Origin of the sequence: Pseudomonas sp. RV120224-01b (genome assembly GCF_003208145.1) — a bacterium.
In the GTDB taxonomy this organism is placed as follows: Bacteria; Pseudomonadota; Gammaproteobacteria; order Pseudomonadales; family Pseudomonadaceae; genus Aquipseudomonas; species Aquipseudomonas monteilii.
On sequence record NZ_QKMQ01000001.1, the window covers coordinates 569,896 to 679,454 of the forward strand.

Below are 109,559 nucleotides of genomic sequence, written 5' to 3' on the forward strand. Positions count from 1 at the left end.
TGGTGGTGCCACCTGCGGCAGCGCCTGCAGTGCGCGTGACAGCGCCCAAGGCAACGCCGGCAGCGCCTGTGGTGGTCGACAACCGGGATCCGGTCGGCGTGCCATCGCCGGCGGCGCCTGCCCTAGGCGATGCCGTGCGTGGCCAGGCCAAGCCTGTTCCGCCGGCGGCGCCGGTGGTGGTGCCACCTGCAGCAGCGCCTGCAGTACGCGTGACAGCGCCCGAGGCAACTCCGACAGCGCCTGTGGTGGTCAACAACCGCGATCCGGTCGCCGCGCCATTGCTGGCGCCGGCCTTGGGCGATGCTGTGCGTGGCCAGGCCAAGCCTGTTGCGCCGGCGGCCGCGCCGGTGGTGGTGCCACCTGCAGCGCCGGCAGTGCGCGTGGCAGCGCCCGAGGCAACGCCTGCAGCGCCTGTGGTGGTCGACAACCGGGATTCGGTCGCCGTGCCATCGCCGGCGCCGGCCGCGCCTGCTTTGGGCGATGCCGTGCGTGGGCAGGCCAAGCCTGTTGTGCCGGCGGCCGCGCCGGTGGTGGTGCCACCTGCAGCAGCGCCTGCAGTACGCGTGACAGCGCCCGAGGCAACGCCGACAGCGCCTGTGGTGGTCGACAACCGGGACCCGGTCGCCGCGCCACTGCCGGCGGCACCTGCCTTGGGCGATGCCGTGCGTGGCCAGGCCAAGCCTGTTGCGCCGGCGGCCGGGCCGGTGGTGGTGCCACCTGCGGCCGCGCCTGTAGTACGCGTGACAGCACCCACGGTAACGCCGACAGCGCCTGTGGTGGTCGACAACCGGGACCCGGTCGCCGCGCCACTGCCGGCGGCACCTGCCTTGGGCGATGCCGTGCGTGGCCAGGCCAAGCCTGTTGCGCCGGCGGCCGGGCCGGTGGTGGTGCCACCTGCGGCCGCGCCTGTAGTACGCGTGACAGCACCCACGGTAACGCCGACAGCGCCTGTGGTGGTCGACAACCGGGATCCGGTCGCCGCGCCACTGCCGGCGCCGGCGGCACCTGCCCTGGGCGATGCCGTGCGTGGCCAGGCCAAGCCTGTTGAGCCGGCGTCCGCGCCGGTGGTGATGCCGCCTGCGACCGCACCTGCAGTGCGAGTGACTGCGCCCGCGCCCAAGACAGCGCCGACAGCACCTGTGGTGGTCGACAACCGGGATCCGGTCGCCTCGCTACTGCCGGTGCCGGCGGCGCCCGCATTGGGCCATGCAGTGCGCAGCCAGCCCAAGCCCAGCATGCCGGCCCCTGTGCCGCTGCTGGTCAATCCAGAGGTCATGTCGGCACCGCGCGAGCCAATGGCCAAGGCGGCACCGGTGGCGCCCCTGGTGCTGGTCGCGCCTGCGCCCAAGGCCGCCCAGGGCGTACCCGCTCAAGCAGCCCCACAGCCGGCACCCCGGGCGGATGGGTTGGGCGACGTGGTTCGCGACCTGGCGGCTAGGGCGAAGCCACCGGCACCTCGGTTACCAGAGCCAGCCAAGTCGGCCACGGCTACCCCGGTGAAGCCGCCTGCGCCGAAGGTGGACATGACCTTTACCTTCGCGCCGCATATGCCCATCACGGTGCATGGTGATGTCAAAGAACCCGAACAGGTCGTGCGTGAGATTGAGGCGCCATTGCGTCGCAAGTTCGATGAATGGGCGCGGGAAGTGCAGGCGCGCATTGCATCGGTTCAGCTGTACGACCAACCACACGTTTAAGGAGGGGTTATGCCCTACATGGAGCAGCTGGAATCATCCCTTTCCGGGCTGGTTGCAGCTGGGGAGGCTGGGCGCAAGGGCATGGACGGCATGCTGGCCCCGCTCAATGGCGCCATTGGCAGCATCACCGGCGCCGCGTCGGAGCTGGTAAACATCCCGTTTGTGGGTGGCGAGGCCGGTGCCAAGCTGGGCCGGATCGTGCGCAGCATCAACGTGGCGCAGTCCCAGGTGGGGCAAGTGGCGTCGATGTATAGCCGAGCCGTCACCGGTGCCGCCCAGGTGCAGGAACGCCTCGGCACGTTCAAGACGATGGCTGCCAAGGTCACGGCCGAGGCCGGGCGGGTGGCGGGGCTGGTGAGCCCGTCACTGGCCAACATCCTGCCCACGGGCGGGCTACTGGGTTCGTCCACGCCGCTGCCCGAGGCGGTCGCGCCGTTCCCGCACCTGCTGATCATCCAGCCGCATGACCCGAAAAAGCAGCCGTATTACTTCAACCTGGACACGGCAGCCTTTGACGAGCTGCGTCGACAGGCGACGTTCCGCTGGGCTGGTCAGGAGCGCCTGCGTCGCAGTGTGGCGCAGCAGGCGGTCGGCCTGGGTGAGGAAAAAATCTCGCTCAAGGGCGCGATTTTCCCGCACCACAAGGGCGGCATTAAGCAGCTGAATGTGCTGCGCAGCATTGGCCGCAACCTGCAGGCATTGAAGCTGGTCACGGGCTATGGCGAAGTACTGGGAGACTGGTGCCTGGTGAGTGTGGAAGAGGAACAAAGCCATCTGTTGTCCGGCGGCATCCCTCGGAAACAAGGCTTTACCCTGGAGTTTGTGAGCTATGGCAACGACCTGCAGAACGTCTGACGGGGATCTGCTGGATGTGATCTGCCTGCACCATTACGGCAACCTCAACGGCACCGTCGAGGCGGTGCTGGAGGCCAACCCGGACCTGGCCAGAGAGGCGCAGCCGTACCGCGCCGGCCTGCTGATCCAGTTACCCGACCTGTCGGCGCCGGCGGTCGAGCTGCTGCAACTGTTCGACTGACCCCGCGTTACGCGTAACGAGCCCCGCCCCGCGCGGGGTTTTTTGTTCCTGGAGCAAACATGAAACCGACGTATCGAGTCATCGCGGACAGCAAGGACATTACCCCGCTGATCAATGACCGCCTGTTGCTGCTGCGTATTTCGGACAAGCCCGGTATGGAGTCGGACGAGTTCGAGCTGCGCATTGACGACCGCGACCAGGCCGTTGCACTGCCGGGCCGTGGCGGCCGGGTGGAGGTGCTGCTGGGCTATGAGGGCAAGCCCCTCAAGCGCATGGGTGCCTTTACGGTCGATGAGGTGCAGTTGTCCGGCCCGCCGGACACCCTGATCATTCGCGGCAAGGCCAGCGACATGCGCGGCAGTGGCAAGACCGTGCGCAGCGGCAGTTGGGAAAACGTGCCGCTGTCGCAGATCGTCAACGAGGTGGCCAAGCGCAACGGCTGGGAGCCGGTGTGCCCGGTCACTACCAGGGTCGAGCGCGTCGACCAGCGCAACGAGTCGGACTTTAACTTTGTCACGCGCCTGGCCAGGCAGTACGACAGTACCGCCAAGGTGGCCGAGGGGCGGCTGCTGGTCATGCCCCGGCAGGACGGAAAAAGCACCAGCGGAAAGGCGCTGCAGGTCGTGCCCATCAACAAGACCGATGTAGAGCGGTACCAATTCCGCCTCGGGGATCGCAGCGCGCAAAAGGCTGTGAAGACCCAGCACCAGGACCAGAAAACCGGTGCCCTGCAGGTGGTCCAGCTGGACAACGGCGAGGCGCCCAGCGGCCTGCCCCCGGTCCATACCGACCGCCATATCTACCCCAACAAGACCGCCGCCGAGCAGGCCGCCAAGGCGCGCCTGGCAGCGTTCAACCGCAGCACCGCCAGTGTGCGCCTGGAAATGGCAGGGCGTACTGACCTGTTCGCGGAATGCACGATCAACGCCCAGGGCTTCAAGGTCGGCCTAGATGGCGAGTATCTGGTTGACAGCGTCGAGCAGACGTTTACCCAGTCCGGGTGGACCACGACGGTGGAGTGCAATGGCGGCAAGAAGGGCAAGGCCAAGGCCTCGGGCAAGAAGAAGAAAGACGACACCAAGCCGCTCAAGGTTGAGCAGCTCTAATCCCCTCGGCCACTTTCGGCCCTCACTGGAGAAACCCATGGCTATCTCAGTTCAACAGTTGCAACAGATCCTCCCCAACGCCGGCCGCAAAGCCGGCGTTTTTGTTCCTGGCCTCAACGCGACAATGGGCAAGTACTCGATCATCACGCCCAAGCGTATGGCGGCATTCCTTGCCCAGGTCGGCCATGAGTCTGGCCAGCTGCTGTATGTGCGTGAGCTCGGTAACGATGCCTACCTGGCCAAGTACGACACCGGCCGCTTAGCGCAGCGCCTTGGCAACACGCCGCAGGCGGATGGTGATGGCCAGCGGTACCGTGGCCGTGGGCTTATTCAGATCACCGGGCGCGACAACTACGAAGCCTGCAGTGAGGCTCTGTTCGGTGACAGTCGCTTGCTCAATACCCCGGACCTGCTCGAGCAGCCGGTCTACGCGTCGCTGTCTGCTGGCTGGTATTGGCAGCGCGCGGGCCTTAACACCCTCGCTGACAAAGTGGCTAGCGCCGATGACTCGGTTTTCGAGTCGATCACTCGCCGCATTAATGGTGGCCTGAATGGCTTGAAAGATCGCCAGGCGCTCTACAAGCGAGCGCTTGAGGTGCTGCAGTAATGTCGCTGAATTGGCGTATCGCCTTGTTAGCTGCTGCGCTCGGGCTCTATGTCGGTGGCCGAGGTGCCTGGGTGTGGCAGGCCAGCGAGTACGGTCGACAGCTTGCGGATCAGTCGGCTGATTACATTCGGCAATTGGCTAATAAAGATCGAGCCTATGGTCGCGAGCGTGAAGAGGCTGCAGCTGCAGCTCTGGATCAGTTGGCGGAGCAGAAGGCTCAGCGACAGGCACTGGAAGAGCGCCTGCAGGAGCAGGGCAAAACACATTGGCAGGAGATGAACGATGCTCAAAAAACTCAAGCTCGCCTGCGTGACAGGCTTGCTACCGCTGATCTGCGGTTGTCAGTCCTTGTCGACGCCGGAGCCTTTGCCGCCCCGGGTTGTGACGGTGGGGGGCGAGAAACCACCGGCACCGGAAGCCTGGTACATGGCGCCGTACGCGCCCAACTTGACCGAGCGCATGCTCAACGAATTGTCGCCATCACCGACGACGGCGACCGGGGGCTGATTGCACTGCAGGCCTGTCAGGCCTACGTCCGCGAAGTCACCAAGTAGTAAAGAGGCGAGCCGGGAGGATGCGCCAACATCCAGCCCGGCCCACCGAACCCGCAGACCCTTCCTGCAAGTCCAGCCGTGGCCTCTGCCTTGTGCACAAAGCGCGGCGAGCCTAACACCTGTTTATCCATACAGTAAAGACTTGCATACCTATGACCTCTCCAATCATTCCCTGGATGGGTGGCAAACGCCGCCTGGCCGACCGCTTGATCCCCCTCTTTCCCCCTCATGAATGCTATGTCGAAGTCTTCGCCGGCGGTGCCGCGTTGTTCTTCATGCGTCCCCAGCCCGCTCCTGTGGAGGTGCTAAACGATCTCAACGGTGACCTGGTCACCCTTTATCGCGTTGTGCAGAACCACCTGGAGGAGTTCGTGCGCCAGTTCAAATGGGCGCTCAGCTCTCGGCAGATCTTTGAGTGGCAGAAGATGACGCGTCCTGAAACCCTGACCGATATTCAACGAGCGGCTCGGTTCTTCTACCTGCAGCAGCACGCGTTTGGTGGCAAGGTCAGTGGGCAGACGTTCGGTACTGCGACCACTGGGCCGGCCATAAACCTGTTGCGCATTGAAGAAAACCTATCAGCGGCATGGCAGCGCCTCGCCGGTACCTACGTCGAGAACCTGTCCTGGCTCGCCTGCGCCGAGCGCTATGACCGTGCGCACACGTTTTTCTACATGGACCCACCGTATTGGCAGACCGCCGGCTACGGCGTGGACTTTCAGTTTGAGGAGTACGAACGCATGGCCGACTTCATGCGGCGATGCAAGGGCAAGGTGATGGTCAGCATCAATGACCACCCGGACATCCGTCGAGTCTTCGATGGCTTCCACTGCGCGCGCTTGGACATCCGCTACAGCACGACAAATCAGCGCCATTGCAAGGCCGAGGTGACTTGCGAGTTAGTGGTCATGAACTGGTTGCCGTCGTCACTGGGCGGCTTGTTTTGATGGCATCTCTACGGGCGGATGCCTAGGAGAGAACGTTTGCAAAACCTCGTGGCCTAAAGGCTACGAGCAAGGGTGACGTCAAATGGCCATCGACAAGTTGTCTTCAGTTTCGTACATTTCCACAAAGCAACCTCAGGGAACGGTGGGAATGCATTACTTCATTAACTTTAAGAATTACTCGAGAGCATCAATTAATTTATATTCTAACCTTACCCTTCTTATTGGTAAGAATGGAAGTGGGAAATCTAACTTGATTGAGGGGGTCGAGCTGCTGGCAGCTTTGGCTGAAGGGAAACCTCTGCATGAGATGGTGGATCGTGGTCCATTGCAAGGGGCAAGTATCGTAAGGGGTGGTATTCATAATTGTGTTAAGTTTGGTGAGCAAAGTTTTTCTCTCGGTTTTGATGGTGTAATTGCCTTTTTAGGTAAGAATGAAAAGTTTGATTATCGAATAACTGTTTCAGTGGATCCCTTTCCGCGTGTTGTTAGCGAATATCTGACGGTTGGAAAAAGAAAGATATTTCATGCGGAGGCTGAGCGTCCAGATGGTATGCTTAACGTCACTTTTGATAATTTTGCTCGTGGTGGCGTAAAGCCCCGCAAGAATTTGTATGGTGACAAGTCAATCATATCTCGGTATTCAGAGCTTACTGAAAGTAATGAGGCTGGTGATCCTGATAAGAAGTTGAAAGCGATAAAGTTGGTTGGGATCATATGTAGGTATATGCAGTCGTCATTCATTTTTGATCCTGACCCGAAATTGATGCGTGATTATGTTAGGTCTGGTCAGAACACGTTGCTAAAAGACGCCTCCAATCTTTCGGCAGTGCTTCAAGGTCTGGATTGGATTAAAACTGTTCCTGCTTTATTTAAAGATAAAGATCAGCGGTCAGAGGGGGACTATGCTATTGATCGTATCTTGGAAGTTGTTCGGCAGATTCCTGAGGAGCCGTTTCTTAAGTTTGACTTCATCACGACTCAGCAAATGGATGTGCTCTTTGGTATTGTAGTGGATGAGCAAACTATTGATGCGCGCCTGATGTCTGATGGTACTTTGCGTATCATTGCTGTGATTGCAGCTCTAGAGTCCATAGACAGCGGATCACGAGTGGTTATTGAAGAATTTGATAATGGACTGCATCCTAGTCGTGCTGAGATACTGATAAAGGCGATTATGGAAATAGTACATAGGCGCAAGCTGAATGTTCTGATTTCTACACATAATCCTGCAAGCCTCAATTCACTCGAGGCCGATTGGCTGAAAGATGTGCACGTTTGTCACTGGAATCCGAACACAAAATCTTCAATGCTTACGCGGCTCTTAGATATACCGAAAGTAGATTATTTGCTCGAGTCTAAGGCAAATCTCGGTGATCTCATTACTAAATCTGTTTTTGAAAAGCATCTTCAGCCGCGATTCGAAGAAGATAAAAAAGCGAAGGCTATGGAGTGGCTTAGTAGGTTGGGGGGCTAGGGTGTGGCGAAAATTATTATTTTAGATACTAGCTACATGTTGGAGCTTTTTGGTGTTTCTCTCGACTCCCAACCTTGTCGAACAGAAGAAGCCCGGAAATTATTTCAAGAGGCCATTCAAAACGGGTATGATGTTTTTTGTCCGCTAAGTGTGCTTTATGAGCTTGCAAATTATATCGTTGATATTAAGGATCATAATTTGCAGCAAGAGATAGCTGAGCGCTTTAAGGAAATGGTCGAGGGCGCTTTTACTGTAGATAACCCATTTTCCATAATTCCGAATGGAAATTCCGAGCCAATTTACGAAGAGTTGGCGTCTCTTCCTAAATTATGTCGAGAATACCAGGGCAGTATTAGAATGGGCTTAGGTCTAACTGACTGTACAATTATAGACGTTGCGCGCATGCTAAAGCGAAACTATGCTACTCGTAAAAGGAATTGGCCTGCGCATATTTGGACAACTCATGCGGCTCTGAAAGCTATGGCCCCTGATGATTTCGGGCATCAGTATTTCTGAGTTATATAGTCGTGCTTGGACACCAAGCATCCATAAAAGACAGAATGCAATAGGCGCTCAATTCTGATGTCGTTGGAATTGAGCGCTGTTTTTCTTGTGTTGCCGCATAATTGGGCTTGTTTTCTCAGTCGTCAGGATTTCGGTTTGTCACGATTCTCAATGGCGTTCCTTACGGTCTCTGGCAGGGAGCCATAGAGCTCTGCAACGTGTTTAGGTTCTGAGATAAGTTTTTCGACAATAATATTTAATAGTTTGAACAAGGTTTCTGCGGTGGATCTATCATCTTTGAAGTCAATTTGACCGGGATGTACCGCATTGTTGCCAATGACTCGTACTACATCGAGCGCTTGTTGAATTCGTTGGTCAAGCCCTGCTGCCACTAAGGAACCTATATCTTTATTGATATTCTCGCCTGGTTGTCCTAGTTTCTTGCAGATTTTTTGGATACAAAGCCGTAGGAGCGCTGCTGCGCCACGTGGCGATAGATCAAGTATTGAACTAGCTTCCTCATAGTCTCTCCGAATGTCTGCTGGCATATCGGGGTTAACAGGAGGGGCGCTTCCTGTGACGGGATGTACAAGCTTGTCTTGTATCCAAATGGAAATCTCGTTGCAGTTAAAGCAAGTTGAGGTGCTTAAGTTCCAAAGTGAATGTGTCGGGTAAACCCTTTCTGTTAGTTTTTCGAGGAAAGGAAGCCCGCGGCCCATATTGTTCGCCCATTCAATTAGCGAATTTCTCATTTGAGGGTCTTCGATTTCCTTGAAAAAGTCTCGTTCTGAGGCTCCTCCAGGGCCAATGTAGCCCGGAAGTGGGTGCTCATTAGGTCGATCTTTGTAGTAGAGATACCCCCATGTTTGGACAGTTAACACTCTGCAATGCGGGCAATTAAACGCTTTTTCCTTGATGGATGGGGGGATATATTTCATATCGATTCCTGGCGTAGTGAGTGCGAGCTGCGAGCATAGCGAGGAGGATCGGTTCCTAGCAACAGCCACATCTAGGTTGTAGCTGGAGTCGTGTTTGAGGAGTCAAAAAAAATGGTACAGAGGGAGTGTCCCTGCACTGGGTTCTAGTCAAGTCAGGGAGCGTGCCGACTCCATCATAGCGACACTATGGATAAATTAGCCTCCGGCGCAACTCCGTGAAGGCTCACTCTCGCAAGCATTCTATGCCGGCTGAGATCGCCTCAGCATGCCTATCGAGGGTCGCTAGAGCCTCCATGACGTTATTATGGATGTGGAGAGATCCACGATGACTTATCCATAGTGAAAGCTCTTCCACTGCCGCTCTGATGGCGATCTGGTTCAGGAGCAAAAGCTCTAGAGTTTCGGCTGTGATAGAGGCTTTTTCATTCATGGCAATGTTCCAGGTCTCAGATTTTTAGGGCAAATTCTAGTGCGCCTTGGGCCTATCTAGGCCGTCCGCTGACGTCAGAATAGCCAGGTTTCCTGGCCTTGAGCGGCCTACTGAGAAGGTTGGGCGGGTTCAAATCGCTATCACCTGTATAGGCAGAATCAGTTCAAGGCTCGGCCTCCGTGCGCGAGCTTAGGTCTATCCTTGGAGCAAGAAAGGGGCAAGCCATGCGCCATTCAACGCCAATCTATAACAATGCACATGTGTATGCCAGTACGAAAAAAGGCGCCCAAGCCCTGTTACTGCGGGGTTTGGGCGCCTTTTCTTGATCTTATTGCAGTACAATTGGTGTGTGTTCATTAACTGCTGCGATCACCGCGCCATTAAGTTCTGATGAACTTAAGATGCATCTTCCTCTTCTTGGTTACTGCCAGTTTCCTGATCCGAATTTAGGCTTGGATTGTCGAGCGCAGCTACGTATTTCTTGAGTCTTTCAAGCGCGATGTTAAGTTTGTTTCTGCGTGTGGAAGTGTAAGCTTCATTAAAGTCTTGAGTCATCAATATTTCATAGTTGTCAACGTCAAGTTGTGGGTCTATGGTGACGAGGTAGGCTCGCTCTCGCTTTGGAATACTTTCGAGTGTAAGCAGATCTGCAGAATCTAGGCATCGGATGAAGGAGTTTAAGATCTGTGCGGATCCTAAGTCCATTACTTCACATATTTTGTCCACATCCATTACATGATGCTTATTGGCATGAATGAGGCATGCATAAGTTATTAGGTTTTCTAGCGCTCCGGATCGCTCTATGAATGTTTCTAGATCCCAGGTTTTATCGCTTCTTATTGTTGTGGTTACTTCTTTTTGTTTTTGGTGGTTGTCTGCGAACTTGTTGAATTTCTCTTCAAGCTGAACAATTTGACTTGGGATGCGCTCCATGAAGTCTCGCATTGCCAGGGTTTTGTCATCCATTGCTTGAAGTAAGTAATGAAAATTCTGGAGGTTATCTTTGATCTCTTGTGATGCCTCCTCAAAAGCTTGAGTGCTTTTTTTTCCCTCGTCGATGAGACCACCTGAAATCTCTTGATACTCTGCGATTTGAGATCCTACTTTGTTGACGTCTTTTGATATTTCACTAATGCTACCAAGGCTGTTAGACATACTGTTGTTGGAAATGAAGGAGTAGAAAATTGCCACTACGCCCAGCAGCAGCGATGTCATGGTCGCAGCATTGCTCAAATATTGAGTGAAGTCTTTACTCGCAGTCCAATTATTTGTCATCAAGAAGACTGAAAATGAAAGCAGCAATATGATGATATAGCGATAGTGGAGATGGTGGTTTATTTTGGGTTCCATTTACTCACCGTAGGGCAGGAGAAGCAGTTGCTAAATGCCATCATGTCGAGCGCTGATAGTCAATCGAGTCGGAGCCTTTGTAGCAACATTTTCGTATCGCTGACCTTCTCCGTGTACGAGGTGCTTGGTACAAAATTGGTACGATTTAACTCTTGATTAGCCGTAGGTCATGTAAATAGGGGGTTATCAGAAGACTATGCCCAATCCATCATGGGGGCAACGCTGAAGCGGCGTGACGGCTCAGGGCGCGTGGTTTCTGGGCTAGAGCCTGGATTAGTAGTCATATCGTTCAACGTTTTCGGTACCGAGCTCTGGGATTTTGGGGCGTATTGGCAGATCGTCGAAGGTGCTTCAGCAAATGCTGGCAACAAAAACGATCCGCGCTTGCCTGGGCTATCAGCTAGTTTACCAAGGCAGCTTGGTATCCGACAGGAAGCGGTAGAGCGCTCGCCTTCACGGCTACCATACGTGTGTAAGTCAAATTGTTTCACGCGTGTAGGCGAGAGCTACATGTGCTGCCGTCGCTGTGTGGAAATCGCCCCAACGCCAAGGAGAAATTGTCATGTCGGTTCAAACCAACGAGCGTGAGAATCCCGCACCTATCCTTATGCGGGTGGATGCCTGGAAGTGCAGCCTGATCGATGCGGCAGTAGAGCTGCTGGGAACGGACAGAGCCAGCTTCATGCTGGATGCTGCCTGCAGGCGAGCGGAGGAGGTGATCATGAACCGCCCGTTGTTCGTTCTCAGTGACGAAGCCTTCAATCGCTTCGAGCATGCACTGGAGCAGAATGCGTTAAAGGATAACAAGTGCCTACAGAAACTCATGTCCCAACCGCCCCGTTGGAGCTGAGCATGCCGGTAAAGGTGAGTGAGGTCCTTGACTTCACTGGTTTTGACTGTGGCGTATGTTCGATTAACGAATACATTCACAAGCAGGCAAGGAATGCCCCAGCAAGAAAAGCTGGCTTCATCGGCGATTCTGGTGCAACGCGGGCACGCAGCGTTGGTTAACACCGCATGCCCGTGCTCACGACCAACCCCCCAGCTACTTCAACGGCACATACACATCCGTCTCCCACTGCTCCAGCGGCGTTTCCGGATACACACTCAGGTACTGAAAGAACAACGGATGATCCCGCAGCTCTTCATGACTCGAAGGCAACCAGTCCCGATAAAGCGGATAAATGGTCTCACCAATGTAGTCAGGCGAGCCGGTATGCCGAATCACGGCACAACGCCCCGCCGGGATGACCCGTTCGTGCACGCCGAAATCATTGGGCTTTACGGCCTCGTCCAGCTCGCCACAAACGGCAAAGCGGAAGGCGTGGGCCGGGGTGGTGTCGGGGTTGTCGTAGGGGATGCCGAAGGTGCGGCTGGTCGCCACGGGCGACTGGCCGCTGTGCATGCGCCATTGGCGAAAGCGCGCAACGCTTTCGCCGACCAGGCTTGGCGCCCCTCGGTGTTCAAGCGCGGCCACGCGGGTTTCGGCGAAATCCACGATACGGATCTGCATGGTGATACTCCTGGTTAAGTGAGGCACAACGAACACCGCACTCCAGGCCTGCCAGTTCGGCGCCTTGGCAAAAACGCTCGGCGCCATGCCGAAGGCACGCTTGAACGCCCTGGAAAAGGCTTCGGGGCTTTCGAAGCCGGCGCCGTATGCGGCTTCCAGTACGGGCGTTGTGGGCGAGGCGACCAGTTGATGCGCCGCACGTCGAAGCCTCATCAGTTGCACATACCGTGTAACCGGAACGCCCATGTATGCTGTGAATTGCCGATGAAAGTGAAACGCCGAGAAGTTGGCGATGCGGCTCAGGGCATTCACCGACAGGTCGCCTTCAAGGTGGCTGTCGATATAGGCAAGCACGGCTTCGAACCGTTTTGCGTAGGTCGGGTTGTGCTGTGAGTCAGTCAACGAACGGAATCTCCGGAAGGTGCGGTGAGCGCTAGCATCCGTTGTTCAGGCATCGAGGTGCCTAGCCGTGATTGCTCAATCGGGAATACGTTTGACCATGCCGTGGAGGGCGCCCGTGTTCGCGGGTTTAACGCAATGCCCACCCGTTAGGCAAGTTGGGCCGCAACGCGGCCCCTGGAGCGCTGGCTGACAGGTGGGTCAATCCACTCGCACGAACTCGTTCTTGGCCATGTCACTGCCGCCAACGGCCTCCAGACGCTTGCCGCCGTCCAGTACGCGCACGTTGATCAGTGCAAGCCCGTCCTTGTTGCGCGCAATGACCACATCGTCCTTGCGCTCCCACTCTTCAACCTTGACCTTGCTGCCGTTGGCGATGATGTAGTCCTTGGAGAACTCCCATTTCTGCTTGGGGCTTTTGAAACCCATTACAGTGGTGGTCGCTTCGTAAGTCCCTTCCAGGGCGTCGTTGCCGCAGCCGGCCAGAACAAAGAATGGCAACGCCGCGAGCACGTATTTGAATGTACGCATGAGATTTCCTTATCGGTTTGGTTGTGATCAAGAGGCATCATGAAGACGCCGGTCCATGGGTATCCGCATGGGGTGCTGGGTGCCCAGCGGGACTATACAGACCGGGCTCAATCGCCAAAGTTGCACGCACACGGGCAATTGCCATCGCGCTTTTGGCACCGCCCTGGCAGTGCAGCCGTGGGTTTCAGTCAGCACTACAGGCTGTGTACCAGGGGGCAGCAGAGTCGACATGAAGGTGTTTCTGCTTTTTGGGCAGAAACGGTGTATCAAGCGTGCCCAGCGCGATCGAAACCCAATCGGCAAACTCACCCTGGGAACGTGACCAGAACAGGCTAGAGCCGCACTCGGCGCAAAATTCGCGCACTACGGTGGGTGAGGAGGCAAAGGCCTTGAGGCTGGCAGCGCCGCGCAGTATTCGCAGCCCGCTGCGTGGAACGCTGCCGTATGAGGCGAAGGCGGCCCCGTGGCTTTTGCGGCACTGGCTGCAGTGGCAATGGCTTACTGCCTTGGGTGGGGTAAGTAGCAGGTAACTGACCGCTGCGCACAGGCAGCTTCCTTGATAGGCCTCTTTCACTGGCGCTTCCGTGCAGGTGGAAAGCGCCAGCGTAACTGCCCCGGCTTGATCCGTCGACTGGCCAGGGCGGCCTGTTGGCCGCTTTTCAGTGCTGCGCGCTATCCACCGCGATGCTTTCACCGGAAACGTCGGCATGCCTGGCACTGCGATCGGCAATGGCGTAATGAATCAACCCGCCCAAACCGGCGCCGAAGAACCACGAGAACTGCGACAGCGTGTCGAACGCTGGCACCAGCGCCAGCACGATGGCGATCAGCGCAGCGGGGATGAACGCCGCTACGGCGCGCAGGTTGACCCCGCCCTTGTAGTGGTAGGCGGCCTCGGTGCTTTCGCTGTACAGCTGCGGCAGGTTCACCCGGCTGCGACGCACCAGGTAGTAGTCGGTGACGATGATGCCGTACAGCGGGCCGAGCAGGGCGCCCAGGCCGCCGAGGAAATACACGATCACGGACGGGCTGTTGTACAGGTGCCAAGGCAGGATCACCACCGCGATGCCGGCGCTGAGCAGGCCCGCGCGGCGGAAGTTCAGCAGGTTCGGGGCCAGGTTGGCGAGCACGTAGGCCGGGGCGACGAAATTGGCCATGATGTTCACCGCCACGGTGACGATCAGGAAGGCCAGGCAGGCCAGCACCAAACCGGCGGTGCTGGGGATGGCGGCGACGATTTCGGTGGGGCCCTGCACCAGCTTGCCGTCGATGCTGAACTGCGCACCGGCGAGCACCACGGCAATCAGCGCAAAGCCGAGCATGTTCACGGGCAGGCCCCAGAAGTTGCCCACGCTGATGGTGCGCCGGTCTGGGCAGTTGCGGGTGAAGTCGCAGAAGTTGAGGATCATGGTGCCGTACAGCGAGACCCACAGGGCGGCGGCGCCTAGCACTTTCAGCCACATGGTCGAGCCAGTCGGGGCGTTGCCGCTGGACCAGGCAATCGACAAGCCACTGCGCCAGTACATCCAGCCCGCCAGGCAGGCGAATGCGACCAGGATGATCGGCCCGGTGATGGACTCGAAGCGGCGTACCATCTCCATGCCGTAGGCGAAGATCGCCACCTGCACGCACCAGATGCCCAGGAAGGTGACCCAACCCAGTGTCGACAGGCCAAGGATTGCGTTCTGATCGTAGGCCTTGAGGTCTGGCATGATGGCGGTGAGCAGCACGCGCAGCACGACCGAGGCGAGGTACGTCTGGATGCCGAACCAGGCAATGGCGATCACCGCGCGGATCAGGGCCGGGATCTGTGCTCCGTGGATGCCGAAGCTGATCCGGCACAGGACGGGGTAGGGCAGGCCGGTTTTCTGGCCCATGTAGCCAGACAGGTTCATCAGGCCGTAAATCACCAGCGCGCCGAGGGCGAAGGCGCCAAGGATTTGCGCGCCGCTCATGCCCAGGGCGAACAGGCCGATGGCGAAGGAATAGTTGGCGATGTTGTGCACATCGTTGGTCCACAGTGCAAACAGGCTGTAGCGCCCCCAGGTGCGATTTGCCGCGCGGGTTGGCGCGAGGTCGGCGCTGTACAGGCGCGGGCTCAATGCCAGCTGAACGGGCTCGGCCGTTTCGACGGGTAGCGCGTCAAGGTGGCCAACATCGGAACGAGAAATCGACGCCATCGGAACTCCATGATGGTTGTGTACTTTTATTGTTGGACTTGTATACAAACAAGATTCGTACCAACCCGAAGGTTTCATGGGATTTGCCGTTTTCGCGCCGTTTTGCTGCCTTTTGCCGCGACGGATCGGGCATTTGGAGTGGGAAGTTCGTGCACATTTGTGTGCGCAGTTGTTACCACCCGCGCAGGTTGACGCAGTGAATGGCTGGCTTTGCGGGGAATGTTCCGACTAAGCTGGGGGCAGGGTTCTAACGGGGGCTATTCGATGTTGCATGTACCGCTCGGACTGGGTCTGTTACTGGCCGTCGCCTTGGTCGAAGCGGCCCCCCTGCAGGTCCCGACCCCGGCCCAACTCAAGAGCCAACTCGACAGCCTCAAGCCTGGGCAGTTTCTCTGGTACCCGCAGGTCTCGCCGGTGGGGCCGGTGACTGTGGTGGTCAGCCTCACCGAGCAACGTGCCTATGTGTACCGCAATGGCATCGCCATCGGCGTCAGCACCGTGAGCAGCGGCAAGCCAGGCCGGGAAACCCCCACCGGGGTATTCAGCATTCTGCAGAAAAAGGTCGAGCATAAATCCAGCCTCTACAACAGCGCGCCGATGCCTTATATGGAGCGCCTGACCTGGGACGGCATTGCCCTGCACGCTGGCCACCTGCCGGGGTATCCCGCCTCGCATGGTTGCGTGCGGCTGCCCATGGACTTTGCCAAAAAGCTGTACGAAGTGACCGGCTTCAGTTCGACCACGGTCATCGTTTCCGACACCCACAGTGCACCGGTGGAGGTCTACCACCCCGGGGTGCTGGCGCCCACGGTCAGCGAGGGCAAAGCCCAAGGCCCGTTGGTCTTGAGCAATCAACAGTTCTGGAACGACCCCGACCCGACGGCAGGGCCGCTGTCGATCCTGATCAGCCGCGCCGACTTGCGCGCCTACGTGTTTCGCGGTGGCCAGCTGGTCGGCTCGGCACCGGCACTTTCGCTTGAAAGCAGCCAGCATCGCAGCGGCATGGCGGTGTATTCCCTGCTGCAAAAGCCATCCGCCCCGGCACTCGATGGCGCGCTACCCTTGCATTGGTCGGTGGTGGGCCTGAGCAACCCGGAGTACGGGAACACGCCTTATGAACAATTGGGCCAATTGAGCATCAGCCCGGAATTCCGCCGCCATTTGCGGGCGGCGATGGACGTTGGCACGATGCTGGTGATCACCGACTGGGCATCCACCCGGGATACCCGCAGCAATGGACAATTCACGGTAATCAGCACCGAAGGCAGTGAAGACGTTAAACCATTGGTCAAGAAATGATCGGCAATGCCGCAGGAATCAAGCAAAGTAGCCGCTTTTGGCTGCAATCAAGGCAACAACGGCCACGTTTTCATCAAGGTAATCCATGTCGATCTTCAAACCATTGCGGGGAGCCGCGCGGCTCTCGTTGGCCAGTATTGGCCTGTTTTTCCTCAGCGCCTGGCAAGCCGCCCACGCGCAACCGCTGCCGAGTGCCGCCGAGCTGCAGCAGTTGGCCCCGAGCGCCAGCCTGTCGACCCTGGCCCTGGCACTCACCGCCTACGCATGCGCCAGCCACAGCGACGCGGACAAGTTGCTGACGGTGATCGACTACTCCAAGGCCTCGCGTGACAAACGCTTGTGGGTGTTCGACCTGCGTGCCAGGAAGCTGTTGTTCGAGGAATGGGTCGCCCATGGCAAGAACAGCGGCGCCGATGTACCGACTGCGTTTTCCAACGCGCCTAACAGCTACCAGTCGTCTATCGGCCTGTATGAGACCGGCCAGACCTACAGTGGCAAGCACGGCCGCGCGCTTCGCCTGCAGGGGCTGGAGCCGGGGTTCAATGACAACAGCATGTCGCGGGCGATTGTGATGCACGCCGCCGCGTATGCCGACCCCAAGGTGGTGCCCGGCCTCGGTCGTTTGGGGCGCAGCCAGGGGTGCCCGGCTGTTCGGCCGGCCATTGCCGGCAAGCTGATCGAGACGCTGCAACGCGGTAGCTATGTGTTCGCCTATTACCCGCAGCAGGACTGGCTGAAAACATCGCGTTTTCTTAACGCCCAGAGCTGCCCGCTGGCGAATCAGTCGATTGCCAGCAAGTAGGGGAAGTGGCGGGTAGTTACTGGCTACCCTTGGCCTGTTGCTCCAGGTGCACCTGCAATGCCGGATCGAGTTGCAGTGCGCTGGCCAGTTCGTCCAGGTAGGCCCGCTCGCCGGGCTGCTGATCATCCACCAGCATCACGCTGGCCAGGTACATTTCCGCGGCCATGGCCGGGTCCTGGGCCGACTGTGCCACCTCGGCAGCGTCGAGTGGTTTGCTGACTTCCTCATCCAGCCATTGCTGGAGTTGCGGGTCTTTGGTGTGACGTTTGATTTCGGCGTAGATCAACTGTTCTTCTTGCTGGTCGATGCGACCGTCCGCCTTGGCTGCCGCGATCAGTGCGCGCAACACAGCATGGCTGTGATCTTCGGCCTCGGGGCCGGACAATTGATCGACTGTGCGTAAGGCCTGTTGCGGTGCCGCCGCCTGGCTGCGCTGCCAGCTTTGATAGGCCTGGAATGCCATCATGCCCAACGATGCCAGGGCAGCGTAGTTCGTGCCGCCCGTTGAGCGCCCTTGGGCCGAGCCGCCAGCACCGCCCAACAGTCCACCCAGTAAACCACCCAGGCCACCCGTTGCACTGCCGCCGCCAAGCAGCCCACCCAGCAAGCCGCCCAGGCCGTCTTGCGACGACAGGCCGCCGCTGCCTTGTTGTGTTTGCGAGCGTTGCCCGGCGCGAAGCAACTGTTCGAGTAGATCACTGGTGTTCATGGCACCGCCCTCGGTCGGTAGTCGTTGCCCAGACAGACAACGATAGCCCCTGCGACCGAAGGTGGCCAGGTTCCCCCGATGCCTATAGGTGAAGGGCGCGTCAGCGGGCTTGCCCTTCAAGCGTCGGCCAATGTCGTTGGCGATGTACTTCCCTTGTTGTTTGGCTGCCGGGGTAATGCCTGTAACAGACTGACCGTCCAGAGGCATGTGCTGGCTTTTTTTTGAGCGCCCTCAGCCTGTAGTATCGCTACTGGCTGGGCTTAATATTTCTGGTTAGTGCGAGGCAATTTAATCTGGCTTCATAACAGCGGAAACCACTAACCCGCTGAGAAAAAACATGGCCTACCAGCAAAACTCATCGTCAAAAGACGCTTCCTGGCAGATAAACATTCCGCAGACCGAGACTACCCCGAAGCAGGGTGCTTATGATGTCGTCATTATCGGCGGCGCCACCATGGGGGCATGCACTGCCTGGTTTCTGGTGTCGAACCCCGACTTCAAGGGTAAAGTTCTGGTTGTCGAACCAGACACCACATTCGCCAAGTCACAGACCGGCGCATCGAACAACTGCATGCGGCAGCAGTTTGCGAACCCTATCAATGTCAGAATCGGCCAGTTTGCCGCCGAATTTGTGAAGTCATTCCGTCAAAACCTGGGTGGAGATCCCGCAATACCAGATCTCCCGATCCGCAATTTCGGCTATCTCTACCTTTCCGATAATACCGATCTCACATCCGTGCTCGAACGGGATCAGAAAGTTCAAGCGGAGAGTGGTGCCGGTACGCGTATGGTGGATCGAAAGGCGATCGCTGCTGAATATCCGTTCTATCGGCTGGACGATATTGAAGCGGGTAGCCTGAACACGCAGGACGAGGGCTACTACAACGCACCTCTGATGGTGGAGTGGTTGATCAAGAAGTCGATTGAACGTGGCGTGGATTATATCCGCAACAAGGTGGTTGCCATTGGCCGTACAGGCAATAAGGTAACTCATGTCACGCTGGCATCAGGCGAGGTCATCAAGGCAGGCCATATCGTCAATGCGGCGGGAACCCGTGCGGGTCAAATCGCCGCCATGGCTGACCTTGAGCTCGATATCCAGCCTAAACGGCGATATACCTACATCTTCCGTGCAAAACACCCGCTGGATCGTGACCTGCCACTCACCATCGACCCTACTGGGGTCCACTTCCGCCAATTTGGCGATGATTACCTGGTTGGCTGCCCGCCATTGGGCGAGGATGAGACCGTCGATTACGATGATTTCACCGCTGAGGCGGGTATTTGGGAGAAGAAGATTCACCCCATACTGTCCCACCGTATTCCGCAGTTTGGCGATGTGGAGGTGATCGACAGCTGGATCGGCCATTACGACTTCAACACGTTCGACTACAACGTCGTGATCGGCCCTCATGATGTGGTGTCTAACTTCCACTTCAGCAATGGATCTTCCGGCCATGGTTCGCAACAGGGGCCGGCTGTTGGGCGCGGGATCGCGGAGCAGATTATCTACGGGGAGTTTCGCTCACTTGACCTGTCGCCGTTTCTTTACGCCCGCTTTGCCAAGGGTGAGCGTGTAATCGAGCGGGCCGTGATCTGACGGTTTTCTAGTGGCGCTGGGCCTTGCGCTCAGCGCCGTTCATTTCAACCCGGTGCATACGTCGACTTCGCTGAGCAACCAGGTCACGACAGTTGCCAGGGCAGAGTCGGGCGGGATGGGCTCAGCCGTCACCACATAAAAACCGTGTTCGGTTTCCAGCGGGTAAGCGCCAGCAAATGCCCTTGTCAGCGCGCCTGTCTTAAGTGAGGGAATCGCCAGCGGTTCAGGAATCAACGCAATCCCCATCCCTTGTTCAGCCGCGTCAAGCGCCAGGTTGGCCTGCGAGAAGGACGGCCCCGAGAAACGGGCACCCGGCAACCCGTAGGCGTCAAACCAACGTGTCCAGTTATTATGCGTGTCTGAAATCAGCGGTACGTCCAGTACATCCCGAGGACGCTGCCAACCGCCGTATCCACTCAAGGTGGGAGAGCACACCGCAATGCTGCGCCCCGGCAGCAAGAAACGTGCAGCGGTGTCGAGGAAAGGTGGCGCGCCCCATCGGATCGCCATATCGACGCTGCCCGGACCTTTCAGCGGTCGAGTGACATCGGTTGCATCTATCATGATGGATATTCGTGGATGCTGTGCAGTCAGTCGCGCAAGGCGCGGTAGTAACCAGCGACTGGCGAATGCTGCCGTCGTGCTGAGTGTGAGTCGGTAGGGGTCTTTTTCGCTCTCGGTGTGTAGCAGGGCCCGCGTAGCCTCTTCGATGATTCCCATGGCCAGGCGAACGCGATTGACGTAGTCCTGTGCCACCGCAGTTGGGGCCAGGCCACGGGGCAGGCGGGTAAACAACTTCATACCCAGTTTTTCTTCCATGACGCGAACTTGCTGCGCAACTGCGCCCTGCGTAACGAAGAGTTCGTCGGCTGCGGACCTGAAGCTTCCAAGCCTGGCGGTAGCTTCGAATGCAATAAGCTGGTTGTGTACAGCTTGAGTCATACGGCGCGCATCAGTGACCTTCATCCTGTAGCCCTCCTGCAACACGATAGTCGCCAGGCCGTAATCATGTCGCTACAGCTCGATTTAACGCCGGCTGGACTGTTTCATCCGGGCGAGGTTTGCGAGCGTTTCATGAAGGGGCCCGTTAGCAAACAATGTTTATCTACTGGCACGGGTTTCTCTGATGACTTTCAGGGAGTAGCCTCGGCATGGTGAATCTTTCGAGCCTGATCAGGTTATCAACCTTGCGCAGGGATCAGAGAGGCAAAAAAAATTAGACAATTCGATAGAATTTCCATTGCCATGTCAGACGGTTTCCCTGATTTGCCCTCGCTCAATGCGTTGCGTGTTTTTGAAGTGGTGGCTCGCCATTTGAACTTTCGTGTGGCTGCCGAGGAACTGGGCGTGACTCAGGCAGCGGTAGCCCAGCAGATACGCGGGTTGGAAGCGAGCCTGGACGTGCGCTTGTTTGAACGTCTACCCCGTGGTTTGGCGTTGACAGATGCGGGCCAGGGCTACAGCGCAAGCATACGCAGTGCACTCGCCATGATTGACGAGGCAACACGCCTGCTCAAGCCACAGACATCTCACCTGACGGTCAGCGTTACACCCACCTTTGCCTCGAAATGGCTGATTCCCAGGCTCGGCGACTTTGCGCAAAACCATCCAGACATCGATTTGCGTGTGCTGGCCACCGATCGGCTCTCTCATTTCAGCACCGATGGCGTGGATATCGCAGTCCGTTATGGCAAGCCTGACTTCGGAGCAGGGTTGAACAGCGAGCTGTTGATGGAGCAGCGCATCGTTGCAGTGGCCAGCCCAAGGTTGTTTGAAGGAAGCGAAACTCCCGTCAGCTTTGAACAGCTTCAGGGCTTCATCATGCTTCACGATGCCCATAATTTCTGGCCTCAGTTTCTTGCGGATCTATTCCCGCAGCATGCGCAACCAACAGCCAGGAACCTGCGCTTCAATCAGACCTCACTGGCCATTGAGGCAGCAGTCAACGGTCAGGGCATTGCGTTGGCCAGCCTCGCGTTTGTCGGTGAGGACATCGCCGCAGGCCGGCTGATGCAGGTTTTCACCCGGCAGCTCAGGCTCGACAAGTCGTTTTACCTGGTGTGGCCACGCAAGATGAAGCAGCCGGATTCGTTGAGCCTTGTCCAACACTGGCTCAAACAACAAGCTGTCGATAGTTAATCTATTGCAACAGTAAAGCTCAGCTGTCTCCCTCGCCACTGGGGCTGCTGCTAAGGTGAATGCACCTAAGCAATCAGTGTTGAGAGATCTGGAGGCAGCATGTCAGTAGAAAAAGTTGCGATTATCACGGCGGGTGGCAGCGGCATGGGCGCGGCAGCGGCACGGCGCCTGGCCGCCGATGGCTTCAAGGTGGGTATTCTTTCCTCTTCGGGCAAGGGTGAGGCGTTGGCTGCCGAGCTTGGTGGCGTCGGTGTAACCGGCAGCAACCAGTCGGTTGAGGACCTGCAACGCTTGGTCGATGCTGTTGTGCAGAGATGGGGCCGTATCGATGTGCTGGTCAATAGCGCCGGCCATGGTCCGCGCGCGCCGATCCTGGAAATCAGCGACGAAGATTGGCACAAGGGCATGGATACCTACCTGCTCAATGTCATTCGCCCGACTCGCCTGGTGACGCCTTACATGCAGCGCCAGAAGGGTGGGGTGATCATCAACATCTCTACTGCCTGGGCGTTCGAACCCAGTGAGCTGTTCCCGACTTCTGCCGTATTCCGCTCAGGCCTCGCCGCGTTCACCAAGATATTCGCCGACAATTTCGCCGGGGACAACGTGCGCATCAACAACGTCCTGCCAGGCTGGATCGACAGTTTGCCGGCCACCGAGCAGCGCCGTGACAGCGTGCCGCTCAAGCGTTATGGCACCAGTGAAGAGGTCGCGGCGACCATTGCGTTCCTCGCTAGCGAAGGCGCCGCCTACATCACAGGGCAGAACATCAGGGTCGATGGCGGCGTAACACGCAGCGTTTGATCGCCCGTGGCCGCAGCATGCCTGCGGCCCTCGTTTCAGGGAACATGGATGACTTCATGCTGGACGATCTGTTTCAGTTTATCTGGACGCAGCTGGCGATCCCGGTCGGCCCCGTGCGCAACCCTTATCGGCTCATGCAGCTTTCCACTCTGGACGAGCAAGGATGGCCTGTTTCCAGGACGGTTGTGCTGCGTGATGCCGATGCCCGTGCAGGCGCGCTGTACTTTTACGCGGACAGGCGTTCGGCAAAATGCACACAGATAGCCGTTGACCCACGCGTTGCAATCACGGCACTGAGCCCTTGCGGCCTGACGCAGGTGCGCATGGAGGGGCTTGCCAGCCTGATCGAGGATATCGGGCATCGACGACGCTGCTGGGCGGCAGCGCGTGACAAGACACAGGCACTGTTCCGCCATGGCGCAGTGCCGGGGCAGGTGGTTGAAAACCCGGAAGCCATCAACAAACGCATCCAGGACGGTTTCGAGCACTTTGCAATTATTTGCATCGAGCCGCGAGCCCTGGAGTGGCTGGATCTCACGCGACCTGTTCAGCAACGGGCTCGCTTCTTGCGGCATGAGGGAGGGTGGCAATCCACCTGGCTTGCTCCCTGAGGCCGGCTTCTGGCTGCACATCTCCATCTCCAGGCTTGACTCGTGAAATTTTTCATGTAATTTTTCATGAAAAATAACTCTAAAAATTTCACGGCAGTCCGAAACGATGAAGATGCACGAAGAGGTTGAAGCCCTCGCGATCCTTATTCACGACCTGCGCAAATTCAAGAACCTGACCCTGGGTGAGCTGGCCGAGCGCATCAACCGCTCGGTCGGGTTCCTTTCCCAGGTCGAACGCGGTGTTTCGCGCCCGACCGTGGCCGACCTCACCGCCATCAGCGAAGCGCTCGGCGTGTCGACCGCGTACTTCTACAACCTGAGCAAGCCCCGCAGCATCGGCTGGGTCACGCGCCCCCACGAGCGGCGCACGCTGTACCTGGAGTCGGGCATCACCGATGTGCTGGCGTCGCCCACCATCGCCGGTGCCTTCTCCCTGCTCGACAGCCATCTCGAGCCCGGCGCCACCAGTGGCGAGGCGTACCTGAGTGACCGCTCCGAGCAGGGCTGCTTTGTGCTCGAAGGCGAACTCACGGTATGGCTGGACCAAGGCGAGGCCGTGACCCTTCAGGCCAATGACTGCTTCCAGCTGCAACCCCACGCGCAGTTCCGTTACGCCAACTTGACGGCAAAGCCCACCCGCGTGCTCTGGGTCTTCAATTGAATTCGTTCAACTCACAAGGATAAGAAGATGAGTGTCATCTTTCCGGATCTGCTGACTGAAGTGCGTGCGTTTCGAGCGCAGCACCCGGCCATACGTTATGTCGACCTGATTGCGCTGGATATCCCCGGGCACTTTTACGGCAAGCGTTACCCCATGGACATGCTGGAAAAGGTCGCCGCCGGCGCGCCGCTGAAGCTGCCACAGAACTGCGTGCTGCTCGGCACCCAGGGTGGGCTCTACCCGATTGGTGACTACTGCTTCGCCGACGGCGACCCGGATGCCACGCGGCGTCTGGTGCCAGGCACCCTGAAACCGGTGCGCTGGGAAAAGGAAGTGATCGCCCAGATGCTGATTACCTCCGACGGCACCGCCCAGCCGATCGAGTTCGAGCCCCGTGAGGTGCTGGCCCGCGTTATCGAACGCCTGGCCAAGCGTGGCATTCGCCCGGTGGTGGCGTTCGAGCTGGAGTTCTACCTGTTCGACCGCCAGCTGGATAACGGCCTGCCGCAGTACCCACGCGACACGGCGACCGGGGATGAAGACGATCAGCCGAACATGCACATCGAGCGGCTGTCGCGTTTCTCCTCGGTGCTGCACGAAATGGTGGATGGCGCGAACGAGCAGGGTGTGCCAGCGAACGTCATCACTGCGGAGCTGGGCCCAGGCCAGTTCGAGATCAACTTCTCCCACAGCGACGATGCCCTGAGCGCGGCGGACTGGTCGGCGCTGTTCTGCCGCAGTACCCGGGGTATCGCGATGAAGCACGGCTACCGTGCCAGCTTCATGAGCAAGCCCTACCTGGATGCGCCAGGCAGCGGCATGCATGTGCACGTCAGCCTGTACGACAGCGCTGGCAATAACATCCTTGCCGGTGCCGAACAGCGCAAGCTGCGCCATGCGGTAGCCGGGTGCCTGGAGTTGCTGCCGCACTGCATGCCGATCTTCGCCCCTAACCACAATGCTTATCGCCGCTATGGCGCCATGGTCAACGCGGCGAGCAAGGCCAGCTGGGGCTTCGAAGACCGTGATGCGTGCATTCGCATCCCCGAGTCCGACCCGCGCAACCTGCGCATCGAACACCGCCTCGCGGGCGCCGATGCCAACCCGTACCTGGTGCTGGCGGCCATCCTGACCGGCATGGAGCATGGCCTGGACCGCGGCGTCGAGCCCATCGCCCCGCTGAACGACAACCGCCAGAGCGGCATCGACTTCCCCAAGGATGCCCTCAGCGCCCTGGCCGCCATGCGTCACCACCCGGTGGTCAACCAGGGTTTGGGCAGTGAGTTCGTGATGGTGTATTGCGAAAACAAATACCAGGAGCAACTGGACTTCATGCGCCACATCGATGCCCGCGAATACCGCTGGTTCCTGTAGCTGGCGCCGTTCGTAAAGCGACGCCTTTCCAACGTTCAAACACCACGCGCAATACCGATTTGCCGGAGGAAGATATGCCACGTGTGCCCGTTATTGGCATTACCGCATGCACCAGCATGATTGAGCAGCATGCCACCCAGACCATCGCCGAGAAGTATGCACGCGCGGCGGCCAAGGCGGCGTGTGGCTTGCCCATCGTGATACCCAGCCTCGGTGAGCTGATGGACAGCGCCGATATTCTCGACGTGGTGGACGGGCTGATCTTCACCGGCTCGCCGTCCAACATCGAGCCGTTTCACTACAACGGCCCGGCCAGTGCCGAGGGCACCCATCACGACCCGCTGCGTGATGCCACCACCTTGCCGCTGATGCGTGCGGCTATCGCTGCCGGTGTGCCGGTACTCGGCATTTGCCGTGGTTTTCAGGAAATGAACGTGGCACTGGGCGGCACCCTGCACCAGAAGGTGCACGAGGCCGGGGTGTTCATGGACCACCGTGAAGGCAAGGGCGAGCCCATCGAAAAGCAGTATGGCCCGCGCCACACCATGCATGTAGAGCCTGGTGGCCTGCTCGACCGCATGGGTTTGCCGGCGATCTTCGACGTCAATTCCATCCATGGTCAGGGCATTGATGTACTGGCCCCGGGGCTGAGGGTGGAAGCGCTGGCACCCGATGGCCTGGTGGAAGCGATTTCGGTCGAGAACGGCAAGGCTTTTGCCCTTGCGGTGCAATGGCACCCTGAGTTCCAGGTCATGGACAACCCGCACTACCTGACCCTCTTCCAGTCCTTCGGCAAGGCCTGCCGGCAGCGCTCGGTATTGCGCCAGAAGCTGTTGCTGTCTGCCTGAAAGCGACCTTTCCCAACTAGAAAAAGTACCTGCGCAGCCTGGCTGCGCAACGCGATGGAGCGAAAGCAATGAGTGAACAGAATCCGCAAACCCTGGCCTGGCAGGCCATGAGCCGCGACCACCACCTGGCGCCGTTCAGCGATGTGAAGCAACTGGCCGAGAAAGGCCCGCGCATCATCACCTCGGCCAAGGGCGTGTACCTGTGGGACAGCGAAGGCAACAAGATTCTCGATGGCATGGCCGGCCTGTGGTGCGTGGCGGTTGGCTATGGTCGCGATGAGCTGGCCGAAGTCGCCAGCCAGCAGATGAAGCAACTGCCTTACTACAACCTGTTCTTCCAGACCGCTCACCCGCCTGCACTGGAGCTCGCCAAGGCGATCGCCGATGTGGCCCCGCAAGGCATGAACCATGTGTTCTTCACCGGCTCCGGCTCCGAAGGCAACGACACCGTGCTGCGCATGGTCCGCCATTACTGGGCGCTGAAGGGCCAGAAGAGCAAGAAGGTGATCATCGGCCGCATCAACGGTTACCACGGCTCTACCGTGGCGGGCGCAGCCTTGGGCGGCATGAGCGGCATGCACCAGCAGGGCGGGGTGATCCCGGATATCGTGCACATTGCGCAGCCTTACTGGTTCGGTGAAGGCGGCGACATGACCGAGGCCGAATTCGGCGTGTGGGCGGCTGAGCAGCTGGAGAAGAAAATCCTTGAAGTCGGCGAAGACAACGTCGCTGCCTTCATCGCCGAGCCGGTCCAGGGCGCCGGGGGCGTGATCATTCCGCCGCAGACCTACTGGCCGAAGGTGAAGGAGGTGCTGGCCAAGTACGACATCCTGTTTGTCGCTGACGAAGTGATCTGCGGCTTCGGCCGGACCGGCGAGTGGTTCGGCACCGACTACTACGGCCTCGAGCCCGACCTGATGACCATCGCCAAGGGCCTGACCTCTGGCTACATCCCCATGGGCGGGGTGATCGTGCGTGACGAAGTGGCCCAGGTACTCAGCGAAGGTGGCGACTTCAACCACGGTTTCACCTATTCCGGCCACCCGGTGGCGGCGGCGGTGGGCCTGGAGAACCTGCGCATCCTGCGTGATGAGCAGATCATCCAGCAGGTGCACGATACAACCGCGCCCTACCTGCAACAACGCCTGCGCGAGCTGGCCGACCATCCGCTGGTAGGCGAAGTGCGTGGCCTGGGCATGCTCGGTGCGATCGAGCTGGTGAAAGACAAGGCCACCCGCGCCCGTTACGAAGGCAAGGGCGTGGGCATGATCTGCCGCCAGCACTGCTTCGACAACGGCCTGATCATGCGCGCCGTGGGCGACACCATGATCATCGCGCCACCGCTGGTGATCAGCATCGAGGAGATTGACGAACTGGTGGAAAAGGCCCGCAAGTGTCTGGATCTGACGTACGAGGCTGTTCGCTAAGCGGCCGTTGGCTGCACCGGGGTCGCAAGGCGGCCCCGGTTTGCCCGGCTGGCAAGACGTACACCTGTGAAGCATTTTGCTTTGCGAGTCGGATCATGTACTTTTCAGGGCATTCATTTCCTGTCTGAAAGTCGCGATTCAACTATGAAAGTGCACGAAGAAATCGAAGGCCTGGCAGTACTGATTCGCGACCTGCGCAAGTTCAAAGGCCTGACCCTGGGCGATCTGGCCCAGCGAATCGGCCGTTCGGTGGGCTTTCTGTCCCAGGTCGAGCGGGGCGTATCACGCCCGACCGTGGCCGACCTTACCGCCATCAGCGAAGAGCTGGGTGTCTCGACCGCCTACTTCTACAAGCTGGAAAAACCCCGCGAGCTCGACTGGGTCACCCGCCCGCACGAGCGTCGCACGCTTCATCTGGCGGGCGGCATCACCGATGTATTGGCATCCCCCACCATATCGGGCGCGTTCTCCATGCTCGATAGCCATCTGGAACCGGGGGCCAGCAGCGGCGAGGAGTACCTGGACGACAGCTCGGAGCAGGGCTGCTTCGTGCTCGAAGGTGAACTGACCGTGTGGCTGGGCGGCGGTGAGCCGGTAACGCTGCGCGCCAGTGACAGCTTTCAGCTGCAGCCCCACGCCAGTTTTCGTTACGCCAACCTCACCGACAAGCCCACACGGGTACTCTGGGTGTTCAGCTGAAAGGCCCGCTCGGCGTGTCTCGGTTGGCCAGGAAAGATGACCTGCAAACACTGTAAGGGCTGCATAGGGTATCCTTGCGCCACGCAATCAACTTCGAAGCAGTGAACTGAACGATGGGTTTTGAACAACTAGCAGCGCTACGCGACCGCCTTCGGGCGGAAAAACAGCAGGTAAAGGCCGAGAGCCCGAAACAGCCCAAGCGCAAACCGTCCCCGCAGGCGAAGCCGCGCGAGCAGGATCCGGCGGTCGCGGCGATCTGGCCATTGCAGAAGCATTTTCCGTTGGCCTTCCCGGTCAACCCGGCCCCCAAGGTTCCGCTCAAAGAGGGCATTTTCAAGGATGCCGAGCAACACCTGGAGCTGCTCGGGCTAACCCGTGAGCAGCTCAAGCTGGGCATCTCAACCTGGTGCCGGGGTGCCCGGTACTGGGCAAGCATGGTCGAGAACGCACCACGCCTGGACTTGACCGGCCAAGCCGCTGGCACCGTGACCGCCGCTCAGGCATTGCATGCCAAGCAGCAGGCATCGCGGCAGCGCAGCCAGGACCGTCGCAACCGTGCGAAGTCGAAAGCGCAGGCTCCGGCCCCTGCCACCGACACAGCAGCGGCTCCCGCCGCCGACTGACACGCCCGGGCGGCTTGCCTGGTGCAAGGTCAACGTGAGTAAGGCAATGGCATAGGCCTTCACTCGACCAAGGCAAGCCATGGCCAGCGCTCGCGATAACTGGCGGCTTTTGCCTTGAACAAATCGGGGCGAGGATTCAACGCGTTCATCCTCAGCTGGTTGTTCTGCAGGTCTTCCAGGCCATGCGTGCTGTACAGCGCGCCTGTGTGTGCATCAACGCCCAGGCAGGTCGAGCGGATCAGGTAGCGGTCGATGCCATCGGTCACCTTGTGTAAAGGCGCGTAAGTGCTGCCGAACTTCGCCTGGTACCACAGGTGAACGCGGGCCTGATTGCGGACTTCGACATTGACGCCAAGGTGCGCACAGGCCTGCTGCACCCTGGCAATCATCCGGTCCTCTGCTTCCCAGGACAGGTCAGTGTCGAAATAGGCGATGTCGTAGTCCTTGATCCCCCACTCGGCAGGCAGCCCCGCGCGCGGGTTCCAGAAGGCCTGGAACAGGGCGCCCGCAGTCAACATGCAGTGGGGAACATCCAGCGTTGGCAGGATCGTCAGGAGGGCCCGGTTTACCGGGTTTTCGTGGATGCTCTCCAGCACCTGCCCATCGGTCAGTGAATGCATGCGTGCTGTCCTTGAGGGTTGCATGACAGAGGGCCGATCTTACCTCTCAATCATCCTTGTGCAGTGATTACTTGCTCAGTACCTGCAAGCGTGGGCTTGCCCGCAAAAAATGCCACGCGCGCGGGTGCCTGGGGTGTTGAAAACGGACCTTCTGGCGGGCAGGTGTACCCGTTGCGATGGCGTGGTCGCGCTTGCGTTGCAATCCACACCAGCCATTCGTGAGGCACGCAAGCAGCAGCTCAAATCGATCGCAGCGCGGGTGGTCTGGCCCATGGTTGCGATTAGCCTCAGACTGTTGAAAGCCTTTAAAGTTTCGTCGAAAAAACAGCAAGTTAGGGAATTTTTGCAAGGCGTGTTACTCGTCGGAATTCAATTGTAAGCCCCCGTTCAGAGCCTCAGGATCGCCTCGGCATCCCTATGAGGCTTTCATCAATGAAGTATTCCTCGATTCTTTTGTTGTCACTTGGCCTGCTAAGCGGTGTTGCGTCTGCAGGCGGCAATACCGAAGCAGGCATAGGCGGCGCATTGGGTGGGGTATTGGGCTCGGTGGTCGGCCAGTCGATTGGCGGCAGCACCGGCTCGGCCATCGGTGCTGGCCTGGGTGGCGCAGCGGGTGGTGCAGTGGGCGCCAACAAACACAGCCGTGGTGAAGCGGCCATTGGCGGCGCACTGGGTGCGGCAGGTGGCAACGTGGTAGGTCGCAAGATGGGCGGCACCACAGGCAGCCTGATCGGTGCAGCAGCCGGCGGCGGTGTGGGTGGTGCCTTGGGCAACCACATGGGCCGGGAATACGATGACGAAAGTGGTCACCGTTATCGTGACGACGATGACGATGATGACGACGATCGTGGCTGGCGCCGTCGCCACCACGACCGTGGCCATCACTATGGTTGGCGTAATCATCACAGGGACTGGCGCGACGATGACTGATCGCGCGTTACAGGCCTGAACCTGCACTACGCATCCGCCCATTGCCCCTTGTGCGCCTGGCGCCACTGCTTGGGGCTGACATCGAACCAGCGGCGGAACGCCCGCGAGAATGCGCTGATTTCCGAGTACCCCAGCAGCAAGGCCAACTCGGAAATCGGCAACGCCGACTGCTGCAGGTAGTAGGTCGCCAGCTCCTGACGCACAGTGTCGACCAGGGTCGAAAAACTCAGCCCTTGGTCCTGCAGGCGGCGTTGCACGGTCCAGCTGGGCAGGCGCAATTGCTCGGCCACCTGCTCAAGGCTGGGGTAGCCGTCGCCCAGCAGGGCACGCACCTGGGTTTTCACATCATCGACAATGCCCGGGCGGTTGGGCGTGCCGGCCTGGCCGCCGAGCAGGCGCATGCTTTCGATGACTATCGCCAGCAAGCGGGGATCTCGGCCAGGCATTGGCCGGTCGAGCACGCTGCGGCGGAACACCAGCGCGTTGCGCTGCTGGCCAAACAGCACCGGGGCGTCGAACACTTTGCAGTGCTCGTGCCAGGCCTCGGGTTGCGGGTGTTCGAATAGCACTTTCTCGGGGGCCCAGTGCTGCCCCAGCGCATGGCGCATCAGGTTGAAGAACATGCCCAGCGACAACTCGGCGTCCTGCCGCTTGCGCAGGATGGCGCCGTACTGCACCTGGTAGTCCAGGCGATAGAACTCACCCATTTCCTCCAGCCGCAACAGGCTGCTTTGCTGGTGCACCGGGAAGGTGCTGACCACGTTTCGCAGGGCATCGCCCAGGGTGGCCGAGCACAAGCCCACATAGCCAAGCAAGCCAAGCGCGTCGGGCTTGAACTGCTGGCCGAAGCGCAACCCGAAATTATCGTTGCCGGTTTGCCGGGCCGCTTCCTCGAACACCTGGCAATACTGGTTCAGGTCCAGGGTGAGGGTAGGGTGCTCCAGCCGATCGCTGTCGATGCCGGCACGCCCCAGGATGCGTTCGGCATCGCCACCTTGCTGGCTGATGAAACCGACCAGGCCGGTCGCTGCCGAGGCCAGGATACCTATCGGGTTGCCAGGCGGGGCACTCGCCGGCTGGCGCGAGCCTGTATGGATAACGTGCACGAAGCATCCTCCTCGGTCGTTTACCGGCTGTTGCTGGGTAACGGAGGGAGCAATTTTCATTCCACGCCGGGCAAAAGGCCGTACGCCAGCCTGTCGAGCGCTCAAGGGCCATTCATTGCGGCGCTGCCGGGGCCCCTCCTGGCGCAGGCTGCGCACCGGCACGGTGCGTAGCCTTTGGTTACAAAACTGTTTCGATCATGCCCGCGCGAGTGCGCCCACGGGGCGCTCCTGCAAGTAACGCTGGCACAGCCCTACAGTTTGCTCGACCCACTGCGGGCCCAGGCATTCCACCTGTGGCGTGCCGCGGTGGGTGCCGGTCCAGGCCAGCAGTTGCAGGCGCCGCTGCATGATCAGCGTAGGCAGCATGGCGATATCGCCAGCATCCAGGCTGGCCACGCTGCCGTAGCCTTCCAGCCAGTTGTCGATCCACTGCGGCAGGTCGGGGTGGTGTTCGAAGAAGCTCAGGGCCGCCGCCAGGTCGTGCAGGTACCAACCCATGCCGCAGTCGTCGAAGTCGATGATGCGGGTACGGTCACCTTGCACCAGCAAGTTGGTCAGGCGCAGGTCAGCGTGAATCAGGCCAAAGCGTGACGGGTCCTCGCCATAGTCGGCCAGGCGTGCGCCGATCACCTGCACCGTTTCGCTGATCAGGGCGCTGCCTCGGGCATCGAGGTAGGGCGCATCACGCCAGCTGCCCCAGTGGCCCTGTTCACCCAGCATGCTGGGGTGGTTCCAGGTCAACCGCTGGAAGTTGCCGGGGCGTTGCCAACTGCGGGCGTGGCGATGCAGATGGGCGTTGATGGCGCCAAGCCGGCGAAACGATGCATTCAGCTGTTGCTGGTCGGGCTCGCCGCCGTCTATCCAGTGGAACAGCACCACGTAGCGGTGGCCATGGCCGGGCAGGTCGACTACCTGGATCGCTTCGCCGTCCAGCCCGGCGATGGGCACCGGCACTTCCAGGCCAGCCTGCTCCAGTGCCGCCAGCCAGGCCAGTTCACTGGCGATGTCAGCCTGCTGGTGATAACCCGCGCGGTGTACGCGCATCACAAAACGTTGCCGCTGGCCCCGCACCCGGTAGGTGGCGTTCTCGGAGTGCACCAGCAGCTCGATCTGGCCCTGGTAGGTATCGGCGTAGCCCGCCAGCGCACGCTGGGCAAAGCGTTCAAGCACGGCAGGGCGGTTGTGGGATGGGTGATCGTTGGTCATCAGGCACGCTCCGTTGGCAGGGGTCTGGTTGCCAGCATGAGTCGAGCCTCGCGCCACTGGCTTGACCGCAAACCGCGAAATCTTGACCACGCGCCACAAGCCGCCAGGGCCGCTTCGAGAATTTGATCCTGCAGCCCTCAACTTGTGCCCTGCGGTCAAGTCGCCACCTGCCGGCCGGCCCACCATCGGTCCCCATCACTGGCGCAAACAGCGGATCGAGGGCTTGGAGCATGCTGACTTCTCTACAAGGCAAAAGCGTATTGGTCACCGGCGGTACCAGCGGTATTGGCCTGGGTATCGCCGTCGGTTTCGCCCGTCAGGGCGCCAAGGTGGCGATCAGTGGTCGGCACCGGGACAAGGTTGAAGCCGTTGCCTGCCGCTTGCGCGATCAAGGCCTGGATGTCATCGGCCTGGTGGCCGATGTAGCCGACCGGGCGCAGGTGCGGCAGATGGTCGAGGAGGTGGTGCAGGCCCAGGGTGGGCTTGATGTGCTGTGCGCCAACGCTGGCGTGTTCCCCTCGGCTGCGCTGGCCGACATGCGTGATGACGACTGGGACCAGGTACTTGGCACCAACGCCAAAGGCACCTTCCTCTGTGTGCAGGCGGCGCTGCCGCATTTGCGCAATGCAGCGTACGGCAGGGTGATTCTGACCTCATCCATCACCGGCCCGCTCACCGGCTTTCCCGGCTGGGCGCACTACGGCGCGAGCAAGGCGGCGCAGCTGGGTTTCATGCGCACCGCCGCGATCGAGCTGGCCCGCGATGGCATCACCATCAATGCCGTGCTGCCGGGCAACATCGTGACGGAAGGCTTGCAGGGCATGGGTGAGGACTACCAGGCCAGCATGGCCGCGTCCATTCCGCTCAAGCGCCTCGGCCAGGTCGAGGACATTGCCAATGCCGCACTGTTCTTCGCCTCCAGGGAAGCCGGCTACATCACCGGGCAGAGCCTGATCATCGATGGCGGGCAGATCCTGCCCGAGTCCCTGCAGGCACTGGTCTGACCCCTTCCACCAAAACCATAAGAGCACGGAGTGGATCCTGATGAGCGAGACCTACAGTGGTGAGCTGGAACTGCGGCGCGACAGCCAGGCACAGCCCCAGGAGGTACAGCGCCTGCGCAAGAACGCGGTGGGCTTGATGGGTGTGCTGTTCATGACGGTGGCCACGGCGGCGCCGATCACCGCCATGCTCGGCAACGTGCCGATTGCCATCGGCAGCGGCAATGGCCAGTACGCGCCCGCAGGTTACCTAGTGGCGACCATTATCCTGGCGCTGTTCGCCATCGGATATGCGCAGATGGCCAAATACATCACCGCCACCGGGGCTTTCTATGGCTTCATCTCCCATGGCCTGGGGCGGGTTGTGGGCATGGCCTCGGGGCTTGCCGTGACGCTGACCTACATCGTTTTCGAAGCCGCCTTGGTCGGCATTTTCGCCTTCTTCTGTGAAGACCTGCTGGCCAGTGTCGCCGGCCTGCATGTGCCATGGATCGTGTTCGCCCTGGCGATGCTGGTGGCCAACGGTGTGCTCAGCTATTTCGATATTTCCCTCACCGCCAAGGTGCTCGGGCTGTGCCTGGTGCTGGAAATCCTGATGCTGGCACTGATGGCCTTTGCCGTGCTGTTTCATGGCGGTGGGCCGCAGGGCATGGCGGTGGAGTCTATCAACCCGCTGAACGCCTTTAGGCCGGCCGAAGGAGTGATTGGCGCAAATGCCGGCATCGGCCTGTTCTTCGCCTTCTGGTCCTGGGTCGGTTTCGAGTCGTCGGCCATGTACGGCGAAGAGTCGCGCAACCCGAAAAAGATCATCCCCCTGGCAACGTTGCTGGCGGTAATCGGCATTGGCGTTTTCTATGTGTTCGTTTCGTGGATGGCCATCGCCGGCTCCGGCCCTGCCGAAGCCATTCGCCTGGCACAGGACCCGGCCAGTGCTGCCGAAGTGTTCTACGGGCCCACCCGCCTGTACCTGGGCGAATGGGCCGTGAGCCTGTTCAAGCTGCTGGTGGTGACTGGCTCGTTCGCCTGCGGCATGGCCTTCCACAACTGTGCGGCGCGCTACATCTATGCCTTGGGCCGGGAAAACCTGTTCGTATGCCTGGGCCGCACCGTTGGCCGCACTCATCCACGCCATGGCTCGCCACATGTGGCCTCGACCGTGCAAAGCGTGATCGCCACGCTGATCGTGCTGGCGTTTCTGTTCACGGGCAAAGACCCGTATGCCGACCTGTATGCCTTGCTGGCGATCCTCGGCACCATGGGCATCCTCATCGTCCAGGCGCTGTGCGCCTTTGCCGTGATCTGCTACTTCCATGTCGGCACCCAGCGCCGTGCCCAGGCGCACTGGTTCAAGACCTTCCTGGCGCCTCTGCTGGGCGGCATCGGCATGCTGTACGTGGTTTACCTGCTGTTCGCCAACCTCAGTTTCGCCGCTGGCAGTGCGGCCGAGTCGCTGCTGTTCCGGCTGATCCCGTGGATCGTCGCCTCCAGCTTCGCGCTGGGTGGCTCAATCGCCTTGTACTTCCGTTACTTCGACCGCCGCAAGTACCACATCATCGGCAGCATCGTCATGGACGACGCGCGCCAGGACACCTGAGGAGACCGACCATGTTGAAAGTGAATGCCTTCCAGCCCGAGCAGGCTGCGGCCCTGGACGCTGCCGAGCGCCGTCTGATCGAGCGCCGCCAGCGCCTGCTGGGGCCGGCCTATCAGCTGTTCTATGACAACCCGTTGCACCTGGTGCGCGGTTCCGGTACCTGGCTGTATGACACGGCAGGCCGGGCCTATCTCGACCTGTACAACAACGTCGCCTCGGTCGGCCACAGCCATCCGCGCGTGGTGGAAGCCCTGGCCGGGCAGGCGGCTGCACTCAATACCCATACCCGTTACCTGCACGAGGGCGTGCTCGACTATGCCGAGAAGCTGCTGGCGACCATGCCGGCGCAACTGGGCAATGTCATGTTCACCTGCACCGGCAGCGAGGCCAACGACCTGGCACTGCGCATTGCCCGGGACTATACCGGGGGCACTGGCGTGATCGTGACCCGCTATGCCTATCACGGCATGACGGCGGCCATTGCCGAGCTGTCGCCGTCGGTGGGTGAGTATGTACCGCTGGGCCGTGACATCCGCGTGGTCGATGCACCTGAGCACCTGCCGCAGGCACCGCATCAGGTCGGCCAACGGTTCGCTGCCCAGGTGCGCGCTGCCTTGGCCGACATGCAGCGCCATGGCATTCGCCCGGCGGCGCTGCTGGTCGACACCCTGTTTACCAGTGATGGCGTGTTCGCCGACCCTGCCGGCTTCCTTGCTGAAGCGGTGCAGGCCGTTCGCGCTGCCGGTGGCCTGTTCATTGCCGACGAAGTGCAGCCCGGCTTCGGCCGCACCGGTACGCACATGTGGGGCTTCCAGCGCCATGGTCTGGTGCCCGACCTGGTGACCATGGGCAAGCCGATGGGCAACGGCCACCCGTTGGCAGGCTTGACGGTGCGCCCGGAAATCCTTGAGCGTTTTGGGCGTAACGCCAGTTACTTCAATACCTTTGGCGGTAACCCGGTGTCTGCTGCCGTCGGGCTGGCCGTGCTGCAAGTGATAGAGGAAGAGGGCCTGCAGGAGAACGCCCGGCAGGTGGGCGCCCAGCTCAAGGAGGGCCTGGAGGGCCTGGCACGCGAGCATGCCTGCCTTGGCCAGGTACGTGGCGCGGGATTGTTCATTGGCGTGGACGTGGTAACGCCGTCGGGCGCTGCCGATGGCACTACGGCGCGGCGTATCGTCAACCTGCTGCGCGAAGAAGGCATGCTGATTGGTGTGTCGGGGGCCGCTAACAATGCCCTGAAGATTCGCCCGCAGTTGTGCTTCTCGGCGCAGAACGTCGAGCAGTTCCTGGGTGCCTTGCAGCGTGTGTTGCGCCAGCTGTAGCGGCTTGATTCCGGCTGTTCGAACAAACCCCGCCAAGGCCTGCCTTGGCGGGGTTTGTTGTTGTACGTGGTCAGTGCCCGGTGGCCGCCTTGCGCCCTTGGGCCACGTCATAGCAGCCGGCCCGCTCGAACACCGCGCGCACTTCATCCAGCACGGCCGGGTCTTCGATGGTCGGTGGTAGTGCGACCTCGGGGCTTGCCGCCAGGCTGCGCAGGGTTTTGCGCAGAATCTTGCCAGAGCGGGTCTTGGGCAGGCGCTTGAGGATGAACACCCGCCGTAGTGAAGCGACAGCGCCGACCGCATCGCGCACCCTGGCGACCAGTTCGCCTTCCAGCTGCGCCGGGTCGGGTTGCACGCCGTGCTTGAGCACCACGAACCCCACCGGCACTTCGCCCTTGAGTTCTTCAGCCAGGGCCACTACCGCGCATTCGGCAACCGCCGGGTGGTCGCCCAGGGCTTCTTCCAGGCTGCCGCTGGACAGCCGGTGCCCGGCCACGTTGATCACATCGTCCACCCGGCCCATGACGAACAGGTAACCCGCTTCATCCAGGTAGCCACCGTCGCCGCTGCAGTAGTAACCGGGGAAGCTGCTCAGGTAGCTGTCGGCAAAGCGCTGCGGGTCGCCCCACAGTGTGCTCAAGGTGCCGGGTGGCAATGGCAGGCGCAAGGCGATGTTACCTGGCCGGTTGCACCCAACGGGCTGGCCTTCGTCATCCAGGATTTCCAGCCGGTAGCCCGGCATCGGTACGCTGGCCGAGCCGGTTTTCATCGGCAGGTCATCGAGCCCGCGCGGGTTGCCGGCAATCGCCCAGCCGGTTTCGGTCTGCCACCAATGGTCCACAACCGGGCAGGGCAGAAAGCCCTGCAGCCATTCGCTGGTGGGCGGGTCCAGGCGCTCGCCGGCCACGAACACGGCCTTCAGGCAGGACAGGTCGCGCCCGGCGGCCAGCTGTACCTGCGGGTCTTCACGCTTGATGGCGCGGAAGGCGGTGGGGGCGGTGAAGAACACATTCACCCGGTGCTCGGCGATCACGCGCCAGAAGGCCCCGGCGTCGGGCGTGCGTACCGGCTTGCCCTCGTACAGCAAGGTGGTGCAGCCACGGATCAGCGGGGCATAGACGATGTACGAGTGGCCCACCACCCAGCCGATGTCCGAGGCGGCCCAGAACACCTCGCCGGGGTGTGCGTCGTACAGGGCCTGCATGCTGAAGTTGAGCGCCACGGCATGCCCGCCGTGGTCACGCACCACCCCCTTGGGTTTACCCGTGGTGCCCGAGGTATAGAGGATGTACAGCGGGTCGGTGGCATTCACCGGCACCACGGGGACGGCCTCGGCCTGGGCGAGCAGGTGTTGCCAGTCGTGTTCGCGTGGGCCATGCAACGGCGCCGGGGCCTGTTCGCGTTGCTCGATCACGATGTGCGGGCGATGCCCGTCGGCCAGTTGCAGGGCCTGATCGAGCAGCGGTTTGTAGGGCACCACCCGGTCGTACTCGATGCCGCAGCTGGCGCTGAGCAGCACCTTGGGCTGGGCGTCGCGGATACGCACCGCCAGCTCGGCGGCGGAGAACCCGCCAAAAACAACCGAATGCACTGCGCCCAGCCGCGCACAGGCGAGCATGCCGACCAGCGCCTGGGGGATCATCGGCATGTAGATGATCACCCGGTCACCACGCTCCACCCCGAGGGCGCGCAACATGCCGGCACAGCGGGCCACGCGTGTTTGCAATTGCCGATAGCTGATGCGTTCTTGCACGCCAGTGGCCGGTGAGTCGTAAAGGATGGCACAGCGTTCGCCTGCGCCGTTGGCGACGTGGCGGTCGACGGCCAGCTGGCAGGTGTTGAGCTGGCCATCGGCAAACCACTGGCCGCTGCCATCGGCCCGGGCCGTGAAGATCTGTTGCGGGAAGCGATGCCAGTCCAGTGCGGCGGCCTGTTCGCGCCAGAATCCCTCGGGGTCGTCGGCAGCGCGGGCGTAGGCCTGCAGGTAGCTAGTCATGGGGTTCTCCTGGTTGCTGTTATTGTTTTTGACGGCCTTCTGGCCTGCGGTAATCCTCCCAGTCAGTGCGGATGGTCGCTTGACCATCGGGCACAATTACTTGACCGCCGAACGCTTGGCGGGGGCTCTCAGGCGTGCTGTTGCGGGGGCAACAGTGGATCGACAGTCTGCTGTCTGAAGTGCACCCGGACAGGTTGTTAATTTATTTAAATTATTGATTTATATGAATTTTATAGATTGGCATGTTTGCTGCTCCCACCTCCTTGAACCCCAAGGATTCTCAAGGAGCCTCCCCATGAGCCACGCCCCAATCAAATTCGCCTACTGGGTCCCCAACGTCAGCGGTGGCCTGGTGGTCAGCACCATCGAGCAGCGCACCAGCTGGGACATCGACTACAACCGCAAGCTGGCGCAAATCGCGGAAAAATCCGGTTTCGATTACGCCCTGTCGCAAATCCGTTTCACAGCGGGCTATGGCGCCGACAACCAGCATGAGTCCGTCACCATCAGCCACGCGCTGCTGGCCGCCACGGAAAAACTCAAGGTCATCGCCGCCATCCTGCCAGGCCCGTGGAACCCGGCGCTGGCGGCCAAGCAGCTGGCGAGCATCGACCAGTTCACCCATGGCCGTATCGCCATCAACGTGGTTTCGGGCTGGTTCAAGGGCGAGTTCCATGCCATCGGTGAGCCTTGGCTGGATCACGACGAGCGCTATCGCCGTTCTGAAGAATTCATCCGCGCGTTGAAGGGCATCTGGACCCAGGACAACTTCACCTTCAACGGCGACTTTTACCGCTTCCGTAACTACAACCTCAAACCCAAGCCGCTGCAGCAACCGCACCCGGAAATCTTCCAGGGCGGCAGTTCGCGTGCGGCACGGGACATGGCGGCGCGTGTGTCGGACTGGTACTTCACCAACGGCAACAGTGTGGAAGGGATCAAGGCCCAGGTGGACGACATCCGCACCAAGGCGGCGGCCAACGGCCACTCGGTAAAGATCGGGGTGAATGCCTTCATCATTGCCCGCGATACCGAGGAAGAAGCGCGTGCGGTGCTGCAAGAGATCATCGACAAGGCCAACCCCGAGGCGGTGCGAGCGTTTGGCCAGGAGGTCAAGCATGCCGGTTCGGCCAGCCCGGAGGGCGAGGGCAACTGGGCGAAGTCCAGCTTCGAGGACCTGGTGCAGTACAACGACGGCTTCAAGACCAACCTGATCGGCACACCGCAGCAAATTGCCGAACGCATCGTCGCGTTGAAGGCGGTGGGGGTGGATTTGATCCTCTCCGGCTTCCTGCATTTCCAGGAGGAAGTGGCGTACTTCGGCGAGCACGTGTTGCCGCTGGTGCGGGCGTTGGAAGCCGAGCGCGGCCTGGACAAAGCAGTAGCCTGAGGCCGGGGGCAGGGAGGGCTTGGCACCCTGCCAGTATTGTCGGATTGTCGTGCAGGGGTTAGGTTGACGGGCTTACTTCAAGGAAGACTACCCCATGAAACGGACCTTACCGCTCCTGTTCGCCTGCGCGATTTTCCCCTTGCAAGCCTGGTCGGCGCTTGAAGTTGGCCAGTTTACCCTCGGCATGCCCAAGGCCCAGGTCCTGGCCATTCTGCAGCAGCAGTTCGGTGAGGTTGAGCATTTCACGGGCTATCACTATCAGGTGCCCACCGAGTTTTATCAGGGCGCCAATCCCAAGAGCGACTACAGCCTGGGCGGTGTTCCCGTGTCACAGGTGAAAGCATCGTTCAATGAAGCCGACCAGCTTCGCCAGGTCGAGGTACGGCTGGATACCACTGACGAGGTGCGGGTCCAGCAACTGCTGCCGATGACGAAGCAGGCCAAGCGGGTGCCGAATACCGGTGGCCGGCTGGAAGCGTTTTCTGCAGAGGGTGAGCTGGTTTACTGGGTCTCCAAAGACTGGGACTGGACCGTGGTGACCATTGCCGACAAGGCCAGCTCGGCCGGGAACATCAAGGCCCGGGCCAAGAGTGACGAGAAGTTTGCCCAATTGAACCGCAAGTTCGACAAGCTGATTGAAACCGCCAAGGCGGTGGAGGGGAAAGGCGCGCCTTGAGCGCAGGGTCGCGTTGCTTTTTCGATGGATGGGGGCGCAAGCCCGCCCCCTTGGCCCTTCAATACCGCTGCAGATGCTCGGCAAACGTGGCCCCGTGATAGCGTTCGCGGAACAACCCTCGCTCCACCAGCCGCGGCACCACTTCATCCAGAAAGCGGTACACCGAGCCGAACGAGCCCCCCGGCGCGGCGATAAAACCATCCATCACCCCCGCCTCAGCCCAGTCGGCAATCTCGGCGACAGCATCGTCGACTGTGCCGATCACTTGCCAGTGCGCCGCCGACAGCACTTCCGGGCGCATCAGCAGCTCTTCTGGCAGCAGTGACTCACGCTCTATCAGGCGCCGTAGCAGGTTCACATGGGTCCGGCTGGCACCGGGCAGCAACTGCAGTGGCGGCAGGTCTGCTGCATGAATGCGCCGGTCACTCGGCCAGTTGGCCAGGTCGATGCCGATCATCTTCTCGATGGCCGCGTACTTGCGTGCCTTGTCCACCCGTGCGTGGGTGTCCATGAACAGTTCGCGTGCCTGCTGGCGAGTGGGCGCCAGGTACAGGCTCAGGCCCGGCAGCAGGCGAATGTCGTCGGCCTGGCGGCCATGCTTTTGCGCGCGGCGTGACAGGTCGCGGCGCAGGTCCGCCGCGGCGGCCTGGTCGGGAGTAGGTGCAAAAACGATGTCGGCGACGCGGGCAGCGAAGTCACGGCCGCTGTCGGATGCGCCGGCCTGGATCAGCGGAATGCGCGCCCCCTGTTCGGGCAGGTTGAGCGGGCCCTGTACCTGCAGGAAGTCCCCTTGGTGGTTGATCGGCTGGACCTGCGCCGGGTCGGCATAAATACCGTTTTCGCGGTCGATGCGCAGGGCCTGTTGCGGAAAGCTGCGCCACAGTTGCTGCACCACCTCGGTGAACTCGGCCGCGCGGGCGTAGCGCTCTTCGGCGCTGGGCATGGCGGCCAGGCCGAAGTTTTCGTGGCCCTGCAGGGCGGTGACGATGTTCCAGCCCACCCGGCCCTGGCTCAGCCAGTTCAGTGACTGCAACTGGCGTGCGACCAGGTACGGCGGGAAGAAGGTGGTCGAGATGGTCGACACCAGGCCGATTCGGCTGGTTTCGCGGGTAAGTGCGGCCAGCAGTACGGTAGGGTCGAGGCTGGTGAAGCCCGAGCCGCTTTCCAGGGCATCGGCCACCACGCAACTGACGTCGGGGCGGAACACGAAGTCCAGGTGCGCGGCCTCGGCGCGGCGGGCGATATCCATGGCGAAGTCGCTGCCGAACAGGGTTTCGACACGGCTGTCGGCGCGCCGCCAGCCCTCACCGCTGAGCCAGGTAGGGGCAAGCGAAATGCCGATGTGCAGGCCTTTCCTGAATGTCATCAGAAGGCCCCCTTGATGCCCACACCCACGGTGCGCGGCTCGGTCATGCTCGCTTCGATCCCGCCGATCCCCCGGTTGGTCTGCATGTAGGTCGGGGTGCGTTCGTCGAACACGTTCTTGACGTAGGTATACACCTGCACCTGGTCGCTGAAGCGGTAGCTCATGCGGGCATCGGCCACGGTGTAGCCGTCGATGGCATAGCTTTTGGTGTTGGCCACGTCCGAGTAGTAACCGTCGATGTGCCGCACCTGGGCATTGAGGTTGAGGCGGTCGGTAATGTCCCAGCTTGGGCCGAAGCTGACGGTGTAGCCGGGCGAACGGGCGAACTCGTTACCGGCATAGCTGCTGTTGGCGTCGATGTCGTCGATGCGGGTTTGCAGGGCACCAGCACTGGCCTTCAGGGTCAGGCTGTCCAGCACGCGGTAGTCTGCCGACAGCTCGAAGCCATAGGCATGGGCCTTTTCGGCGTTGATGGTGTAGGACTGGGTCAGGCCCGAGGCCAGCACCACCGGGATGTTGTACTGGGCATCCTGCATGTCCATGTAGAACAGGTTGGCGTTCAGGTGCAGGCGGTCGTCCAGCAGGCTGGCACGGGCGAACAGTTCGTAGTTCCACATGCGCTCGTCGTCGAATTCCTCGAAGCGCTTGCTGCTGAGGTTAAGCGACACACCACCTGGGTTGTAGCCACGGCTGACCATGCCGCCCACGGTCCACTGCGGGGTCAGGGCGTAAGCCAGCGACACCTTGGGCAGGAAGGCGGTGAAGGTTTTGTCGTAGTCCAGCCCGTTGGCGGCGAACGGCGAGGTGCCGCTGCGCTGGATTTTGTCCTGTTGCAGGCGCAAGGCGGTGGTGAGCGTCCAGCGGTCGGTGAGGCGGTAGCTGACTTCGCCGAACACGCCCAGGTTGCGCTTGGTGTCATCGAAGTCGGAGATACCACTGTAATACAGGATTTCGTCCGAGTCGGTGCGGGCCAGGTACAGGCCGGCCATGCCGCTCAGGGTGTCCTGCTGCTCGCCGAAGGTGACGCGGGTTTCGTTGGAGAAGTTCTTCTGGCGGATGTCGGCGTCGCCACCGTTCGCCACGCCAATGACCCGGTGCACGTTGGACAGCGAGTACTGGGTCTGGTTGAACAGCTTCATGCCGTTGTCCAGCTCGTAGTCCACGTCGACGATGTGCGTGTTGCTCTGCTGGTGCCAGCTGGGCATGGTGGCGCCGGTATGGTCCAGGTCGTGGAACGGGCGCGAGGCCGCTTCCTGGGTGGGGCGGTTGGAGTCGCCGTGGGCGAAGGTGTACTTCAGGCCCAGGCCAGGTACCGCCTCGGGCAGCCACAGCAGCTTGCCGCGCAGGTTCAGGGCGCGGAAGTCCTGGTCGGTGTTGTGGCTGGCAAACGCGGGGTTGGTGTAGTCGATGAAGGTGTCGCGCGCCGAATAGTCCAGCGCCATGCGCCCGGCGAGGTTGTCGGTCAGCGGCCCGGACACTGCCAGCGATGTACGCCGCGAGTGGTAGCTGCCGATCTCGGCCTGGTAGGCCGCCTCGGGGGTGAAGGTCGGGTCTTTGGTCTTGACCACGATGGCCCCGGCGATGGCGTTGGCGCCCTGGCTGGTGGTTTGCGGGCCGCGGTACACCTCGATGCTGTCCACGTCCCACACAGACGGCGCGCCGAAGTACATCTCGTTGTAGTTCAGGTAGTGCCCGTCGAGGTTGATGGTGGCGCGTGGCACGGTACCGCCCCAGAACACGTTGGCGCCGTTGTTCGGGCCTTGGGTGTCCTGGCCGCGAATGATCGGCGCGCCCACCGAATCGGTGTAGATCACGTTGGGCACGTCGTTGAGCACTTCGTGCACCGAGGCGTTGCCGGTCTTGAGGCTGTCGATTTCGCTGGCGCTTTTCACCGACACCGACGAGGCCGTGTTGCGCAGGTCACGTTCCACCTTTTCACCGCTGACCACAACGGGGGTGAGGACCAGTTGCGAGCTACCGGTGGTAGAGGCTTGTTCGGCCAGGGCGTGGGGAGCAGCAAGCAGGGTAGACAGGGTCAGCACACCGAATCCATGGCTGAACGAACGTTGCGCAGGGTACTTCAAGACAACCTCCAAATGAGAACGATCCTCGTTTGCGGCGCAAGGTATCACGGTGCCATTGCATTCCGCAATAAAGAATCTATTCCTCAAAGTGGTATGGTGTCGCCTGCACCTGTCAGTGCCCGCGCAAGGCCGGGGCTGCTGGCGGTATGATAGGCAGCCGCGCTAACCGGCCACCGTGGTGGCGCCTGGCCGGATAATCAGAAATGAGGAGATAGCCCTGTTGAACACTTTGCAGTCCCCCGCTGACGCGGAGCCGGAGAGCCCGGGCGAGAAGCGTTCCGGCACCATCCAGTCGGTGTCGATCGCTGCGCGGTTCCTGAATGTGCTGGCCAATGCGGAAAACGAACTGAGCCTGGGTGAAGTGGCCCGGCGCACCGGTACTGGCGGCTCTACGGCGCACCGTTACCTGCAAAGCCTGGTGAAGGAAGGGCTGGCCCGGCAAGACCCGGCCAGCGCGCTGTACGACCTGGGCCCGGCCGCGCTCAGCATCGGCATTGGCGCCCTCAAGCGGGTGGACGCCGTGGAAATTGCCGCCCGGCACATGAAGGGCCTGGCCCAGCGGCATGCCGCCAGCGGCGGGGTGGCGATCTGGACCGACCGTGGGCCGACCCTGGTGCGCTGGTACCGCAGCGCCTACTTTTCGATCAACCCCTTGGCCTTGGGCGATATCCTGCCCATCGACAACACGGCCTGTGGGCTGATCTTCCAGGCGTTCCTGCCCAAGGCCACCATCGATGCTGCACGCAAGTTGCAGCCTGCGCATTTTCGCGGCACGCCGCCCAGCGCCAAGGTGCTGGAGCAGATCCGCCAGCATTGCTGGGCCGAGTTGACCAGCCACTTGCTGTCGAGCGTCACCGGGCAGGCGGCGCCGGTGTTCGATGCGCAGCAGGAGATTGTGTGCGTGATGACCACGGTGACCGACCTTGGGCAACTGCGCACGCCGGAGGATCGGCAGGCGCTGTTCCATGAAGCGGGGTTGGTCAACCAGGCAACCGGTGGGCGCATGCTGGGGGCTCCAGCGCCGGTACTGCCGGAGTAAGCGTAACCAAGGCCTGCGCACCCCAAGGGCGCACGGCCTTAAAACGCTTCACTACGCCCACGCGGCACCAGCATCGGCGTCCCGCTCACCGGGTCGTCAATCACCAGCCCCGACAACCCGAACACCTGCTGCACCAGCGCCTCGGTAAATATCTGCGCCGGTGCGCCCTGGGCGACAATGGCGCCATCGCGCATGGCTACCAGGTGGCTGGCATAGCGGCAGGCCTGATTGAGGTCGTGCAGCACCGCCACGATGGTGCGGCCTTGGCGGTTCAGGTCGCGCAGCAACTCCAGCAATTCGTACTGGTGGGCAATGTCCAGGTAAGTGGTGGGTTCGTCCAGCAACAGCAGCGGCGTGTCCTGGGCCAGCACCATGGCAATCCACACGCGCTGGCGCTGGCCACCAGACAGTGCCTGCAGCGGCCGTTCGGCCAGCTCTTCGATGCCGGTCGCGTGCATCGCCCGCTGCACCGCTTGCTCATCTTCGACTGACCACTGCCGCCATAGGCGCTGGTGCGGGTAGCGCCCGCGCGCGACCAGTTCAGCCACACGGATCCCGTCCGGTGCGTTGGCGCTCTGGGGTAGCAGGGCCAGGCGCCGGGCCACATCCTTGGCGGGGCGCGACTGGATGTCCTGGCCGTCGAGCAGCACTTGGCCGCAACTGGGTGCCACCAGCCGCGAGAGCGCCGCCAGCAGGGTCGATTTGCCACAGGCATTAGGGCCGACGATCACGGTGAAACCACCATCGGGGATGTCCAGCGACAGGTCGCGCGACAGTGTTCGGGTATCGCGGCGCAGGGTCAGTGCGCGGGCTTGCAGGCGAGGGTTCATGGTCGGTCCTTGGTCGTGCGCATTTTGCGGAACGTATTCTACATGATGGAATTATCTGCATGAGAAGTATTATCATGCGCAGCTGATTCCCTCTGAGCGAAGCCAATCGATGAAGCGTTTTCGAGTTTGTGCAGCACTGGCCGCTGTCGCCCTGGCGTTTGCCGGGGTAATCCCCTGCGCTATGGCCGCGCCTGCGCGCATTGTCTCCACCACCCCGAGCGTGACCGGCATTCTGCTGGCCATGCAGGCGCCGCTGGTGGCCAGCGCCGCCGCCACGCCCAGCCGCCTGACCGATGGCAAAGGCTTCTTCTCGCAATGGGCTGCCGTGGCCGACCAGCGTGATGTGCAGGTGCTGTACCGCAACTTGCAGTTCGACATCGAGGCGGTGGTGGCCAGCGCGCCCGACCTGTTGGTGGTGTCTGCCACCGGGGCCGACAGTGCTGCACCGCACCTGGCTGAACTCAAGGCCCAAGGTGTGCCGACCTTGGTGGTGAATTACTCCAACCAGTCCTGGCAGGAGCTGGCAACCGAGCTGGGCGCAAAAACCGGGTTGCAACAGCAGGCCAAGGCCGTGATTCAAGAGTTCGACGACTACACCCGTGCAACCGCCGCGCGCTTGCACCCTTCACCCAGGCCGGTGGTGCTGATCGGCTACAACATCGGTGGCAGCTATTCCATTGGCCGTACCATCAGCCCGCAGGCGCGGCTGCTGACCGCACTTGGCTTCCAGGTGCGCGAGCTGCCTGAAACGATGGCCGGGCAGGTCATTCGTGCGACCGAGTTCCAGTTCATTTCCCGCGAAAACCTGGCCGCTGCCATCGGCGATGCCGATGTGTTCCTGCTCAGCGCCGATGACAAAGACGCCCAGGCATTTCGCAACGACCCGGTGCTGGCCAACCTGCCGGCGGTGCAACACCAGCGCGTTTACCCACTGGGGCCCAGTTCGTTCCGCATCGACTACTACTCCGGGCGGCAGATGCTCGACACCGTTGCCGGTTACTTCCGCTGACCATGGCCGGCCAGACCTTGCGTCCTGCACTGCTGGCGGGGCTTTTGTTGCTGTTGGTGGCGGCGTTGGCCAGCCTGTTGATCGGCTCTCACCCGATTGCCTTCGGCGTGGTGTTCGATGCCCTCTACCAACCCGACCTGCATAACGACGAGCACCTGATTGTGCGTGAGTTACGCGTACCACGCACGCTGGTGGCGTTGCTCGCCGGGCTGGCGCTGGGTGCGGCGGGCACCTTGATGCAGGCACTGACCCGTAATCCGTTGGCCGAGCCTGGGCTGCTGGGCGTCAATGCTGGCGCCGCGCTGGCGGTGATTCTCGGCGTTGCGCTGTTTGGCCTGACCCAGGTCAGCCAGTACATCCCGCTGGCCTTCCTCGGCGCGGGCATTGCCGGTATTGCCGTGTTCCTGCTGGGCCAGGCGGGGGCGGTGGACGGCAACCCGGTACGCCTGGTGCTGGCCGGAGCGGGGCTGAGCATGCTGCTGGCTTCGCTCACGGCCATCCTCGTGCTCAACACCCCGCCGCAGGTCTACGACCATTTCCGCAATTGGGCGGCAGGCTCGTTGGCGGGCAGCAGCACAGCTGCATTGCCATTGCCGACCTTGGCCATCGCCTTGGGCTTGGCCTTGGCCGCAGCCTTGATGCCACGCCTCAATGCCTTGGCGCTAGGCCGTGATCTGGGCCGGGCGTTGGGTGTGAATGTGCGCATGACCTGGGCGCTGGCCTGCGTGGCGCTGATGCTGCTGGCCGGCAGCGCGACGGCAATCGCCGGGCCGATCGGTTTCGTCGGCCTGGTGGCACCCCACCTGGCACGCTTGCTGGTTGGGCCCGACTACCGGCGCATGCTGCCGTACGCCGCGCTGATCGCTGCCCTGTTGCTATTGGGCGCCGACCTGCTTGGCCGCGTGCTCGCCGCGCCGGCAGAACTGGCCGCCGGCACCCTGGCGCTGTTGCTGGGTGGGCCGGCCTTTATCGTACTGATCGGCAGGTTTCGTCTATGTCAGCTGTAAAGGGTTTGCGGGCGTTCAGGCGCGGGCCTGTCAGCCTGCGTTTCAGCCCCCGGGCGGTTTGGGTTGGCAGCGCACTGGTGCTGCTGGTGATGGCGCTGGCGGTGCTGCTGCTCGGTACGGGTAGCCTGCCGATTGGTGCGGACCAGGTATTGGCCAGCCTGCTGGGGCAGGGCGACAGCGAGACGGTGCAGCGCATTGTTACCCGCGTGCGTTTGCCGCGGGTGCTCACGGCAATGCTGGTGGGGGCCGCGCTGGGCATGGCCGGGGCGATCTTCCAGTCAATCGCCCGTAACCCCCTGGGTTCACCCGATGTCATCGGTTTTACCACTGGCGCCGCGAGTGGAGCCATCGTGCAGATCATCCTGTTCGATGCAGGCCCCGTGGCCACGGCCTTGGCGGCGGTGGCTGCCGGCATGCTCACGGCGCTGCTGGTGCTGCTGTTGGCCCGTCGCGGGCAGGGTGGCCAGGGTTACCGGCTGGTACTGGTGGGCATCGGCATGGGCGCCACGCTGTCGGGCTTGAACCAGTTGCTGCTGGTAACCGGCGACCTCGACCAGGCGCTGTTCGCCCAGCTGTGGCTGGCCGGCTCGCTCAATACGCGTACCTGGGCCCATGTGCTGCCCGCCGCACTGGGGCTGGCGCTGATCGTGCCGGTAGCCGTGCTGCACAGCCGTGAACTGGCGCTGATGGAGATGGGCGATGGCACGGCCAGCCAGTTGGGGGTGGCGGTGGAGCGTTCGCGGTTGCGCTTGGTACTGGCTGCGGTTGGCCTTACGGCAATTGCCACTGCTGCGGCCGGGCCGATTGCCTTTATCGCCCTGGCCGGCCCGCAATTGGCACGGCGGCTGACGCGTACAGCGGGGGTGCCGCTTGTGTGTGCTGCCTTGATGGGCGCGGCGTTGCTGCTGGTGGCCGACTGGCTCAGCCAGCGCCTGGCGGCCACGGCGCAATTGCCGGTGGGGCTGGTGACCGGGGTTTTGGGTGGGTGTTACCTGCTGTGGTTGATCACAGCCCAGCGACGTTAGCACCCACACAAGCAGACTGCGCAGCTGCAGAAAACGCTCGCGTCGGTTTCAGGATGCGCCTGGTCGTTCGCACGCAACCTCCTGGCGCCACAAGTGCCATGCTTGCAGGATGCCTTCGGACCAGTGCACGCAGATGCACGGCCGTCGGCAAGGAGGCCGCCAGACCGCGCAACCGTGACGTGGCCGGCGCGCCGCAGCAGAACACGCCGGACACCTGCCCCCACAATAATTCAGGCAGGGTCCGTGATGCCGAGGTCCGCTGTATGCCTGATGAATTGCTCCACCTGCCCGTTATCCAGCGCATTCTGGCCCGTGACAAGGCTACCCCAGGCGCCTTGTTGCCGATCCTGCATGCCATCCAGCACGACATCGGTTATATCCCCGATGCAGCTGTTCCCGAAATCGCCCATGCCCTGAACCTCAGCCTGGCCGAGGTGCGCGGGGTGATCAGCTTCTATCACGACTTCCGCACCACGCCGCCTGCGCGCCACACCTTGCGCCTGTGCCGCGCCGAGTCGTGCCAGAGCCGTGGCGCCGAGGCCCTGGCCGCGCAATTGCGCGAACAGCTGGCACTGGACGACCACGGCACCAGCGCCGACGGCGCCATCAGCCTGCGCCCGGTGTACTGCCTGGGAGCCTGCGCCTGCTCGCCGGCGCTGGAGCTGGACGGCCAGGTGCATGCGCGGCTCACCCCTGAGCGCCTGCGCGCATTGGTCAACGGTTGCCGGGAGGACGCAGCATGCTGAAGCTCTATATCCCCTGCGACTCGGTGGCCCGTGCTGTCGGGGCCGACCAAGTGGCTGATGCCTTGCAACGCGAGGCCGAGCGTCGCCAGCTACCGCTGGATATCCAGCGCACCAGTTCACGCGGGCTTTACTGGCTGGAGCCGCTGGTCGAGTGCGACAGCGCACAAGGGCGCCTGGGTTTTGGCCCGGTCACCCCGCAGGAGGTGCCTTCGCTGCTCGATGCCCTGGCCGGTGAGCCCGGTGGCCACTCGCTGGCGCTGGGGCCGGTCGAAGACATTCCTTACCTGAAAACCCAGCAGCGCCTGCTGTTCGCCCGCGCCGGTATCACCCGCCCGTTGTCGCTGGACGACTACCGCGCCCAGGGTGGTTTCGCCGGCCTGGAAGCTGCCGTGGCAATGGGCGGCGCCGATGTGGTCGCTGCCGTGCTCGATTCCGGCCTGCGTGGCCGTGGCGGCGCGGCGTTTCCCGCCGGCATCAAGTGGCGCACCGTACGCGACGCCGGGGCCGGGCAAAAGTATGTGGTGTGCAACGCCGACGAAGGCGACTCCGGTACCTTCGCCGACCGCATGCTGATGGAAGGCGACCCGTTCCTGTTGATCGAAGGCATGAGCATTGCCGGCCTCGCTGTGGGCGCCGACAAAGGCTACATCTACGTGCGTTCGGAATACCCCGATGCCATTCGCGTGCTTGACCAGGCCTTGGCCATCGCCCGCGATGCCGGCTATCTCGGCACTGACGTGGCCGGTAGCGGCCAGTCTTTCGACCTGGAAGTGCGGGTGGGCGCCGGCGCCTATATCTGCGGCGAAGAAACCGCGTTGCTCGAATCCATCGAAGGCAAGCGGGGCATCGTCCGCGCCAAGCCTCCACTGCCCGCGCTGCAAGGGTTGTTCGGCCTGCCGACGCTCGTACACAACGTGCTCACCTTGGCTTCGGTGCCCATCATTCTGGCCAAGGGGGCGGCGTTTTACCGCAACTTCGGCATGGGCCGTTCGCTGGGCACCATGCCGTTCCAGCTGGCCGGTAATATCCGCCAGGGCGGTTTGGTGGAACGCGCATTCGGCCTGACCCTTCGTGAACTGGTCGAAGGCTATGGCGGCGGCACCGCCAGTGGCCGACCGCTGAAAGCTGCGCAGGTCGGTGGCCCGCTCGGCGCCTGGGTACCGCCCAGCCACTTCGACACCCCCCTGGATTACGAAGCCTTCGCCGCCATGGGCGCGATGCTTGGCCATGGCGGTGTAGTGGTGGCCGACGACACACTGAACATGGCCAGCATGGCGCGCTTTGCCCTGCAGTTCTGCGCTGAAGAGTCCTGCGGCAAATGCACCCCGTGCCGCATTGGCTCCACCCGTGGCATGGAAGTGGTCGACCGGTTGATAGCAACGACTGACTTCACCGAACGCCACGACCAGGCCCTGTTGCTGCGCGACCTGTGCGACACGATGCAGTACGGCTCGCTGTGTGCCATGGGCGGCATGACCGCCTACCCGGTGGCCAGCGCCCTCAAGTACTTCCCCGCCGATTTCGGGCTGACCACCACGGAGGCCGCGCAGTGATCAATTTCTTCGACCCCGCTTCGGATAAAAGCAGCGACCTCGGCACCCCGGCCCGTGACAGCGACGTGCAGGTCAGCCTGAGCATCGATGGCCGTGCCATCAGCGTGCCCGCCGGCACTTCCGTCATGCGCGCTGCCGCCATGCTCGGCACCAGCATCCCCAAGCTCTGCGCCACCGACAGCCTTGAAGCCTTCGGCTCGTGCCGCATGTGCATGGTGGAAATCGAAGGCATGCGCGGCTACCCGGCGTCCTGCACCACGCCTGTCAGCGAAGGCATGGTGGTACGCACCGAAACCCCACGCCTGGCTGGCCTGCGCCGCAACGTGATGGAGCTGTACATCTCCGACCACCCGCTGGACTGCCTGACCTGTTCGGCCAACGGCAACTGCGAGCTGCAGACCGTGGCTGGCCAGGTGGGCTTGCGCGAGGTGCGCTACGGCTACGACGGCGCCAACCACCTGGCCGAGAAAAAGGATGTTTCCAACCCGTACTTTGACTACGAACCCAGCAAGTGCATTGTGTGCAGCCGCTGCGTGCGCGCCTGCGAGGATATCCAGGGTACCTTCGCCCTGACCATTACCGGGCGCGGTTTCGAGTCGCGGGTGGCGGCGGCGGGCGGAGACAACTTCCTGGCTTCCGAGTGCGTCTCCTGCGGCGCCTGTGTGCAGGCTTGCCCGACCGCAACCCTGACGGAAAAAAGCCTGGTGCAGCTTGGCCAGCCTGAGCGTTCGGTCATCACCACCTGCGCCTATTGCGGTGTCGGTTGTTCGTTCCGCGCCGAAATGAAAGGCGACCAACTGGTGCGCATGGTCCCGGACAAGAACGGCGGCGCCAACCATGGCCACGCCTGCGTCAAAGGCCGTTTCGCCTGGGGCTACGCCACCCACCCGGACCGTATTACCAAGCCGATGATCCGCAAGCGGCTGGAAGACCTGTGGCAGGAAGTGAGCTGGGACGAGGCGGTGACGTATGCCGCCAGCGAGTTCCGCCGTATCCAGCTCAAGTACGGGCGTGACTCGATTGGCGGTATCACCTCCAGCCGCTGCACCAACGAAGAAGCCTATCTGGTGCAAAAGCTGGTGCGCACGGCGTTCGGCAACAACAACGTCGATACCTGCGCGCGGGTGTGCCATTCACCCACCGGCTATGGCCTGAAGCAGACCCTGGGTGAATCGGCCGGCACACAAAGCTTCGATTCGGTGATGCAGGCCGACGTGGTGCTGGTGATAGGTGCCAACCCCACCGATGCCCACCCGGTGTTCGGCTCGCAGCTCAAGCGCCGCCTGCGTCAGGGCGCGCGGCTGATCGTGATCGACCCACGGCGCATCGACCTGGTCGACTCGCCCCATGCCCGCGCCGAGCTGCACCTGCAACTGCGCCCGGGCACCAACGTGGCGATGCTCAACGCCCTGGCTCATGTGATCGTCACCGAGGGCCTGCTGGCCCAGCGCTTCATCGATGCGCGCTGCGAAACAGAAGACTTTGCCCGCTGGCGTGACTTCGTCAGCCTGGCAGACAACGCCCCTGAAGTGCTCGGCCCGGTCTGCGGCGTGCCCGCCGAACAGATCCGTGCCGCTGCCCGGTTGTATGCCACAGGCGGCAACGCGGCAATCTACTACGGCCTGGGCGTGACCGAGCACAGCCAGGGCAGCACCGCAGTGATGGGCATCGCCAACCTGGCCATGGCCACCGGCAACATTGGCCGTGAAGGGGTAGGGGTGAACCCGCTGCGCGGGCAGAACAACGTGCAGGGCTCGTGCGACATGGGCTCTTTCCCCCATGAACTGCCGGGCTACCGGCACATTTCCAACGAAGGCGTGCGTGCCGAATTCGAGCGCGCCTGGGGTGTGACCCTGCAGCCTGACCCAGGCCTGCGCATTCCCAACATGTTCGAAGCCGCGCTGGACGGCAGCTTCAAGGCGTTGTACTGCCAAGGTGAGGACATCGCCCAGAGCGACCCCAACACCCAGCATGTCACGGCGGCCTTGCACGCGATGGAATGTGTGGTGGTGCAGGATATTTTCCTCAACGAAACGGCCAAGTTTGCCCATGTGTTCCTACCGGGTAGCTCGTTCCTGGAAAAGGACGGCACCTTCACCAATGCCGAACGGCGCATTTCGCGGGTGCGCAAGGTGATGGAACCGTTGGCAGGCAAGGCGGACTGGGAGGCGACCGTGGCCTTGGCCAACGCCTTGGGCTACCCGATGAGCTACCGTCACCCGTCCGAGATCATGGACGAGATCGCCCGCCTGACGCCGACCTTCCGCCGCGTCAGCTATGCCGAAATCGACCGCCACGGCAGCTTGCAGTGGCCGTGCAACGACGCCGCACCCGATGGCACGCCGACCATGCACATCGACCAGTTCGTGCGCGGCAAGGGGCGCTTCATGCTGACCGGTTACGTGCCCACCGACGAGAAGGTCAACAACCGTTACCCGCTGTTGCTGACCACCGGGCGCATCCTTAGCCAGTACAACGTCGGCGCCCAGACCCGCCGTACCGGCAACGTGGCCTGGCATGACGCCGACCGCCTGGAAATTCACCCGACCGATGCCGAAAGCCGTGGCATCCAGGACGGTGACTGGGTGGGTATTGGCAGCCGCGCCGGGCAGACCGTACTGCGTGCCAAGGTCAGCGCGCGGGTCGCACCGGGCGTGGTGTACACCACCTTCCATTTCCCCGAGTCGGGGGCCAACGTGATTACCACCGACAACTCCGACTGGGCAACCAACTGTCCGGAATACAAGGTAACGGCGGTGGAAGTGGTGAAAGTGTTCCAGCCGTCGCAGTGGCAGAAACGCTATCAGGACTTCAGTGACGAACAGCGGCGTTTGCTGAAGGAGCGCCGCACAGACGAGAAAGCCGAGGTGCGCCGATGAGCAGCGACAACCTGGTCAAGATGGCCAACCAGATTGCCCATTACTTCGACAGCGAGCCGGACCGGGCCTTGGCGGTACAAGGGGTGCGGCAGCATTTGCAGAGCTTCTGGACACCGGCGATGCGCCGGCAGCTGGCGGAGTGGATCGAAGCCAATGCGGGGGAGGGGCTGGACCCCAAGGTGCGGGAGGCGTTGACCTAGCTTCTGGTGCTGATTGGGGCTGCTGCGCAGCCCATCGCCGGCAAGCCAGCTCCCACAGGTATTGCACATGACTTGAGGCCAATCGGGTCGATGTGGGAGCTGGCTTGCCGGCGATAGGGCCGTGACAGGTTAAATTCAGCCTCGGGCTAACTCGGCTTGGTGGGCGATGGCCTCTTCACTCTTGAGCACCAATACATCGCCTTCCAGAGCATCCAGCACCACCTCCGAAGTATTCCCAATCAACGCCCCGGTAATCCCGGTGCGGCACACCGTCCCGATCACCGTCACCACCGCCCCCAGCTTCTGCTCGGTATGCGGGATCAGCACGTCCGCCGGCCCTTCGGCCACATGCAAACGCTCTTCGCTAATGTCGTACTCCGCCTGGAACGCCTTGCACGCCTCGCGGTAGCGCTTTTCGATGGTCTCGCTCAACTGGTAAGCCGGGTCCGACGCCGACAGCATCGGTGACGGATGGGCGCTGATGACATGCAGTTCACCCTTGGCCAGTTTGGCAATCTCGAAGCCATGGTCAATGATGCTGGCATGCAGGCGGCGGTGATCCTCGTCCTGGTTGCCCACGTCCACCGCCGCCAGGATCACGCCACCCGTCCAGGGCCGCTCACTCTTCACCATCAGTACGGCACACGGGCACTGGCGCAGCAGCTTCCAGTCGCTGGGGGTGAGCAGGGCTTTTTTCAGCGGGTTGTCCGGGCGGTGCTCTTTGATCACCAGCTCGCAGCCCTCGGCCTGTTGCACGTAGATGATGGTGTCGTGCAGGTTGCCGCGCCAGGCCTCTTCATGGGTGACATTGTCGTAGCCGTCATCGTGCAGCTGACTACTTAACAGGCTCAGCAGCGCATGGTGGTCATGCCGTTTGTCGCACATCAGCAGGTGCAGGCGTGCGCCGGTCACGCCGGCAATCAGCTTGGCCCGGGTCAGCGCCCGGCCGTGGGCGTGCTCGGGGTCGAGGACGACGAGGATGCTGCGGACGGCTTGCATGGGCGTTAGCTCCCTTCAAAGGTGGCGACCAATGCCTGACTATAGACGGCGCGCCCCCCGCTGGCGCTTGATGTACATCAAGAAGCATAGTCACTGACGCCGCCCGCCGCCGCCGCTATAATCGCCGGCCCTGCCTGTTCTGTGTGGTTGTACGCTTATGTCCCTGATCCCCGAAATCGACGCCTTTCTTGGCTGCCCGACGCCAGATGCCTGGATCGAAGCGGCGCTGGCCGACCAGGAAACCCTGCTGATCGACCACAAGAACTGCGAATTCAAGGCCGCCAGCACGGCCTTGAGCCTGATGGCCAAGTACAACACCCACCTCGACCTGATCAACATGATGTCGCGCCTGGCCCGTGAAGAGCTGGTGCACCATGAACAGGTGTTGCGGCTGATGAAGCGCCGTGGCGTGCCACTGCGCCCGGTATCGGCGGGGCGCTATGCGTCGGGGCTGCGCCGCCTGGTGCGCGCCCACGAGCCGGTCAAGCTGGTGGATACGCTGGTGGTGGGGGCATTTATCGAAGCACGCAGCTGCGAGCGCTTTGCCGCGCTGGTGCCGCACCTGGATGAGGAGCTGGGCCGCTTCTATCACGGCCTGCTGAAAAGCGAAGCACGCCATTACCAAGGCTACCTGAAACTGGCGCACAACTACGGTGATGAGGCAGACATCGCCCGCCGCGTGGAGCTGGTGCGTGCCGCTGAAGTCGAGCTGATCCAGTCACCGGACCAGGAACTGCGCTTCCACAGCGGCATCCCGCAAGCGCTGGCCGCCTGATTCGCACCAGGCGGCCCAGCCGTCAGTTGCGCCGGCCCAGCAGCAGGCCCACCACCAGGCCAAGGCCTGCGGAAATGGCCACGGTCTGCCACGGATGGCCACCAATGTAGTCCTGGGTGGCGTCCACCACCGGTTGCGCCTTGCTGCGCATATTGCTGGCCGCCTGGCGGGCCTGGCGCAGCTTCAGGTTGACCTGCGCGCGTAACGTTTCTGCTTCGTCGCCCACCAGGGCGGCGCTGTCGTTCAGCAGCTTTTCCGATTCTTCGATCAGCGATTGCAGTTCGCTGAATACCTGGTCCTTGATCTGATCGCTGTCTGCCAGTGCGGCGTTTTTCCGGGCCATGAACTCGTCCTCGTCGATGGGGTGGTTTGAACAATGGATGCCGCCGCGTCGGGAAAGTTGCGCCGGCTTACCGATGTTGCGTTGCCTGGGTGTAAGATAGCGGCCATTTTCAAACCTGCAGGTACCTTCATGAGTTTCAATCTGGCCAACATGAGCTTCGAGGAACGGGCGCAGATCGAGGCAGAGAAGGCGCGGTTGTTCGAGCTGTGGCAGAACAACCTGGGCAAGGCCAAGGGCGAAGCGGCCCGGCTGATTGCCGAAAAACCACGTCGCAAGGGCAAGTGGGCCGAATGGGTACGCGCCGAGCTGGACGGCATGACGCCCCCCGAATACGCCAGTATGGTGCGCAGCGAAGTCAACAAGCTGATGGCCGCCGCCAGCGCCAGCCGCTGAACACAATCCCCAGGTGCTTACCAGTAGGCGCCCTTGGGCAGGTCCAGCTTGCCCTCGTCGGTAAAGCGCACAGTCCCCAGCAGCCCACCGGCCAGCTTGCCGCGCAGCTTGTAGGGCAGGCCCTGCAGCGAGTCCACCTTGCCCAGCCCATAGGCCTGGCGCAGGAAGGAAAATGCCGTGATGCTTACCGGCACCACGATCACCGCCTCGTCATAACGGCCGATGTGCCCTTGCTGGTCGCTGACCCCGGCGGCCAGCGGCTGGCCGTTCACTTCCAGGTTGAGGGCAATGCCGTTGTAGTCGATGGGCGATTCGTTGGGGTTTTGCACCCGCATTTTCACGGCCATGCGCAGTTCCAGTTCCTGGCCGGGCAACGGTTCGATGCCGATCACGCTGATGTTGACCGGGTCACGTGGCTGGAACAGTGCGCACGCGTTCAGGCCGTAGGCCATCAGTAGCACAAGCATTAACCGGGTAAAGCGGTACAGGCGGGCAGTCATGAGGGCGACCTTGCCAGAGTGAGCGAAGTGTCAGTGTGGCAAATGCAAGTGGGCGTTGAAAGTGCCCCACGGGATGAAAGATACTGTTTCTCATTAACGCCCGATAACTCCTCCTACTGGCTGTTCCAAAACCCATGCTGACGTCACCCGTGTCGGGGCTGCTGGCGAGTTTCCAGGAGCACTACGACGACCTGCTGCAGTTTCTGACCCGGCGCATGAGCGACCGCCAGCGCGCCGCCGACGTGGCCCAGGAAACCTACCTGAAGCTGGTCAAGATCGATGAGCAAGCGCTGCCGGTGCTGCATGCGCGCAGCTTCATCTTCCGCGTGGCCGGCAACCTGGCGATCGATGCCTTGCGCCGCGAACAGCGCCTGGCGGCCAGCCATGACGACTGTGACGGGGCAGCGGAACTGGCCTGCCCGGCGCCAGCACCCGAGGCGATGTTGCTGGCCCGGGAGCGCTTGCAAATTCTTGACGATGCGCTGCTGAAACTGCCCGACAATGCCCGCCAGGCGTTGTTGCTGAACCGCGTCGAAGGCCTGACCCAGGCGCAGATTGCGCAGCGGCTGGGGGTTTCCGAGAGCATGGTGGCCAAGTACATCGGCCAGGCCCTGCGCCATTGCCGCGACTGGCTCAAACAGGCGGGTGTGGCGGCCTCCGTGGTGTTGCTGGTTGCCGCGATGGTTGCTTGGCAACAGGCGCCGATGCTGCTGGCGGATTACCACACCGCAGTGGGCGAGCGGCAGGTGATCACCCTGGCAGATGGCACGCGGGTGACACTGAACAGCGCCAGTGCGCTGAGCGTCGTGTTCAACGAGCGCGAACGCCGGGTGGTGCTGGATGCCGGTGAGGCCCTGTTCGAGACCGCTGATGAGGCGCGGCCGTTTGTGGTCGAGACGGGGGGTGAGCGTGTGCAGGGTGGTGCAGCCACGTTCAGCGTGCGCCGCGATGGCCGTGTGGTGCTGGCGCGTGGTGAGGCCAAGGTTGGCGAACGTTCATTGGTGGTAGCGGCCGATGCCGGAACGCAGATGGCCTGGCAGCGCGGCAAGCTGATCTTCAACGGCAAGCCGCTGGGGCAGGTGTTGGCGGAACTTGAACGATACCGGCATGGGCGGATTGTGCTGTCCGATAGCAAGCTGGCGGCAATGGAGGTGAGCGGGGTGTTTGACCTTGACGAGCCTGAGGCGCTTTTGCGCACGCTGGAGCAACGGTATGGCCTGAAGGTGACCTACCTGCCGTGGTTGGCCGTGGTTCACTGATCCGGCAGTGCCGGCCTCTTCGCGGGCAAGCCTGCGAAGAGGCCGGTACAGAAATAAAAATATTTTCCATTTGCCACTGCAAGTTCCTGCAAGCCAGATCGTCGTAGTGGGACTGATCAGCAACCCATTCTCATTTACGACTTGTCAGGAAGCTCATTCGTGCCTCTGATGCTCAAGCCCCTGCACCGCCGTCGCGGTTCACTTCACCATGCCCTGATGTCCTGCAGCGCCTTGGCCATGCTGGCCGGCCCGCTGTCGGTATGGGCGTCGACCGCTGCCGACCAGGCCCAGGTCCAGGCCCGCCAGGTTCAGCTCGACCTGCCAGCCCAGCCGCTGGACCAGGCCCTGACTGCCTTCGCCGACCAGGCCGGCCTGCACCTGCTGTACACCACCGGCGATGTTGCAGGCCTGGCCAGCCCTGCGTTGCACGGCAGCTACAACGTCGAGCAGGCCCTGCAGCAGTTGCTGGCCGGCAGCGGCATGGGCTGGCAGTTCAGCGATGCCCGCACGGTCACCCTGCGCAAGGCCGAGGCTGCGCCGCAGGCGGTCAACCTCAAGCCGATCGAGGTCAGCGTGGCCTCGCGTACCAGCACTGCAATCAGCGAAATCCCCGGCACGGTCTGGGTGGTCGACCAGCAGCAATTGCGCGAACAGATCGACAGCGGCGTCAGCCTGAAGGAAGCCATCGGCAAGCTGGTACCCGGCCTCGACCTGGCGCCGGAAGGGCGCACCAACTACGGCCAGAACATGCGCGGGCGCAACGTGCTGGTGATGATCGACGGGGTCAGCCAGAACAGCTCGCGTGGCCTGTCGCGCCAGTTCGACAGCATTTCACCGTTCAACGTCGAGCGTGTCGAAGTATTATCCGGTGCCAGCGCCATCTACGGCGGCGGTGCCACCGGCGGCATCATCAACATCGTCACCAAGAAGGGCGAGCCCGGCCCGGCGCGCTTCGAAACACAGCTGGGTGCCAGCAGCGGTTTCAACAACAGCGATGACCTGGCCACCCGCTTCGCCCAGTCGATCAGCGGCGGCAACGAACGGGTCAATGCCCGCCTGGGTATCTCCGGTGAGCAGAACGAAGCCTTCTACGACGGTGCCGGCGACCAGATTTTCATCGACAACACCCAGACCGACCTGCAGTACAACCGCACCCTCGATGTGCTCGGTACCTTGGGCCTGCAATTGAACGACCAGCAGAGCCTCGACCTGCTGGCCCAGTACTACGACTCGGGCAACCACGGCAGCACGGGTATCTACTTCCCCAACCTCAACTACAACGCACCGTCCGACCTGGAAGATGCCGAACTGCGCAGCGGCTACTCGTCCGACCTGGAGCCGCGTACCCGGCGCCTGCTGCTCAACGCCAACTACCACCACACCGATGTGCTGGGCCAGGACTTCTACCTGCAGGCCTCGTACCGCAAGGAAGACGACAACTTCTATCCGTTCCCGTACTACAACCGCGCCACGCCCACCGGCTCGCGCGGGGTGTACTTCGCCGCCTCGCAGCAGAACTTCGAGGTCACCAGCCTCAAGGGCCTGTTCGCCAAGCAGTGGGACACGCTGAAGCTGACCTACGGCGTCGACCTGGACCGTGAGCGTTTCAACGCCGAGCAGACCACGTTCAATGCCCTGACTTCGTCCGAGTCGGGCGGTCTGGAGATGGAGAAGGACAGCAAGGCCCCGCGCTATCCCAGCTACCGCGTCGATGGTGTATCGGTGTACGCCCAGCTGGACTGGCATGCCACCGACAACCTGACCTTTTCCGGCGGCGCCCGCCGCCAGCAAATGGACGTGGACGTCAGCGATTTCAAGGGCGTGCCGGGTGGCAGCAACGACTACCAGGTCAACCTGTTCAACGTCGGTGCCATTTACGACTTCAAGAACGGCCATCAGGTGTGGACCAACTACGGCGAAGGCTTCGACCTGCCGGACCCGGCCAAGTACTACGGCAAGCCAGGCCTGAGTGTGGCCGACAACCCGCTGGCCGGCATCAAGAGCCGCCAGGTGGAACTGGGCTGGCGCTATGCCGACCTGGATTGGGATGCTCAGGCGGCGCTGTACTACATCTGGTCGGACAAGATCATCAACGTCGATTCGCAAACGCTGACCATCAACGTGGAAGAGCAGAAGAGCCGCGACTTCGGCTTTGAAGGTGCGCTGACCCGGCATTTCCAGACCGGCTGGGAGGCGGGCGGTACCTTGCACCTGACCCGCTCCGAGGAAGAGGCTGCCGACGGTGGCTGGATCAAGCGTGATGCCCGTTATGCCTCGTTGTCCAAGGCCACTGCATTTGTCGGCTGGAAGGGCGATGGCCGCAGTGCGCGGCTGCAGGCCAACCATGCCTTCAGCCTGAAGGACGATGCCGACCACGAGATTGACGGCTACACCACCTTCGACTTGCTGGGCAGCCAGGACACCGGCTTCGGCACCTTCAGCGCCGGCATCCAGAACCTGCTAGACAAGCAGTACAGCACGGTCTGGGGGCAACGTGCGACGTTGTTCTATTCGCCGACTTATGGGCCGGCGTACCTGTATGACTATCAAGGGCGTGGGCGTACCTACACCTTGACCTGGAGCATGGCTTACTGATGGTTTTCGCCTGAACCGGCCTCTTCGCGGGCTTGCCCGCTCCCACAGGTACTGCGCCGCTTTCAGCACCTGTGGTGAACTTGTGGGAGCGGGCGAGCCCGCGAAGAGGCCGGTTCAGGCAAACGCTGCCAGCAAATCCTGCGCAAACGCCTGTTGGGCCTCACCCTCCGCCTGTGCCCGGTGCCGAGCCAGGGTAAACGGCACCACAAAATCCAGCCCCGGGTCCAGCGCCCACAACAACCCTTCGGCTTCCCACTCCAGCGCACAATGGCGTGGCAGATAGCCAATATGCCGCCCCGACAAAATGAACGTCAGCACGCTCTCGATCTGCTCCGCCACGGCCATGCTGCGCCGGCTCTGAAACGGCTCGCCGCCTTTGAGAAACCGGTACGGGTGGCAGACCTGATCCATGTCCAGCAGCTGCTCATGTTCAACGTCCTTTACACCAAACAGCACATGCTTCTTCCCGCAGTAAAGCCGTTGTCGCTCCTCGAACAGTGGCTGGTAATCAAAGGCCGCCTGGTTGCCGGAGAAGTAGCTGATGGCATAGTCCAGCCGCTGCTCCAGCAACAGCCGTTCCAGCTCCGCTGGCGGCGCACTGATCAGTTCCAGTTGCACTGCTTCCTCACGCGTGCGGAATGCCGAAATGGCTGCGGCCAGTTTAAGGCTCACCGCCTTGTCCTGGTTCTCCGCCATGCCGATGCGCACGGTCCCCAGCAACCGCCCGGCAACCCCATTGGCCTGCTGGCGAAACTGCTCGATGTTCAGCAGCAGCCCGCGCGTCGCCTCCAATAGCAACGTGCCTTTCTCCGTGAGGTGAAAGCCACCCTTGCCCCGGCTGCACAGGCGATAACCCAGACGTGCTTCCAGCTGTGCCATGCGCTGGCTGATGGTGGGCTGGCTCAGGCCCAGCACGCCTTGTGCGGCGCTGAAGCCGCCGGCCTCGACTACAGTGACGAACAGCCGCAGCAGGTGCAGGTCGGGGTCGTGCACTTGTCCGAGCATTACATTGCTCCTTTTGAATGTCAGCTTTGCAAACTTGCCATTCCTGCAATGTAACCCGGCTGGCATGCTCGCGGCATCCACCCATTTGCCGAGGTGTCCGCCATGCGTCGATCGTTGTGCCTGTTGTCCCTGGTTCTGGCCTTGCCGCTGCAAGCCGAAGAAAAGGTCGTCAACCTCTACAGCTGGGCCGACTACGTTGCCCCGCAAACCCTCAAGCGCTTCGAGCAGGAAACCGGCTACAAGGTGCGCTACGACACCTTCGACACCACCGAAGTACTGGAAACCAAGCTGCTGACCGGTGGCAGTGGCTACGACGTGGTGGTGCCATCGTCGACCGTACTGGCCCGGGCGCTGAAGGCCAACGCCCTGCAACCGCTCGCCCCCCAGGCCATGCCCGGCTACAGCAACCTCGACAAGGACCTGCTGGCCAAGCTTGCCGAGGCCGACCCCGGGAACCGCCACGCTGTGCCGTACACCTGGGGCACCTTGGGCCTGGGTGTGAACGTGGAAGCGGTGCGCCAGCGCCTGGGTGATGTGCCGCTGGACAGCCTCGACCTGCTGTTCAAGCCCGAATACGCCAGCCGCCTGAAGGATTGCGGCATTGCCATGCCCGATTCACCGCAGGAGGTGATTGGCGTGGCCCTCAACTACCTGGGCAAGGACCCGTACAGCCAGAACAAGGATGATCTGGCGGCTGCGCAGCGCCTGCTGAGCCAACTGCAACCCTCGATCAGCTACGTCGCCAATGGCCGGCAGATCAGCGACCTGGCCAATGGCAGTGTGTGCCTGGCGCTGACCTACAACGGCGATGCGGCGATGGCCGCCGACCAGGCGCGCCGTGCCGGCAAGCCGTTCGAGCTGATTTACCGTATCCCCCGCGAAGGCACGCTGGTGTGGCAGGACAACCTGGTCATCCCCAAGGACGCCCCGCACCCCGAGGCAGCGCGTGCGTTCATCGCCTTCATGCTCAAGCCAGAGTCGGTGGCTGCGCTGACCAACACGCTGTTCTTTGCCAACGCCAACCAGGCGGCCACGCCGCTGGTGGACGAAGCGGTGCGCAACGACCCCGACATCTACCCGCCGGCCGAAGTGCGCCAGCGCCTGTTCGCCGACCGCAGCATGGCGCTGTCCGACCTGCGCCAGCGCAACCGCCTGTGGACGGCCTTCCGCACCCGGCAATAACCCATAACAACCCAGGAGCCCGACCGTGGACCAAGCCGTAAGCAATGACCAGGCGATGACCCGCGACAGCCTGTACGGCACTGCCGCAGAAAGTACCTACGCCGGCATTACCAGTTTCTCCCGCCGACGCTACAGCCGCGACCTGCGTGGTGTGGATGTGGTCGTCAGCGGCGTGCCGTTCGATACCGCCACCAGCAACCGCCCTGGCGCACGCTTTGGACCGCGCGCGATCCGCGCCGCCTCGGTGCAGCAGGCCTGGGCCCGGCACTGGCCGTGGGCGTTCGACCCGTTCGACCACCTGGCAGTGATCGACTACGGCGACTGCGCCTTCGACAGTGGCACGCCGCAGTCGGTGCCGGACAGCATCGAGGCCCATGCCGAGCACATCTTGCAGGCGGGTTGCGCCATGCTCACCTTGGGCGGCGACCACTTCATCAGCTACCCGCTGCTCAAGGCTCACGCTCGCCGCCATGGCCCGCTGGCGCTGATTCACTTCGATGCCCACAGCGATACCTGGCCGGACGAGGAGGGCAAGCGAATCGACCATGGCACCATGTTCTGGCATGCCGCCCGTGAAGGCCTGGTAGACCCGGGCAGCTCGGTGCAGATCGGCCTGCGCACCACCAACGACGACAGCCAGGGCTTTGCCATCCTGGATGCCCGGCAGGTACACCGTCAGGGCACCGAGGCGATCATTGCGGCGATTCGTCAGCGGGTGGGCGACCGGCCGGTGTACCTGACGTTCGATATCGACTGCCTCGACCCGGCTTATGCGCCTGGCACGGGTACGCCAGTGTGTGGCGGGCTGAGCACGGTGCAGGCGCTGGAGATTCTGGGCGGGCTGCGCGGCATCAACCTGGTGGGCATGGACCTGGTGGAAGTGGCGCCGGCCTATGACCATGCCGACATCACCGCATTGGCCGGGGCGACGTTGGCGATGGAGATGCTGTGCTTGTATGCGGCACGGCACAAGGTAGACAAAGGCCAGTAATCGGGGGCCGATTTGCGGCCCTTTCGCGACACAAGGCCGCTCACAAGGGTACGCGTTCCTTTGTGAGCGGCCTTGTGTCGCGAAAGGGCTGCATGGCAGCCCCAAGGTCCATACTGAAACATCAGGAATCAACTCCACCCGCATTCACACTTTTGCCGCGAACCCCTCGCGCCTTAGGCTATCAAAACCCCCAGGCGCGGCATTTTCGTACAGGAGGTGAAGCATGAACCCGTCATTGCCCATCCTGGCGCTTGGCCTGGCCTTGTGCCTGCCCGCGCACGCCGCTGCGCAGCCACCGTTGCAGCTCGCTGCCGGCAACAACAACCCCTACAACAGCCCGATCCAGCGCGCCAACCCCAACAGCCGCCAAGGCAGCATGCCCGCCGCGCCCCCCGTGCGTGGCCCGTCCACCGACCCGTACCAACGCACGCCCAGCCTGGACAACCGCGGCATTGGCAATGGCGACAACCTGCGCCGCCAGCAGCAAACCCCGAACCTGGAACCCACCCGGCCGCCGCGCGACAGCACGCGTGCGCCCTAAGCCCATACGAAAGGAATCCTGCATGCCCAGAGCAACCTGGCTAGCTACCCTGACTGCCGCCGCACTGATGCCCCTGCTGACACAGGCAGCGGCAGAGCAACAGTTTCGCAGTGAAGAGGGCACCTTGACGGTCAGCACCGTGGCCGATGGCCTGCGCAACCCTTGGGCTTTGGCTTTCTTGCCGGGTGGCAAGGACATGCTGGTGTCCGAGCGCGTCGGCAACCTGCGGCTGGTCAACGCCGAGGGCAAGGTCGGCCCGCCGATCAGCGGTGTGCCCAAGGTCTGGGCCGAGGGCCAGGGTGGCCTGCTGGATGTGGTGCTGTCGCCGGAGTTCGACAAAGACCGTACCGTATACCTGTCCTACGCCGAGGAGGGCAGTGACGGCAAGGCCGGCACCGCGGTCGGCCGTGGCCAGCTGTCCGAAGACCGGGCCCGGCTGGAAAACTTCAGCGTGATCTTCCGCCAGCAGCCCAAGCTGTCGGTGGGTAACCACTTCGGCTCGCGGCTGGTGTTCGACCGCAACGGCTACCTGTTCATCGCCCTGGGCGAGAACAACCAGCGCCCCACTGCCCAGGACCTGGACAAGCTGCAAGGCAAGATCGTGCGCATCCTTCCCGATGGTGAAGTACCCAAGGACAACCCCTTTGTAGGCAAGGACAACGTGCGACCGGAAATCTGGTCGTTCGGCCACCGCAACCAGCAAGGCGCCGCGCTCAACCCGTGGACCGGCAAGCTGTGGACCCACGAGCACGGCCCGCGAGGTGGTGACGAAATCAACATCCCCGAGCCCGGCAAGAACTACGGCTGGCCGATTGCGACCCACGGCATCAACTACTCGCTGCTGCCGATCCCCGAGGCCAAGGGCAAGCACGTCGATGGCATGGTCGACCCACACCATGTGTGGGAGAAGTCGCCAGGCATCAGCGGCATGGCGTTCTACGACAGCCCCACGTTCAAGGCCTGGGACCACAACCTGTTCATTGGTGCGCTGGCAACGCAGGAGCTGATTCGCTTGCAGCTGGACGGCGACAAGGTGGTGCATGAAGAGCGCCTGCTGGGGGACCTGAAGGCCCGAATCCGCGATGTGCGGGTAGGGCCGGATGGTTACCTGTATGTGCTGACCGATGACAAGGATGGCGCGTTGCTGAAGGTAGGCCTGGCCGACGGAGTCTGACACGGTCCTCTGTGGGAGCGGCCTTGTGTCGCGAAAGGGCTGCAAAGCAGCCCCGGCAATTCATGCACAGATGCAGAGATCCTGGGGCCGCGTTGCGGCCCTTTCGCGACACAAGGCCGCTCCCACAGAGTACATGTAGAATGGTGCATGGCTATCGAACCCCAATCCCTCTACCAGCAAGCCCTGACCACTCAGGGCTATGTCGCCGACCCTGCCCAGGCCCGCGCCGTCGAGGCGCTGCAAGCGTGCTTCCTGGCCGTCGAACAGGGCCGCTCCACCCAGGGCATCTACCTTTGGGGCCCGGTTGGCCGTGGCAAGACCTGGTTGATGGACCAGTTTCACCGCTGTCTGCGCATCCCCAGCCGACGCCAGCACTTCCACCACTTCATGGCCTGGGTGCATCAGCGCCTGTTCCAGCTCAGCGGCACTGCCGACCCGTTGTTGGCGCTGGCCCGGGAACTGGCCGGGCAGATCCGCGTGCTCTGCTTCGACGAACTGTTCGTCAACGACATCGGCGATGCGATCATCCTCGGCCGCCTGTTTCAGGTGCTGTTCGATCAGGGCGTAGTCATTGTCGCTACATCCAACCAGCCCCCTGAGCAGCTTTACCGCGACGGCTTCAACCGTGAGCGGTTCCTACCCGCTATCGGCGCGATCCAGCGGCACATGCAAGTATTGTCGGTGGCGGGCGAGCAGGACCATCGCCTTCACCCCGGCGCAGCGCGGCAGCGCTATTGGGTGGCAGAAGCGGGACAGGTCAGCCAGCTGGGGGAGGTGTTCCGCCAGGTCAGCCCGGACGCTGCAGGCAGTGACCAGCCGTTGGCCATCGGGTCCAGGCAGGTGCAGGTCGTGCGGCGCAGCGAGCAGGCTATCTGGTGCCGCTTCACCGACCTGTGCGAACAACCCCTGGCGGCCATGGAGTTCATGGCGCTTTGCGACCGTTTTCCGGCCATTCTGGTGTCGGGTATTCCGGCACTGGGCGGTGAGCAGCAAGCCGGGCGCATTGCCCGTGGCACCGAAGACGGCGCAGCGCGCGTGGTGGCGGGCGACCGTGAGTTGCCAGCACTGTCACCCAAGGACGATGCGGTACGCCGCTTCATCGCCTTGGTTGACGAATGCTACGACCGCCGGGTGGCGCTGTACCTGGAGGCAGAGGTGCCGCTTGAAAGGCTCTACACGCAGGGGTATCTGGCGTTCCCGTATCAGCGGACCTTGAGCCGGTTGCGGGAGATGCAACTCCAGCGGTTTGGCTGAAAGGTGCAGGGGCGCTAAGCGCCCCCGTTTCATTTGCCCAACCACTCCACCAGCGTGCGATTGAACCGCACGGGCTCTTCGATCTGTGGCGCATGCCCCATGCCTTCAAAGGTGATCAGTTCACCCTTGGGAATCAGCTTGGCCACCTGCGGCCCCAGCACTTCATACTTGCCCAGCTTCGCCTTCACGTCTGGCGGCGCAATATCACTGCCGATGGCGGTGGTGTCCTTGTCGCCGATCAGCAGCAGCGTCGGCATCTGCAGGTCCTTGAACTCGTGGTACACCGGCTGGGTGAAGATCATGTCGTAGATCAGCGCCGAGTTCCAAGCCACCGCTTCATGCCCCGGCCCCTTGTTCAGGCCCACCAGCATCTGCACCCAGCGTTCGTACTCCGGCTTCCAGCGCCCGGCGTAGTAAGTCTTGCGCTCATATTCGCGCACACCTTCGGCATCCAGCTTGAGCTCGCGGGCATACCACTGGTCCACGGTGCGGTAGGGCACGCCGAGGGCTTTCCAGTCTTCCAGGCCAATCGGGTTGACCATGGCCAGGCGTTCCACCTGCTGCGGGTACATCAGCGCATAACGTGTGGCGAGCATGCCGCCGGTGGAATGGCCGAGCACGATGGCCTGCTTCACGCCCAGTTGTTCAAGCAAGGCATGGGTATTGTTTGCCAGTTGCTGGAACGTGTACTGGTAATACGCCGGTTTGCTGGAGGTACAGAAACCGATCTGGTCGGGCGCGATCACACGGTAGCCGGCCTTGCTCAGGGCGTCGATGGTGGTTTCCCAGGTGGCGGCGCAGAAGTTCTTGCCGTGCATCAGCACTACGCTGTGGCCGTTGGCCTGGCCTTGCGCGGGGACGTCCATATAACCCATCTGCAGGGCCTGGCCCTGGGACTTGAAGTCAAAATGCTTGAGCGGGTGTGGGTAGCTGAAGCCTTCGAGCTGAGGGCCGTAGGTGGGTGACTCGGCGGCGATGGCCGGGCTGCCGACAAGGCAGGCCAGGGCCAGGGCGGTTGCGCGCAGCATGGGGGCACTCCATGTAGGGCCATGTAGGAATGGGCGACTTTAGCAGCCAGGCGCATGTCGGGAACGTGAAAGGTGTTACCAGGCGTGAAACCAGCCCAGGGTAATCATCGCCAGCACCGCATAGCGGCCAGCCTTGGCCAGGGTCACCAGCAGCAGAAAGCGCCAGAACGGCTCGCGCATGATCCCGGCGATCAGCGTCAGCGGGTCCCCGATCACTGGCATCCAGCTGAGCAACAGCGACCACTGGCCCCAGCGCTGGTAGCGCTGCTGCGCACGCGCCAGCTGGGCTGCGCTGAACGGGAACCAGCGCTTGTCGCGCAGGTGCTCGATGGCCCGGCCCAACAGCCAGTTCACCACCGAACCCAGCACGTTGCCCACTGTGGCCACCAGCAGCAGGGTCGCCCAGGCCTCGGGCTGGCGCAGCAACAGGCCGACCAGCACGGCCTCCGATTGCAGCGGCAGCAGGGTGGCGGCGCCAAAGGCGCTGAGGAACAGCGCCCACAGGCTGAGCATCAGTAGGTGGCGACCACGGTGTCCTGGCCATCCTGGGTCACGCCGATAACCTGGTAGGCGTCCTTGTGGTCACCCATTTCCATGCCTGGCGAACCCATGGGCATGCCCGGTACGGCCAGGCCCTTGAGGTCATTGCGTTTGGCCAGCAGGCGTACCTGCTCGGCCGGTACGTGGCCTTCGACGAACTTGCCGTCGATCACCCCCGTGTGGCACGACGCCAGGCGTGGTGCCACGCCCAGGCGTTGCTTCACCGCGCTCATGTTCGGCTCGACGTGGTCATTGACGGTGAACCCGTTGTCACGCAGGTGGCTGATCCAGGCCTTGCAGCAGCCGCAGTTGGGGTCACGGTAGACATCGATGGTCTCGGCGGCCTGGGCCAGCCCGGTGATGGCCAGCAGCCCCAGGGTCAGCAGGTGTTTGCGCAGCATGGTAAAGCACTCCTTCCAGCATTGGTTCAGCAGCATAGCGTAAGCGGCTGGCCGCTGAGTTGCACGTTACAGTACTGTCAGCTTGCTGCCTCGTCGGCACCGAGGTCGCGCATCAGCAGGGCATGCTCGAGCGCGACCTGCTCCGGAATGGGCAGGTACACCACATGGCCATCGCCCGGCGCCACCTCGATGGCCTGCTGCTGGCGGTTGCACAGGCGGTGCAGGTCGAAGTGGTAGTTGCCGCGCGGGGTCATCAGCTCCAGGTGGTCACCCACGGCGAAGCGGTTCTTCACCTTGACCTCGGCCAGGCCATCGACACGCACGCCGGTCAGCTCGCCAACGAACTGCTGGCGCTCCGAGACCGAATTACCGCGCTGGTAGTTCTGGTACTCATCGTGTACGTGACGGCGCAGGAACCCTTCGGTGTAGCCCCGTTGCGCAAGGGACTCCAGGTTGCCCATCAAGGTGCGGTCGAACGGCCGCCCGGCCACCGCGTCGTCGATGGCCTGGCGATACGACTGCACCGCGCGGGCACAGTAGAAGTGCGACTTGGTGCGCCCTTCGATCTTCAGCGAATGCACGCCCATGGTGGCCAGGCGCTCGACGTGCTGGATGGCACGCAGGTCCTTGGCGTTCATGATGTAGGTGCCGTGTTCATCCTCGAAGGCGGGCATTTCAGTGCCGGGGCGGTTGCTTTCCTGCAGCAGGAACACCTGCTCGGTCGGGGCGCCCAGGCCAAGGGTGGGCTGCACTTCGCGCACGATGTCGCCGGTGGCGTTCTCGGTGGCTGGCGTGGCGTCGTACTTCCAGCGGCAGGCGTTGGTGCAGGTACCCTGGTTGGCGTCACGCTTGTTGAGGTAGCCCGACAGCAGGCAACGGCCGGAGTAGGCCATGCACAGGGCGCCGTGGACGAAGACCTCCAGCTCCATGCCCGGCACCTGCTGGCGGATTTCCTCGATTTCTTCGAGCGACAGCTCGCGTGACAGGATGACCCGGCTCAGGCCCAGTTGCTGCCAGAACTGCACGCTGGCCCAGTTGACCGTATTGGCCTGCACCGACAGGTGCACCGGCATCTGCGGGAAGTGCTGGCGCACCAGCATGATCAGGCCGGGGTCGGACATGATCAGCGCATCCGGCGCCATGTCGATCACGGGCGCCAGGTCTTTGAGGAAGGTCTTGAGCTTGGCGTTGTGCGGGGCAATGTTGACCACCACGTAAAAGCGCTTGCCCAACGCATGCGCCTCCTGGATGCCCAGCGCCAGGTTGGCATGGTCGAACTCATTGTTACGCACCCGCAAGCTGTAGCGCGGCTGGCCTGCATAGACCGCGTCGGCACCGTAGGCAAAGGCATAGCGCATGGTCTTGAGGGTGCCGGCGGGGGCCAGCAGTTCGGGCTTGGCGGTCGGGTTCATGTGCGTACCGGGGCAAAAGGCGCGGATGCTAGGGCCGGCGCAAAAAGTGCGTATTGATTTGCATCAAAGGAGTGGTGGCACTTTTACCCAAGCGGCGCGCACTAATATCCCAGAAGCCATTCGAGGACCTGCGATGAACGAAGCTGCGCTACAGAACAAAGCCCTGGCGGTACTTTTGGCGCTGGTGACCATCGCCTTTTTCTGGATACTGCTTCCGTACTACGGTGCGATCTTCTGGGCGGTGATACTGGGCATTCTGTTTGCCCCGCTGCAGCGGCACCTGCTGATCCGCTTTGGGCGCAGGCGCAACCTGGCCGCAGCCACCACGACGCTGGTGTGCCTGCTGGTGGCGATCCTGCCAGTGATCATCACCAGTGCGCTGTTGGTGCAGGAGGGGGCCACGCTGTACCAGCGTATCGAAAGCGGGCAACTGGACATCGCCGGTTACGTCGAGCGCGGCAAGGACATGCTCCCGGCGTTCGCCCAGCATGGCCTGGACAACATGGGCATGGGCAACCTCGACGGGTTGCGCGAAAAAATCACCAAGTGGGCAACCCAGGGTAGCCAGGTATTGGCCAGCCAGGCGTTCAGCTTCGGTCAGGGTACGTTCGAGTTCGTGATCAGCTTTGGCATCATGATGTACCTGCTGTTCTTCTTCCTGAGAGAAGGGGCCGAGGTGGCCCGCCGTGTGCGCCTGGCCGTGCCACTGCCCGAACACCAGAAGCGCCGTTTGCAGCTGAAATTCAACCGGGTGGTGCGGGCGACGGTGAAAGGCAACGTGCTGGTGGCCATTACCCAAGGGGCGCTGGGCGGCTTCATCTTCTGGGTGCTGGATATCCCCAGTGCGCTGGTGTGGGCGGTGTTGATGGCGTTTCTGTCGCTGCTGCCAGCAGTGGGCGCTGGCATCGTCTGGGCGCCGGTTGCAGCGTATTTCCTGCTGACCGGGGCCATATTGCCGGGGGTGATCCTGACCGCGTTCGGTGTGCTGGTGATCGGCCTGGTGGACAACCTGTTGCGGCCGATCCTGGTGGGCAAGGACACGCGTATGCCGGACTACCTGATCCTGGTGTCGACGCTGGGTGGGCTGGCAGTGTTCGGGCTCAACGGCTTCGTAATCGGGCCATTGATTGCGGCGCTGTTCGTGTCCAGTTGGGCAATCTTTGCCTCGACCAAACCGCAGGTGCAGTTGCCGCAGTAAGGGCGCAAATGGGGCCGCTTTGCGGCCCATCGCCGGCAAGCCAGCTCCCACAGGTAATGCGCCAATCTTGAACGCTGCGCTGTCCCTGTGGGAGCTGGCTTGCCGGCGATGGGCTGCGAAGCAGCCCCACTGGCCATGTCAGGAGGCCTGCGGCATCTCGCCCTTGGCCAGGCGCCGGTTGATGTCGGCGATCACTTCGGGCAGCTCGTTGATGGTGTCGATCAGGTAGTGCGGGCGGGAGCTTGCGAACAGCGTGTGAATGCGCGTGCGCTCGCTTTCCAGCTTCTCGGCGCTCAGTGCCCGGTAGCCTTCCCAGGTCAGCCCCAGGGCATTGCCCGAGCACACCAGGGCCACGGTCCACATGCCGGCGCGGCGGCCTTCGAGAATGCCCGGCACGGTGTCGTCCACCTTCACGCAGGCCGCTACGTCGTCGATGCCAAGGGCAATCACGTTGGCCAAGGCCTGGGCTGGCCATGGGCGCCCGTTCGGGGTTTCATCGGTGGCTACCACGTGGTCGGCCACGTAGCCATTCTGCGCGGCCAGCTCCACCACCTTGTCCATCACCACTTTCGGGTAACCCGAGCAGGAGCCGATCTTCAGGCCGTCCTGGCGCAGGCCGGTCAAGGTTTCCAGGGCGCCAGGGATCAATGCCGAGTGCACGGCGATCTTCTCGATCTGCAGCGGCATGAAGCGGTTGTAGATGGCGGTGACATCATCGTCGGTGGGGGTGCGGCCGAACACCTTGCGGTAGCGCTCGGCAATTTCCGGTACGTCGCACAGGGTGCGGATGTGGTCCCATTTGCCCATGCCCATCGGGCCTCGGGCTTCCTCGATGGTCACTTGCACGTCGAATTCGGCGAACGCCTCGACGAAGATCTGGGTCGGCGCGAAGGAGCCGAAGTCGACCACGGTGCCGGCCCAGTCGAGGATGGCGGCTTGCAGCTGGGTAGGGTTGCTGTAGTTCATGTGCGCTAATTCCTGAATTCGGGTGGGCAAAGGGGTCAGATGTCCAGCACTTCCATTTCCCGCAGCACTTGGGCCACGGCATTCACGGCGGCTTGCATGCCGTCGGCTCCGACCACGCCGATGCAACCGACGCGGAAGGTTTCGACCTGGGTCAGCTTGCCCGGGTAAAGGATGAAACCCTTGGCCTTGACCCGCTCGTAGAAGTCTTTGAACTGGTAGCGGGCATCGTTGGGTGCATGGAACGTGACAATGATCGGCGCCTGGATCTCGGTCGGCAGGAAGCTGCGCAGGCCGATGGCAGCCATGCCGTCGAGCAGGGTCTTGCAGTTGTCGGCGTAGCGCTGGTGGCGCGCCGGCAGGCCGCCTTCCTCGTTGTATTGCTGCAGTGCTTCATGCAGGGCCGCGACCACGTGGGTGGGCGGTGTGAAGCGCCACTGGCCGGTCTTGGCCATGTAGGCGTGCTGGTCGTGAAGGTCCATGGCCAGCGAGTGGGCATTGCCTTCGGCGGCGGCCAGGGCTGCTTTTTCGGCGAAGACGAAGCCCATGCCGGGTACGCCTTCCAGGCACTTGCCGGAGGCGGCGATAAGTGCTTCGAAGGGGATTTCGCGGGCGTCGATTGGCAAGGCGCCGAACGAGCTCATGGCATCGATGATCAGGCGTTTGCCGTGGCGTTTGATGACCTGGGCGATTTCGGGCAGCGGGTTGAGGATGCCTGTGCTGGTTTCGCAGTGGATCAATGCCACGTGGGTCACGGCCGGGTCGGCAGCCAGCAGGCGGTCGACATCAGCGGCGGTAGTTGGCTGGTCTTCGGCGGTTTCGAAGGTGCTGTACGTGCGGCCCAGCACTTTGCAGATTTTCGCCAGACGCTGGCCGTAAGCGCCGTTGATAAGCACCAGAACCTTGCCATCGCGTGGCACCAGGGTGCCGATGGCCGCTTCCACGGCGAAGGTGCCGCTGCCTTGCAGGGGCACGCAGTGGTGGCTGGCGCTGCCGTCGATGATCGCCAGCAGCTGCTCGCACACGCTGGCCGTCAGTTGGTTGAAATCGCGGTCCCAGGAGCCCCAGTCCACCAGCATGGCTTGGCGGGTGCGGATTGATGTGGTCAGGGGACCTGGGGTCAGCAGAATCGGGGCGTTGCTCATTCCGTTATTCCTCACAAGCGGTGGGCTGAAACTACGGGGCCTAGGTTGCAATTCACGCTGCTATCAATCAAATTGTTTGTTGTTATCTCAGCTATAAGTCAGGCCGATAGAAATGAACCTGTTCCAGCTCCGCGCCTTCGACGCCGTGGCCCGTGAGGGCAGCTTTACCCGTGCCGCCGAGCGGCTGTTCATCAGCCAGCCGGCCGTGACCGGGCACGTCAAGGCACTGGAAGAGCACTACCAGATCACCTTGCTGCGGCGCACCGCACGGCGGGTGGAATTGACCGAAGAGGGCACCCGCCTGGCGGCCATCACCCGCGCCATGTTCGGCCTGGCCGAAGAGGCCCAGGCCATGCTCGAAGCCAACCGGCAGTTGCTGACCGGGCGCCTGGAGGTGGCGGCCGATGGCCCGCACCGGGTCATGCCCATGCTGGCGCAGCTGCGTGAGCGCTACCCCGGCATCACCGTCAACTTGCGGCTGGGCAATGCTCAGGAAACGCTGGCTGCGCTGTTGTCCGAGCACGCCGATGTGGCAGTGCTGACCGAGATCGAGCCGCGCAAGGGCCTGTACCTGCAGAACCTCTGCGAATCACACCTGTGTGCGTTGTTGCCTGCGGGGCATGGCTGGGCCCACGGCGACGGCGATTTGCCCCTGGCCGAACTGCACCAGCAGATCATGGTGCTGCGCGAGCCCAGCTCCACCACGCGGCGTACCTTCGACAAAGCCTGCATCAGGGCGGGCGTGCAGCCGCGTGTATTGCTGGAACTGGACAGCCGTGAGGCGGTGACCGAGGCGGTGGCTTCAGAGCTGGGTATTGGTGTTGTTTCTTCTACAGAAGTGGCCAATGATCCGCGGGTGGTGGCACGGCCATTGTCTGGCGAGGGCCTGGTCAACCAACACCTGATCGGTTGCCTGGAGCGCCGTCGCGAATTGCGCCTGATCCAGGCGTTCCTGGGCCTGGCGGTGGGGCTGTGATGGCTGTTTTCAGCAAGGCGGCCTAAGATGGCCGGCAACCCGCCGACAGGACCGTCGATGAGCGACAAAGACACTATTTCCATGCAGCTGGTGCGTGAAGCGCTGTTGCAGACCTGCCCCGCCGGTGAGCCCGATAGCGGCTTGCTGGCCCGGGCGGGCATTGCCGTTGAACACTTGCAGTTGCCAGAGGCGCGTGTCAGTGCAGAGTCCTATGCCCGGTTGTGGCGCCTGCTGGCACGTCGCTGCAACGACGAGTTCTTCGCCATGGACCCGCGTGGCCTGCGCAGTGGCAGCCTGGCGTTCATGTGCCGTGCCAGCATGGGCCAGCCGACCTTGGGCGCGGGCCTGGAAACCTCGTTGGCATTCCTTTCGCTGATGCTCCAGGACATGCAGCCCAGCCTGGTGCGCCAGGAAGGTTTGGCCGAGATTGTCATCAATGAGCCGCGTGACGAACCGCGCCGCGCGTTCACCTATTTCACGTTCTGGATGATCGTGCATGGGGTGGCATGCTGGCTGGCCGGGCGGCGTATCCCGATTCTAGCCATCGACCTGCGTTGTGCCGAGCCGCCATTTTGTGATGACTACCGTGTCATGTTCTCGCAAAACCTGCATTTTGAACGCCCGCGCACCCGCATGATCATTGCGGCGGACTGCCTCGACTTGCCGCTGCGGCGCAGTGAGGAGGAACTGCAGCGTTTTCTTGCCGAAGTGCCGGGCAACATCCTGGTCAAGTACCGTGACCCCGCCAGCCTGGCGCGGCGTATCCGCACCGACCTGCTGCACCTGGACCCTAACCGCTGGCTCGACAGCGACGCCTTGGCGCGGCAACTGTGCCTGTCGCCCTCTACGTTCCGGCGGCGCCTGGCAGAGGAGGGGCAGACCTACCAGGGGCTCAAGGACAGCGTACGTCGTGAGCTTGCCATTGCCTGGTTGAGCCAGGCGGAACCTGCCATGGGCGAGGTTGCCGCACGACTGGGCTTTGCCGACAGCAGTTCGTTCTACAAGGCGTTTCGCAAATGGTTTGGTTGCAACCCGGGCCACTATCGCGCATTGGTCCTGACGCGTGACGCAGCACACTGAGGGTTGAAGGCTTCCTGCTGCCGGGCACAGAGCAGGTTGAGCAGTGTAGCGGGGCGATCAACCTTCAGGAGGCCGACATGGCTGTGCCCCAGGAAAACCTCAAGCTCAAATACCTGGTCAATGACTTCATCGCCGAGCAACTGCCTGGCTGGCTGAAACAGGCTAAACCCGCTCAGATCCAGGTGTTGCAACAGCATGTGGCCTTGCACCTCGCGAGCCAGGCAACGGTCGCCCAGGTTGCGCAGCAGCTGCTGCCCTTGGACGGGTTCGCCAAAGGGATGCTCGAACACAGCCTGGAAAGCAGGTTTGGCGTTGTCGTGGACCTTGGTAGCGCCGTGTGGCGTGAAGTGCGAACCCGGGTCAACCGGCCAGGCTTTGAAGTGCTGCCGGGCAGCACGGTGCCAGATATCCAGCCTGTCACACACGATGAGCCTGCATTGCAGCGGTTGATGCGCAATTTCAAGGCTGGGCAATCATTCCAGGCCCCTACCGCGTTGCTGGCGTGCCAGCCGACAGAAGGTGATGCCGCACAGGTTGTTACCGAACGCATCGATGAGCTCGTCAGCCTGTGCCGTGAAGTTGATGTGGGTGCTGCTTATCAGCAGCACCTGGAGGCGCTATTGACTGCTTCATTCGAGGCGGTTCTGGCCACCGACAAACGCCTGGAGCTGGCCTTGGCCACGGAAATTTCAGCGCTCAAAGGGTCGCTTACCCCCGCCGACGTGAAGACGCTGCGCGAAATTGGCCAGGGCGCAACCGCCGTGCATGTGGGTACGCTTGCCGTGCAGGCCGCAGGTTTCGAGGTGCTCGGCATGCCCGTGGATGGCGTGCTGGTGTTCGAGCTGATCCAGCCACCACGCAACCAGAGCGAGGCCCAGTTCGGTGTTGTTGATCGCCTGAAAGGTATCATTGCGTACCTGCCAGATGACCATGAATGCCCGCTGCGACGTTTTGACGATTGGCATGCCATGAACCTCCACCTGGTCGGAGCGCTACGCAGCGCTGATTACCTTCGAGCGTTCGAACGTCGTCTGGCACTCAAGGATCGGGCGAACTTTCTGGTTTTGCTCAAGACACGTCTTGCGGACGACAAGCCAGACCTGGCTCCCGCCAGCGTGGTGATTTCACAGGATGTATTCAAGGCGTTTGCCGCCAGGCGTGTGCAACGCATCAAAGCGGATGCGCGGTTTCTCGCCGTGCCCACGGCCGAGGTGGATGCCAGGGCAGCGGCTGAACGCCTGCGCGCCCTTGAAAACGCGGGTTTGACCGTGCTGGGGCTGGCCGGCATGTTCGTGCCGGTGATTGGCGGGTTGATGTTGGCGAACCTGGCGGTGCAGATGCTCGATCATGTTTACGAAGGTGCGCGTGACTGGAGCCAGGGCCATCAGCACGAGGCCCTGCAGCATATGCTGGAGGTGGCGGCCTCGGCCTCCGTCACCGCGCTTGCCGGGGCTGCTGTCTGGGGCCTGCATGCAGCACACGGCGCGTTCGTGGAAACGCTCGAACCGATCATGACCGAAGGTGGCGCTCCGCGTTTATGGCGCAATGACCTGGCGCCTTACCGGGAGGCATCGCCGACACTGCCGTTGACTGAGCGTGATGATGGACTGTTCAGCAATGACCAGGGTGCATGGTGGTACCGCGACGGCGCGTATTACAAGGTCAAGGCAAATAGCGATGGGGCCTGGCGACTGGAACATCCTGACGACCCGAATGCATACGGCCCTCTGCTGCGTGGCAATGGCGAGCGCGGCTGGCTGCTAGCCTTCGACAGGCCACTGGAATGGAGCGGTGAGCCCCTGTTGCTGACCCGTCTGTGGCCCTCGGCCCGTGATCTGGCACCTGAGCGTGTGTCGCAGCTTTTGCAGGTTGCAGGTGTGGATGCCGACTTTCTGCGTGGCGTACTGGTGGAGCGGCGGCGCTTGCCCGTGGTACTGCGCGATACCCTGGAGCGTTTCGCGGTGGATGCCCGAAACGAGGCTTTTTTCCAGGGTGTACACCAAGGCCGGGCGGAGGATGCCGAGCGTTTGAACTGGTGTGTCGACAGGCTTGCGCTGCGGTCACGGCCATTGGCCGAGCAGATCACCACCCTTCGCGCGGCCACCCACAGCCTGCGCGAGGCCATGCTCGATCACTTTGCCGAACTGTATCTGCCGCAGGCCCCGGCCCTGGCAGTGCTGCAGCGAGATTTCCCTGGCTTGCCCAAGGCGTATGCGCTGGAGGTGCTCAAGCATGCCGATGACGACATGCGCGCGCTCATGATCAACCGGGCACGGCTACCACTGGCCCTGGCGCAACGAGCCAGGGCGTCGTTGCAGGAAGCGCGCCTGGCACGCACCCGTGAGGCGTTGTTCCTGCACGGCAGTTATCGGCCTGATGCGGTGGCCTTGGTGTTTGCCTTGTTGCGCAAGCACGGGCTGCGAGCTGAACAGATGAACCTGGTACTGCTCGAAGGCTCGGTGAGTGAGCAGGCGCGGGTGCGACTGTTCCCTGAAGGGCAAGGTGTGGCGCCGGCAATGCAGTTGGTCAGAAGCAGCGGCCGATTTACGGTGCGTGACGCGCAAGGTAATGATCGGATTGTGCGGCAACCCCAAGGCTTGTTCGAGGCACTGGAAGCAAGCCTTGGGCAAGCGTTTCTCAACGATCAGGGCTGGGTTGGCGACGATGTGCCTGGGCAAGTGCGCAAACAGCTGCAGGCCTGGCTGCCACGGCAGCGTACGGATGTGTTGGCGCTGTTGGGGTGGGGGGAGGCCAAAGCTGTTGCCTCCACCATGAAGCGCATGGCCGATGGTCGATTGGGTTACCCTTTGGGGGGCAGCCTGTCGGCATTCGAGCGGCCGGGGCAGGCCTTGCGCCGCCGTATCCGCGCTTTGTACCCAAGCTTTGACGAGGATGAAGTCGAGCGTTTCGTTCAGATCGTATCGAATCGCGGTCGTTCGGCAATGAGCAATCTTCTGCTGCAGGAACAGCAATACCAGCAGCTGGAGATGCATCTTCAGGATTGGGTGCAGGCCGCAGAAGAGCAGCAACAGCACCACAGGCGTGAAATCACCGCGGCGCTGCTGCGTGCCTGGCGGTTTGACGGGGAGCGCGTCGCCAATGCGCAGGGCCCAGGTTGGGGGACGCGCCTGTCGATCATGTCGGTGCCTGGGGGCGGATTGCCGACCTTGCCAGTCAACATCGACTTTTCCAATGTGCTCGACTTGTCACTCGTGGACATCCGCATGCCTGAACTGCCGCCAGGCTTTCTGGCCAGGTTCGCCCGTTTGCAGCGCCTGAACCTGAGCTACAACTTTCTGACAGCACTGCCTGATGGGTTGAGTGCTTTGACCCATTTACGGAGTTTAATCCTGCGGGGCAACCAGATCCGTATCCGGAGCAGCCAGGCAGGCCTGCCTTTGACGGTGACGCAACTGCGTATTCTGGACCTTAGTGGCAACAGCATTCGTGCCGCCTCATTGCCTGTGGGGCATTTGTTGCAATTACGCGAGTTGGGCTTGCAGCGCACAGGGCTGACAGCCTTACCTGCTGGCCTGGAACGTTGTGATCAGCTGGTTTATGCCGACCTGCGTCATAACCGGATTCGCCAATTGCCTGCCTCATGGGGGAGCAGGCCGTTGGCCTGGCGTAACGCTGTGGACCTCAGGGGCAACGCACTGGCGCTGTTGCCAGGAAACGTAACGCCGCCGGCAGCGGCCGGTGCCGAAAGTATCGGTGGGGATGCGTTGAGGGCACTGTGGTTGGCTACCGTGGCGCCAGCCGAACAAACCGCCAGGCAACTGCAGTGGAACCGATTGCGTGGGCTGGAGCGGGCAACGAGCTTTTTCTCGTTGCTGCAGGAAATGGCCGAAACCTCTGATTTTCGTGCGTTCCCGGCATACACCGGTGAGCGCGTATGGTCACTGGTAGAAGCGGCCAGCAGCGATGAGGCGGTGCGTGACGAGCTGTTCGAGCGGGCAGCAGACCCGCGCACCTGCCGGGACAACGCGTCCGAGGTTTTCAGCCAGCTGGTGGTGAGGATGCATGTGGCGCGGCTACGGCAGCGTGGCGCACCGCTTGCCACCCGTACGGATCGGCTTGAACTGGCTCAGCGTCTGTATCGGCTCGATCGGGTGGCTGCGATCGTTCGGGCCGATATGGAGGGCCGCTATGAAAGCGGTGAGTGGCAACGTGAAGACACCAACGAAGAGGTAGAGGTCGACATGGCCTACCTGTCTGGCCTCGCTGTGCGCCTGGACCTGCTGGGGCAACCTCGAAGCATGCTGTTCCAATCGTTGGCCGGGGTGACCCAGGCGCAGATCGATGCTGCATACACCCAAGTGCTGAATGCCGAGGCTACACCGGCCAGGGAGGCCTATATCAGCCAGCGTGACTTCTGGCTGGAATACCTGCGGCAGCGGTATGAAGAGCCGTTTGGCAAAATCGAGGATGCGTTCATCGACAAACTGCAGACGCTGGAAAGCGAAAAACCGACCTTGAACAGTGCCGAGTATGTGGCGCGGTCCGGGGAGTTGGCGGTGGCGCGTGAACAGGCCTTGCAGGCATTGGCCCTGCGCCTTACCCGGGAAGAGATGGGCCTGGCGGGGCAAGCCGATTGAAGGTCGGGCGTCAACGTTGGCACATGGGAGTACAACGGTAGTTCAGTTCCCTCTTATTGGGGCGGCCAAACAATGAAAGATTGGTCGGCCCATTTCAATAGGGCGGAGTGACCCATGCGTGAACGTAACCTGATACAGATCAAGACTGATGGCGATGAAAACGACCTTCCCTCCGTAGGTGAAGCCGAGGCGCGCCAGGCTGGCGATACCTTCATCCACAGACGAACGCCGCACTGGATCAAGGAGGCCTCGGTGGCGGACATCCGTACGTTGCGGGCCTTGGTTACCAGCCATAAAGCCAGCGAAGAAAGCGTGGCGGCGGCGACGGCCAGCGCCTTACCGCTGCACCAATTTGCGCTAAACACATTCTCTGCAGCACTGGCAGGTATTCTGCCTCGTGGGCAAACGCTGAGTACGCTGATGTGGCAGCGCAAGGTTCGCACGCTGGAAGGCTCGACGGTGCCTTGGCTGGAAACCGAGTATCAGATGGAGCCTGGGTTGTTGCGCTTGATGCAGAACTTCGCCCATGGCGTTACCCCACTGGAGGGCAGTGGGCTGGTGGCCCCAGGTACTACGACAGTGTTGTCCGGCGACCTGGAAACGTTGATCGACATTTGTCGCACGCTGGATGCAGGGGCCCAGTACCAGGCCTTGCTGGATAGCACCTTCACCACACATTCGGCGCTGCTGGTGAAGGACAAGCTGGAAGGATTCAAGCTGGCCGTGCACCTTGCGTTCCTGAAAAAGACGATTGATGGCGATGTGCGGCGGGCGCTGGAGGCTTACATCAGCAGCGTCGCTGCGGGCATACCTGGCCAGGCCTTGCCCGCTCAAGCAAGTGATGACCAGGCGTTGACGGCTTATCCAGGCTTGATGTCGATGCTGAAAGTGACTGTGCATGGGGCTTTGTTCATCCAGTTGCGTGGGGCCGAAGATGAAGACAAGGGCGTCGTCATTTACTTGTCGGGTGAGCAGGAAGACCCATTGCGCTGGTACCCCTCCACGCAGGATTGGGTCAAGGCCATGGCTATCTCGCTTCAGGATGAAACGAGGCAGGCGGCCCTCCTTCAATCAATAGCACTGGCAGACCGTGCCGCGTTCATCAAGACACTGCAGTTGCGGCTTGCGGATGAAGTACCGGACCTGGAAGTGGAGGGTGAGACCTATCACGACTCAGTGTTCCAACACTGGGTTGACGCGCAACTCACGCGCATGAAGGCAGACGCCGAACTGCTGTTGGTACCCACGTCAGCCGCCGATGCCAAGGCCAGTCGTGAACGGCTTGAACAATGGACTTCGCTGGGCTGGGGACTGACCAACCTGGCAGGGCTTACCGTGCCGGTCGTTGGTGCCTTGTTGTTGTCGCAGTTGGTGGTTCAGGTGTGTTCGCAGGTGTTCGAAGGTGCTGTGGACTGGGCCAAAGGGCATGATCACGAGGCACTGCAGCACGTCTTGGGTGTTGCCGAAACCGTCGCTGCAGCCGCTGCCATCGGCGGAGGGGTCGCCGCTACCCAAGCCGTTGCCAGTACTATCGCGCGTAGTGCTTTTGTCGATGGCCTGGCGCCAGTGACCACCGGCATCGACACTCAGCGGCTTTGGAACCCAGACCTCAGCCTCTACCGCACCCCGGCAGAAGGAGCCACGCTGGCCGACAACGGCCTTTACCGCGACGGTGAGCGGCATTTCGTGCGGCTCGATGGCCACTGTTATCAGGTGCATCGTACTGAGGTAAATGGCCCATGGCGTCTGCAGCATCCGCTTCGGCCCACGGCGTATGGGCCGATTGTGGTCGGTAATGGCGAGCGATCGTGGCATTTGCGCGAAGAGGTACCGCAGGCGTGGAGCGATGAAGCGAAGATGCTCGACCGGTTGTGGCCCCAAGCGCAACCTGTTGACCCATTGCGCGCCCGGCAGGTGCTGCAGGCCGCATGCAGCGACGCGGACGAGCTACGTGGCATTCTGGTTGAAAACCGTGCCTTGCCAGCCAACCTGCGCGATACGTTACGCAGGTTTGAGGCCGACGGGCGGGTTACCCGTTTCTTCGCCGAGCCAGCAGCTACTGCGTCGAAGTTCGAAGACCAGGACCTTCGTGCCTGGTGCACGCAACATCTGGCGCTTACCACTGTGGACTCAGACCAACTGAATGCCGCGTTCGAAGAGAACGCGACCCAGTTACGTCAAGCGCTGTTCACGCATTTGACCCAGGTTGACCCGCCTGCTGATACGGTTGCCCAGGTAATTCAGCGTGACTTTGCCGGTTTGCCGCCGGATTACCTCTCCGAGTTGGCCATAGCCTTGACCGCCCCCGAGCGGGAGGAAATCGAACTGCGGCGGCGGTTACCGCTGTCGGTGTCGAAAAAGGCCCGCTCACTGTTGCAGCTTGCCCGGCTCAGCCGTGCCCAGCAAGGGCTGATGCTGCGTCATGCCTATTGCGATGTAGCGGGTGAGCTGGCATTCCACCTGCTGCCTCGTGTTGATAACTGGGCGTATAGCGGACGCCTGGAGCTGCGGGAAAACACACCATCAGGCCGTTTGCTGGCGGTGCTCAATTCACAGGCAGCAGAAGCTGAACAGAAGATCCTGGTGCACAGCGAAGGGCAATTTGACCTCTATGACTACCGCGGCGTGCTGCTTGAAGATCAGGCTAGCGAGCCTGATGATTTCTTCCGGGCCATCTGCGCCTTGCTCTCAACGCCACAGCAAACCAGCCTTGGGCTGAGTGGTTGTCAATCTGCGGATAGCTTGCGACAAAGGCTGCTGAACACGTTGCCCGACAAGCGCCAGAAGCTGCTGAACGTGTTGGGTTGGATTGAAGACGAGGGTTGGGTCAATCCGGGGCAACGCCTGCCTGACGGCCGAGTGGGCTATCCATTGGGGGGGCGGGCTTCGACGGAATCAGGCATGTACCAGCGGTTACGTCGGCGGTTGTCTGCGCTCTACCGAGGTGACTCGCCAAGGCAACTGGATGAGCATGTGTACCGGATCATGCAAAGCAATGACCCGTTGGAAGCGCTGTTGTTCGAAGAGCGGAACTATGAGTTGCTCAATGCCAGGCTCGGTGAGTGGATTGCCGGGGCGCCAGAGCCTGAGCGACCGGCGCGTCAGCAACTGACGCAGCGGCTGCGTTCGGCCTGGCGCCGGCAGCTGGATATTGATACGGAGCATCATCCTGGCCGAGGCCACATCCTGGATATGAGTGGTTGCCGAGTGACCACGCTACCCGAAATGAGCGCCGAGCTCGACTTCCACTTTGTGACGTCCATCGTCATGGTCAATTCGTCAGTGCAAGCCGTGCCTGACGCGTTCTTCGTTTGCTTCAGGAGTTTGCGTCGGCTCAACCTGTCGAGAAACAACCTGCAGACACTGCCGGAGGGTATCAGGCACCTCACGCAGTTGGAGAGGTTGCAACTGTCCTACAACCGTATCCGCCTGGATGAGCAGGCAACCAATACCTTGGGTGAGCTCCCCCAGATAATTTCACTGGACTTGAGCTTCAACCCTTTGCGTGCACTGACGCTGCGCTTCGCCCAGGTGCCGGCATTGAGGCGGCTGCATCTGATTCATTGTGGCTTGCACGAATGGCCAGTCGGGCTGGAGCATTGCGGATCGTTACGTGTCGTGAACCTGAGCTCGAATGTACTCACCAGCGTTCCCGACGCAATCGTGAGCATGCCCTATACATTCCGTGCCGCCATCAACCTGGATCGTAATGCTATCCCAAGGCTCCAGCTGGAGCGTTTGTACGCACGTGCACCGCATCGTACACATGACCCATTCGTCATGCCCGGCGAACTGCTGTCCACCCGCAGGGCGTGGATGACGGATGAGCGTGCAGAAGAGCGCGGTGCACTATGGAGCCGACTGTTTCCTGCATCGAGCGGCGACCAGCAGGAAGACAGCCTTTTACAAATCCTGAACAAGCTGCAAGAGAGCGCCGATTTTCGCAACAAGGCGCAACGCGAAGTCCTTACCGCACAAGTGTGGAACATGTTGGACGCCATGGATGCCGACCCCGAGCTGGCGCTACAGATACGTGGGATTGCCAGCCAGCCGGTCACCTGCGCGGACAGTGTGGCCGAGCGCTTTGCAGGGCTGCAGGTACAGGTGCTGGTAGCTCAGGCTGAAAAGTCGGCGCCAGGCAACGGGGATGAGCTTCTGAAGCTGGGGGCGGGGTTGTTTCGCCTGGACAAGCTCGAGGCGTTTATTCGTGAAGACCTGGAAGCCCGTGCCAAGTCGGAACCTGATCTGGACCTGATCGAAGCTCGGCTCTACTACATCGTCAACCTGGCCAAGGAAATGCAGTTGCCAGGGCAACCCGGTTCGATGAGGTTTGCCACCTACAGCAGAGGCACTGAAAGCATGTTGGTCAAGGCACGGGCCTCTATCAAGGCGGCTGAAACGAACGAGGCAAAGGCGGGTTTCCTCAGCGAGCAGACATTCTGGAGCAAGTGGCTGCAAGCGCAGTACCCGGCTGACTTCAAGGCAATCCATGATGAATATGACGACCTGGGCAGTGAGCTGGACGATCTGCGTGACACGCTGAGCGACCAGCTGTATCGCGAGCGGTGGGAGGCATTGAGTAACGCCAAAGCCGCGCAGCTGTCCTGGCTGAAGCAAGTGCTGACAAAGCCCTTGCTGGGCCGGGCCGAACCTGCGGACGGCCAAACCGGTCATCCAGTTTGACAATTTAGGCCATTGCCGCCGCGCTTGAGCGGCGCGAACATCGTTGGACCGATGGTTTAACTCCAAAAACAAGAAACCAGGAGTCTGACGATGCGCGATTACGCCGAGGCCGCCCGTGCGTTCGACCATGCCAAGGCCGCTACGGCGGCATTGCATGGCCACCTCGAAGCCCTCAATGCCTGTGTCGAATGTTGTGATCGGCATGCCGGAAACGGCAAGCTGGCGCTGATTTACGAAGACCGCGATGGCAACAGCGCGCGCTACAGCTTCGATCAGCTCAAGGCGCAGGCAGCCCGGTTTGCCAATGTGCTCAAGGTGCAGGGGGTGGGGGCCGGAGACCGGGTGGCCGGGTTGATGCCGCGCACGCCCGAACTGCTGGTCACCATCCTCGCCACCTGGCGCCTGGGGGCGGTTTACCAGCCGTTGTTCACGGCGTTCGGCCCCAAGGCCATCGAGCACCGGCTTGAGCAATCCCAAGCCCGAGTGGTCATCACCGACAGCCAGAACCGCGCCAAGCTGGACGATGTGCAGGCCTGTCCGACCATCATCACCGTCAGGGCCCGTAGCGGTGAGCTGGACTTCCAGCAATGCCTGGAGCGCGCAGCGGATGCCTGCGAGCCGGTGATGCGCTCGGGCAACGATCCGTTCCTGCTGATGTTCACCTCCGGAACCACCGGCCCGGCGAAACCACTGGAAGTACCGCTGCGGGCCATTGTCGCGTTCCAGGGCTACATGCGCGATGCCATTGAACTGCTTCCGGAGGACAACTTCTGGAACCTGGCCGACCCGGGTTGGGCGTACGGCCTGTATTACGCTGTTACCGGCCCGTTGTCGCTGGGGCACGCCACCACCTTCTACGATGGCCCGTTCAGTGTTGAAAGCTGCGCCCGGGTGATCGACAAGCTGGGCATCACCAACCTGGCCGGCTCGCCTACCGCGTACCGTTTGCTGATTGCTGCGGGCAATGAGTTCTCGGCGCCGGTCAAGGGCCGCCTGCGGGTGGTCAGCAGTGCTGGCGAACCGCTTAATCCGGAAGTGATCCGTTGGTTCTCCGACGAACTGGGCGTGACCATTCACGATCACTACGGCCAGACCGAGCTGGGCATGGTGCTGTGCAACCACCATGGTTTGAAGCACCCGGTGCACCTGGGCTCGGCCGGCTTTGCCATCCCTGGCCACCGCATCGTGGTGGTGGACGAGCAGGGTAACGAACTGCCGGCCGGCCAACCGGGCATCCTTGCTGTCGACCGTGAGCAATCACCGTTGTGCTGGTTCGGTGGCTACCACGGCCTGCCGACCAAGTCCTTCATTGACAAATACTACCTCAGCGGCGACACCGTCGAGCTGAACCAGGACGGCAGCATCAGCTTCGTTGGCCGCAGCGATGATGTGATCACCACCTCCGGTTACCGGGTTGGCCCGTTCGATGTGGAGAGCGCGCTGATCGAGCACCCGGCGGTGATCGAGGCGGCGGTGATCGGCAAGCCCGACCCGGAGCGCACCGAGCTGATCAAAGCGTTCGTGGTATTGGCCAGTGGCTGCAACGGTAGTGTCGAGCTGGAAGAAACCTTGCGTCAGCACGTACGCCAGCGGCTGTACGCGCATGCCTACCCCAGAGAAATCGAATTCGTCAGCGAGCTGCCCAAAACCCCGAGCGGCAAGCTGCAACGCTTCATCCTGCGTAACCAGGAAGTCGCCAAACAAAACGCGCAACAGGCCACCCCTGCCAGCGCCTGAAAGGAAACCGATCATGCAGATAGCCAACAAACACTTCATCGTCAGCGGCGCCGCCTCCGGGCTGGGTGCCGCGACCGCGCAGATGCTGGTCGAGGCCGGCGCCAAGGTCATGCTGGTCGACCTCAATGCCCAGGCTGTCGAGGCCAAGGCCCGGGAGCTGGGTGACAACGCCCGTTTCGCCGTGGCTGACATCAGTGACGAGCAGGCGGCCCAAGCGGCTGTCGATGCGGCTGTCAGCAGCTTTGGCAGCCTGCATGGGCTGGTCAACTGCGCTGGCATCGTCGGTGCGGAGAAGGTGCTGGGCAAGCAGGGGCCTCATGGCCTGGCCAGCTTCGCCAAGGTCATCAACGTCAACCTGGTCGGCAGTTTCAACCTGCTGCGACTGGCTGCGGCGGCCATGGCCGAAGGGGCTGCCGATGAGGGTGGGGAGCGTGGCGTGATCATCAACACGGCGTCGATTGCCGCCTATGACGGGCAGATTGGCCAGGCCGCCTATGCCGCATCCAAGGGCGCCATCGCCAGCCTGACCTTGCCGACCGCCCGTGAGCTGGCGCGCTTTGGCATCCGCGTGATGACCATTGCCCCGGGCATCTTCGAAACACCGATGATGGCCGGCATGACCGAAGAGGTGCGTGCTTCGCTGGCGGCCGGTGTGCCATTCCCGCCACGCCTGGGCCGCCCACAGGAATTCGCTGCACTGGCCCGTCACATCATCGAGAACAGCATGCTCAACGGCGAGGTGATCCGCCTCGACGGCGCACTGCGCATGGCAGCCAAGTAAGGAGAGCGAACATGACCCTCGCCAATGACCCGATCGTAATCGTCAGCGCCGTGCGCACGCCCATGGGCGGCCTGCAGGGCGACCTTAAAAGCCTGACCGCGCCACAACTGGGCAGCGCGGCCATTCGCGGCGCCGTGGAGCGCGCCGGCATCGACGCTGCCAGCGTCGAGCAGGTGCTGTTCGGCTGCGTGCTGCCTGCCGGCCAGGGCCAGGCACCGGCGCGTCAGGCGGCGCTGGGCGCCGGGCTGGACAAGCACACCACCTGCACCACCCTGAACAAGATGTGTGGCTCGGGCATGCAAGCCGCGATCATGGCTCATGACCTGCTGCTGGCCGGTACCGCAGACGTGGTGGTAGCGGGTGGCATGGAGAGCATGACCAACGCCCCCTACCTGCTGGACAAGGCCCGTGGCGGATACCGCATGGGCCACGGCAAGATCATCGACCACATGTTCATGGACGGCCTTGAAGACGCCTACGACAAAGGCCGCCTGATGGGCACTTTCGCCGAGGACTGCGCCCAGGCCAATGCCTTCAGCCGCGAAGCCCAGGACCAGTTCGCCATCGCCTCGCTGACCCGTGCCCAGGACGCGATCAAGAGCGGCCGCTTTGCCGCCGAGATCGTGCCGGTGGAAGTTACCGAGGGTAAGGAAAAACGCGTCATCAAGGATGACGAGCAGCCGCCCAAGGCGCGCCTGGACAAGATCCCGCAGCTCAAGCCTGCCTTCCGCGAAGGCGGCACGGTGACGGCAGCCAACGCCAGCTCGATTTCCGATGGCGCTGCCGCGCTGGTGCTGATGCGCCGCTCCGAAGCCGAGAAACGTGGCCTCAAGCCGCTGGCGGTGATCCATGGCCACGCCGCATTCGCCGACACCCCGGCGCTGTTCCCGACCGCGCCGATCGGGGCCATCGACAAACTGATGAAACGCACCGGCTGGAACCTGGCCGAGGTCGACCTGTTCGAAATCAACGAGGCCTTCGCGGTGGTCACCCTGGCGGCCATGAAGCACCTCGACCTGCCCCACGACAAGGTCAACATTCACGGCGGCGCCTGCGCCCTGGGTCACCCGATCGGTGCTTCTGGCGCGCGCATTCTGGTCACCCTGCTGTCAGCCCTGCGCCAGAACAACCTGCGTCGGGGTGTAGCGGCCATCTGCATTGGCGGCGGCGAAGCGACGGCCATGGCTGTCGAATGCCTGTACTGAGGTGAACCATGCTGGTAACTGACGAGCAACAACAGATCGCCGACGCCGTGCGCGCTTTCGCCCAGGAGCGCCTGAAACCGTTTGCCGAACAGTGGGACAAGGAACACCGTTTTCCGAAAGAGGCCATCGACGAGATGGCCGAGCTTGGCCTGTTCGGCATGCTGGTGCCGGAACAGTGGGGTGGCAGCGATACCGGTTATGTGGCCTATGCCATGGCCCTGGAAGAGATCGCTGCCGGTGATGGCGCCTGCTCGACCATCATGAGCGTGCACAATTCGGTAGGTTGCGTGCCGATTCTGCGTTTTGGCAGCGAGCAGCAAAAAGAGCAGTTTCTCACCCCCTTGGCCACGGGGGCGATGCTCGGTGCCTTCGCCCTGACCGAACCGCAGGCAGGCTCTGATGCCAGCAGCCTGAAAGCCCGTGCAAAGCTTGATGGCGACCACTACGTGCTCAACGGCAGCAAGCAGTTCATCACCTCTGGGCAAAACGCCGGGGTAGTGATCGTGTTTGCCGTGACCGACCCGGACGCCGGCAAGCGTGGCATCAGCGCCTTCATCGTGCCGACCGATTCGCCGGGCTACCAGGTGGCACGGGTCGAGGACAAACTTGGCCAGCATGCCTCCGACACTTGCCAGATCGTTTTCGACAATGTGCATGTGCCCGTGGCCAACCGCCTGGGCGCGGAGGGCGAAGGCTACAAGATCGCCCTGGCCAACCTTGAGGGTGGTCGCATCGGTATTGCTTCGCAGGCTGTGGGTATGGCCCGCGCCGCATTCGAAGTGGCCCGCGACTATGCCAACGAACGGCAAAGCTTCGGCAAGGCGCTGATCGAGCATCAGGCCGTGGCGTTCCGCCTGGCCGACATGGCCACGAAAATTGCCGTAGCCAGGCAGATGGTGCTGCACGCCGCCGCGCTGCGTGATGCCGGGCGCCCAGCGCTGGTGGAAGCGTCGATGGCCAAGCTGTTTGCCTCGGAAATGGCCGAAAAGGTCTGTTCGGATGCCTTGCAGACCCTGGGCGGTTATGGCTATCTGAGTGACTTCCCGCTGGAGCGGATTTACCGAGACGTTCGGGTTTGCCAGATCTACGAAGGCACCAGCGACATTCAGCGCATGGTCATTGCGCGCAATCTTTGAAGGAGCAGACTGCATGGCATTCGAAACCATCCTGTTGGACATCCACGGCAAGGTCGGCCTGATCACCCTCAACCGCCCGCAGGCGCTCAATGCGCTGAACGCGCAGATTGTCGGTGAAATCAACCAGGCCCTGGACCAGCTAGAGCGTGACCCGAACATCGGCTGCGTGGTGCTGACAGGTTCGGCCAAGGCCTTTGCCGCTGGCGCCGACATCAAGGAAATGGCCGAGCTGCAATACCCGCAGATCTACGTTGACGACCTGTTCAGCGATGCCGACCGTATTGCCAACCGCCGCAAGCCGATCATTGCTGCGGTGTCTGGTTTTGCTCTGGGCGGTGGCTGCGAGCTGGCGATGATGTGTGATTTTATCCTGGCCGCCGACAACGCCAGGTTCGGCCAGCCGGAAATCAACCTCGGCGTGTTGCCGGGCATGGGCGGTACCCAGCGCCTGACCCGTGCGGTGGGCAAGGCCAAGGCCATGGAACTGTGCCTGACTGGCCGCCTGATGGGCGCCGAAGAGGCCGAGCGTGCTGGCCTGGTGGCGCGGATTGTGCCGCAGGCGGAGTTGGTGGAAGAGGCGCTGAAGGTGGCGGCGACCATTGCCAGCAAATCGATCCCGGTGAGCATGATGGTCAAGGAAAGCGTCAACCGGGCGTTTGAAGTTACCCTTAGTGAGGGTGTGCGCTTTGAACGTCGAGTGTTCCATGCGGCCTTCTCCACTGAAGACCAGAAAGAAGGCATGGCTGCGTTCATCGCCAAGCGCGAGGCGCAGTTCAAGGATCGTTGATCAGACTCGGCGTTGCCGTTGCCGTTGCCGTTGCCGTTGCCGTTGCCGTTGCCGTTGCCGTTGCCGTTGCCGTTGCTTTTGCTTTTGCTTTTGCTTCTAAGCGCGCGATAGTTCAGGCAACGCCGATTGCGACTTCAGGAGGCCGAGCGAAGGGCTTGCGGAGGGAGGTGACGGGCATGGATGCCCGTCAAGCGCTGGGCCCCAGGATGGGGCCTGCAGCGCGGTCCTCCCGGGAGCAAGCCCGTAGCGAGGGAACCCCGGAGCGCAGCGTAGGGGCCGGATGATGGGAGCGGACGGTTTTTGGTTCCTTTTTGCCACGACAAAAAGGGACCCGCCGTAAGGGCGGAAAGGTGACTGTGCGCCACCTTCGCGAATGAATGTCTACTTGATGTGAATGCCCACATCCAAGAAGCACGATTCTTCTGTTTTGAATCAGCGAACAGTCCGTTTGCGATGGCGACGCTGACTCACCTTTTCGCCCTTACGGCGAGTCACTTTTTGTCAAACGCGACAAAAAGTAACCAAAAAACGCTGCGCTCCCATCATCCGGCCCCTGCGCTGCGCTCCGGGGTTCCCTCACTCCGGCCTCCTGAAGTCGCGAAGATCAAGATCAAGATCAACAGCCAGATCAACAGCCAGATCAAAAGCCAGCCAAGGCAAGGGCTTGCTTTATAGTATCGCGCTGGCAATCGACTTGAACTGATGGCACCGACCGGCGGATTGTAAGCACCGGAAGCAAATTCGCACCCATTTGCAGTTGCTCCACGCGACGTGGCGCCTTAGACTGCCGCCCCCTGTAAAAGAGTGCCGGTTGGCGCTTGAAGAATTCCGCTGCCGATGCCAAGGCGTCGGCGGCACATGAATCGCCCAAATGCACATTTTTTCATAGAGAAATCGATGACCAAGGAACAGTTGCTGGCCATGTCGGCCGATGACTACATGAACGCCGACCAGCTGGCCTTCTTCACTGAGCTGCTGCAGGCGATGAAAGTCGAAACCCATGAGCGCATCGAGCTCAGCCGCACCACCATCGAAGGCCTGGACACTCCGTCGGACCCTGCCGACGTGGCTTCGGTCGAAGAAGAGCGTAGCTGGCTGGTCAATGCCATCGACCGCGACCAGCGCCTGCTGCCACAGCTGGAAATGGCCCTGGACCGTATTGCCGACGAAAGCTTCGGCTGGTGCGATGACAGCGGTGAGCCGATTGGCTTGAAACGCCTGCTGATCAGCCCGACCACCAAGTACTGCATCGAAGCCCAGGAGCGCCACGAGCAGCTCGACCGCCACCAGCGCCAGGTATAACCCCGCGCGCGGTGCCAAGCCCCACGGAGCAATCCCTGGGGCTTTTTGCGTTCCTCGCTGACGCCGTTTTTGTTGCCCCGTGCGTAACACTGCTGTACCGGCATGCGCTGTTTCCTCGCCACGAGCAGGCGTATCATGACTATATCGTTAGGGTGCTAATTAAGTTCCGGAGGGAATGATGAATAGCCGAGTCGATGTAGCCGTGATGATTGGTTCGGGGGTGCCGCCCACCCTGCAAGCGCTGGGCAAACGCATCTGCTGGGTGGTGCTGGTCAATGGCGAACGCCGTGGTACTGCATTTGCCACCCGTGAAGAGGCGTTGGAATGCCAGGCCGCCTGGCAGCAACAACTGAAGAAAGGGCTGGCTGCCTGAAAATGTTTATTGCCTCTCGACGGGTTTCGGTGTTTTCGGGCATATTTGTCCTACAGTAATGCGCATCGGGATGCCCGGCCTTGTGTTCTTGCAGGCCCGCTTCCTTGGTTGCGCTTTCTGGCGAGTGATCTCAGGCATCACGCTTCCCACGCCGGGAATGAGCCAAACGCCTTCGGTTGAGGGCGAATCTGGCAAACCAGAGTAAAGATTCCTGCACGCTGCATCGTCAGCGGGCACAGACATTTCGTATATCGCTTTATTACTCTTTTCGCCTATCGATAAGAAATGGCCGTGCCTCCCCGAGCTTGGGTGAGGGCGGGTTGTAACCGGTTGAGGATTACTTCATTGGCAGTCAGCACTCTTGATACCCATGCATTGTTCGCCCTCGGCGACTTGCGCGGTAAATTGGCCCAACTGTTCCAGGGCCGCTTCATCTATGTCACCGAACAGAATCCAGAAGGCCTTTACATGGCCGAAATCGACACCGAAAGTGCACTGGTGGTCGATGACAAGCAACGTCTGGAGCTAAAAGTAGGCGACCACTTCCGCGCTGCCGTATTGCCCAGCCGTGAAGGTGGCAAGCTGGAAATGCGCTTTCGCGAAATCAAGTTGAATGTGTATGGCGTGGGCGATTACGCCTTCGTTTCGGTGCCGGAAGGCGAGGGCATCGTGTTTCGTGAGGGCCAGGGCGTGATGCTGGTGTTCGCCGCACAGCAGCAAGTGCAGGAAGGCCTGGGCAAGTTGCTCAAGGCGGTGACCGGCAAGGTTGCCAAATGGCGCAAGGGTGAACTGACCACCTTCAAGGCCAGTGAGTGACCGGCCCTGACGGTGCACCTGCCTCGCGGGCTGAATTTCATCGGCAGCATCAGGCGGATGCCGTGGCCGAGGCCGAACGTTTGCTGGCCAGGCGCGAGGAATTGCAAAGCACCTGGCTGAGCTGGGTGGCGGGTGAGCTCTACCGGCTCGGCCCACCGCCTTATGTCGCCATGGTCCGGCGGGAGCTGCAGCGCCTCAGCCAAAGGTGAGGCGCAACCTTCAGTTACCGCGGTCGCGACCGCTGCTAACCTCTTCGGGCACCGGCTCTTTCGACATGCGCTTACGGAACAGCGCCGCCCGCGCCAGCAAGAGCGTGGTGACCGGCACGGTGATCGACAGCAGGATCGGAATCAGCCAGGCGTGCAGCACAGGCGCGTCCTTGAGCCAGGAAAAGTAGATGATCGAGGCCAGCGCCACGCACCAGGCGCCGATGGTTGAGGCCAGTGCCGGTGGGTGCATACGCTGGAAGTAATCTTTCAGGCGTACCAGGCCTATGGCACCCACCAGGGCGAACAGGCTGCCGGTCAGCAGTAGCACGGCAGTGACCACCTCCAGCCAGAAGGGCAGTACCAAGGTTTCGGTCATTCGATCACCTCTCCGCGCAGCAGGAACTTGGCCAAGGCAAACGAGCCGACGAAGCCGAACAGCGCAATCAGCAGGGCACCTTCGAAGTAGGTGTCACTGGCGTAACGGATCCCCAGCACCAGCATGGTCAGCATGGCCAGGATATACAGGTAGTCCAGCGCCAGCACACGGTCCTGGGCGGACGGGCCACGGAACAGCCGGATCAGCGCCAGGCCCATGGCCAGGGCGAAGATGAACAGGCTGGCGAGGACAGCATTGGCGAGCAGGCCTGTCATTGGAAGATCTCCATCAGCGGGCGTTCGTAGGTGTCCTTGAAGTGCTGGATGAAGGCCGCTTCATCGTCCAGGTCGAACACATGCAGCAGCAAGACGCTGCGGTCCAGCGCCAGCTCGGACCAGACTGTGCCGGGCACCACCGTGGTGATCATAGAAAGTGCCGCCAGGCCGTGCGGGTCGCGCAATGCCAGCGGTATGTGCACGAACGCCGAGCGTGGTGGCTGCTTGCCGGCACGCAGTACGCCGCGGGCCACCAGCAGGTTGGAGACGATCACATCGATGCCGACCCGGCCGATCAGCCGGGCAATGACCAGCGGCCGACGCACATGGGCATGCTGCGGACGCAACGGTGCCATCAGCAGCGGGGCCAGCACACCCAGTGCGGCGCCCAGCAGCAGATTGCCGGGGCTGACCGAGAGGTTCAGCAACAGCCAGAGGCCGAACAGCGAAACCGATAGCAGCGGGGCGGGGAACAGTCGGTTCATGGCTGGACCTGTACGTCGAGCGAGGTGGGGCCAGGAATCGGCCGGGCGGCCATCACGGCTTCGATGTAGGCGTCCGGGGCCTGCAGACTGGCGGCGGTGTCCTGGGTGTAGCGCAGCAACGGCTCGGCCTTGAGGCTAAGGACCATGCACAGGCCGAGCAGGATGACGATGGGCAGGCACTCATAGCGGCCCAGCACGGGTGACGGGCGCTCTTCGGGCTTCCAGAAGCGCTGTATGCCCACGCGACCGAAGGCGATCAGCGACGCCATGCCGGACAGGATCAGCAGTGCCACCAGGCCCCAGCCTGCCGGGCTCAACGGTTGTTCGGCCGACACGCCCAGGCCCTGCGGGTTGAACAACGCGCTGATCAGGTTGAGCTTGCCGACAAAGCCCGACAGTGGCGGCATGCCGATGATGAGCAGCGCGCAGGCGATGAAGCTCAGGCCCAGGAAGGCCATGGTCCATGGGATGATCTGGCCGATCACCACCTTCTGCTCGTCGTCGAGGTTGATACCCTTGGGCGGGTGCAGCGACTCCAGCGGGGGCGGCATCACGTCTTCTTCTTCGTCCAGGGGCGCCTCATTGGCCGAGCGTGAGCGTTCGACCAGTTCGGCGAGCAGGAACAGCGCGCACAGGGCCAGGGTGGAGTTGACCAGGTAGAACAACGCCGCACCGGTCAGCGCCGCCTGGGCAAAGCCAACCGCGGCGAGCAGGGTGCCAGCCGAGACCAGGATACTGAGGGCTGCCATGCGCTCCAGTCGCTGTGCAGCCAGGATCGATACCGCAGCCACCGCCAGGGTGGCCAGGCCGCCGTATACCAGCCATTCGCCGCCGAAATGCGCCGAGGCCCCGGCCTGCCCGGAGAACAACAGTGTCCACAGGCGCAGCACGGCATACAGGCCGACCTTGGTCATGATGGCGAACAGCGCAGCCACGGGGGCGCTGGCCGAAGCGTAGGCGGGCACCAGCCAGAAGTTCAGCGGCCAGATACCGGCCTTGACCAGGAAGGCCATCGCCAGGATCGCCGCACCGGCGTGCAACAGGCCACGGTCGGCCTCTGGCACCAGGGGAATCTTCAGGGCTAGGTCGGCCATGTTCAGGGTGCCGGTCACGCCATACAGCATGGCAGCGCCGATCAGGAACAGCGACGAGGCGAACAGGTTGATGGCGATGTAGTGCAGGCCGGCCCGCACCCGGGCGCGGCCCGAGCCATGCAGCAGCAGGCCATAGGACGCGGCCAGCAGCACCTCGAAGAACACGAACAGGTTGAACAGGTCGGCCGTGAGGAAGGCGCCGTACAGGCCCATCAGCTGGATCTGGAACAGCGCATGGAAGCTTGCCCCGGCACCGTCCCACCGGGCGCGGGCAAACAGTAGCGCACTGAAGCCGATAACCCCGGTCAGGGTCAGCAGCAGGGCCGACAAGTGGTCCACGACCAGCACGATGCCGAACGGTGCCGGCCAGTTGCCCGGCAGGTAAACGCCGATCGACGCTGCCTGCCCCTGGGTGCGCACCCACAGCAGCAGGCTGACGGCGATTGCCAGGCCGGCGAAGGTCGACAGCAGGTTCAGGCGGGCCTTGATCTGCCGGTGCTTTTCACCCAGCAACAACATGACTGCGGCAGTGACCAGCGGCAGCAGGATAGGCGCAACGATCAGTTGACTCACTCCATTCATTCGTCACGCTCCCGGCCATCCACGTGGTCGGTACCGGTCAGGCCGCGCGAGGCCAGCAACACCACCAGAAACAGTGCGGTCATGGCAAAGCTGATGACGATGGCGGTAAGCACCAGCGCCTGCGGCAGCGGGTCGGTGTAGTGCAGCAGGTCCTGTGTGACGCCGTCCTTGATGATTGGCTCTTTGCCGATGAAGAGGCTGCCCATGCTGAAAATGAACAGGTTGACCCCGTACGACAGCAGGCACAGGCCCATGATGACCTGGTAGGTACGGGGGCGCAGGATCAGCCACACCCCCGAGGCGGCGAGCACGCCGATGGCGACTGCAATCACTTCTTCCATCAGGCGGCTCCTGCTTGGCTGGTTTTCGCCGGGTTGCCCGGGCGGTAAGCGCGCACCGACTGGTGCGCCAGGGCCGTGAGGATCAGCAAGGTCGAGCCGACCACCACGGTGTATACGCCGACGTCGAAGAACAGCGCGCTGGCCACATGCACATCACCCAGCAGCGGCAGGTGCAGGTGGGCAGTGTGGGTAGTGAGGAACGGATAACCCAGCAGCATGGCGCCGACCCCGGTCAGGGTCGCGCACAGCAGCCCGGTGCCCATCCAGCGCAGCGGGCGCAGGCTCATCTGCGCTTCGACCCACTGGGTACCGGCCACCATGTACTGCAGGATGAACGCCACCGACATCACCAGGCCGGCGACAAAGCCGCCGCCCGGCTGGTTGTGACCCCGCATGAACAGGTACATCGAGATCAGTAGCGCGACGGGCAGCAGCAGGCGCACCAGTACGGCAGGCACCATCATGAAGCCCAGGGCGGTGTCGGTGGCATGCCGTGGGTTGATCAGGTCGGTGACCACGTCGGGTGCCAGCTGGCGCTGCTGCGCCGGCAGTTGCATGCTCTCTTTGGGGGGGCGGAAGCGGCGCAGCAGGGCGAACACGGTCAGCGCCACGGCCACCAGCACGGTGATTTCACCGAGGGTGTCGAAGCCGCGGAAGTCCACCAGCATCACGTTGACCACGTTGGTGCCGCCGCCCTGGGGCAGCGCACGGCTTAGGTAGAACGACGAAATGTCGTTGGGTGTTGGCCGGGTCAGCATGGCGTAGGACAGCACGGCCATGCCGCCACCTACCAGCACGGCCAGCAGCAGGTCGCGCAGGCGACGCATGCGCGCGCGCTCCAGGCTACCCGGTAGTGGCGATACGCCTTCGATACGCCGTGGCAGCCAGCGCAGGCCAAGCAGGATCAGCACAGTCGTGACCACTTCCACCACCAGCTGGGTCAGGGCCAGGTCAGGCGCGGAGAACCAGACAAAGGTGATGCAGGTCATCAGGCCGCAGACACTGACCATGATCAGTGCCGCCAGGCGGTGGTACTTGGCCTGGTAGGCGGCGCCGATGGCGCAGGCAATGGCGATCAGCCACAGTGCGACGAACACGCCCGAGCCCGGAATTTTCGGCCGGTCGCCCCAGCTCAGCCCGCTGTAGAGCATGGGCGTGAGGCCTGCAAGAAAGGCGGCGACCACCAGCATGAACAGCTGCGATTGCAGGCGGCGAGAGGTGAGCAGGCGCTCGACGCGACGCGCCAGCACCATCAGGTGAACCTGCCCGTGCTCGAACAGGCGCTTGCCGTTGAAGCGCTCGATCACCGGCGGGTAAGGGAAGCGGCCCAGGCGCAGCTGCTTGCGCAGCAACAGGTACAGCACGATACCGCCGCTCATGGCCACCAGGCTCATGATCAGCGGTGCGTTCCAGCCATGCCAGATCGCCAGGCTGTACTCCGGCAGGGTGCCGCCTACCACCGGTAGCGCCGCAGCGGCCAGCAGCGGGCCGACCGACTGGGCAGGGAAGATCCCCACCACCAGGCAGGTGAGCACCAGCAGTTCGACCGGCGCACGCATCCAGCGTGGTGGCTCGTGCGGGGTGTGGGGCAGGTCCTGGGCGGTCGGCCCGAAGAACACATCGACGGTAAAGCGCAGGGCATAGGCCACGCTGAAGGTACCGGCCAGGGTGGCGATCACGGGCAGGGTGGCCTCGACCCACGCGGTGGAACTGATGAATACGGTTTCGGCGAAGAACATTTCCTTGGACAGGAAGCCGTTCATCAGCGGCACGCCAGCCATCGAGGCGCTGGCCACCATGGCCAGGGTCGCGGTGTAGGGCACCAGGCGGATCAGGCCGCTGAGGCGGCGGATGTCGCGCGTACCGCTTTCGTGGTCGATGATGCCGGCGGCCATGAACAGCGAGGCCTTGAACGTGGCATGGTTGAGAATGTGGAACACCGCTGCAACGGCAGCCAGTGGGCTGTTCAGGCCCAGCAGCAGGGTAATCAGGCCCAGGTGGCTGATGGTCGAATAGGCCAGCAGGCCCTTGAGGTCGTTCTGGAACATGGCGGCGAACGCGCCGAGCAGCAGGGTGAGGGCACCGGCACCGCCGACGATCCAGAACCACTCTTCGCTGCCGGAAAGCACCGGCCACAGCCGCGCCAGCAGGAACACCCCGGCCTTGACCATGGTGGCAGAGTGCAAATAGGCCGATACCGGCGTGGGCGCTGCCATGGCGTGGGGCAGCCAGAACTGGAAGGGGAACTGTGCGCTCTTGCTCAGGGCGCCGATGAGAATCAGGGGCAGCAGCACCGGGTACAGCGCATGCTGGCGGATGGTATCGCCGGCAGCCAGGACCTTGTCCAGGTCGTAGCTGCCGACCACATGGCCGAGCAGCAGGGCCCCGACCAGCAGGCACAATCCGCCTGCACCGGTCACCATCAGCGCCATGTAGGCACCACGACGGGCGTCGGCGCGGTGGTGCCAGTAGCCAATCAGCAGGAAGGAGAACAGGCTGGTGAGCTCCCAGAAGAACACCAGCTGAATCAGGTTGCCGGAGATCACCAGGCCAAGCATGGCGCCCATGAAGGCCAGGAAGAAGGCGAAGAAGCGCGGTACCGGGTCTTGCGGTGACATGTAGTAGCGCGCGTACAGCGACACCAGCGTGCCGATGCCCAGTACCAGCAGCGAGAACAGCCAGGCGAAGCCGTCCATGCGCAGTACCAGGTTGAGCCCCAGGCTGGGCAGCCACAGGAACTCTTCGCGAATCACACCGCCATGGGCAACCTGGGGGTACAGCAGTGCTACCTGGACGGTACCGACCAGGGCTACGAGCCCGGCAAGAATGGACTCGGCGTTACGTGCGTTGTGCGGCAGCACGGCTGCCAGGCAACTGCCCACGAACGGCAGAAGCAATAGCACTATCAATGACATAGCGGCCTATTCTGGAGAAGTTTGCAAAGATCATACGTGCCGAGGGGGTGATCACCAACACGCAAGCTGTCGCAGAATCCTACAAACAGGCTGTGACAAGCTGTTTTTTTATAACATTTGTTTACAAAGCATAGCTGCTGTTAGCGACTTCACAGCTCCGCCTGGCGTTCGCCTTCATTCTGTACATCGCGTGCCTCGGTGGCCTCGCGTGGTCGACGTACTTTGAGCTCGCTCACCACCACCGCGATCACGATCAGCAGGCCACCGAGCAGTGCCACGCCCGGCAGGCGTTCGCCCGCCAGGCGCCCGACGATCCCGGCCCACACTGGCTCACCGGCGTAGATGAGCGTGGCCCGGGTGGGGGAAACCGACTTTTGTGCCCAGTTCATCGCCACCTGGATGACTGCGCTCATGGCGCCCAGGCCTACGGCGCTGCCCAGCAGCAGCCAGGAGAAGTCGGGGATACGCTCCTGGGTTGGCACGATCATCAGAAACGCCAGCAACGACGCGGTCGCCAGTTGCACCACGGTAACCCGGCGCACGTCGACCTGGCCGGCGTAGCGGCTGATCAGGATGATTTCGCCGGCGATGGCCACTGCGCTGACCAAGGTGACCAGCTCGCCCTCGCTGAAATGCAGGCTGCCGCCTTCCGGCCCGGCCAGCAGCATCAGGCCGATGAACGCCAGGCAAATGCCGATGCTGGGCATCAGGCCTGGCCGTCGGCCCAGTACCAGCCACTGCAGCAGTGGCACGAACGGCACGTACAGTGCAGTGATGAACGCCGATTGGCTGCTGCTGATGGTTTGCAGGCCCATGGTTTGCAAGCCATAGCCGAGCATGATCGATACGCCGATCAGCATGCCGGCCTTGAGCTCGGTGAAGGTCAGCCCGGGCAATGCCCGCGCCGAGACCACGCCCACGAACAGTGCAGCTGCAGCAAAGCGCAAGCCGACGAAGAACATCGGGCCGCTGACGGTCATCACGTTGTGCACCAGCAGGAAGGTGCCGCCCCACAACATGGTGATGAACACCAGCACCAGTTCAGCCTTGCTCAGGCGAAAGGTTACGGTGGGGGTCGGTTTGTTGCTGGCCTGGCTCATGGTCTTGCGCACTCGGAGGGGGCGGCGCACAATCGCCGCAAAGTGGGCAGTATACTGCGCAATCTCGACCAGTGAGCAATATAGTGCACAAAGATTCCGCGCACCGTGCATCGGTGCTTCAACATGTCAGCCTCAATGTGCGCAGCCTGCGCAACGCGGCTGGCATGAGCCAGACGACGTTGGCCGAGCGCTCCGGGGTTAGCCGGCGCATGCTGGTGGCGATCGAGGCGGGGGAAAAGAACGTCAGCCTGACCACGCTGGACTTGATCGCCGAAGCCTTGGGGGTGGCATTCAGTACCTTGATCCAGGCGCCTGATCGGCGTGATCCCGGGCGTATCGAAGAGCTGGCCTGGGCGGGTGAGCATCCGCAGAGCCGCGCAGTGTTGCTTGGCACCAGCCCGGCGCGGCGTGAGGTGGAGCTGTGGGAGTGGACCCTGGCGCCGGGTGAGTGCTATTCCAGCGAGGCCGATGCCGAAGGCTGGAGCGAGCAGATCTATGTGGCTGAAGGGCAGCTGACGTTGATCATCGAAGGAGTCGAGCATCGTCTGCTGGTGGGGCAGTTCCATGTGTTCCCCAGCAACTGCCGGTATGCGTACCGCAATGATGGGGCGATGGCGGTGCGGTTCGTGCGTAATGTGGTGATTTGAGCCTGTAGCTTTGGGGCTGACGCGTAGCCCCAAAGCTTTCGAGCCGATCAGCCTTCAAGCAACTCATCGGTCCTCACGACCTTGGCATAGGCAAATGCCAGCGCCGCCATCGCCGAATCATGAACCTGCGCCGCCGGTACCTGCCTGCCGTCGAACTCCAGCGGCAGGGTCGCACAGGCATCGTGCACCACGGTCACCTGGTAACCCAGGTCGGCCGCAGCACGGGTGGCGGCATCGATGCACATATGGCTCATGCTGCCGACGATGGTCAGGGCCTCGACGCCATGTCGGTCCAGCGTGTGCTCAAGGTCGGTACCGAGGAAGGCGTTGACCTTGTGCTTGAGCACCACCGGCTCGCCTGCTGCCGGTTCGACCTTGGAATGGATCGCCGAACCCTGCGAGCCCGGTGCAAAGAAGGGTGCATCGGCACTTTCGAACTCATGGCGCACATGCACCACCAGGTCGCCGCGCTGGCGTGCGGCTGCCAGCAGCCGGGCAGCGTTGTCGGCCGCCTGGTCGGCGCCATCGAGGGTCCATTTGCCGCCCGGGAAATAGTCGTTCTGGATGTCGATGATGATCAGCGCCTGCTTGCTCATGCTGCCTCCTGTGGCAGTAGTCGTTGGTAGGCGTTAGTTATAGGCTGTGTGCACGAACCTGAGGATTGGCGCGAACGACACTATGCGGGCAAAAACTGACATCCCTGCCAGCCTGGACATCGGCCTGCTGCTGTACCCTGGCGTGCAGCGCGCGGCCGTATATGGCCTGGCCGACCTGTTCCTGGTGGCCAACCGGGTTGCGGCCGAACTGGGGGCTGTCGAGCTGCCGCACATTCGCGTCAGCTTCTGGCAGGCCGATGAGGCAGGGCAGTTGCTGCCAGCCCCGGATAGCTCAGCGACTGCTGCACCGGGCCTGGGTGTATTGATCATTCCGCCAAGCCTGGAGTCGGCCCCGCAAGCCGAGCTGCTTGACCGTCACCGCGCGTCGCTGTGCCAGTTGCACGGGCGCGGTACGGTGCTGGCGTCGGTTTGCATCGGGGTGTTTTTCATTGCCGCCAGTGGGCTGCTCGACGGGCGCCCGGCCTGCACCCACTGGAACTACGTGCATGCCCTGGCCCAGCGCTTCCCCAAGGTGCGGGTAGAGGCCCGGCAGCCGTTGCTGGACGACGGCGATATCGTGACCTCGGCAGGGTTGATGGCCTGGACTGACCTGGGCTTGCGCCTGCTGGAGCGATTTCTTGGGGCGACGGTGGCGCGAGAGACCGCTCGCTATCTGGCAGTCGAGCCGACGACAGCGCCCTTGCCCGGAGCACTGTTCAGCCCGCGCCTGGACCACGGCGACGAGGCCGTGTTGAAGGTGCAACATTGGTTGCAGGGCAATGGCGGGCAGGAGGCTGACCTTGCGGCGATGGCTGCGTGCGCGGGGCTGGAGGCGCGCACGTTCCTGCGGCGCTTTCGTGCCGCCACCGGGCTGCGCCCGACCGAGTATTGCCAGCAGGTGAGGGTAGGGCGAGCCTGCCGTTTGCTGGAGTTCACCCGGCGCAACGTCGAACAGATTGCCTGGGGTGTCGGTTACCAGGACCCGGGTGCGTTTCGCAAAGTGTTCCAGCGCATTACCGGCCTGACCCCGAGTGACTACCGGCGGCGTTTTGCGGTATCAGGTGAGGGTGCGCATAAACCCCTTGACCTTGACTTTACTTGAGGTTTTACCCTGCTCGGCATCGCGCTGCATGCGTCCATTACCAGGAGACCGCCGATGTCGGCAAGCCCTAATGCCCTTTGGTTCACCCAGATGATCGAGTACGAAGTGCCCAGCATGTGCCAACAAGCATTGGCTCAGGCCTTGGTGGCGCGCAGCGAAGCGCTTGCTGCGCGCTGTGAAGGGCTGCAGGGTGTCAGTGTCCAGGCCAGTGACGATGGCAGCCGGGTGCTGCAATGCCTGCAATGGCAGTCACGCCAGGCTTGGTCGGCGGCGGCCGTGTACTTCGTCGAGGAACCCTTCCTTGAGCTGCTGGGGCAGCATCAGGCGCGTGGGGTGAACTTTGCAGCCTACCAGACGCTGCGTAGTCTGGTGCGCGGCGCCGATGGCGGCCTGCATTGTCAGGTGGGCGAGCTTCAGGCATACCAAGGCGCGTAATGCGGGTAGCGGTCCAGTCGGGCACCGATGACCATTTCGCTGATCCAGGCTGCCAGGATCGAGCTGTAGGCTTTCTGGCTCTGTTCGCTGGACAGCGCGTGATCGGCCCCGTCGACGATGCGATGGGTGAGCGAATGGGCGCTGATGAATGCCGAGCGGTAGCTCATCAGTGTGCTGTGCGGTACATAGTCGTCCTGTTCGGACTCTACCAGCAAGACGTCCCCGTCGAACTCGGCGCACGCTGCCAGTGCACGGTTGTCAGCCGGGCCAAGCGATTGCTGCCGGTAGGCGTTCAGGCGTTGGCGGTCGAGGGTTTGCTTAGGGGTGTTCCATTCGTCGTCCCAATACATGGCGGGTACCCGCAGGGCCAGCCATTTGACTGGCCGTTCGCGGGTCAGCAGCGTTGCCAGGTAGCCACCATAACTGCTGCCGATGATGGCGATGGCGCTACTGTCCACGGCTGGATGGCTCAGCAGCCGGTCGTAGGCCACCATCAGGTCATGCAGGTTTTGTTCACGCGTGACTGTCAGGCGTTGGCTTTCGGTCTTTTCGTGCCCGCGAAGGTCGAAGGTCATGCACACGCAGCCCAGTCCGGTGATGTGCCGGGCCCGGGCCAGATCACGCTGCTGGCTTCCGCCCCAACCGTGCACGAAGAGGATGCCCGGCATCTTGCTGCCGGGGCTGACCAGGGTGCCGACAATGCTGTCGTTGTCGACTTGCAGTTCAACGGTTTCACTCTGAACGGCCATGTTCGCGAATCCGTGCAAATTTGCTGAGTTGTCCGAGTTCACTGTCGTTTCCTTGGTAGAAGAGGGTGGCATCAGCGGGCAGGTCGGGCGTGCCGAACACTTCGTGGGTGGAAGCACGCACCCGCTGCAATGCCGGGTCATCGGCAAATGCCTGCAGGGCCAGCAGCTCGGCACTGCTGGCACCGCCCAAGCGCCAGGATTGCTCAAGCACACCGCTACGCAGGTGGCCCTGAGGGCTCAGGCCGCGAGCGATGTCGTAGTTGCGCCGCGAGGCGATGAAGCCAGGGAAGTGCTGCTCGGCAGCCTGCTCGTAGGTCATGGCCTGGTTGATCGCCAGGCGCAGGTGGTCTTCCAGGGGGAGTTGCAGCAGCGCCTGATAGTCGCCACGTACCACCACAAGGTCGGAGCCGCCATACACCTCGATGCCCTGGTGGTCATGGGTCAGTTGTTGGGTACCGTGATAGCTGCATGTCAGCCCCGCGACGCGCACTTGGCCGACGCTGAAGGTTTTTACGTCGTTCAGGTCTTCTTCGAGTACCAGCCCCCACACGGCCAGCGCCTGTTCGTCCATATCGTCCAGTAGGGGTTCCAGTGCGTCCGCAGTGCTGATGACCTGTTGTCCGCGGCCTGCGCTCGCCAGTACCGGCTTGACCCGTAGCGGGCCGTCGAGCAGCAGCAACTGTGCGGCAGTGCGCGCATCGGCTTTGCTGAACACGGTGTAGCCGCGCAGCAGGGCGTCACAAGCCTGTTGGGCGAAGGCATCGGTCCAGCCCGGTGGGAAGCTGGCCTTGGCCGGCAACGGGTGGGAGATTGCCTTGGTCGCCATGTGGGGGTAGGACACCAGGCCGCCAAACAGGTCCTGTTCGCCAAGAATACCCAGGGCGGCATAGCGCCTGTGGTCGATCAGGGTCTCGGTGGGCACGAAGTAGTAGCCATCGTTGGCGTTGGCCTGCTGCCTGGGCACATGTGGACAACCCAGCAGGCGGGCGAGGCCGTCGGCAAGCTTGAGGTGCACGGCGTGCTCATGCTCGGGCGTTTGCTCGCGGGTGTTGAGCAGCACCACGCCGGTTTTCGAATGCCAGGCATTGGGCATGGTCATTTGCCTGTGGGCAGTGAGTGTACTGTGTGTGAAGCCGCCCCTTTGCGGAAGTTCAGCGGGACTTGATCGGTGGTCCTGAGCTCCTTGTAGGAAGTGTCTGATTAGCACAAGGCGTGGCGGGCAATGCATGCCGTGTCTTGGTCGTCGCGATTGCAGGGTTCTGGCGGCTGTTCCATTATCGGCACATTGGATCAACCGTGATGTTGCCGCAGGAGAGCGCATGAACGTCCAGACCACCCTTGAGCAAAGCGTGCCACAGCGCCTGGCGCGCGTGCGCCAGGCCATGGCGGCAGAGGGCATCGATGCCTTGCTGGTGCCTTCGGCCGACCCCCACCTTTCCGAATACCTGCCCGGTTACTGGCAGGGGCGTCAGTGGCTCTCGGGTTTCCACGGCTCGGTCGGCACACTGGTAGTTACCCCGGGGTTTGCCGGCTTGTGGGTCGATAGCCGCTACTGGGAGCAGGCGGAACATGAGTTGGCTGGCAGCGGCATTGAGCTGATGAAGCTTTTGCCGGGCAAACCCGGGGCACTGGAGTGGCTGGGTGAAAACGTCGAGCTCAACGGCAGTGTCGCGGTGGATGGTGCGGTCATGGCGTTGGCTTCGGCGCGCCAGTTGGTCGAGCGGTTGAAAGTGCGTGGTGCGCGGCTGGTGACTGACAAGGACTTGCTGGGGCAGGTCTGGGATGGGCGCCCGGCGTTGCCCGGCAACCCGGTGTACCAGCACTTGCCACCTCATGCCACGGTGAGCCGGGCGGAAAAACTCGCGCAGTTGCGCCAAGGCATGCAAGCCAAGGGCGCGGACAGGCATTTCATTGCGACCCTCGATGACATCGCCTGGCTGTTCAACCTGCGTGGCAGCGATGTTTCCTACAACCCGGTGTTCCTGGCCTTTGCCTTGATCGATCAGCAGCAGGCCATCCTGTTCGTTGGCCAAGACAAGATGGATGCGCATTTGCGCCAAGTGCTGGCAGTCGACGGCATCGAGGTGCGCGACTACAGCGAGGCTGGCAAGGCTTTAGGTGCCGTACCGGCCGGCAGCAGGTTGCTGGTGGACCCGGCACGGGTCACCTGTGGCCTGCTGGAAAACCGTTCGGCAGGGGTTGTGCTGATCGAGGGGATCAACCCCACCACCCTGAGCAAGTCATGCAAAGGTGATGAAGACCTTGTTCACATCCGTCAGGTCATGGAGCAGGACGGTGCTGCCTTGTGCGAATTCTTCGCCTGGTTCGAGGCCAGCCTGGGCAATGAGAAAATCACCGAGCTGACGATTGACGAGCGACTGAGCGCCGCCCGTGCCCGGCGCCCGGGTTTCGTATCGCTGAGTTTCTCGACCATTGCTGCCTTCAATGGCAACGGTGCCATGCCGCATTACCGCGCTACCGAGCAGTCGCACGCGGTCATCGAGGGCGACGGGCTTTTGCTGATCGATTCGGGCGGGCAGTACCTGGGCGGCACCACCGACATCACACGCATGGTGCCGGTGGGCAGCCCCAGCCACCCACAGAAGCAGGATTGCACCCGGGTACTCAAGGGCATGATTGCCCTGTCGCGTGCCACCTTTCCGCGTGGGGTGCTGTCGCCGTTGCTCGACGCCATTGCTCGTGCACCGATCTGGGCAGACCAGGTGGATTACGGTCACGGTACCGGGCATGGGGTGGGCTACTTCATGAATGTGCATGAAGGGCCACAGGTCATTGCCTACCAGGCGGCACCTGCACCGCAGACGGCGATGCAGGCGGGCATGATCAGCTCGATCGAGCCAGGTACGTATCGCCCGGGGCAATGGGGTGTACGCATCGAGAACCTGGTGGTCAATCGCGAAGCCGGCAAGAGTGCATTTGGCGACTTCCTGAACTTCGAGACGTTGACATTGTGCCCGATCGACACCCGGTGCCTGCTAGCCGAACAGCTGTCAAAAGAAGAAGTGGAGTGGTTGAACCGCTATCACGCCACGGTGCGTGAGCGCCTGGCGCCGTTGCTCAAGGGTGACGCTTTGGTCTGGCTAGAGACGCGTACCGCGCCGCTGTAACGGCAAATGAAAAGGGCAGCTTGTGAGCTGCCCTTTTTTCTACTTGCAGATGACGATCATGCTGCGGCTGGTGTAACCCGCCGGGTTGATGCCGAACAAGTAGTCGCCGGCTTCTTCATCGCTGTCGCCCGAGCGTGCGATAACCCGGTAGCCGCGTGTGCTGCAAGAGCTCGCGGCTTTGCTGTAGCAGTTGTCCCACGAAGAGGAAAGGCCGGAGCAGTTGATATGCAGGCCCTTCTTGCCCCTCTTGACCTCAGTCTTGGCCGTGGCGGCACATCCAGCAATAGCCAAGATGGCCAGGATGAGAAAAATACGTTTCATTCCTGTCCTTAAATGCAGGGCCGATCAGCTGTCGTCTGGCCCTGTCGTTATCGCTTCGGTTCTTCCTGAAATTTCCCCAGCGTCCCTGTTCGGTCCAGTAGATAGCGTAAAGATGATGATTCTGTGACAGCTTAATCAGCGAGACGGGTCGCTACAATCTTTAATCCTGTCTCAAATGAAAATATTTCTCATATCAGTCTGCCGCGACGGCTGGGGTGGGCTCCTTGCGCATGGACAGCGTGGTGCCGACAGAGGCCGTAATGATTGCCAGAATCGCCAGCCATTGGGTAATCGTCAGCACTTCGCCCAGAAAGAGCAGGCCGGACAACGCCCCGAACGCCGGTTCGATGCTCATCAGGGTGCCGAAGGTACGAGCCGGAATGCGCGTGAGGGCAACCATCTCCAGGCTGTAAGGCAGTGCTGTGGACAGTATCGCCACGCCCAGCGCCATGGGGATGACCGCGGGCGTGAGCAGCGCACTGCCCGCGTGGACAATGCCGATGGGGGCGACGAACAGTGCAGCGACCACCACGCCGAGCGCGGCGCTCTGGATGCCGTGTTCGGCCCCGGCACGCTGGCCGAACAGAATGTACAGGGCCCAGCACACGCCAGCACCCAGCGCGTAGATAGCACCGGCCGGGTCGAGTGCCTGGCCACTGTGCCCTGCTGGCAGCAACAGCAGCAGGCCGGCGATGGCCAGGGCAATCCACAGAAAGTCGATTGGCCGGCGTGAAGAGAAGATCGCCACGGCGAGCGGCCCGGTGAACTCCAGTGCAACGGCAATGCCGATGGGCACCGTTTGCAGCGCCATATAGAAGAGGAAGTTCATGCCACCCAGGGCCATGCCATAGATGACCACGTTACGCAGGGTGTTGGCGGTCATGCGTACCCGCCACGGGCGCAATATAAGCAGCATGATGATGCTGGCGAATATCAGGCGCAGGGCGGTGGTGCCTTGTGCGCCGATAATGGGAAACATGCTTTTGGCCAGGGAGGCACCCGATTGAATCGATGCCATGGCGATAAGCAGCAGCCCAATCGGGAAGAGGGTGGCGGCCAGGCTGCGGGGCTGGGTGTTCATTTCTGTGCGGCGATCCTTGGGCGGGGTGGGTGATGAGCAATATAGTGCGCAATTGATGGGGCGCGTGGTAGCCCTGAAGCGCCTTCGGCATAAATATTTCAAAACATTGAAATTAAGGGTTGACCTCCTTGAAGGCGGCCCTATAATGCGCACCACTCCAACGCGGTAGCGAAGCAAAGCTAGCCACCCTGTTGAGTCAAGTGTTTGAAGCTAAACGAGTTTCTCGCAAAAAACTTCAAAATAAACGCTTGACAGGCTCTGAGGAAAGCGTAGAATGCGCGCCTCGGTTGAGACGAAAAGCTCTTAACCAAACGCTCTTTAACAAATCGAATCAAGCAATTCGTGTGGGTGCTTGTGAGTACGGACTGATAGTCAAAAAGATTATCAGCATCACAAGTGGCCATGCGAGAAATCACATAGTCATTTGAGATTGCTGAGCCAAGTTTAGGGTTTCTTAAAAACCCAAGCAGTATTGAACTGAAGAGTTTGATCATGGCTCAGATTGAACGC

At 62.1% G+C, this 109,559-nt stretch carries 101 protein-coding genes (1 of these 101 running past the window's edge); 64 read left to right on the forward strand and 37 right to left on the reverse strand.

Going from position 1 to position 109,559, the window contains the following annotated elements:
- The 9 genes from N436_RS02670 to N436_RS28360 form a co-directional block, all read left to right on the forward strand.
- Window positions 1-1,697, forward strand: partial view of a phage tail tape measure protein gene (locus N436_RS02670; RefSeq protein WP_256589873.1) — the 3' end only. The gene continues 2,584 nt to the left of window position 1, outside the view; only the last 1,697 of its 4,281 coding nucleotides appear in the window; its start codon lies off the left edge, out of view; its stop codon occupies window positions 1,695-1,697.
- Window positions 1,698-1,706: 9 nt separating this feature from the next.
- Entirely contained in the window at window positions 1,707-2,552 is an 846-nt protein-coding gene (locus tag N436_RS02675; protein WP_110740360.1) for a phage tail protein, read from the forward strand.
- Window positions 2,527-2,733 carry a tail protein X gene (locus tag N436_RS02680; protein ID WP_110740361.1) on the forward strand — a complete coding sequence of 69 codons (207 nt, stop codon included), beginning with the start codon at window positions 2,527-2,529 and terminating at the stop codon, window positions 2,731-2,733. Before N436_RS02675 ends, N436_RS02680 begins: the two co-directional genes overlap by 26 nt.
- Before the next feature lie 59 nt (window positions 2,734-2,792).
- Complete coding sequence (locus tag N436_RS02685; protein ID WP_110740362.1) at window positions 2,793-3,839, forward strand: phage late control D family protein; 1,047 nt, start codon at window positions 2,793-2,795, stop codon at window positions 3,837-3,839.
- A 37-nt stretch (window positions 3,840-3,876) separates the two neighbouring features.
- Entirely contained in the window at window positions 3,877-4,446 is a 570-nt protein-coding gene (locus N436_RS02690) for a glycoside hydrolase family 19 protein (protein ID WP_110740363.1), read from the forward strand.
- Window positions 4,446-5,000 carry a lysis system i-spanin subunit Rz gene (locus N436_RS02695; protein WP_110740364.1) on the forward strand — a complete coding sequence of 185 codons (555 nt, stop codon included), beginning with the start codon at window positions 4,446-4,448 and terminating at the stop codon, window positions 4,998-5,000. The genes N436_RS02690 and N436_RS02695 overlap by 1 nt, the downstream gene beginning before the upstream one ends.
- A 152-nt stretch (window positions 5,001-5,152) precedes the next feature.
- Window positions 5,153-5,947: a DNA adenine methylase gene (locus tag N436_RS02700; protein ID WP_110740365.1), complete on the forward strand. Its 795-nt coding sequence runs from the start codon at window positions 5,153-5,155 to the stop codon at window positions 5,945-5,947.
- A gap of 82 nt (window positions 5,948-6,029) precedes the next feature.
- A complete protein-coding gene (locus tag N436_RS02705; RefSeq protein ID WP_110740366.1) occupies window positions 6,030-7,421 on the forward strand; it encodes an AAA family ATPase in 1,392 nt (463 codons plus the stop codon).
- Window positions 7,422-7,424: 3 nt separating this feature from the next.
- Window positions 7,425-7,937, forward strand: a complete 513-nt coding sequence (locus N436_RS28360) for a hypothetical protein (protein ID WP_146232407.1) — start codon at window positions 7,425-7,427, stop codon at window positions 7,935-7,937.
- A gap of 131 nt (window positions 7,938-8,068) precedes the next feature.
- Here N436_RS28360 and N436_RS28660 read toward each other — a convergent pair whose 3' ends face one another.
- Both N436_RS28660 and N436_RS02720 read right to left on the reverse strand, forming a co-directional pair.
- Complete coding sequence (locus N436_RS28660; protein ID WP_256589875.1) at window positions 8,069-8,863, reverse strand: DUF4145 domain-containing protein; 795 nt, start codon at window positions 8,861-8,863, stop codon at window positions 8,069-8,071.
- An 826-nt stretch (window positions 8,864-9,689) separates the two neighbouring features.
- Window positions 9,690-10,643, reverse strand: coding sequence for a hypothetical protein (locus N436_RS02720; protein WP_110740369.1), 954 nt, complete (start codon window positions 10,641-10,643; stop codon window positions 9,690-9,692).
- A 562-nt stretch (window positions 10,644-11,205) separates the two neighbouring features.
- On the opposite strand from N436_RS02720, the gene N436_RS02725 reads away from it, so the two are divergent.
- Complete coding sequence (locus tag N436_RS02725; RefSeq protein ID WP_110740370.1) at window positions 11,206-11,493, forward strand: DUF1778 domain-containing protein; 288 nt, start codon at window positions 11,206-11,208, stop codon at window positions 11,491-11,493.
- Window positions 11,494-11,688: 195 nt separating this feature from the next.
- Here the strand turns inward: N436_RS02725 and N436_RS02730 are convergent, their stop codons facing one another.
- The 4 genes from N436_RS02730 to N436_RS02745 form a co-directional block, all read right to left on the reverse strand.
- On the reverse strand, window positions 11,689-12,558 hold the full coding sequence (locus N436_RS02730; RefSeq protein ID WP_105945205.1) for a GyrI-like domain-containing protein: 870 nt from the start codon (window positions 12,556-12,558) through the stop codon (window positions 11,689-11,691).
- Window positions 12,559-12,756: 198 nt separating this feature from the next.
- A complete protein-coding gene (locus N436_RS02735) occupies window positions 12,757-13,086 on the reverse strand; it encodes a hypothetical protein (protein WP_105945204.1) in 330 nt (109 codons plus the stop codon).
- Window positions 13,087-13,270: 184 nt separating this feature from the next.
- The gene (locus N436_RS02740) at window positions 13,271-13,660 is read right to left on the reverse strand and encodes a GFA family protein (RefSeq protein ID WP_081735858.1); all 390 of its coding nucleotides are present in this window, start codon (window positions 13,658-13,660) and stop codon (window positions 13,271-13,273) included.
- A gap of 85 nt (window positions 13,661-13,745) precedes the next feature.
- A complete protein-coding gene (locus N436_RS02745) occupies window positions 13,746-15,266 on the reverse strand; it encodes an NCS1 family nucleobase:cation symporter-1 (RefSeq protein ID WP_110740371.1) in 1,521 nt (506 codons plus the stop codon).
- Between the two features lie 264 nt (window positions 15,267-15,530).
- Here N436_RS02745 and N436_RS02750 point away from each other — a divergent pair, with 264 nt between their 5' ends.
- The gene (locus tag N436_RS02750; RefSeq protein WP_105945201.1) at window positions 15,531-16,565 is read left to right on the forward strand and encodes a L,D-transpeptidase; all 1,035 of its coding nucleotides are present in this window, start codon (window positions 15,531-15,533) and stop codon (window positions 16,563-16,565) included.
- Between the two features lie 85 nt (window positions 16,566-16,650).
- Window positions 16,651-17,367, forward strand: a complete 717-nt coding sequence (locus N436_RS02755) for a murein L,D-transpeptidase catalytic domain family protein (protein WP_105945200.1) — start codon at window positions 16,651-16,653, stop codon at window positions 17,365-17,367.
- A gap of 16 nt (window positions 17,368-17,383) precedes the next feature.
- Here the strand turns inward: N436_RS02755 and N436_RS02760 are convergent, their stop codons facing one another.
- Window positions 17,384-18,076 carry a tellurite resistance TerB family protein gene (locus N436_RS02760; RefSeq protein ID WP_105945199.1) on the reverse strand — a complete coding sequence of 231 codons (693 nt, stop codon included), beginning with the start codon at window positions 18,074-18,076 and terminating at the stop codon, window positions 17,384-17,386.
- Between the two features lie 337 nt (window positions 18,077-18,413).
- Between N436_RS02760 and N436_RS02765 the strand changes: the two genes are divergently transcribed.
- Window positions 18,414-19,676 (forward strand): FAD-binding oxidoreductase, encoded by a 1,263-nt coding sequence (locus N436_RS02765; protein ID WP_105945198.1) that lies wholly within the window; start codon window positions 18,414-18,416, stop codon window positions 19,674-19,676.
- A 39-nt stretch (window positions 19,677-19,715) separates the two neighbouring features.
- Here N436_RS02765 and N436_RS02770 read toward each other — a convergent pair whose 3' ends face one another.
- Window positions 19,716-20,642, reverse strand: a complete 927-nt coding sequence (locus N436_RS02770; protein WP_105945197.1) for a LysR substrate-binding domain-containing protein — start codon at window positions 20,640-20,642, stop codon at window positions 19,716-19,718.
- 279 nt (window positions 20,643-20,921) lie between these two features.
- Between N436_RS02770 and N436_RS02775 the strand changes: the two genes are divergently transcribed.
- From N436_RS02775 to N436_RS02815, 9 genes are all read left to right on the forward strand, one after another.
- Window positions 20,922-21,815, forward strand: a complete 894-nt coding sequence (locus N436_RS02775; RefSeq protein WP_105945196.1) for a LysR substrate-binding domain-containing protein — start codon at window positions 20,922-20,924, stop codon at window positions 21,813-21,815.
- A gap of 99 nt (window positions 21,816-21,914) precedes the next feature.
- Complete coding sequence (locus tag N436_RS02780) at window positions 21,915-22,619, forward strand: SDR family oxidoreductase (protein WP_105945195.1); 705 nt, start codon at window positions 21,915-21,917, stop codon at window positions 22,617-22,619.
- A gap of 56 nt (window positions 22,620-22,675) precedes the next feature.
- The gene (locus N436_RS02785) at window positions 22,676-23,230 is read left to right on the forward strand and encodes a pyridoxamine 5'-phosphate oxidase family protein (RefSeq protein WP_105945194.1); all 555 of its coding nucleotides are present in this window, start codon (window positions 22,676-22,678) and stop codon (window positions 23,228-23,230) included.
- Between the two features lie 106 nt (window positions 23,231-23,336).
- Window positions 23,337-23,891 (forward strand): helix-turn-helix domain-containing protein, encoded by a 555-nt coding sequence (locus N436_RS02790; protein ID WP_060500453.1) that lies wholly within the window; start codon window positions 23,337-23,339, stop codon window positions 23,889-23,891.
- 27 nt (window positions 23,892-23,918) lie between these two features.
- Window positions 23,919-25,265, forward strand: coding sequence for a glutamine synthetase family protein (locus N436_RS02795; RefSeq protein WP_110740372.1), 1,347 nt, complete (start codon window positions 23,919-23,921; stop codon window positions 25,263-25,265).
- A 74-nt stretch (window positions 25,266-25,339) separates the two neighbouring features.
- Window positions 25,340-26,113 (forward strand): gamma-glutamyl-gamma-aminobutyrate hydrolase family protein, encoded by a 774-nt coding sequence (locus tag N436_RS02800; RefSeq protein WP_105945192.1) that lies wholly within the window; start codon window positions 25,340-25,342, stop codon window positions 26,111-26,113.
- Window positions 26,114-26,181: 68 nt separating this feature from the next.
- On the forward strand, window positions 26,182-27,540 hold the full coding sequence (locus N436_RS02805) for an aspartate aminotransferase family protein (RefSeq protein ID WP_110740373.1): 1,359 nt from the start codon (window positions 26,182-26,184) through the stop codon (window positions 27,538-27,540).
- A gap of 144 nt (window positions 27,541-27,684) precedes the next feature.
- A complete protein-coding gene (locus N436_RS02810; RefSeq protein ID WP_105945190.1) occupies window positions 27,685-28,239 on the forward strand; it encodes a helix-turn-helix domain-containing protein in 555 nt (184 codons plus the stop codon).
- A 113-nt stretch (window positions 28,240-28,352) separates the two neighbouring features.
- Window positions 28,353-28,862 (forward strand): ProQ/FinO family protein, encoded by a 510-nt coding sequence (locus N436_RS02815; RefSeq protein ID WP_110740374.1) that lies wholly within the window; start codon window positions 28,353-28,355, stop codon window positions 28,860-28,862.
- A gap of 59 nt (window positions 28,863-28,921) precedes the next feature.
- Here N436_RS02815 and N436_RS02820 read toward each other — a convergent pair whose 3' ends face one another.
- On the reverse strand, window positions 28,922-29,482 hold the full coding sequence (locus N436_RS02820) for a nucleotidyltransferase family protein (protein WP_110740375.1): 561 nt from the start codon (window positions 29,480-29,482) through the stop codon (window positions 28,922-28,924).
- A 136-nt stretch (window positions 29,483-29,618) separates the two neighbouring features.
- On the opposite strand from N436_RS02820, the gene N436_RS02825 reads away from it, so the two are divergent.
- Together N436_RS02825 and N436_RS02830 are read left to right on the forward strand one after the other, a co-directional pair.
- Window positions 29,619-29,861: a hypothetical protein gene (locus N436_RS02825; protein WP_177410236.1), complete on the forward strand. Its 243-nt coding sequence runs from the start codon at window positions 29,619-29,621 to the stop codon at window positions 29,859-29,861.
- Window positions 29,862-29,914: 53 nt separating this feature from the next.
- A complete protein-coding gene (locus N436_RS02830) occupies window positions 29,915-30,412 on the forward strand; it encodes a glycine zipper domain-containing protein (RefSeq protein WP_105945186.1) in 498 nt (165 codons plus the stop codon).
- A gap of 26 nt (window positions 30,413-30,438) precedes the next feature.
- Here N436_RS02830 and N436_RS02835 read toward each other — a convergent pair whose 3' ends face one another.
- Together N436_RS02835 and N436_RS02840 are read right to left on the reverse strand one after the other, a co-directional pair.
- Window positions 30,439-31,518 (reverse strand): AraC family transcriptional regulator, encoded by a 1,080-nt coding sequence (locus tag N436_RS02835; RefSeq protein ID WP_110740376.1) that lies wholly within the window; start codon window positions 31,516-31,518, stop codon window positions 30,439-30,441.
- A gap of 195 nt (window positions 31,519-31,713) precedes the next feature.
- Entirely contained in the window at window positions 31,714-32,724 is a 1,011-nt protein-coding gene (locus tag N436_RS02840; RefSeq protein WP_105945184.1) for a phosphotransferase enzyme family protein, read from the reverse strand.
- Window positions 32,725-32,954: 230 nt separating this feature from the next.
- On the opposite strand from N436_RS02840, the gene fabG reads away from it, so the two are divergent.
- From fabG to N436_RS02855, 3 genes are read left to right on the forward strand one after another with little or no spacing between them, the layout of a single operon-like run.
- Window positions 32,955-33,728, forward strand: a complete 774-nt coding sequence (gene fabG / locus N436_RS02845) for a 3-oxoacyl-ACP reductase FabG (protein WP_110740377.1) — start codon at window positions 32,955-32,957, stop codon at window positions 33,726-33,728.
- A 40-nt stretch (window positions 33,729-33,768) separates the two neighbouring features.
- A complete protein-coding gene (locus N436_RS02850; RefSeq protein WP_218277632.1) occupies window positions 33,769-35,319 on the forward strand; it encodes an APC family permease in 1,551 nt (516 codons plus the stop codon).
- Between the two features lie 11 nt (window positions 35,320-35,330).
- On the forward strand, window positions 35,331-36,641 hold the full coding sequence (locus N436_RS02855) for an aspartate aminotransferase family protein (RefSeq protein ID WP_105945182.1): 1,311 nt from the start codon (window positions 35,331-35,333) through the stop codon (window positions 36,639-36,641).
- Window positions 36,642-36,711: 70 nt separating this feature from the next.
- On the opposite strand, the gene N436_RS02860 is transcribed toward N436_RS02855, so the two are convergent.
- Window positions 36,712-38,637, reverse strand: a complete 1,926-nt coding sequence (locus N436_RS02860; RefSeq protein ID WP_110740378.1) for an AMP-binding protein — start codon at window positions 38,635-38,637, stop codon at window positions 36,712-36,714.
- Window positions 38,638-38,932: 295 nt separating this feature from the next.
- Between N436_RS02860 and sfnG the strand changes: the two genes are divergently transcribed.
- Window positions 38,933-40,027, forward strand: coding sequence for a dimethylsulfone monooxygenase SfnG (gene sfnG, locus N436_RS02870; protein WP_110740380.1), 1,095 nt, complete (start codon window positions 38,933-38,935; stop codon window positions 40,025-40,027).
- A 94-nt stretch (window positions 40,028-40,121) separates the two neighbouring features.
- Entirely contained in the window at window positions 40,122-40,703 is a 582-nt protein-coding gene (locus tag N436_RS02875; RefSeq protein ID WP_110740381.1) for a hypothetical protein, read from the forward strand.
- A 58-nt stretch (window positions 40,704-40,761) separates the two neighbouring features.
- On the opposite strand, the gene N436_RS02880 is transcribed toward N436_RS02875, so the two are convergent.
- Both N436_RS02880 and N436_RS02885 read right to left on the reverse strand, forming a co-directional pair.
- Entirely contained in the window at window positions 40,762-42,069 is a 1,308-nt protein-coding gene (locus tag N436_RS02880) for an NtaA/DmoA family FMN-dependent monooxygenase (protein ID WP_110740382.1), read from the reverse strand.
- Window positions 42,069-44,153, reverse strand: coding sequence for a TonB-dependent receptor (locus N436_RS02885; RefSeq protein WP_105945178.1), 2,085 nt, complete (start codon window positions 44,151-44,153; stop codon window positions 42,069-42,071). The genes N436_RS02880 and N436_RS02885 overlap by 1 nt, the downstream gene beginning before the upstream one ends.
- A gap of 220 nt (window positions 44,154-44,373) precedes the next feature.
- Between N436_RS02885 and N436_RS02890 the strand changes: the two genes are divergently transcribed.
- Window positions 44,374-45,192: an IclR family transcriptional regulator gene (locus N436_RS02890; RefSeq protein WP_105945177.1), complete on the forward strand. Its 819-nt coding sequence runs from the start codon at window positions 44,374-44,376 to the stop codon at window positions 45,190-45,192.
- A gap of 38 nt (window positions 45,193-45,230) precedes the next feature.
- Here N436_RS02890 and N436_RS02895 read toward each other — a convergent pair whose 3' ends face one another.
- Complete coding sequence (locus tag N436_RS02895) at window positions 45,231-46,022, reverse strand: ABC transporter ATP-binding protein (protein ID WP_110740383.1); 792 nt, start codon at window positions 46,020-46,022, stop codon at window positions 45,231-45,233.
- A gap of 109 nt (window positions 46,023-46,131) precedes the next feature.
- Here N436_RS02895 and fepB point away from each other — a divergent pair, with 109 nt between their 5' ends.
- The 7 genes from fepB to N436_RS02930 all read left to right on the forward strand — a co-directional run bounded on the left by fepB (window position 46,132) and on the right by N436_RS02930 (window position 54,441).
- Window positions 46,132-47,031 (forward strand): Fe2+-enterobactin ABC transporter substrate-binding protein, encoded by a 900-nt coding sequence (gene fepB / locus N436_RS02900; protein ID WP_110740384.1) that lies wholly within the window; start codon window positions 46,132-46,134, stop codon window positions 47,029-47,031.
- Between the two features lie 2 nt (window positions 47,032-47,033).
- The gene (locus N436_RS02905) at window positions 47,034-48,038 is read left to right on the forward strand and encodes an iron ABC transporter permease (protein ID WP_105945174.1); all 1,005 of its coding nucleotides are present in this window, start codon (window positions 47,034-47,036) and stop codon (window positions 48,036-48,038) included.
- Window positions 48,026-49,063 (forward strand): iron chelate uptake ABC transporter family permease subunit, encoded by a 1,038-nt coding sequence (locus tag N436_RS02910; protein WP_110740385.1) that lies wholly within the window; start codon window positions 48,026-48,028, stop codon window positions 49,061-49,063. Before N436_RS02905 ends, N436_RS02910 begins: the two co-directional genes overlap by 13 nt.
- Before the next feature lie 263 nt (window positions 49,064-49,326).
- Window positions 49,327-49,809 (forward strand): formate dehydrogenase subunit gamma, encoded by a 483-nt coding sequence (locus N436_RS02915; RefSeq protein WP_019098738.1) that lies wholly within the window; start codon window positions 49,327-49,329, stop codon window positions 49,807-49,809.
- The gene (locus tag N436_RS02920) at window positions 49,803-51,362 is read left to right on the forward strand and encodes an NADH-quinone oxidoreductase subunit NuoF (RefSeq protein ID WP_110740386.1); all 1,560 of its coding nucleotides are present in this window, start codon (window positions 49,803-49,805) and stop codon (window positions 51,360-51,362) included. The genes N436_RS02915 and N436_RS02920 overlap by 7 nt, the downstream gene beginning before the upstream one ends.
- Window positions 51,359-54,241, forward strand: coding sequence for a formate dehydrogenase subunit alpha (gene fdhF / locus N436_RS02925; RefSeq protein WP_110740387.1), 2,883 nt, complete (start codon window positions 51,359-51,361; stop codon window positions 54,239-54,241). Before N436_RS02920 ends, fdhF begins: the two co-directional genes overlap by 4 nt.
- The gene (locus tag N436_RS02930) at window positions 54,238-54,441 is read left to right on the forward strand and encodes a formate dehydrogenase subunit delta (RefSeq protein ID WP_105945170.1); all 204 of its coding nucleotides are present in this window, start codon (window positions 54,238-54,240) and stop codon (window positions 54,439-54,441) included. The genes fdhF and N436_RS02930 overlap by 4 nt, the downstream gene beginning before the upstream one ends.
- 135 nt (window positions 54,442-54,576) lie before the next feature.
- Here N436_RS02930 and N436_RS02935 read toward each other — a convergent pair whose 3' ends face one another.
- A complete protein-coding gene (locus N436_RS02935; RefSeq protein ID WP_110740388.1) occupies window positions 54,577-55,440 on the reverse strand; it encodes a universal stress protein in 864 nt (287 codons plus the stop codon).
- Window positions 55,441-55,597: 157 nt separating this feature from the next.
- Here N436_RS02935 and N436_RS02940 point away from each other — a divergent pair, with 157 nt between their 5' ends.
- On the forward strand, window positions 55,598-56,215 hold the full coding sequence (locus N436_RS02940; protein WP_016714954.1) for a tRNA-(ms[2]io[6]A)-hydroxylase: 618 nt from the start codon (window positions 55,598-55,600) through the stop codon (window positions 56,213-56,215).
- Window positions 56,216-56,237: 22 nt separating this feature from the next.
- On the opposite strand, the gene N436_RS02945 is transcribed toward N436_RS02940, so the two are convergent.
- Window positions 56,238-56,558: a YqjD family protein gene (locus tag N436_RS02945; protein ID WP_060500479.1), complete on the reverse strand. Its 321-nt coding sequence runs from the start codon at window positions 56,556-56,558 to the stop codon at window positions 56,238-56,240.
- A 129-nt stretch (window positions 56,559-56,687) separates the two neighbouring features.
- Between N436_RS02945 and N436_RS02950 the strand changes: the two genes are divergently transcribed.
- Window positions 56,688-56,951 (forward strand): hypothetical protein, encoded by a 264-nt coding sequence (locus N436_RS02950; protein ID WP_060500481.1) that lies wholly within the window; start codon window positions 56,688-56,690, stop codon window positions 56,949-56,951.
- A gap of 17 nt (window positions 56,952-56,968) precedes the next feature.
- Here the strand turns inward: N436_RS02950 and N436_RS02955 are convergent, their stop codons facing one another.
- Window positions 56,969-57,451: an LEA type 2 family protein gene (locus tag N436_RS02955; RefSeq protein ID WP_110740389.1), complete on the reverse strand. Its 483-nt coding sequence runs from the start codon at window positions 57,449-57,451 to the stop codon at window positions 56,969-56,971.
- Between the two features lie 134 nt (window positions 57,452-57,585).
- On the opposite strand from N436_RS02955, the gene N436_RS02960 reads away from it, so the two are divergent.
- Both N436_RS02960 and N436_RS02965 read left to right on the forward strand, forming a co-directional pair.
- On the forward strand, window positions 57,586-58,710 hold the full coding sequence (locus N436_RS02960) for a sigma-70 family RNA polymerase sigma factor (RefSeq protein WP_110740390.1): 1,125 nt from the start codon (window positions 57,586-57,588) through the stop codon (window positions 58,708-58,710).
- Between the two features lie 168 nt (window positions 58,711-58,878).
- Window positions 58,879-61,305 carry a TonB-dependent receptor gene (locus N436_RS02965; protein ID WP_110740391.1) on the forward strand — a complete coding sequence of 809 codons (2,427 nt, stop codon included), beginning with the start codon at window positions 58,879-58,881 and terminating at the stop codon, window positions 61,303-61,305.
- A gap of 114 nt (window positions 61,306-61,419) precedes the next feature.
- Here the strand turns inward: N436_RS02965 and N436_RS02975 are convergent, their stop codons facing one another.
- A complete protein-coding gene (locus tag N436_RS02975) occupies window positions 61,420-62,310 on the reverse strand; it encodes a LysR family transcriptional regulator (protein WP_110740392.1) in 891 nt (296 codons plus the stop codon).
- Window positions 62,311-62,412: 102 nt separating this feature from the next.
- Here N436_RS02975 and N436_RS02980 point away from each other — a divergent pair, with 102 nt between their 5' ends.
- The 5 genes from N436_RS02980 (at window position 62,413) to zapE (ending at window position 67,452) form a co-directional block, all read left to right on the forward strand.
- The gene (locus N436_RS02980; RefSeq protein ID WP_105945165.1) at window positions 62,413-63,492 is read left to right on the forward strand and encodes an extracellular solute-binding protein; all 1,080 of its coding nucleotides are present in this window, start codon (window positions 62,413-62,415) and stop codon (window positions 63,490-63,492) included.
- A gap of 25 nt (window positions 63,493-63,517) precedes the next feature.
- Complete coding sequence (speB, locus tag N436_RS02985) at window positions 63,518-64,483, forward strand: agmatinase (protein WP_105945164.1); 966 nt, start codon at window positions 63,518-63,520, stop codon at window positions 64,481-64,483.
- 223 nt (window positions 64,484-64,706) lie between these two features.
- Window positions 64,707-65,024 carry a hypothetical protein gene (locus tag N436_RS02990; RefSeq protein ID WP_110740393.1) on the forward strand — a complete coding sequence of 106 codons (318 nt, stop codon included), beginning with the start codon at window positions 64,707-64,709 and terminating at the stop codon, window positions 65,022-65,024.
- Between the two features lie 22 nt (window positions 65,025-65,046).
- Window positions 65,047-66,198, forward strand: a complete 1,152-nt coding sequence (locus N436_RS02995; protein WP_105945162.1) for a PQQ-dependent sugar dehydrogenase — start codon at window positions 65,047-65,049, stop codon at window positions 66,196-66,198.
- A 147-nt stretch (window positions 66,199-66,345) separates the two neighbouring features.
- Complete coding sequence (zapE, locus tag N436_RS03000) at window positions 66,346-67,452, forward strand: cell division protein ZapE (RefSeq protein ID WP_105945161.1); 1,107 nt, start codon at window positions 66,346-66,348, stop codon at window positions 67,450-67,452.
- Between the two features lie 29 nt (window positions 67,453-67,481).
- Here zapE and N436_RS03005 read toward each other — a convergent pair whose 3' ends face one another.
- The 4 genes from N436_RS03005 to yegQ form a co-directional block, all read right to left on the reverse strand.
- Window positions 67,482-68,480 (reverse strand): alpha/beta fold hydrolase, encoded by a 999-nt coding sequence (locus N436_RS03005; RefSeq protein WP_105945160.1) that lies wholly within the window; start codon window positions 68,478-68,480, stop codon window positions 67,482-67,484.
- 75 nt (window positions 68,481-68,555) lie between these two features.
- A complete protein-coding gene (locus N436_RS03010; RefSeq protein WP_105945159.1) occupies window positions 68,556-68,993 on the reverse strand; it encodes a YqaA family protein in 438 nt (145 codons plus the stop codon).
- Entirely contained in the window at window positions 68,993-69,421 is a 429-nt protein-coding gene (locus tag N436_RS03015; RefSeq protein WP_105945158.1) for a DUF411 domain-containing protein, read from the reverse strand. Before N436_RS03015 ends, N436_RS03010 begins: the two co-directional genes overlap by 1 nt.
- A gap of 77 nt (window positions 69,422-69,498) precedes the next feature.
- On the reverse strand, window positions 69,499-70,833 hold the full coding sequence (yegQ, locus tag N436_RS03020; RefSeq protein WP_060500503.1) for a tRNA 5-hydroxyuridine modification protein YegQ: 1,335 nt from the start codon (window positions 70,831-70,833) through the stop codon (window positions 69,499-69,501).
- Window positions 70,834-70,966: 133 nt separating this feature from the next.
- On the opposite strand from yegQ, the gene N436_RS03025 reads away from it, so the two are divergent.
- Window positions 70,967-72,031 (forward strand): AI-2E family transporter, encoded by a 1,065-nt coding sequence (locus tag N436_RS03025; RefSeq protein ID WP_110740394.1) that lies wholly within the window; start codon window positions 70,967-70,969, stop codon window positions 72,029-72,031.
- Window positions 72,032-72,169: 138 nt separating this feature from the next.
- Here N436_RS03025 and phnX read toward each other — a convergent pair whose 3' ends face one another.
- Window positions 72,170-72,997 (reverse strand): phosphonoacetaldehyde hydrolase, encoded by an 828-nt coding sequence (gene phnX / locus N436_RS03030; protein ID WP_110740395.1) that lies wholly within the window; start codon window positions 72,995-72,997, stop codon window positions 72,170-72,172.
- Between the two features lie 35 nt (window positions 72,998-73,032).
- On the reverse strand, window positions 73,033-74,139 hold the full coding sequence (locus N436_RS03035) for a 2-aminoethylphosphonate--pyruvate transaminase (RefSeq protein ID WP_110740396.1): 1,107 nt from the start codon (window positions 74,137-74,139) through the stop codon (window positions 73,033-73,035).
- Window positions 74,140-74,251: 112 nt separating this feature from the next.
- Between N436_RS03035 and N436_RS03040 the strand changes: the two genes are divergently transcribed.
- The 13 genes from N436_RS03040 to N436_RS03110 all read left to right on the forward strand — a co-directional run bounded on the left by N436_RS03040 (window position 74,252) and on the right by N436_RS03110 (window position 93,822).
- A complete protein-coding gene (locus N436_RS03040) occupies window positions 74,252-75,115 on the forward strand; it encodes a LysR substrate-binding domain-containing protein (protein WP_110740397.1) in 864 nt (287 codons plus the stop codon).
- 57 nt (window positions 75,116-75,172) lie between these two features.
- On the forward strand, window positions 75,173-76,195 hold the full coding sequence (locus tag N436_RS03045; RefSeq protein ID WP_105945153.1) for an AraC family transcriptional regulator: 1,023 nt from the start codon (window positions 75,173-75,175) through the stop codon (window positions 76,193-76,195).
- Window positions 76,196-76,272: 77 nt separating this feature from the next.
- Complete coding sequence (locus N436_RS03050; protein WP_110740398.1) at window positions 76,273-80,793, forward strand: NEL-type E3 ubiquitin ligase domain-containing protein; 4,521 nt, start codon at window positions 76,273-76,275, stop codon at window positions 80,791-80,793.
- A gap of 114 nt (window positions 80,794-80,907) precedes the next feature.
- Window positions 80,908-85,476: an NEL-type E3 ubiquitin ligase domain-containing protein gene (locus tag N436_RS03055; RefSeq protein ID WP_110740399.1), complete on the forward strand. Its 4,569-nt coding sequence runs from the start codon at window positions 80,908-80,910 to the stop codon at window positions 85,474-85,476.
- A 90-nt stretch (window positions 85,477-85,566) separates the two neighbouring features.
- Window positions 85,567-87,213, forward strand: coding sequence for an AMP-binding protein (locus N436_RS03060; RefSeq protein WP_105945150.1), 1,647 nt, complete (start codon window positions 85,567-85,569; stop codon window positions 87,211-87,213).
- Between the two features lie 13 nt (window positions 87,214-87,226).
- Entirely contained in the window at window positions 87,227-87,994 is a 768-nt protein-coding gene (locus N436_RS03065) for an SDR family NAD(P)-dependent oxidoreductase (RefSeq protein ID WP_105945149.1), read from the forward strand.
- Window positions 87,995-88,005: 11 nt separating this feature from the next.
- Complete coding sequence (locus N436_RS03070; RefSeq protein WP_105945148.1) at window positions 88,006-89,199, forward strand: acetyl-CoA C-acyltransferase; 1,194 nt, start codon at window positions 88,006-88,008, stop codon at window positions 89,197-89,199.
- Window positions 89,200-89,207: 8 nt separating this feature from the next.
- Entirely contained in the window at window positions 89,208-90,335 is a 1,128-nt protein-coding gene (locus N436_RS03075; protein ID WP_105945147.1) for an acyl-CoA dehydrogenase, read from the forward strand.
- A 13-nt stretch (window positions 90,336-90,348) separates the two neighbouring features.
- On the forward strand, window positions 90,349-91,122 hold the full coding sequence (locus N436_RS03080) for an enoyl-CoA hydratase (protein WP_110740400.1): 774 nt from the start codon (window positions 90,349-90,351) through the stop codon (window positions 91,120-91,122).
- Window positions 91,123-92,019: 897 nt separating this feature from the next.
- Entirely contained in the window at window positions 92,020-92,424 is a 405-nt protein-coding gene (locus tag N436_RS03095; protein ID WP_003250099.1) for a TraR/DksA family transcriptional regulator, read from the forward strand.
- 178 nt (window positions 92,425-92,602) lie between these two features.
- A complete protein-coding gene (locus N436_RS03100) occupies window positions 92,603-92,797 on the forward strand; it encodes a hypothetical protein (RefSeq protein ID WP_105945145.1) in 195 nt (64 codons plus the stop codon).
- A gap of 345 nt (window positions 92,798-93,142) precedes the next feature.
- A complete protein-coding gene (locus tag N436_RS03105) occupies window positions 93,143-93,613 on the forward strand; it encodes a hypothetical protein (protein WP_060500527.1) in 471 nt (156 codons plus the stop codon).
- Window positions 93,610-93,822, forward strand: coding sequence for a hypothetical protein (locus tag N436_RS03110; RefSeq protein ID WP_105945144.1), 213 nt, complete (start codon window positions 93,610-93,612; stop codon window positions 93,820-93,822). Before N436_RS03105 ends, N436_RS03110 begins: the two co-directional genes overlap by 4 nt.
- A gap of 10 nt (window positions 93,823-93,832) precedes the next feature.
- Here the strand turns inward: N436_RS03110 and N436_RS03115 are convergent, their stop codons facing one another.
- The 7 genes from N436_RS03115 to N436_RS03145 form a co-directional block, all read right to left on the reverse strand.
- On the reverse strand, window positions 93,833-94,198 hold the full coding sequence (locus N436_RS03115) for a Na+/H+ antiporter subunit G (RefSeq protein ID WP_016714985.1): 366 nt from the start codon (window positions 94,196-94,198) through the stop codon (window positions 93,833-93,835).
- Complete coding sequence (locus N436_RS03120; protein ID WP_003250109.1) at window positions 94,195-94,473, reverse strand: K+/H+ antiporter subunit F; 279 nt, start codon at window positions 94,471-94,473, stop codon at window positions 94,195-94,197. The genes N436_RS03115 and N436_RS03120 overlap by 4 nt, the downstream gene beginning before the upstream one ends.
- A complete protein-coding gene (locus N436_RS03125; RefSeq protein WP_019098773.1) occupies window positions 94,470-94,958 on the reverse strand; it encodes a Na+/H+ antiporter subunit E in 489 nt (162 codons plus the stop codon). Before N436_RS03125 ends, N436_RS03120 begins: the two co-directional genes overlap by 4 nt.
- Complete coding sequence (locus tag N436_RS03130) at window positions 94,955-96,634, reverse strand: monovalent cation/H+ antiporter subunit D (RefSeq protein ID WP_110740402.1); 1,680 nt, start codon at window positions 96,632-96,634, stop codon at window positions 94,955-94,957. Before N436_RS03130 ends, N436_RS03125 begins: the two co-directional genes overlap by 4 nt.
- Window positions 96,631-96,975, reverse strand: coding sequence for a Na+/H+ antiporter subunit C (locus tag N436_RS03135; RefSeq protein ID WP_003250128.1), 345 nt, complete (start codon window positions 96,973-96,975; stop codon window positions 96,631-96,633). The genes N436_RS03130 and N436_RS03135 overlap by 4 nt, the downstream gene beginning before the upstream one ends.
- The gene (locus N436_RS03140) at window positions 96,975-99,890 is read right to left on the reverse strand and encodes a monovalent cation/H+ antiporter subunit A (RefSeq protein ID WP_110740403.1); all 2,916 of its coding nucleotides are present in this window, start codon (window positions 99,888-99,890) and stop codon (window positions 96,975-96,977) included. Before N436_RS03140 ends, N436_RS03135 begins: the two co-directional genes overlap by 1 nt.
- Window positions 99,891-100,039: 149 nt before the next feature.
- Entirely contained in the window at window positions 100,040-100,990 is a 951-nt protein-coding gene (locus tag N436_RS03145) for a DMT family transporter (protein ID WP_110740404.1), read from the reverse strand.
- A gap of 83 nt (window positions 100,991-101,073) precedes the next feature.
- Between N436_RS03145 and N436_RS03150 the strand changes: the two genes are divergently transcribed.
- Entirely contained in the window at window positions 101,074-101,637 is a 564-nt protein-coding gene (locus N436_RS03150; RefSeq protein ID WP_110740405.1) for a helix-turn-helix domain-containing protein, read from the forward strand.
- A 47-nt stretch (window positions 101,638-101,684) separates the two neighbouring features.
- On the opposite strand, the gene N436_RS03155 is transcribed toward N436_RS03150, so the two are convergent.
- Window positions 101,685-102,233, reverse strand: coding sequence for a cysteine hydrolase family protein (locus tag N436_RS03155; protein ID WP_110740406.1), 549 nt, complete (start codon window positions 102,231-102,233; stop codon window positions 101,685-101,687).
- Between the two features lie 82 nt (window positions 102,234-102,315).
- Between N436_RS03155 and N436_RS03160 the strand changes: the two genes are divergently transcribed.
- Together N436_RS03160 and N436_RS03165 are read left to right on the forward strand one after the other, a co-directional pair.
- Entirely contained in the window at window positions 102,316-103,335 is a 1,020-nt protein-coding gene (locus N436_RS03160; protein WP_105945138.1) for a GlxA family transcriptional regulator, read from the forward strand.
- A gap of 54 nt (window positions 103,336-103,389) precedes the next feature.
- Window positions 103,390-103,770 (forward strand): antibiotic biosynthesis monooxygenase, encoded by a 381-nt coding sequence (locus N436_RS03165; protein WP_110740407.1) that lies wholly within the window; start codon window positions 103,390-103,392, stop codon window positions 103,768-103,770.
- Here N436_RS03165 and N436_RS03170 read toward each other — a convergent pair.
- Together N436_RS03170 and N436_RS03175 are read right to left on the reverse strand one after the other, a co-directional pair.
- Window positions 103,749-104,519, reverse strand: a complete 771-nt coding sequence (locus N436_RS03170) for a S9 family peptidase (RefSeq protein ID WP_110740408.1) — start codon at window positions 104,517-104,519, stop codon at window positions 103,749-103,751. The two genes, N436_RS03165 and N436_RS03170, sit on opposite strands and share 22 nt — an antisense overlap.
- Window positions 104,503-105,618 carry a DUF3182 family protein gene (locus N436_RS03175; protein WP_110740409.1) on the reverse strand — a complete coding sequence of 372 codons (1,116 nt, stop codon included), beginning with the start codon at window positions 105,616-105,618 and terminating at the stop codon, window positions 104,503-104,505. The genes N436_RS03170 and N436_RS03175 overlap by 17 nt, the downstream gene beginning before the upstream one ends.
- A 220-nt stretch (window positions 105,619-105,838) precedes the next feature.
- Between N436_RS03175 and N436_RS03180 the strand changes: the two genes are divergently transcribed.
- Window positions 105,839-107,647 (forward strand): aminopeptidase P family protein, encoded by a 1,809-nt coding sequence (locus N436_RS03180; RefSeq protein WP_110740410.1) that lies wholly within the window; start codon window positions 105,839-105,841, stop codon window positions 107,645-107,647.
- A gap of 39 nt (window positions 107,648-107,686) precedes the next feature.
- Here N436_RS03180 and N436_RS03185 read toward each other — a convergent pair whose 3' ends face one another.
- Entirely contained in the window at window positions 107,687-107,968 is a 282-nt protein-coding gene (locus N436_RS03185; RefSeq protein ID WP_016714998.1) for a hypothetical protein, read from the reverse strand.
- A 193-nt stretch (window positions 107,969-108,161) separates the two neighbouring features.
- Window positions 108,162-109,049, reverse strand: a complete 888-nt coding sequence (gene rhtA / locus N436_RS03190; RefSeq protein ID WP_110740411.1) for a threonine/homoserine exporter RhtA — start codon at window positions 109,047-109,049, stop codon at window positions 108,162-108,164.
- Window positions 109,050-109,559: the final 510 nt, after the last annotated feature.

Excerpts from the sequence above, each read along its gene's own strand:
- N436_RS02795 (WP_110740372.1), top strand. The coding sequence starts at position 23,919 with ATGAGTGTCATCTTTCCGGATCTGCTGACTGAAGTGCGTGCGTTTCGA.
- phnX (WP_110740395.1), bottom strand. The coding sequence starts at position 72,997 with ATGAACTACAGCAACCCTACCCAGCTGCAAGCCGCCATCCTCGACTGG.
- fepB (WP_110740384.1), top strand. The coding sequence starts at position 46,132 with ATGAAGCGTTTTCGAGTTTGTGCAGCACTGGCCGCTGTCGCCCTGGCG.
- N436_RS03035 (WP_110740396.1), bottom strand. The coding sequence starts at position 74,139 with ATGAGCAACGCCCCGATTCTGCTGACCCCAGGTCCCCTGACCACATCA.
- N436_RS02990 (WP_110740393.1), top strand. The coding sequence starts at position 64,707 with ATGAACCCGTCATTGCCCATCCTGGCGCTTGGCCTGGCCTTGTGCCTG.
- N436_RS02755 (WP_105945200.1), top strand. The coding sequence starts at position 16,651 with ATGTCGATCTTCAAACCATTGCGGGGAGCCGCGCGGCTCTCGTTGGCC.
- N436_RS02810 (WP_105945190.1), top strand. The coding sequence starts at position 27,685 with ATGAAAGTGCACGAAGAAATCGAAGGCCTGGCAGTACTGATTCGCGAC.
- N436_RS02775 (WP_105945196.1), top strand. The coding sequence starts at position 20,922 with ATGTCAGACGGTTTCCCTGATTTGCCCTCGCTCAATGCGTTGCGTGTT.
- N436_RS03100 (WP_105945145.1), top strand. The coding sequence starts at position 92,603 with ATGAATAGCCGAGTCGATGTAGCCGTGATGATTGGTTCGGGGGTGCCG.
- N436_RS02960 (WP_110740390.1), top strand. The coding sequence starts at position 57,586 with ATGCTGACGTCACCCGTGTCGGGGCTGCTGGCGAGTTTCCAGGAGCAC.
- fabG (WP_110740377.1), top strand. The coding sequence starts at position 32,955 with ATGCTGACTTCTCTACAAGGCAAAAGCGTATTGGTCACCGGCGGTACC.
- N436_RS28660 (WP_256589875.1), bottom strand. The coding sequence starts at position 8,863 with ATGAAATATATCCCCCCATCCATCAAGGAAAAAGCGTTTAATTGCCCG.
- N436_RS03050 (WP_110740398.1), top strand. The coding sequence starts at position 76,273 with ATGGCTGTGCCCCAGGAAAACCTCAAGCTCAAATACCTGGTCAATGAC.
- N436_RS03135 (WP_003250128.1), bottom strand. The coding sequence starts at position 96,975 with ATGGAAGAAGTGATTGCAGTCGCCATCGGCGTGCTCGCCGCCTCGGGG.
- N436_RS02935 (WP_110740388.1), bottom strand. The coding sequence starts at position 55,440 with ATGCAAGCCGTCCGCAGCATCCTCGTCGTCCTCGACCCCGAGCACGCC.
- N436_RS03095 (WP_003250099.1), top strand. The coding sequence starts at position 92,020 with ATGACCAAGGAACAGTTGCTGGCCATGTCGGCCGATGACTACATGAAC.
- N436_RS02915 (WP_019098738.1), top strand. The coding sequence starts at position 49,327 with ATGCCTGATGAATTGCTCCACCTGCCCGTTATCCAGCGCATTCTGGCC.
- N436_RS03075 (WP_105945147.1), top strand. The coding sequence starts at position 89,208 with ATGCTGGTAACTGACGAGCAACAACAGATCGCCGACGCCGTGCGCGCT.
- N436_RS02790 (WP_060500453.1), top strand. The coding sequence starts at position 23,337 with ATGAAGATGCACGAAGAGGTTGAAGCCCTCGCGATCCTTATTCACGAC.
- N436_RS02995 (WP_105945162.1), top strand. The coding sequence starts at position 65,047 with ATGCCCAGAGCAACCTGGCTAGCTACCCTGACTGCCGCCGCACTGATG.
- N436_RS02950 (WP_060500481.1), top strand. The coding sequence starts at position 56,688 with ATGAGTTTCAATCTGGCCAACATGAGCTTCGAGGAACGGGCGCAGATC.
- N436_RS03165 (WP_110740407.1), top strand. The coding sequence starts at position 103,390 with ATGTCGGCAAGCCCTAATGCCCTTTGGTTCACCCAGATGATCGAGTAC.
- N436_RS02965 (WP_110740391.1), top strand. The coding sequence starts at position 58,879 with ATGCTCAAGCCCCTGCACCGCCGTCGCGGTTCACTTCACCATGCCCTG.
- N436_RS02975 (WP_110740392.1), bottom strand. The coding sequence starts at position 62,310 with ATGCTCGGACAAGTGCACGACCCCGACCTGCACCTGCTGCGGCTGTTC.
- N436_RS02735 (WP_105945204.1), bottom strand. The coding sequence starts at position 13,086 with ATGCGTACATTCAAATACGTGCTCGCGGCGTTGCCATTCTTTGTTCTG.
- N436_RS02800 (WP_105945192.1), top strand. The coding sequence starts at position 25,340 with ATGCCACGTGTGCCCGTTATTGGCATTACCGCATGCACCAGCATGATT.
- N436_RS02920 (WP_110740386.1), top strand. The coding sequence starts at position 49,803 with ATGCTGAAGCTCTATATCCCCTGCGACTCGGTGGCCCGTGCTGTCGGG.
- N436_RS02830 (WP_105945186.1), top strand. The coding sequence starts at position 29,915 with ATGAAGTATTCCTCGATTCTTTTGTTGTCACTTGGCCTGCTAAGCGGT.
- N436_RS03070 (WP_105945148.1), top strand. The coding sequence starts at position 88,006 with ATGACCCTCGCCAATGACCCGATCGTAATCGTCAGCGCCGTGCGCACG.
- N436_RS02815 (WP_110740374.1), top strand. The coding sequence starts at position 28,353 with ATGGGTTTTGAACAACTAGCAGCGCTACGCGACCGCCTTCGGGCGGAA.
- N436_RS02745 (WP_110740371.1), bottom strand. The coding sequence starts at position 15,266 with ATGGCGTCGATTTCTCGTTCCGATGTTGGCCACCTTGACGCGCTACCC.
- N436_RS02695 (WP_110740364.1), top strand. The coding sequence starts at position 4,446 with ATGTCGCTGAATTGGCGTATCGCCTTGTTAGCTGCTGCGCTCGGGCTC.
- N436_RS03170 (WP_110740408.1), bottom strand. The coding sequence starts at position 104,519 with ATGGCCGTTCAGAGTGAAACCGTTGAACTGCAAGTCGACAACGACAGC.
- N436_RS03115 (WP_016714985.1), bottom strand. The coding sequence starts at position 94,198 with ATGACCGAAACCTTGGTACTGCCCTTCTGGCTGGAGGTGGTCACTGCC.
- N436_RS03160 (WP_105945138.1), top strand. The coding sequence starts at position 102,316 with ATGCGGGCAAAAACTGACATCCCTGCCAGCCTGGACATCGGCCTGCTG.
- N436_RS03010 (WP_105945159.1), bottom strand. The coding sequence starts at position 68,993 with ATGCTCAGCCTGTGGGCGCTGTTCCTCAGCGCCTTTGGCGCCGCCACC.
- N436_RS03185 (WP_016714998.1), bottom strand. The coding sequence starts at position 107,968 with ATGAAACGTATTTTTCTCATCCTGGCCATCTTGGCTATTGCTGGATGT.
- N436_RS02875 (WP_110740381.1), top strand. The coding sequence starts at position 40,122 with ATGAAACGGACCTTACCGCTCCTGTTCGCCTGCGCGATTTTCCCCTTG.
- N436_RS02700 (WP_110740365.1), top strand. The coding sequence starts at position 5,153 with ATGACCTCTCCAATCATTCCCTGGATGGGTGGCAAACGCCGCCTGGCC.
- N436_RS02840 (WP_105945184.1), bottom strand. The coding sequence starts at position 32,724 with ATGACCAACGATCACCCATCCCACAACCGCCCTGCCGTGCTTGAACGC.
- N436_RS03080 (WP_110740400.1), top strand. The coding sequence starts at position 90,349 with ATGGCATTCGAAACCATCCTGTTGGACATCCACGGCAAGGTCGGCCTG.
- N436_RS03025 (WP_110740394.1), top strand. The coding sequence starts at position 70,967 with ATGAACGAAGCTGCGCTACAGAACAAAGCCCTGGCGGTACTTTTGGCG.
- N436_RS02860 (WP_110740378.1), bottom strand. The coding sequence starts at position 38,637 with ATGACTAGCTACCTGCAGGCCTACGCCCGCGCTGCCGACGACCCCGAG.
- N436_RS02930 (WP_105945170.1), top strand. The coding sequence starts at position 54,238 with ATGAGCAGCGACAACCTGGTCAAGATGGCCAACCAGATTGCCCATTAC.
- N436_RS02750 (WP_105945201.1), top strand. The coding sequence starts at position 15,531 with ATGTTGCATGTACCGCTCGGACTGGGTCTGTTACTGGCCGTCGCCTTG.
- N436_RS03060 (WP_105945150.1), top strand. The coding sequence starts at position 85,567 with ATGCGCGATTACGCCGAGGCCGCCCGTGCGTTCGACCATGCCAAGGCC.
- N436_RS02770 (WP_105945197.1), bottom strand. The coding sequence starts at position 20,642 with ATGAAGGTCACTGATGCGCGCCGTATGACTCAAGCTGTACACAACCAG.
- yegQ (WP_060500503.1), bottom strand. The coding sequence starts at position 70,833 with ATGAACCCGACCGCCAAGCCCGAACTGCTGGCCCCCGCCGGCACCCTC.
- N436_RS03180 (WP_110740410.1), top strand. The coding sequence starts at position 105,839 with ATGAACGTCCAGACCACCCTTGAGCAAAGCGTGCCACAGCGCCTGGCG.
- N436_RS02690 (WP_110740363.1), top strand. The coding sequence starts at position 3,877 with ATGGCTATCTCAGTTCAACAGTTGCAACAGATCCTCCCCAACGCCGGC.
- zapE (WP_105945161.1), top strand. The coding sequence starts at position 66,346 with ATGGCTATCGAACCCCAATCCCTCTACCAGCAAGCCCTGACCACTCAG.
- N436_RS03005 (WP_105945160.1), bottom strand. The coding sequence starts at position 68,480 with ATGCTGCGCGCAACCGCCCTGGCCCTGGCCTGCCTTGTCGGCAGCCCG.
- N436_RS02820 (WP_110740375.1), bottom strand. The coding sequence starts at position 29,482 with ATGCATTCACTGACCGATGGGCAGGTGCTGGAGAGCATCCACGAAAAC.
- rhtA (WP_110740411.1), bottom strand. The coding sequence starts at position 109,049 with ATGAACACCCAGCCCCGCAGCCTGGCCGCCACCCTCTTCCCGATTGGG.
- N436_RS03130 (WP_110740402.1), bottom strand. The coding sequence starts at position 96,634 with ATGAATGGAGTGAGTCAACTGATCGTTGCGCCTATCCTGCTGCCGCTG.
- N436_RS03145 (WP_110740404.1), bottom strand. The coding sequence starts at position 100,990 with ATGAGCCAGGCCAGCAACAAACCGACCCCCACCGTAACCTTTCGCCTG.
- N436_RS02680 (WP_110740361.1), top strand. The coding sequence starts at position 2,527 with ATGGCAACGACCTGCAGAACGTCTGACGGGGATCTGCTGGATGTGATC.
- N436_RS02805 (WP_110740373.1), top strand. The coding sequence starts at position 26,182 with ATGAGTGAACAGAATCCGCAAACCCTGGCCTGGCAGGCCATGAGCCGC.
- N436_RS02895 (WP_110740383.1), bottom strand. The coding sequence starts at position 46,022 with ATGAACCCTCGCCTGCAAGCCCGCGCACTGACCCTGCGCCGCGATACC.
- N436_RS03045 (WP_105945153.1), top strand. The coding sequence starts at position 75,173 with ATGAGCGACAAAGACACTATTTCCATGCAGCTGGTGCGTGAAGCGCTG.
- N436_RS02850 (WP_218277632.1), top strand. The coding sequence starts at position 33,769 with ATGAGCGAGACCTACAGTGGTGAGCTGGAACTGCGGCGCGACAGCCAG.
- N436_RS03155 (WP_110740406.1), bottom strand. The coding sequence starts at position 102,233 with ATGAGCAAGCAGGCGCTGATCATCATCGACATCCAGAACGACTATTTC.
- N436_RS02765 (WP_105945198.1), top strand. The coding sequence starts at position 18,414 with ATGGCCTACCAGCAAAACTCATCGTCAAAAGACGCTTCCTGGCAGATA.
- N436_RS02855 (WP_105945182.1), top strand. The coding sequence starts at position 35,331 with ATGTTGAAAGTGAATGCCTTCCAGCCCGAGCAGGCTGCGGCCCTGGAC.
- N436_RS02675 (WP_110740360.1), top strand. The coding sequence starts at position 1,707 with ATGCCCTACATGGAGCAGCTGGAATCATCCCTTTCCGGGCTGGTTGCA.
- N436_RS02705 (WP_110740366.1), top strand. The coding sequence starts at position 6,030 with ATGGCCATCGACAAGTTGTCTTCAGTTTCGTACATTTCCACAAAGCAA.
- N436_RS02780 (WP_105945195.1), top strand. The coding sequence starts at position 21,915 with ATGTCAGTAGAAAAAGTTGCGATTATCACGGCGGGTGGCAGCGGCATG.
- N436_RS03120 (WP_003250109.1), bottom strand. The coding sequence starts at position 94,473 with ATGACAGGCCTGCTCGCCAATGCTGTCCTCGCCAGCCTGTTCATCTTC.
- N436_RS03175 (WP_110740409.1), bottom strand. The coding sequence starts at position 105,618 with ATGACCATGCCCAATGCCTGGCATTCGAAAACCGGCGTGGTGCTGCTC.
- N436_RS02910 (WP_110740385.1), top strand. The coding sequence starts at position 48,026 with ATGTCAGCTGTAAAGGGTTTGCGGGCGTTCAGGCGCGGGCCTGTCAGC.
- N436_RS02720 (WP_110740369.1), bottom strand. The coding sequence starts at position 10,643 with ATGGAACCCAAAATAAACCACCATCTCCACTATCGCTATATCATCATA.
- N436_RS03040 (WP_110740397.1), top strand. The coding sequence starts at position 74,252 with ATGAACCTGTTCCAGCTCCGCGCCTTCGACGCCGTGGCCCGTGAGGGC.
- N436_RS02725 (WP_110740370.1), top strand. The coding sequence starts at position 11,206 with ATGTCGGTTCAAACCAACGAGCGTGAGAATCCCGCACCTATCCTTATG.
- N436_RS03125 (WP_019098773.1), bottom strand. The coding sequence starts at position 94,958 with ATGAACCGACTGTTCCCCGCCCCGCTGCTATCGGTTTCGCTGTTCGGC.
- N436_RS02945 (WP_060500479.1), bottom strand. The coding sequence starts at position 56,558 with ATGGCCCGGAAAAACGCCGCACTGGCAGACAGCGATCAGATCAAGGAC.
- N436_RS02940 (WP_016714954.1), top strand. The coding sequence starts at position 55,598 with ATGTCCCTGATCCCCGAAATCGACGCCTTTCTTGGCTGCCCGACGCCA.
- N436_RS02785 (WP_105945194.1), top strand. The coding sequence starts at position 22,676 with ATGCTGGACGATCTGTTTCAGTTTATCTGGACGCAGCTGGCGATCCCG.
- sfnG (WP_110740380.1), top strand. The coding sequence starts at position 38,933 with ATGAGCCACGCCCCAATCAAATTCGCCTACTGGGTCCCCAACGTCAGC.
- N436_RS02880 (WP_110740382.1), bottom strand. The coding sequence starts at position 42,069 with ATGACATTCAGGAAAGGCCTGCACATCGGCATTTCGCTTGCCCCTACC.
- N436_RS02955 (WP_110740389.1), bottom strand. The coding sequence starts at position 57,451 with ATGACTGCCCGCCTGTACCGCTTTACCCGGTTAATGCTTGTGCTACTG.
- N436_RS03065 (WP_105945149.1), top strand. The coding sequence starts at position 87,227 with ATGCAGATAGCCAACAAACACTTCATCGTCAGCGGCGCCGCCTCCGGG.
- N436_RS02905 (WP_105945174.1), top strand. The coding sequence starts at position 47,034 with ATGGCCGGCCAGACCTTGCGTCCTGCACTGCTGGCGGGGCTTTTGTTG.
- N436_RS03055 (WP_110740399.1), top strand. The coding sequence starts at position 80,908 with ATGCGTGAACGTAACCTGATACAGATCAAGACTGATGGCGATGAAAAC.
- N436_RS02760 (WP_105945199.1), bottom strand. The coding sequence starts at position 18,076 with ATGAACACCAGTGATCTACTCGAACAGTTGCTTCGCGCCGGGCAACGC.
- N436_RS02980 (WP_105945165.1), top strand. The coding sequence starts at position 62,413 with ATGCGTCGATCGTTGTGCCTGTTGTCCCTGGTTCTGGCCTTGCCGCTG.
- N436_RS02685 (WP_110740362.1), top strand. The coding sequence starts at position 2,793 with ATGAAACCGACGTATCGAGTCATCGCGGACAGCAAGGACATTACCCCG.
- N436_RS03140 (WP_110740403.1), bottom strand. The coding sequence starts at position 99,890 with ATGTCATTGATAGTGCTATTGCTTCTGCCGTTCGTGGGCAGTTGCCTG.
- N436_RS03015 (WP_105945158.1), bottom strand. The coding sequence starts at position 69,421 with ATGCTGCGCAAACACCTGCTGACCCTGGGGCTGCTGGCCATCACCGGG.